This window comes from Nakamurella lactea DSM 19367 (assembly GCF_000426645.1).
GTDB classification, from domain to species: Bacteria; Actinomycetota; Actinomycetes; order Mycobacteriales; family Nakamurellaceae; genus Nakamurella; species Nakamurella lactea.
In genome coordinates, this window is sequence record NZ_AUFT01000001.1 from 341,781 (window position 1) to 455,757 (window position 113,977).

Consider the following 113,977-nt stretch of genomic DNA (forward strand, 5'->3'; position numbering starts at 1 on the left):
AAACGACTGGGCCGATGCGAGCTTCGTCGCTTGCCCTGACGATGGCAGCGCCCGCACCGTCCGCCGTCAGCACAGCGGTGCTGCGGTCGTTCCGATCAGTGAAGGCCGAGAGTTTCTCCGAACCGATCACGAGCGCTGCGCTCGCGGATCCGGATCGAATCGATTGATCTGCCAGGCCCAACGCATATTCGAATCCCGAGCACGCTGTATTGATGTCGAGAACTGCGGGGCCGGCCAGATCCAGCCCTGCTGCGACTCGTCCTGCCGTGTTCGGTGACCGCTCCTCGGCGGTTGTTGTCGCGACGATGACGAGGTCGATGTCTCGTGGGTCGCAGGCGGCGGTCTCGAGCGCATGACGCGCCGCCGCCGTCGCCATCGAGGCCACCGTCTCCGCCTCGCTCGCGAGGTGGCGGGTCAGGATTCCGGTCCGGCGGCGGATCCACTCGTCGCTCGTGTCCATCACCGCCGCCAGGTCGTCGTTGGAGACCGACCGCTCGGGTTGGAAGTGCCCCATCCCGACGATCTCGGCGCCCGGTGACCCTGTTCGTAGCCGCATCTTCCGTCCCTCTTCCCGTGTCCTGCCTGATCCGGTCCTCAGCTGCGCTCCCGGCGCGACGCCCATTTTTAGCATACGAGCGTTCGCTATACTCACGTCGTGAGTCCACGACGATCAGCAGCGTTCGCACGGCAGACGCGTGAGCGCATCATTGCCAAGAGCGTCGAGCAGGCCTCGAGCGTGGGCCTGGAGGGACTCACGCTCGGCGGACTCGCCGATGCGCTCGACCTCAGCAAGGCCGGCGTTGTCGGCCCGTTCGGGTCGAGGCAGGAACTGCAGGCAGCGGCGCTCACCGCCGCCAGCAAGCTGTTCATCGATGCCGTGATCACACCTTCGATGACGGTCACTTCCGGACTCCAGCGCTTGATCCGGATCATCGATCAATGGAGCGGGTACCTAGTCGACTGCCCATTCCCCAACGGCTGCTTCTTCACAGCGGCGTCGCATGAGCTCGACGACCGCCCGGGCAAGCTCAGAGATGCGCTGCAATCGACGATCAACCAGTGGAACAGGTTCCTGCGCGAGGAAGTTCGCCGAGCCAAGGCCGTTGGCGACCTGGACCCGGGCGTCGACGCAGACGACGTCGTGCACGTTCTCACCGGCCTGGTGATGGCGGCGAACCAGGCTATCCAGCTACTCCACGAGAATCCCGGACTTGTGCAAGCGCGTACCCGTCGACTCATGCGGTCCGCTATCGGTGTTGTCTAGCTGAAGCGAGTTCTCCACCGTGGGTTCACATGGGCCAGCCCTGTCCGCATCGACACCGACCGTGATCGACGGCTCGGACGGCCGCTGACTACCCTGGTGGTCGCCCCGAGACAGGCGGGAAGCCACTGTATCCAAGGCTTGGCCATGCCTCTCGAACTGTCTCCGGAGGTGCGCTTTCGTTGCTGCCGGCAGTGTGATCGAGCGAGAGGAACCGCGAGTGCCTACCGGTGTGCATCTGCGCGACGCCCGACAGCAACTCTTCGACGCCGCCGAGCGCGTGCTGCTGCACGCGGGGCCGAGCGCACTGACCAGCCGCACCGTCACCGACGAAGCGGGCGTCGCCAAGGGCGTCCTGCACCGGCATTTCGCCGACTTCGACGCCTTCCTGACCGACCTGGTGCTCGATCGCGCCGCAAAGCTCGAATCGCAGGCCGCAGCCCTGCGTGCATCGGTCGGCACCGGCACGGTGGCCGACAACCTGGCCGCCGCACTGACCACCATCTTCGGGCCGGTACCGCTGGCGATCATTCCGCTGATCACCTTCCGTGACGAACTGCGCGGCCGGCTGCGACGGGCAAGACCCGGTGGCGGCATGGCGATCCTCGCCCAGGCCACCACGGCGATCTCCGCCTACCTGACAGACGAGCGCGAGCTGGGTCGGATCGTGGCCGATGCGGACATCGATTCGCTCACCCTCTCGCTGGTCGGCGGCGGTCACCTACTGTTCGCCGACCGCGAGTCCGGCCCACCGACCACGGTGGCGCTCACCCGGTTCGTGACGACCGCGGTGAGGGCGGTAACGCCGCACCCCCGGTAACCGGCGGCTCGCAAAGAGCGCACACGCGCGGTATTTTCGCCACTTCAATACGCAAATATCGTCGCGTCGATCGCCACCCTGCGTACTCGAGAATGTCACCACTGCCACCCGGATGGCGGCATTGTTCGGCCAGTATCCGGGTCGTAGGGTCAGCACACCACCCAACCTCCGCCGATCGATCCGACAGTGGTGCCGAACGCCTTCTGCCTATCGATTGACGTAATTCGCTCCCGGAGGCAACGATGCTCCCGTCCAGGTTCCAGGCCACCTCAGCTCGATCCGGGCGGCGGGTCCGACGCATCCGCAGCGCACTGGCCGTCGGCGCCTCGATCGCGATGATCGTCGGCATTGCGCCGAACGTGGTGGCCGCGCCCGCTCCCCCACCGACCATCGGTGAGGGTCAGTCCATCCTGAACTTCGATGACGGCAGCATCGGAGCGTTGTTCGCCTGGGGTTCGGAGGCCGCCAGCACTCCGGCACTGACGACGGTCGCCGCCGATGTCCCCGGCACCTCCGCGGGCAACCAGGCGCTGCAGGCAGCCGTGCAGGACGTCCCGGCGGGCGGTTGGAGCGGCTTCAGCCTGGACATCAACTCGGCCACCGACTGGTCGGCGTACGACGGATTCGCCTTCCAGTTCCTCGGCACCGGCAGCGGCAAGAACCTGCGCTACGAACTCAAGAGCGGCGGCAGCGACGCCGGTAGTGCCAACCTGTTCGAGACCTCGGTGCTCGACGACAGCACCGGCTGGCGGACCGTCCGGATCGACTTCGGTGCGCTGCGCCTCAAGGGCAATGCCGATTCCAACCTGCGGTTCGACCCGACTGCCGCGCACGGGTTCGCCGTCACCCTGTCCGACCTGGGCAGCGGAAACTGGCAGTTCGACGAATTCGGCCTGTACCAACGGACCTCGGTGATCGAGGACTTCGAGGGCGACGTGCCGATCGGCTCGGACACCAACCCGATCGGCTGGTTCACCTGGGGCAACCAGCCGGGCAACGTCAGCCTCGGCGTCACCACCCAGGAACGCGGCGGCAATGCCGGCAACCACGTGCTGTCCGGCCAGTACCTGATCCCCGGCGGCGGCTACGGCGGCATCTCGCTGGACAAGGCGGCCAGCGAGGACTGGAGCGCCTACGGCGGCATCAGCTTCTACTGGTACGCCTCCCAGCCGACCAAGCCCGCCTCCCCCACCGCCGGCGACGACATCGCGATCGAGATCAAGGACGGCGGCCCGGACGCCGAACACTCCGAGCTGTGGACGACCACGTTCAAGGACAACTGGTCAGACGACGGCAACCGGTGGAAGCTGGTGCAGATCCCGTTCAGCCAGTTCCACCTGCGCACCGACTATCAGCCCGGATCCGGCGACACCCTGGACGGCGCCTTTTCTCGCACCGACGCCTGGGGTTTCGCGATCACCATGCCGCCGGGCAAGGCCGCGTCGGTCGGCTGGGCCATCGACCAGTTCGAGCTCTACGGCACGGCAACCCAGGCGATCTCGAGCACCGTCACCGCCGACCCGCAGGTCAGCCTGGTGAACGGCGGGCAGAGCGCAACGGTGCACCTCGGCGTCACCACCTCGGACGACACCCCGCTGGCCAAGGACGTCACCGTCAACTACGCCCCGGGAGACGGGACCGCCGTCGTGGGAACGAATTTCGACGCCTTCGGCGGCACCCTGGCCTTCCCGGCCGGCACCGCCTCCGGAACCACTCAGGACGTCACCGTCACCACAAAGGCGACAACCGGGGCTGACGTGGCCCGCACCGTCGTCATCGCCTTGACGGCGACCGGCGCCGAGCCGCCGGTGAGCAACCCGACCGTGGTGATCAACGCCCACGGCCTCGCCTACCAGAATCCGAAACTGCCGGTGAGCAAACGGGTCTCAGACCTGATGAGTCGGATGACGCAGGCCGAGAAGATCGGTCAGATGACCCAGGCGGAGCGTCTCGGGCTCACCTCACCGGCCACCATCACCGAACTCGGCCTCGGCTCCGTGCTCTCCGGCGGCGGCTCGGTCCCGGCGGAGAACACCGCCGCCGGCTGGGCCGACATGATCGACGGATTCCAGCGGCAGGCACTGGCCACCCGACTGCAGATCCCGTTGATCTACGGCGTCGATGCGGTGCACGGCCACAACAACGTGGTCGGCGCCACGATCCTGCCGCACAACATCGGTCTCGGTGCCTCCCGCGATCCGGCCGTGGTGCAGGCGGGCGCCCAGGTCACCGCGACCGAGGTGCGGGCCACCGGCATCCCGTGGGCGTTCGCGCCGTGCCTGTGCGTCACCCGCGATGAGCGCTGGGGCCGCTCCTACGAAGCGTTCTCCGAGGACCCGGCGCTGGTCACCCAACTGGCGAAGCCGGCGATCGTCGGGCTGCAAGGCACCGACCCGACCCACATCACCGGTCCGGACAAGGTGCTGGCCACCGCCAAGCACTGGGCCGGCGATGGCGGCACCCGCTACGAACCCTCGCTGGCGGGTTCCGGCTACCCGATCGACCAGGGCGTCACCCACGTCGACAGCCTCAAGGCGTTCGAGAAGTTGTTCGTCAGCCCGTATCTGCCGGCGATCAAGGCCGGTGTCGGTTCGATCATGCCGTCGTACTCGGCGGTTCAGGTCGGTGACGGTCCGGTGATCCGGATGCACGAGTACACCGCGCTGAATACCGATCTGCTGAAGAACAAGCTCGGCTTCAAAGGCTTCCTGATCAGCGACTGGGAGGGCATCAACAAGCTGCCCGGCACCGACTACTCCGACAAGGTGGCGCGTTCGGTCAACTCGGGCCTGGACATGGCGATGGCGCCCTACGACTACGCCACATTCATCACCTCGCTCACCGGCAAGGTGGCCGACGGGGTGGTGAAGCAGAGCCGGATCGACGACGCGGTGAAGCGGATCCTCACCGAGAAGTTCGAGCTCGGCCTGTTCGACGCCCCGTTCGCGGACCGCTCGAAGGCCGATAGTGTCGGCTCCGACGCGCACCGTGCGGTGGCCCGCAAAGCCGCCGCCGAGTCCCAGGTGCTGATCAAGAACAGCGGGAACCTGTTGCCGTTGAAGAAGAACGCCAAGGTCTACCTGGCCGGCTCGAACGCCGACGATCTCGGCAACCAGATGGGCGGCTGGTCGATCAGCTGGCAGGGTGCCAGCGGCACCACGACCACCGGCACCACCATCCGGCAAGGCATCGAGCAGGTGGCACCGGACGCAACCGTCACCTACTCGAAGGACGCCTCGGCGCCGACCGCCGGCAGCGATGTCGGCATCGTGGTGGTCGGCGAGACGCCGTACGCCGAGGGCGTCGGCGACGTCGGCAACAACGGACACACGCTGAACCTGTCGACGGCGGATCGCGCCACGATCGACACCGTCTGTTCGGCGATCAGCAAGTGTGCGGTGTTGGTGGTGTCCGGGAGGCCGCAGCTGATCACCGACAAGCTCGGCGAGATCGACGCGCTGGTCGCCTCCTGGCTGCCAGGCACCGAGGGTGCCGGCGTCGCCGACGTGCTGTTCGGCAACCGGCCGTTCACCGGCCGGCTGCCGGTGACCTGGCCCGCCTCGGCCGACCAGGTGCCGATCAACGTCGGTGACGCCTCCTACGCACCGCTGTTCCCCTACGGCTGGGGGCTGCGCACCGGCACCCTGCACGATCGGATCGCCGGGCTACTGCCCGGTGCTTCGGGTCCGACGAGGGGTGCGCTGCAGGCGGCGCTGGCGCCGGGTCACTGGCAGGGCGAGGCTCCCCGGCACCCGGATCAGGTGATCGCCGCACTCGGCCGGGCGGCCGCGACCGCCCGCTCGGCGGCCGGCCCGAATTCGCTCGGCGAGGCACTGACCAGCGCCATCCGCGACATCGTCCAGGACCGGGTGCTGGCCACCACCGGCACGCCGTCCCCAGGGGTGAGCACCCTGATCGCCGGCGCCGACCATTCACTAGCATCTGGTGACGTGGTGAAAGCGGTGGCGCAGTTGTTGCTGGCCTGGAAACTGGTTTCCTGACGGCTTCGAAGGTCGACACCCGCTCGCCCGGCAGGGAGAGAAGGGTGCTGACTTGGGGGCCACAAGGGAGCTGCATTGTTCTCGGATCTTCGTGATCAGGTCGCCGTCGTCACCGGCGGTGCCCGCGGCCTCGGCCTGCAGATGGCGACCGCACTGGCCGGGCAGGGCTGCCACATCGCCCTGCTCGACCTGCTCGAGGAGCAGGCATCGACGAGCGCGGCGCAGCTGGCCGGCGACCACGGCGTCCGGGCGGTCGGCATCGGCTGCGACGTCACCGACCCGGACTCGGTGACCGCCGCGATCGCGGCCGTTGTCGAGCAACTGGACAGCCCGCAGATCCTCATCAACGCGGCCGGCATCGCGATGCACAAGGACTCCACCGAGGTCGCGCCCGACGAGTGGCGCAAGGTGATCGACATCGACCTGAACGGGGTGTTCTTCTCCTCCCAGGCCTTCGCCAGGCAGGTCCTGCTGGCCGGGGACAAGGCGACCATCGTGAATGTCGCGTCGATGTCGGCGTTCGCGGTGAACATCCCGCAGCGCCAGGCCTCCTACAACGCCGCCAAGGCCGGCGTCGAGCAGCTCACCCGGTCGTTGGCGGTCGAGTGGATCGGCAACGGGATCCGGGTGAACGCCATCTCCCCCGGCTATTTCCGCTCGGACATGACCAAGCAGTTCATCGAGCAGAACCCGGAGATGGGCGAGTTCTGGGTGTCCCGGATCCCCGCCGGCCGGATGGGCGAGCCGGAGGATCTGGACGGCGTGGTGTTGTTCCTGGCCTCGGATGCCTCACGGTACGTGGTCGGCGAGTGCATCGTGGTCGACGGCGGCTACACCATTGTCTGAGCAGAGCGTGCCGGCCGGCACGGTCGCCGCTGTCACCGGCGGCGGCTCCGGGATCGGGCTGGCCACGGCTCGGGCGATCTCGACCGCCGGCGGCTCGGTGGTGCTGGCCGGGCGCTCCGTCCCGAAACTGGAAGCGGCTGCCGCGGAAGGGTTCTCCGGTCCGGTGCAGATCCTGCAACTCGACACCGGCGAGCCTGGCGCCGGTGCCGCGCTGGTACAGGCGGCAGTCGCGGCGTTCGACCGGCTGGACGTGGTGATCGCGAACGCCGGCGTTTACCTGCCGGGCGATCTTGCCGACTCGGAGCCGACCGCGATCGCGTCCCTGATCGGCACCAACGTCACCGGGCTGATCGACACCGTGCAGGCCGCGGTGCGGCACTTCGTCCCGCAGGGCCGCGGCGACATCCTGGTCACCAGCTCGGTGTCCGGGCACCAGGCGATCGCCTGGGAGCCGGTGTACTCGGCATCCAAACACGCAGTGCAGGCGTTGGTGCACGGGGTGCGCCGGCAGCTGATCGGCTCCGGGGTCCGGATCGGTGCGGTGGCGCCGGGTGTGGTGCTCAACGACCTGTGGAAGGTGACCGACGACGCGCTCCGCGACGCCGAGGTCGCGGCCGGCAACGGGCTGACGAACGAGGACATCGCCGAGGCGATGATGTTCATGCTGACCCGCCCGCGGCACGTACAGATCCGCGACCTGGTGATCCTGCCGGTGAATCAGGACATCTGAGGTCCCGCTCATTCGACGGCCCGGTCCGACACCGCGGACCGGGCCGTCGAACAGAGAGCGTCAGCCCGAGCTGGTCCCGCTGATGCAGCTCGGGTTCGACGGGTTGTACAAATGCGAGGCGTTCTGGTTCTTCAGCGGCCCCAGATTCGCCCAGTTACCAGGGCAGACGTCGATCCAGGCGCCCTTCTGGTCGCTGTTGTAGTAGACCCGAACCGCCCGGTCGGTGTTGTTGCGGGCCGCCGCCGCATTGTTCTTCACGCACAGACCGCGGCCTGCCCCTGCCCCCTTGAAGACGTAGCAGTTCGGTCCCGAGCCGAGATTCAGCCTGCGGTACGCGGTGTTGGACATGGGGAAATCCGACACGGAACCCTTGGCGTTGCTGTTGTAGTAGTAACAGAATTCGCCTTGCTCGCAGACTCCGTTCCGGACGGTGATCGTGTCACCCGCTGCAGCGGCCGGAACCGCCGCCCCGATCGCCAGCCCGGCCAGCATCAGCAACCCTACCGCGGCCGGACGCCAGGTCCCGCGTCGATTCGTTGTCACTCTTGCCATCTGTGCCTCCCGTGTCGTCGAAAGCCGCTTTCGGCCCTCGCCATGCCACTGTGATGGCAGCCGCACCCGTGCGGTTCCGACCAAGATCGACAGCGCGATCTCCGACTGAGCGGGACTCACCCGGATCGTCGGTGACCCCGGACACACCGATGGTCCGCCCCCGCTGTCGTGAGAGCAGGCCGGCGTGCCATTCTGACCCCGGTCCGATCGACACAGGGAGCGCCATGACGAGTCCGCCGAGCTTGTCCGTCGAGCAGCTGCGCGCCGCCGTCGATGCCGGCGAGATCGATACCGTGGTGGTCGGCTTCACCGACATGCAGGGTCGGCTGCAGGGCAAACGGGTGCACGCCCGCCACTTCCTGGACACGGTGCTGGAGCACGGCACCGAGGGCTGCAACTACCTGCTGGCCGTCGACGTCGAGATGAACACCGTTGCCGGGTATCAGGTCGCCTCCTGGGAGTCCGGCTACGGGGACATGATGTTCGACCTCGACCTGTCGACCCTGTGCCGCACGCCGGGCCAGCGATACTCGGCGACAGTGCACTGCGACCTGCGGTGGCCCCCCGGTGCGGCCGCGACCGGTCCGGTCGTCCAGGCGCCACGATCGGTGCTGCGGGCGCAACTGGAGGAAGCCGCCGAACTCGGGTTCTTGGCATACTGCGGTACCGAGTTGGAGTTCATCGTCTTCGAGGACGGTTACGACGAGGCCTGGGACCGGCGCTATCACGGTCTGCGGAGCGCGAACCGGTACAACGTCGACTACTCGATCATGGGTGGCGGCCGGGTCGAACCTCTGTTGCGCACCATCCGCAACGAGATGACCACCGCCGGGCTGCGGGTGGAGGCCGCCAAGGGCGAGTGCAACCCGGGCCAGCACGAGATCACCTTCGTCTACGACGAGGCGCTGCGGGCCTGCGACAACCACGTGCTCTACAAGAACGGCGCCAAGGAGATCGCAGCGGCGGCGGGCCAGTCGCTGACCTTCATGGCCAAGTACGACGAGAACGAGGGCAACTCCTGCCATCTGCACCTGTCGCTGCGGGGCGCCGATGGTTCTTTCGTGTTCGCGGATCCGGATCGGTCGGGCGGCCGGTCGGAGGTGTTCGAGAAGTTCCTGGCCGGCGTGCTGGCGACATTGGCCGAGCTCAGCTACTTCTACGCGCCGAACATCAACTCCTACAAGCGGTTCGCCGACGGCTCGTTCGCCCCGACGGCCGTCGCCTGGGGCACCGACAATCGGACCTGCGCGCTGCGGGTGGTCGGTCAGGGGGCAGGGCTCCGGGTCGAGAACCGGCTGCCCGGCGGCGACGTCAACCCCTATCTGGCGGTGGCCGCCATGCTGGCCGGTGGTCTGCACGGCATCCGGGAAGGGCTGACGCTGCCCAACGAGTGCACCGGGAACGCCTACACCGCAGGCCTTCCGCGGGTGCCGGCGACGCTGACCGAAGCCCGCGCGCTGCTGGCGGAGTCCACGATTGCCAGGCAGGCATTCGGCGACGACGTGATCGATCACTATCTCAATGCCGCCGACGTCGAGATCGCCGCTTTCAACGCGGCGGTCACCGACTGGGAACGGGTCCGGGGGTTCGAGCGGCTGTGAGCACGGTGAGCCAACAGGACCGGGACGAATCGATCGAACTGATCAACCCGGCAACCGAGGAACCGATCGGCCGGGTGGCCATGACCTCGCTCGAGCAGACCGACGCGGCGATCGAAAAGGCCGCCGCAGCCACCGAATCCTGGCGCGCGGTCGCCCCGGCGGATCGGGCCCGGCTGCTCCGGCGGTTCGCCTCGCAGGTCGACGAACACCTGGAAGAGCTGGCCCAGCTGGAGGTCCGCAACTCCGGACATACCATCGGCAATGCCCGATGGGAGGCCGGCAACGTCCGCGACGTTCTGGACTACTTCTCGGCGGCCCCGGAGCGACTGTTCGGTCGGCAGATCCCGGTGGCCGGTGGTGTCGATGTCACGTTCCGCGAGCCGCTGGGGGTGGTCGGCGTCATCGTGCCGTGGAACTTCCCGATGCCGATCGCCGGCTGGGGCTTCGCCCCGGCTCTCGCGGCCGGCAACACCGTGGTGCTCAAACCCGCCGAGCTGACGCCGCTGACGGCGATCCGACTGGCGGAGCTGGCTCTCGCCGCCGGAATTCCGGAGGGCGTCTTCACCGTGCTGCCCGGTGCCGGGGACGTAGTCGGCGAGCGGTTCGTCAGCCACCCCGCCATCGGCAAGATCTGCTTCACCGGGTCCACCAGGGTGGGCCGGCGGATCATGGCCGGCGCCGCCGATCAGCTGAAACGGGTCACCCTCGAACTCGGCGGCAAGAGCGCCACCATCGTCTTCGACGACGCCGACCTCGCAGCCGCGGCGGCCGCAGCGCCGATGTCGTTCCTGGACAACACCGGCCAGGACTGCTGCGCCAGGACCCGGATCCTGGTGCAGCGCACCGTCTTCGACAGCTTTATGGAGCAGTTCGAGGAGGCCGTCCGGTCGGTCGTTGTCGGCGATCCGCTGGATGAGGCGTCGCAAATGGGACCGTTGCTCAGTGAGCAACGCCGCACCGCGGTGCGCTCGTACCTCGCCGGCGACACCCCGGTGGCGTTCACCGGTTCGGCGCCCGTCGGCCCCGGGTACTGGCTACCGCCAACGGTTCTGCTGCCGTCGTCGACCGACGACCGGACCTGGCAGGAGGAGATCTTCGGGCCGGTGGCCGGCGTCATCCCCTTCGACGACGAGGTCGACGCGATCGCCAAGGCGAACGACACCGCTTATGGATTGTCCGGATCGATCTTCACCCGCGACGTCGGGCGGGCACTGCGGGTGTCGCGCGCGGTGCAGGCCGGCAATCTGTCGGTGAACTCGCACTCCAGCGTCCGCTACTCGACGCCGTTCGGCGGGTTCAAACAGTCCGGCATCGGCCGCGAACTCGGCCCGGACGCGCTCGACTCCTTCACCGAGGTGAAGAACGTCTTCATCGCCACCGAACAGTAAGGGATTCCGCATGGCAGGACGTCTGCAGGACAAGGTCGCTGTGGTGACCGGCGGCTGCTCGGGTATCGGCTTGGCGACCGTCCGCCGGTTCGCCGAAGAAGGCGCCATCGTGGTGATCGGCGATCTGGACGCCGATCGCGGTCCGACGATCGCGCAGGAGATCGGCGGCACCTTCGTCCGCTGCGATGTGACCTCCGCCGATGACGTCGATGCGCTGTTCCGCACCGCCTGGGAGACGCACGGCAGTGTCGACGTGGCGTTCAACAACGCCGGAATCTCGCCGCCCGACGACGATTCCATCCTCACCACCGGCCTCGACGCCTGGCGCCGGGTGCAGGAGGTCAACCTGACCAGCGTCTACCTGTGCTGCAAGGCCGCGCTGCCCTACATGCTCGAACAGCACAGCGGCTCGATCATCAACACCGCCTCTTTCGTGGCCCGGATGGGCGCTGCGACCTCACAGATCTCCTACACGGCCAGCAAGGGTGGGGTGCTCGCGCTGTCCCGCGAGCTCGGAGTGCAGTTCGCCCGGGAGGGCATTCGGGTCAACGCGCTGTGTCCCGGCCCGGTGAACACCCCCCTGCTGCAGGAGTTGTTCGCTAGCGATCCCGAGCGCGCTCAGCGGCGGCTGGTGCACGTGCCGATGGGCCGCTTCGCCGAGCCGGCTGAGATCGCCAACGCGGTGGTGTTCCTGGCCAGCGACGAGTCGTCCTTCATCACTGCGGCCGACTTCCTGGTGGACGGCGGTATCAGCGGGGCCTACGTCACCCCTCTGTAGCCGAGATGGTTGCTGACCTGCGCCGATGACCTTGCGAACGCCGACTGTCGGTGGTCCGCCGTAGCGTTGTCGGCATGCAACAGGGGGAGCTTCTGGACGGGCCCGGCGGGCCCGTCGGCGACTACGACGATCCGATCTCGGACGCGCTCCGATCGTTGGATCGGGCACTCGATCAGGTCGCGGCGCTGGACCTGTCGCGACCGGACACGATGGGCCTGATGCTGATCGCGCAGATCGTCGAGCGGCAGCTGAACCGGCTGTACCTGCAAGCCGCGCACGTCGCCGGTGAGGTCGACGGCCGCGGCCTTGCCAGCGAACTCGATGCGCCCTCCACCCGAGTACTGATGCGTGATCTGCTGAACATGGCGCCCGCCGACGCGTCGGCGAGAATCCGGCTCGATGAGGGGACCCGCCGCCGCATTACCCCGACCGGTAGTTCGCTGCCTCCGCGATTGGCTCATCTGGCGGAACGGGTGCCCAGCGGCCGGATCGGACCGGACCATGCGGCGATCATCACCAGGACGATGGAAAAGCTGCCAGCCGCACTGCATCCTGACGATCGAGACGCGTGCGAGCGTCTGCTCGTCGAGCAGGCGCAACAACTGGACCCGCCAACGCTGCAGAGGCTGGCGAACAAGATGCTCGAGGCCGCAAATCCCGACGGTCCCGAGCCGGCTGGGGATGCCCACGGCAGAATGGAACTGCACGTCGGCCGGCGCCGCGACGACGGACTGACCCGGATCACCGGCTTACTCGACGATCTCGCGATCGAAGCACTGTTGACAGCTATCGGTCCGCTGGCTGCACCCGCGCCCGCGGGAACCAGGGAGCCCGACCCGCCGACCACGCCCGACGTACCGGCCGAAACCGACCCGCCGACCACGCCCGACGGACCGGCCGCTACCGAGCCGCCGAGCAGTTCCCCGCCGGACCCGGCCCCGCCACCATCCGACGATCGTCACCACGCAGACCCCGCGCTCAAGGACCCGCGGTCGCCAGCCACCCGGCGTGCACATGCCCTTGGCGAGGTGTTGTCGCGCTACCTGAAGATCGGTGCAGGGCCAAGACATGGTGGCCAGCTACCGCAGATCGTGGTCACCGTCGCGCTTCACGACCTGCAAGAGCAGCTCGGCCGCGGCCGTCCCGGCTACACCGACGCCCTCACCGCCGCAGACGTCAGGCTGCTCGCCTGTGATGCGAAGATCCTGCCCGTGGTGCTGGGCGGCCCATCCGAGGTGCTGGACCTCGGGCGGGCGAGGTACACCTTCTCGCCGGCCATCAGGCGCGCCATCACCGTGCGCGACATCGGTTGCAGCTGGCCGGGTTGCGACCGGCCGGGGTCCTGGTGCGAGGCCCACCACGTGCGTTGGTGGATACGGGACACCGGCCCGACGAGCCTGGACAACGGCGCGCTGTTGTGTCCCGAGCACCATCAGCAGATCCACCGCGGTCACTGGACGATGTGGATCGCCGACGATGGCACACCCGAATTCATCCCGCCTCCGTGGATCGATCCCGACCAACGCCCGCGCCGCAACAGGCTGCACCGCCCGGCACCTACGAACACCAGTTGACGCTCGACGTCTGTCGCGGGTAGATTACTGACCATAAGGTCGGTTAATCGGTCGAAGCTACGGGGCGGTGGATCCGGCGAACGGAGGCGTGGCGATGGCCATTGACGACGCAACCGCCGCCCTTGACTACCGCCGGCTCGCTGAGCTGGGCATCGGCGCCGCCGCGCTGCGGGCACTCTCCCCCGTTGGCGCGCCCACCGTGAACGAACGTCATCCCAGGGTTCGATCCGCGGCGGTCACCGCCGCGAGTCTGCGGGCCGCGGCGGTCGCCGGATCGGTGGTCGACCCGGAGATCCCGGTGCTCACGGTCGCCGACCTCGGTGTGCTGCGCCGGGTCGAGGTACATGACGACCGATCGGTGGAGGTCGACATCACCCCCACCTATTCGGGTTGCCCCGCGGTCGAGGCGATGGCGTCCGACATCCGCCGCTCACTGCAGGATGCCGGGTACCCACGGGCGGATGTCCGGACCGTGCTGTGGCCGGCCTGGAGTACCGACGACATGACGGACACCGCACGAGAGATGTTGCAGCGCTTCGGGATCGCCCCGCCCGGACCGGTCGCAGCCGCCGACGGGCCGATCACCCTGACCCTGGCCGTGCGCTGCCCGCACTGCGGCTCCCGCCGGACCAGGCAGACCAGCCGGTTCGGATCCACGTCGTGCAAGGCGATGTACATCTGCGACGACTGCGCCGAGCCGTTCGACCACTTCAAAGCGCTGTAGTCCACCCGGCAGCCGCCGATCGCCGACAGCTCCCAGCGGCCGGTTCAGAAGTCGAAGCCACCGAAGTCGCCGCCGCTATCGAAGCCACTGTCGCCACCACCGTCGAAACCGCTGTCGCCGCCGTCGAAACCGTCGCCGGCACCGTCGTATCCGTCACCCCCGGGGCCCTGATCGCCGGCGTCGCCGGCGTCCAGTCCGTCCTGGTACCCGTCAGCGTAGGACCCGTCACCGTAGTAACCGCCGACGCCGGCCATGCCGGCGAACAACGACGTCGCCACCAGGTAGCTGCCCGCACCCCAGGCGCCGGCCACCAACGCCGGCTTCCACCACGGTTCGGAGTACCAGCCCCGCGGCACCGGCCGACCGGCGACCTGCCCGCCCGGGTAGTAGTACCGCGTTCGGTCGCCCGCGGACGGCGACGCCACGTACTCGCGGCCCTCGATCGTCACGTCCCGCTGTTCGGTGACGGCGCCGGCCTGTGCCTGGCCGGGGATCGCCGGAATCTCCGGTCCCGGGTCCATGCCGAGCGTGGTCCTGGCCGCCCGGACGTAGTAGAGCCCTTCGTAGGCGGTGTGCTGCGCGAGTTCCGCCTGTCGGCTGGTGGTCGCCTGCTCGATCTGGGAACCGGCCGCGTTATAGCGCTCAGAGGCATCCGAGAGCGCCTGCTGGGCAGCCTCGTTCCCCTTGGCGTCCAACGACAACACCTGACCACCGAGCCGCTCGATCCAACGCCGCGCCTCGGCCTTCGAGTCGTCCAAGCTCGCTGCTGCGATCTTGGTGCCCCGGCCACGGGAGAAGTAGATCGCGGCGCCGACCAGCACGACGATCAGGATGACGATCAGGACTGGGTCCACCCGGTGCCTCCTCGAATTGCTGCGGTGGCGTCGAACCCGACACCGTTACCCATCACAACGCGTGATGCCGAACCAGGGTTCCTGGTCGCCCAGACCGCCGGGTACATCCCGCATCGTCCTCAGCGACGCTTGCGGGTGCCGAAGATGCTCCGGCCCAGCGCCCCGCCGAGCGCGGTGCCCAGCGAGCGCAGGAACGACTTGCTGGCCTGCGAATGCAGGATGCCGCCGATGAATCCGCCGTCGTCTGACGCCGGTGCCGGCTTCGGCTGCTGTGGCTCGGCCGCGTCCGTTGTCGCCGCGGCATCGCCTGCGGCCGCCGCGAGCCGGGCCGACAGCATCTCGTAGGCGGACTCGCGATCCACCGCGACGCCGTACTTCGCGTTCAGTGGTGAACGCGTAATCGCTTGCGACACAGTGTCTTGCGTCGCGGGCGCCATCAGCGAACGGGGAGCCCGGACCCTGGTCCAGGCCACCGGCGTCGGCGCCCCCTTCTCACTCAGCACCGTCACGATCGCCTCACCGGTTCCGAGGGAGGTGAGCGCCTTCTCCAGGTCGTAGTCGGTCGTGTTCGGGTACGTCTTGACCGTCTTGGACAGCGCCTTCTGGTCGTTCGGGGTGAACGCCCGCAACGCATGCTGCACCCGCGCGCCCAGCTGGGAGAGCACGGCGTCGGGCACGTCCGTCGGCAGCTGGGTGCAGAAGAACACGCCGACACCCTTCGACCGGATCAATTTGACGGTCTGTTCGACCGCCTGCAGGAACGCCTTCGAGGCGTCGGCGAAGAGCAGGTGCGACTCGTCGAACATGAAGACGATCTTCGGCTTGTCGGCGTCACCGACCTCCGGCAGATGTTCGAACAGCTCCGCCAGCAGCCACATGACGAAGGTGGAGAACAGACCGGGCCGGTTCTGCAGGTCTGTCACCTCCAGCAGCGAAATGATGCCCTTGCCACTGGCGTCGGTCCGGATCAGGTCGGCCACGTCCAGCTGCGGCTCGCCGAAGAACCGGTCGCCGCCCTGGGCCTCCAGGTTGGTGACCGCCCGCAGGATCACCCCCGCGGTGGCCGACGACACGCCACCGAGGTTCTTCAGATCGGCCTTGCCCTGGTCGCTGGTCAGGTACTGGATCACCTCGCGCAGGTCCTTGATGTCCAGCAGCGGCAACTTCTGGGTGTCCGCCCAGTGGAAGATCAGGCCGAGCGTCGATTCCTGGGTGTCGTTGAGTCCCAACACCTTCGACAGCAGGATCGGTCCGAATGAATCGATGCTGGCGCGGATCGGCACCCCGGTTCCGCCACCGGCGAGGGCCAGGAACTCCACCGGGAAGGCGCCGGGCTGCCAATCGTCCCCGGTGTCCTTGGCCCGCTGGACGATCTTGTCGTTCGACGAGCCGGCCGCGGCCAGACCGGACAGGTCGCCCTTGATGTCCGGCATCAGCACCGGCACCCCCGCCGCCGAAAGTTGCTCGGCGATCACCTGCAGGGTCTTGGTCTTGCCGGTGCCGGTGGCGCCGGCCACCAGCCCGTGCCGGTTGAACATGGCCAGCGGGATCCTGACCAGCGCGCTGGGATCGCAGGTGCCGTCGACGATCACCGACCCGAGGGTGACGACGGGCGAGTCGGTGTCATAACCATGACCGATCCGGGCGGTCGCCTCGGTCCCGCCCTCGGTCTGCACCGTGGTCTCCGGTAGCGCGGTCGCGTCCGGTGGTGCTGCTGCGTCCGGCTGTGCCGGGTTCGGCGCATCGGCGGCTGGTTGGGTAACGGGCGACTGTGGCTCGGACATGCACGGAGCGTATCGACCCGACCGGCCGACGGCGAGAGTTGTCGGTTCCGGCGCGTAGTGTCACTATCCGTGACGGACAGACTGGTATGGATCGACTGCGAGATGACCGGCCTCGACCTGCGCAACGACGCGCTCATCGAGATCGCCGCGCTGGTGACGGATGGCGACCTGAACGTGCTGGGCGAGGGGGTCGACCTCGTCATCCACGCAGACGACGCGGCGCTGGCGAACATGCCACCTGTCGTTGTGCAGATGCACGCCTCGTCCGGGCTCACCGAGGCGGTCCGCGCCTCGACGGTCACCCTCGCGGACGCCGAACAGCAGGTGCTGGACTACGTCAAGAAGTTCGCGCCACAGCAGGGGTCGGCGTTACTGGCCGGCAACTCGATCGCCACCGACCGAGGCTTCATCTCCCGCGACATGCCTGACCTCGACGGTCATCTGCACTACCGGATGATCGACGTGTCGACCGTCAAGGAACTGTGCCGGCGCTGGTTCCCGCCGATCTACTCCTCGCAGCCGGCCAAAGGCATGGCCCACCGGGCGCTGGCCGACATCCAGGAGAGCATCACCGAGCTGGCCTATTACCGCAGGGCCGCCTTCATCGCTCCGCCCGGGCCGGACCAGGCCCGGGCCCAGCAGATCGCCGCGGAGGTCGTCGCGGAGCGGAACGAAGCACCCGATCCGATCGGTTAGACTTGCTCGGTTCCCGCGTTCCGACGCGGGTCGATGGTGGGCGTAGCTCAGTTGGTAGAGCTCCGGCTTGTGGTGCCGGCGGTCGCGGGTTCAAGTCCCGTCGCTCACCCGTCTACCGGCTCCAGCGTTGTGACGCTGGAGCCGGTCTGTTTTCCCGCGCTTCGATGATCGCGGCCCTCAGCCAGGCCCAACGCAATGCTGCCGTCGCCGATCTCGACGAGCCTGGGCATCAGCGATCGACCAGATAGTCCATCCGCATCGCACGGCGCACCGATGCCAGGGTTTCCCGAGCAATCGCGGACGCCGCGGCAATGCCATCCACCAGCACGCCGTCCAGGTGGGCGCGGTCGGCCAGCAGCTCCCGGCGGCGGACCCGGATCGGCCGCAGGTGCTCGTTGATCGCCTCCGTGGTCAGTTGTTTGAGCCGGGCCGATCCCCCGCTGCCGATATCGGCGGCCACCGCCTCCGGGGTCGACCCGAGGCACTGCGCCGCCATCTCCAGCAGGGCGGCGACGCCGGGCCGCTCCGACGGCCGGTACTCGATCAGCCGCTCGGCGTCCGTGACGGCTCCGCGGATCACCGCAGCGGTGCGGTCATCGGTGGCGCCGAGCATCACCGTGTTCCCGCGGCTCTTGGACATCTTCGCGCCGTCGGTGCCGAGCAGCAACGGGACGTCGGAGAGCAGCGCGACCGGCTCGTCGAAGACCGGGCCGTAGCGTTCGGTGAAGCGCCTGGCGATGCTCCTGGCGAGTTCGACGTGGGGCAGTTGGTCTTTGCCGACCGGAACCAGATCCCCGTGACAGAACAGGATGTCGGCCGCCTGGTGCACCGGGTAGGTGAGTAGCAGGCCGGACAGCGGCCGTCCGGAGTCGGCCTGCTCGGCCTTGACGGTCGGGTTGCGCCGCAGGTCGGCGTCGGTGACCAGGGACAGGAACGGCAACATCAGCTGGTGAAGTTCGGCCACAGCGCTGTGCGGAAAAATCACCGCCGTACTCGGGTCGATGCCGCAGGCGAGATAGTCGGCGACCAGCTCCTGCACCCGCTCCCGCAGCGCGCCGACACCGTCCCGATCGGTGATCACCTGGTAATCGGCGATCACCACGATCAATTCGGCGCCCACTCTTTGCAGCGCAACGCGATTTCGTAGGGTTCCCAGGTAGTGGCCCAGGTGCAGCGGCCCGGTGGGCCGATCGCCGGTCAGCACCCTGATCGGGTAGCCGGGCGTGGCCAGCGCCATCCCGTCTTCGATGCCGTGGACTACGGCCGGTCGCCGGGTGACGGCGCCGACGGAGGTGAGGGTGGTCGTCATGAGGGACTCCATTCGTGGGGCCACCACGAGCGGTGCGGGCCCGCGCCTACGCGCAGCACGTCCGAAGACGACGAAACCCGGCCGCTGGTGGCGGCCGGGTCGGGGGATGCGACGTCACGGACCGCCGTCAGGCGGCCCGCCACCAGTTCTGGCGCAAGGAAGTCGCGGGGTGTCGCATGGCCACGACGGTAGCAGGCCAGGTCGGGTAGGTCACGATTTTTCGATCGACGGGGGCGGCGTGTAAAGTGATCGAGTACGCGCTACTAGCTCAACTGGCAGAGCAGCTGACTCTTAATCAGCGGGTTCGGGGTTCGAGTCCCTGGTGGCGCACCGCACGAAGGCCCTCCCTCAACAGGGAGGGCCTTCGTGGTTCCCGGGCCAGGATCAACCCAGGACCGGCAGTCATTTCGCGATCAGCGCCCGCGCGATGATCACGTTCATGATCTCGTTGGTGCCCTCGAGGATCTGGTGCACCCGCAGGTCGCGGACGATCTTCTCGATGCCGTACTCGGCCAGATAGCCGTAGCCGCCGTGCAACTGCAGCGCGGTGTTCGCCACCGTGAACCCGGTGTCGGTGGCCTTCTTCTTGGCCATCGCACAAAGGCTCACCTTGTTCGGCGCGCTCTCGTCCAGCGCGACAGCGGCCCGCCACAACAACAGCCGGGCCGCCTCCAGCTCGGTGGCCATCTCGGCGACCGCGAACTGCAGCGACTGGAAGTCATTGAGCTTGTGCCCGAACGCTTCCCGCTCGGACAGGTAGGCCAACGACTTCTCCAGCGCAGCGGTGGCACCGCCCAGCGAACTCGCGCCGATGTTCAGTCGTCCACCGTTCAAGCCGTTCATCGCGATCTTGAACCCATCACCCTCGGCACCCAGCAGATTCCGCGCCGGGACCCGCGCGTCGGTCAGGATCACCTGCCGGGTGGGCTGCGCGTTCCAGCCCATCTTCACCTCGTTCGGGCCGAAGGTCAGCCCCTCGGTGCCGCTCTCCAGGACAAAGGCACTGATGTTCTTCGGCCCGGGCCCACCGGTGCGGGCCATCACGACGTAGACCTCGCTGGCACCCGCGCCGGAGATGAATTGCTTGACGCCGTTCAGCACGTAGTCGTCGCCGTCCCGCACCGCCTTCGTGGTCAACGCCGCGGCGTCGGAACCGGCACCCGGCTCGGTCAGACAGTACGACCCCAACCGTTGCATCGAGCACATTTCCGGCAGCACCCGGTGGCGAAGTTCGTCACTGCCGTACGCATCGATCATCCAGGCGGCCATGTTGTGGATGGAGACATAGCTGGCGATCGACGGGCACCCGGTGGCCAGCGACTCGATGATCAGCGCCGCGTCCAGCCGACTCAAGCCCGAGCCGCCGACATCTTCCCGGACGTACATCCCGCCGATCCCCAACTCGGCCGCCTTGCGCAGCACATCGATCGGGAAATGCTTCGTGCGATCCCACTCCACCGCGTTCGGAGCCAACAACTCGTCGGCGAAGTCGCGGGCCACTATGGCCATCTCCCGCTGGTCGGCCGTCAGCTCGAACATGTGGCTCCCTCATCGGGTAGGTGTCGCGGATGACGACACCGTCGATCGCGGCCGGATCCGGCCCCGTGAGGTCAATACTAGGTCTTCCTACTATCGGGCGTCCAACGATCGCTCGGGTCACTCCTGCACCGGGGCGTACACCCGCAACGCATGCGCGGTGATCCGCAGCTCTGCCCTGGAACCCCGTGCGGGCAGTTCGACGGTCTCGCCGTCGTGTGCCAACGTGACCGTTGAACCGGCGTCACCGTCGAATTCCAGGTCGACCAGGGCGGTGGTGTCGCCGACCACCGTCAGCCGACGCCGCACCCACGGGATCCGGCCAGTCACCCGCCGGCCGTGGTCGCCGACCGACAGCTCCAGGAAGGTGCGCAGCCGGCTGTGCGACGGCGCCGCGGTCGCCGTGCGCACGTCGAGGACCTCGTCGTCCAGCCGCGGACGGTCGATCGGTGCCAGGTTCTGCGGGTAGTAACGGTTGACGCCGACGAACAGCGAGAAGTAGTTACCGTCCTCGCCGTTCACCCGGATCCGCACCGGCTGGGCCGTCCGGAGCAGCCGGCCCGCTGCCCAGACCGTCGCCAGCGCCTTGCCGAGTCGCTTCTCCCGCTTCTCCCGCAGCTCCACCAGCTGCGGGTAGATGCCGATGGCGAAGGTATTGAGCACCGTCGAGGTGGTCCTGTTCCCGTCCACCGTCATCGCCAGGTCGGCGACATCGGCCGCGATACCGCTGCCGGACTCGATCGCGGTGATCGCTCGTTCCATGGTGGCCAGGCCGGCCGACTTGGCGAAGTGGTTGAAGGTGCCGCCGGGAAACACGGCCAATGGCAGGTTGTGTTGCCTGGCCGTCGCCGCGGCCGCGGCGACCGTCCCATCGCCCCCGCAGATCCCGATGGCCTTGAGCCCGCGATCGATCGCCGAGGCATAGATTGCCGACACGTCGTCGTCCTTATGCAACACGTGGATCCTGGCCTGCGGCAGCGCTTTCGAGATCGTCTCGATCGGATCCTCCCGAAACGGTCGGCCGGACCCGGAGTGCGGATTGATGATCACGAACAGCCCGGCGCCGCCCGGTAGCGCCGGCACGTCGTAGCGGGGACCGCTGGGAATCGCTGCCGTCGGCGCGGCCGGCGGCGGCACCAGCGCTCGACCGGCCAGCGCCACGCCGGCGCCGATGGCCGCGCCGCCCGCGACATCGGAGAACCAGTGCGCCCCGGTGTGCAGCCGGGAGTACATCACCGCACCGGCCAGCGGCGCGATGACCGCTCCGGCGGCCGGCCATTCCAGCGCCGCGCCGATCGCGAACGCGGCCGCCGATGACGAATGCCCGGACGGGAACGACGGGCTCTTCGGCTGCCGGCCGCGGTGTCGTGGGAACGGCGTGGTCTCCAGCGACGGTCGATCGCCGCCGAACAGACCCTTGCCGAACACGTTGCTGACGGCGCTGGCCACCAACAGCGAGGCGTAACCGCGGCCGGCGGCACGCCGACCGCGGACGCCGGTGGCGGCCAGCACCACCCCGATCCCGGCCCAGAGCAGACTGCGATCGGCGCTGCGCGACAGCAGCCACCACCGATGGTCGGCCGCCGGCCCGAGGTGCACCGCGTTCGTGCGCCGATTGACCGCACGATCGATGCGGGCCACCAGCGGGAACGCCTGATGCGGCTTGATCAAGCCGGCGAACCGGACGACCGGCGGCTTTCCGGTCAGTGAAACCGCGGTGCTCGATCGTTGTCGGCGCATCGCCTCATCGTAGGGGCGGGCCCGCCAATGCCCCGATCACCGCCGACAACACCGCCGAGTGCCGGGCGGCGTGCTCGGCCGCCACGCGCTCGACGGCCGGCAGATCGGATTCCTGCAGCAGTAGGGCCGGCACCGGGACGGAGGCGCCGAGCTCGGCCAGCACAGGGCGGAGCGCCGCGTCGGCCAGCGTGCGATGCTCCGCGCCGCCGGCCACCGTCAACGGTTGGACCACCACCCCGTCCAGCCCGCCGGCCGGGATGACGTCCAACAACAGCTTGAGAATGCCGCTGTAGCTGCCCTTGTAGGTCGGTGTGGCGAGAACCACCAGCCGCGCGGACCGGACAGCCGCGGCGGCCTGCGCCGCCGCCGTCGACAACGACCACGGTGCGAGCAGCCCCGGCGCCAACTCGGCCAGGTCGAATACCGGGCCGGGCGCCAACGGCTCGCCCGCCCCGGCCCTGGCCGCCAGGGTCTGCTGCAATGCGCCGGCCAGGGCAACCGCGGCGGTCAAGGTCCGCGAGCCGGCCCGCGGATTACCGACGACCGTGACGATGCCACCGTCGCCCGACGCCGGGCCGGTCACGATGCCCACACCCGGCTCGGAAAGGCCGCCCACGGCGAAAGCTGTTCGCCGGTAAGCCGATCCGACGAACTGTCGATCAAGGTATCGATGCAGAACTTCATTGCGGCTGCTTCTCCCCCGCCGTGATTTCTACCGGGATCCGATTGCCGCCCGGCGGTGCCGGGCAGGTCCCGTGGTCGCTGAAGGCGAACGGCAGGTTGACCGTGCGGTTGAAGTCGATGGTCAAGCTGCCGTCAGCATCGGGCACGGAGGTGGCGACGGTCCGCCACCGCGCGGTGCTCGCGCCGTTGGTGTCGTCGTGGAAGCTGATGGTCAGGGCGCCGTCCGCGCCGGCACCTGCCAGCAGCGAATGGTCCGCGCCGGCCACCTGCACCGTCACCGTTCCGACGATCGTGACCTGTTGCTGCAGATCGGTTCTGGCCGTATCGACGGTGATCCGGCGCGGATCATCGAAAGGCTGGAAGCGGCCGGCGATCACCCAGGCCGGGTCCGCAGCGAAGGCGGGCACCCCGGCGAACCGGACCCGGTTCGGCGCCAGCGGGTCCCGCACCCGGATGGCGTACCGACCGCCGCGCAGTACCAGTTCGACGACCCGGTCTCCGAGCCGGAACCAGTTCAGCGATCCGGCCTCTGCCACCCGGGCCGTGATCGGGTCACCGTCCGGCGGCGTGTGCCGGGCGCCGTCGTCGGTGACGCTCCAGGTCCCCGGCAGTCCGTCGAGCGGTCCCGGAGATTCGGGCAGCCAATGGAATGCGGTCAACGACAGCCAGCCGTATTCGGCGGTGAGCGCGAACTCACGCGCCGCCCGCCAATTGGCCCAGTCCTCGGCAAAGCTGCTTTCCCGCACGATGTTTCCCTGCGTTGTCGTCACTACTGCTCCTCGTCTCTCGGTGTGTTCTTCGGCCCGCCGGCGGGTAGCAGGGTTGTCCCGCTCGCGAGCGGGACAACCCTGCTACGCCTGCGGTGGGTCAGGCGGCAGAATCGGCGGCCGCGGCGGACCGCTCGGCATCCCGGCGGGCTACCTCGTCACGGACCAACGGGATCACGTACCGACCGAAATCGATGGCGTCATCAAGGATGTCGTAGCCGCGGGCGGAGAATTGCCGGACGCCGAGGTCGTAGTAGTCCAACAGCGCGGCCGCCACGGTCTCCGGGGTACCGACCAGCGCGGTGGAATTGCCACCGCCGCCGGTCAGCGCGGTGGGCGCCGTCCACAGCGCCCTATCGTGGCGCTCGCCGGCCGCGACCGCGGCCAGCAGTCTCTGTGATCCGGAATTCTCCGGTGTCCCGCCGGTCTGCCGCAGCCGACCGCGCGCCGACGACCCGCCGGCGGCGATCCGGCCGAGGATCGAGTCCGCCTTGGCCCAGGCCAGTTCCTCGGTCGGCGCGATGATCGGCCGGAAGGCGATCTGGATCTGCGGACGGTCCTGCCGACCGGCATGGGCAGCGGCCCGCTCGATCGACGCCAGTTGTTCCTTGGTCCCGGCCAGCGGCTCTCCCCAGAGTGCGAAGATGTCGGCCTCCGCGGCGCCGACCGCATAGGCGGCCGCCGACGAGCCGCCGAACGAGATACGTGGCCGCGGCTGTTGGACCGGAAACACATCGGCCAGGAACTTCTCGAAACGGTAGTGCTCGCCGATGAAGTCGAACGGCTCGGTGGCAGTCCAGGCCTGCTTGAGGATCTGGATGAACTCCCTGGTCCTGGTGTATCTGCTGTCCTTGTCCAGGAAGTCCCCCTCGGCCGCCTGGTCCGCGGTGGAACCGCCGGTGATCACGTGCACCTCGAACCGGCCGCCGGAGATCCGGTCGAGGGTGGCGAAGGTCTTGGCCGTCAGCGTCGGGTACGCAACGTTCGGACGGTGCGCCACCACGAGATTGATCCGCTCGGTCCGACCGGCGACGTACGCGGCCACCTGGGCCGGATCCGGCGAGCCGGAGTGATACGCGAAAAGGATCCGGTCCCAACCGTTGTCCTCGTGTGCTCGGGCGAGCCTACTGGTGTACTCCAGGTCCAGACTCGGTCCGCTGCGCGCTGTCACCTCGCTGGCCGGGTTGGTACCGCCCATTCCCAGGAACTCAACTGGCATGACGCACTCCTTCTTCGATGGTGGATGTTTCGATGACGCTCGACCCGGCCCGCCGCGCCGTCGCCGCCGCCAACAGCCGCAGTACTTCTCGCGCCACGGCGTCGTTCTGGCGAAAGCCAGGGCCGTTGAACCCGGGCCTGGAGAATCCGGCCGCACCGGCCGAGCCGGAGACCGACGGACCGAGCAGGAACCGACTCGGGTGCCGGCTGCGGTCGGCCCGCAGGGCGCGGCTGCAGCGGTCGGCGAGCAGCTGCCCGCCGCCGAGGGGCCGGCCAGCGGCGTCCGTCAGATCCTCCGCCGCGAGCTCTCCGTCGGCGAGCAGTCCGCGGATCAGCGGATCGGTGGCCGCCCTGACGTCCGGTCGGGGTAGTCGGGCATCCACCAACGCGCTCGCCCTGATCTCGCCCGGCACCGCGGCACTGGTACCGACGAAGACGCCGTCGCGCACCTGGATCTGCAACTCGGGCCCGGCGAAATGCAGCAGGCCCGCGTCGTGCAAGGCCAACAGCTCGGCGAGGCGGCGTGGCGGCGGACCGCTCGCCAGGAAGGAGAACAGCCCGTGGAACTCGCCCTCGACGAACCTGATCCGGTCGGCGGCGCTGATCCGGCCGGTCGTCAACGCGACGGCCAGCACCCCGTACACCGACAACAGGGTGTCGAAAACGGCCCTGTCGGCCGAGTACCGCTGGTCGCGCCGGCGGGCCAGATCGGCCCGGACGTAGTCTCGCAGTCCCCCGGCGAGATCGTCGCGGCTGCCGAAGACGAGATCCCGCAACGGGCGGTCGATCCGCCGGATGTCGAACCGGTCGGCGTCCTTCGGCACGGCAGATTCGGCGTACCCCGCGAACGCCGGATCGAACACGTCTGCCGCGTCCAGCACGCAGGAGAATTCCGCCCAGTCCACCGTGGTGCGGTCGGTGTGTGCCTCGAAGAGACGCCGATAGTGCGCCGCCGTCAGCTCCTTGGCGATCAGCGGCCAGATCACTGACCGGAAGTCCAGCTCGCCCGCTCCCAGTTCGTCCAGCCGGCCTGCGGTGAAGTACCTGGTGGGTACCGGGCCGGCCGCTGCGCTCGGGTAGCCGAGCTTGGCATGGTAGGGCACCCCACGGCGAGACCCCACGTACAGCACCGGTTCCCGACCCGAAGGATGGTAGGTCAGGGTGCCGTCGTCGCCGGCGGTGAACCGACCGCCACGACCCTCGCCGAGCAGCACCATCAGATCGATGAAGGCCAGCCCGAAGCCGCGCACCAGCACCGCCTGGCCCGGGCGGAGAGCGGAAAGGTCGATGTCCGCGGTGTACCCCGGCGGCAGGTAGGTCAGTCCGCGAGCGGCGGCCCGCTCGGCGAGTTCGGCGTCCGCCGGCGTCGGCGTGCGGTCGAGGTAACCCTGGGCCAGCACCACCACGTCGGCCACGATCTGCCGGCCACCGGCCAACCGCACGCACTGGCGACCGTCGGCTCGATCGGTGACCGACACCGCCCGCTCCCGGTGGGTGGTCAGCTCGGTGCCGGCGGGCAGCGCGGACACCGCCCGATCGAACGCCCAGCCCAGGTAGCAGGCCTGGACTTCCCGGGGTGCGAAGTCCTTGCGCCCCACCAGCTGCACCTGGTGCCCGAGTCCCGCAGCGGCCAGCACCGCCGACCCCTCGCCGGCGATCCAGTCGGCCAGCGAGGGGCCGGGTACCACCGGGCCGTCGCAGGTCACGGAGGTGTCGGTGAAGACGGTGATGTCCTCGGCGACCGAGTTCATCCACAGCAGATCCGACTGTTCCCGGCGCCAGATCCGGCCGCCGCCGGCGGGGAACGGATCCACCACGTGAATGCTCGGCGCGGCCGCGGACGGCAACAGCTCCGGCGCGCTGGCCGCCAGCCGATCGAGTAGGCCGGTGGTCCGCGGACCGCCGCCGACGAAAACCAGGACGGGAGTTCCCATGTCGGTCAGGCCGCCCCGCTGGCGGCGCCCTGCGGAGTCGGTAGCTGCAGATGGTCCCGCAGCGTGCGACCGGTGTACTCGGACCGGAATACCCCGCGTTCTCGCAGCAGCGGAACGACTTTCGCCACGAAGTCGTCCAGCCCACCCGGGGTCAGGTGCGGCACCAGGATGTAGCCGTCGGCGGCATCCGCCTGCACGTAGGAGTCCAGTTGCCGGGCAATGGTGTCCGCCGAGCCGATGAACGACTGTCGGTTCTGCTGCGCGATCACCGTCTGCCGCAGCGACCAACCATGGCTCTCGGCGGCCTCCCGCCACTGCGCCACCGTGGCCACCGGATCCGTGAAGCCGACCCGGCCACGGACCACACCCGACCCGACGACCGGGTCCTGAAGCGGCAGCGGTCCGTCCGGATCGCGGTCGGACAGGTCGATGCCCCACAACAGTTCTGCGGTCGCGATCGCCGTCGCTCCCGACACCTGCTGGCTGCGGATGTGCGCGGCCTTCTCCTCAGCCTCGGCATCGGTGTCGCCGACCACCACCGAGACGCCGGGCATGATCTTCAGCGAGTCGGGAGTGCGCCCGTGGGCGGCCAACCGCGACTTCACATCGGCGTAGAAGGCCTGGCCGGCCTCCAGCGTGCCGTGCCGGGTGAAGATCACGTCGGCCTGGGCGGCGGCGAAGTCGCGACCGTCCGCGGAGTCGCCGGCCTGGATCACCACCGGATGTCCCTGCGGCGAACGCGGCACGGTGAACTCACCGGCGATGTCGAAATGCTGTCCGCGGTGGCTGAACCGGCCGGCGCCCTCGGCCGCGAACCGGCCGCTGCGCCGGTCGGCGATCAGGTCGTCGTCGGTCCACGAGTCCCACAGCGTGCGGGCCGCGCTGACGAACTCCGAGGCCCTGGTGTACCGGTCGGCATGGTCGAGAAACCCGCCGCGGCGGAAGTTCTCGCCGGTGAAGGCGTCGGACGAGGTGACGACGTTCCAGGCGGCCCGACCACCGGACAGGTGGTCGAGCGAGGCGAACCGGCGAGCCAGTTCGTACGGCTCGTTGAACGTCGCGTTGACGGTCGCCGCCAGCCCGAGGTGAGTGGTGACGGCGGCCAGCGCGGTGAGCACGGTGATCGACTCGGGTCGACCGACCACGTCCAGGTCGTGGATCTGCCCGTGCACCTCGCGCAGCCGCAGGCCCTCGGCCAGGAAGAAGAAGTCGAAGGTGCCTTCTTCCGCGGTGCGTGCGAGGTCCCGGAACGAGGAGAACTCGATCTGCGAGCGCGACCGCGGGTCCGACCAGACGGTGGTGTTGTTGACTCCCGGAAAATGCGCGGCGAGGTGAAGCTGCTTGCGGGCCATGATCATGCTCCTCGACGGAGTTCGGCAGGGCGGTCGGCGGCAAAGTGGTCGGCGGCAAAGTGTTCGGTGGCAAAGTGGTTGGCGGGCCTCGGCAGTCCGAGGCGATCGCGCAAGGTCAGCGGGCCAGGCGTATTCGGTCCGGCGAGTCCGCTGTCCCGCAGCCGGGGCAGCAGGTCGTCGGTGATCGTCGGCAGGTCGGTGTCCAGCACGGCCGGCCGCAGCAGCACCCCGTCGAAGCCGGTCTCGGCCAACCGCTCGATCAGCGGCAACAGGGAGTCGACCGTGCCAACGTGATCCAGCGGGGTGCGCCGCCGGGATCTGGCATCGAGCCGCTCACGACGGGTCCGGGCCGTCCCCGGATCGTTTTCGAGCAAGACCGAAACAGCGATCAGCGCCCTGACCTGCTCGGTGTCGCGTCCGCGGCGGCGGACCGCGTCGCCAACCGTCGCGAGCGCGGCGACCGCGGCATCCAGGTCGGTCTCGTCGATCAGCACCACATCGGCGGCGGCCGCCACGGTCGGCAGCGATTCCGGCCCGGTCAGCGCGACGAACGTCACCGGGTGTCCCTGCGGCGGTCGCGGCACGATCGACGGGCCCTTCACCGAGAACGTCGAGCCGACATAGTCGGTGTAGTGCAGCCGATCACGGTCGATGAATCGACCGGTGGCCAGGTCCCGGATCTCGGCATCGTCCTCCCAGGAGTCCCACAGCAGCCGGCTCACCTCGGCCACTTCGGTGGCCTCGGCCCACAGCACCGACGGATCCGCGGCCGTCCGGCGGCCGATGTGCTGCGCTTCCAGTTCGGTGTCGGAGACCTGGATCTGCCAGCCGGCCCGGCCGGCCGACACCCAGTCGAGGGTGGCAACGGCGGCCTGCAGGTGGAACGGCTCGGTGTGGGTGGTGGTCACCGTCGGCACCAGTCCGATGCGTTCGGTGACCGGCGCTGCCCTGGCCAGCACGGCCAGCGCGTCCAGGCGGGCCGTGACCTCCCCCGGTCCGGAACCGGCCGGTCCGAGCGAGTCGGCCAACGTCACCAGGTCGACCCCCGCGGTCTCCGCCCGCAGGGTCAGCGAGACGATCCGCTCCGGTGCGAACAGGTCCTGGACCCCGACGGACCGCTCCCGCCAGGCCGCCGGGTGGAATCCGGCGCCGTCCAGGGCCACCGCGGTCAGCAACGGCGTCATCGACGTGCCCCTGCCAGCTCTGCCCGGCCGTCGACCCTCTGGAGCGGAACCGCCGCGAGAGTCTTGGTGAACGGCAACGGCCCGATCGACTCAGGGTCGGCGGTCAGGTCGAATTGCGGCGCGTAACCGGCTGCCAGATACAGGTTGCGGGCTTCCGGTTGCCGCGGCCCGGTGGTCAGGTAGACCTGGCTGTAGCCGAGCTCGGCGGCGGTCCGCTCCAGTTCGGCGATCACCCTGCGAGCCAGGCCGCGCCGCCGGTGTGGGTGGGCCGTCCAGACCCGCTTGACCTCTGCGGTCCGGTCGTCCTTGCGCCGCAACGCTCCCCCGGCGATGGTCTCGGTTCCCTGGGTCAGCACCAGGAAGGCGCCGTTGGGTGCCTCGAAGTCGGTGATCGGCACCTCGGTCAACTCCGTGTTCGCCGAGGGTCGACCGTAGCGAGTTCCATACTCCACCACCAGGTCCGCCAGCAGTGGTCGCAGTGCCGGGTCACCGATCTGCACAGCCCGCACCCGGATCTGTTCCTCGGATGAAGACGCCGCAGCCACCGTCAGCCGGCGCGCCGAGGTGGCGTCCAGATGGCGCAGGAACGCATCGGTCACCTCGTACAGCGGGCCGGACGCGGCCGGGTCGAGCAGCACCCCACCGTCCGGAAACAGCCGGACGTGGTCTCCCAGTACGAACCAGCCCTGCCCGACATGCGCGGCGCCGAGGCTGGTCAGCACCGGACGCAACGCGTAGTCGACGGCCAGCACGTGTGCCGGCGAGCCGCCGGTCACCACCGGAAGGACAGCTTTGCCCTGAAACGCGAACTGCGGCAACAGGTCCAGGAACACCTTCGTCAACCCGCTGTAGGCGGCCTTGAACACCGGCGTGCCGATCACCACGGCATCGGCGTCGGCCACCAGGTCGACCGCTGCCGCGATGTCCGCATTCTCCGTGTCGCCCGCCAACAGGGCCGCCGCCGGCAACTCGCGCAGCACCAGCGGCCGGACCTGGTGGCCGGCGGCGATCAGTCGTCGGTCGACATGGGACAACACCCCGTCGGTCCGCGACGGGACTGACGGACTTCCGTAGATGGTCAGAACGGTGGCCATGCGCTTCTCCTCGGTAACGGTATGCATCACATCGGTGTCAATCAGAAAGCGGTGTCAATCAGAAAGCGGTGTAGATCAATCGGTGTCGATCAATCGGTGTCGATCAGAACGGTCGTCATCTCAGCCGACCGCCGTCGGCTTCGGCAGGCCGGCCGGATTGATCTCGGAGGAGGCAACGGCCTCCACCGACAGCCCCCAGCGCTCCAGCACCTGCTGATAGCTGCCGTCGGCGATGGCACTGTCGACGGCTGCGGCCAACGCGGCGACCAAACCGTTGCCCTTCTTCGTCATCACCGCGACCTTGCCGTCCAGCGGGTAGGACGAGGAGACGGTGCCGACGATCTCGGTCTGGCCGGCGGTGGCAACGTGGTAGGTCGCCGTCGGGTTCGGCCCGAGATACAGATCGATCCGGCCGGACGCCAGCGCCAGGTAGTAGTCGGTAGCGGATTGGTAGTAGCGGATGTCGATCGCCGGTAGACCGGCCGCCTTGTTCTTGGCGTCCCAGTCCAGCAGGATGCCTTCCTGCAGGGTGCCGGAACCGACCGCGACCTTCTTGCCCGCTAGATCCGCCGGTCCGGTCACCTTCAGGCCGGAGCCCTTCTTCGCCTCGAACGCGTGCAGACCCAGCCGATAGGTGGCGAAGTCGTACTTCTCCTTGCGTTCCTCGGAGACGCCGATGTTGGAGACCGCGACCTGGTACTTGCCCGAATCCACTCCGACAAAAAGGTTCTCCCAGCTGGTGACCTGTAGCTCGGCCTTCAGACCGAGCTTGTCGGCGATCAGCTGGGCGAAGTCAACCTCGACCCCGATCGGGGTCCTGTCGTCGTCGGCGGTGAAGCCCAGCGGCGGTAACCCACCGCCGGCGAATCCACCACCCACCACCAACGTGCCCGACTTCTTGATCGAGGCCGGCAGTTTGGCGACGGCCGCCGGGTCGGTGGCCGCCGACACCCGGTGCTGGTCCGGCGAGGTGTTGTAGCCGTCGGGGACGGTGACGGCCGCGACACCGGACGCGACTGTCTGGCTCCCGACGGAGCTCCCGGCAGCGGCCGGAGACACCGCCGCGGTGTCCTGTTGCGGATCGGCGCAGGCGGTCAACCCGATGGCCACCACGATCGCGGTAGCGGCGAGCAGCGATGTTCTCGAGCGCCGGTCAACGGGGCGCGAAGTGTCGATCATGGTCGCCTCAGCCGGTCTTCGGCAGGCCGGGCGGGTTGACCCGCGATTGGCTGACGGCTTCGTTGCTCAGGTTCCAGTGCTCAAGGACCTTCGCGTAGGTGCCGTTCTCGATGGTGTGATTGATGGCCGCGGCGAAGGCGGGCGCCAGACCATTGCCCTTCTTGGTCAGTACGGCGATCTCGCCCTGGAGTTTCGGACCGGCTCCCGATTGCGTTCCGACGATCTCGGACTGGCCGGCCGTCGCCACGTGGTAGGCCGCGGTCGGGTTCGGGCCGAAGTAGGCATCGATGCGTCCGGACGACAGTGCCAGGTAGTAGTCGGCGCTGTTCTGGAAGTACTTGATGTCGATCGGCGCGAGCCCGTTCTTCACATCCTCGGCACTCCAATCGACCAGGATCTTCTCCTGGTTGGTACCCGAGGAGACGCCGATGATCTTGCCGGCGGCGTCCTTCGCGTCCGAGATCTTGAACCCGGCGCCGGCCTTGGCCTCGAAGGCGAGGACGTCATTGCGATACGTCGCGAAGTCGTATTTCTCCTTGCGCTCTTCGGTGACGGTGACGTTGGAGATGAAGACATCCGCCTTGCCGGAGTCGATCTGCACGAAATTCTGTGCCCAGTCGGCCGCGCCGATCTCGACCTTGAGGCCCAACACATCGGCGAACAGGTAGGCCAGATCGACCTCGGACCCGATCACCGTGGTGTCGTCGTCGGCGTAGAACCGCAGCGGTGGGGCGCTTCCCGAACTTCCGGTGACGACGATGCTTCCCCGGTCCCGGATCGCCTGTGGCAGCAGATCGGCAATCGCATCGACCTTCTCGGTGCTGACCCGGTTCTGATCGGGGCTGAGGTTGATCGATGCGGTGGCCCCGGCGGTGGCACTACCGCCGGCGGTGGCATTACCAGCGGTGGCACTACCAGCGGCGGCACTACCAGCGGCGGCGGCCGCCGCCGGTGAGACATCAGGCTCCGCGGATTCGGCGCATCCGGTGACCGCCAGGGCGGCAATCGTCAGCAACGACGCCAGGGCGCCGCGGCGGCTGCCGACGGCGAGTCCGACGAACGGCAGCCGGTCGAGCAAAGAGCTGGTTCTGAATCGGCGAGAGTTAGCAGACATGATGGGTTCCTTGCAGTAGAGGCGGCGCACCGTTACGGTGCCGGGCCGCAAAGTTGTTAGAGAACGCGGGAAATGAAGCTGCGCGTGCGCTCGCTCGATGGGTTGTCCAGCACCTGCTCCGGTGATCCGGACTCGATGATCCGACCCTCGTCCATGAACACCACGGTGTCGGCGACCTCGCGGGCGAATCCGATCTCATGGGTCACCACCACCATCGTGGTACCGCTGTGCGCGAGCTCGACGATCACGTCGAGCACCTCGCCGACCAGTTCGGGATCCAGCGCGCTGGTCGGCTCGTCGAACAGGATCAGCTTGGGCTGCAAGGCTAATGCCCTGGCGATGGCAACCCGCTGTTGCTGCCCGCCGGACAGCCGGCGGGGATAGTCGTGCGCCTTTTCGGCGACCCCGACCCGCTCGAGCAGTTCCATCGCCAGCGATTCGACGTCCCTGCGTTTGCGGCCCTGGGCCGAAACGGGAGCCTCGACCACATTCTGCAGCACGGTCAGATGCCCGAACAGATTGAAGTTCTGGAAGACGAAACCGATCTCGGACCGTTGGTGCAGAATCTCCCGTTCCGTGAGTTCGTGCAGCCGGTTGCCGCGGCGGCGGTATCCGATCAGCCGGCCGTCGACGCTGACGGCTCCGGCGTCGACCTTCTCCAGATGGTTGATCGAGCGCAACAGCGTCGACTTCCCCGACCCCGATGGCCCGAGGATCACCATGACGGATCCCTGCTCGACCTGCAGGTCCACGCCGCGCAGCACGTGCAGATCGCCGAACGACTTGTGCACGCCACGTACGTCGACCATCGGAAGTCCGCCGTTCATCCGGCCGCCCCCCGTTCCGGGGCGTGCGCGAACGACGGCGTCGCGGCCGCGGCCCGTCGCACCCGCGACCATCCGCGGCGGATCTTCTGCCACGGTGTCGGCGGCAGGCTTCTGGCAGATCCCTTGGCGTAGTGGCGCTCGACGTAGTACTGAACGATCGACAACAGGGTCGTCAGCACGATGTACCAGACTGTCGCAACCATCAGCAGCGGCACCACCCGACCGTTGCGGCCGTAGATCACCTGGACCTGGTAGAACAGCTCGGGAATCGCCATCACAGACACGATCGACGTGCCCTTGAACAGCGAGATCACCTCGTTCGCCGCGTTCGGCAGGATGCCCCGCATGGCCTGCGGAATGACGATCTTGAAGAACTGCCGACGTCGTGGAATGCCCAGCGCCGCAGCAGCTTCCAGTTGGCCCGCATCGACGGACAGAATGCCTCCACGAATGATCTCCGCGGCATAGGCGGCCTGGTGCAGCGCCAGGCCGAGCACCGCGGCACCCAGCGGACCGAAAAGGTCGTTGGTGTTCACGGTGAACAGCGCCGGTCCGAACGGGACACCGAACTGCAGGGTCTGGTACAGATACGCGATGTTGAACCAGAACAGCAGCTGCACGATCAGCGGGATGGATCGGAACGCCCAGACATAGCTGAACGAAACCACCTGCAGAAATGGGCTTTTCGACAGCCTCATGGCAGCCAGCACGATGCCGAGGGCAAAGCCGAGCAACGTCCCGTACAGGGTCAGCTTGACCGTGGTCCCCAGCGCCGAGATCACCGACGACGCGGCGAAGTACTTGGCGAAGGTGGGCCAGTCCCAGCCGGGGTTGGTGGCCAATCCGTGAGCGAACTGGGCTGCCAGTACCAGCACGACGGCAATGCCGACCCAACGCCAGGGATGCCGGACCGGCACCACGCGCATCAGCGGTGCGTCTCCAAGGTGCCGGGTAGCCGGTACGGCACCAGGTGTTTCGTTCGTCTGGACGGTGACAGCACTGATATCGGCATCGGTGTCGACGGCCGACCGGGTAGGTTCTTCGGGCGATGCTTGTTGGGGCAGCCGAGCGTCGCGTCGGCGGACGAGGTTGGGAACAGTCACGACAGTCCTTGAGTGGGAGGGTCGATGCAGGGAACCGGGTCGACGGCAGCACGCCAGGTCAACCGGTACGAGGTTTCGACAACGATCCGGAGCCTCGGATCCGCTGTGCCGCTAGCGGTTCCGGAGACCCCGCGCGCCCGATGGGCGGAGGTTCAGCAACAACACAGCGCGCTGGAAACGCGCTGCAGATCGATGTGGCGACGGCAGAAGCTCAGGGTCGACCGCGTGACAGCGGGTTCGCTCCAGGCCTGCTGGCTCATGCTGGTCCCTAGTGGTGAAGTGCCCGCCGGAGCGGGCCTGCGCTTGCGTATTCCTGTCGGAATCCGCCTGGTCCTCACCCGGAGCACCCCGCCGCGTCGGAGGGTTGCCGTCCAGTAAGCCGGGGCTTGTCACTGGAACTCATGACCTGCGTCGAATGTAGAGCAACGGTCCGGGACGGTCAACCCGGCAGTGATCGGCGACACTGCGTCCCGGGCCGGGGCACACTGGAGAGATGACGCACCCCGCAAGATCGAAGAACCTCCGTCGCGCCGGCGCCGTTGTCGCCTCGGCCGGTGTCGGCCTGCTGGCCGCCTCACTCGGCCGAGCCGCCCGCGGCCTGCCCACCGCGGTCGGAGCGAATCGTCGGCAGACCCGCCCAGCGCCCGGCCGAACCGCGCATTTCGACGGCAGCGGGTTCCGGAACTCGTTGCCGGCCAGTGCACTTGCCGGCCCCGGCATGGTGAAGGTAGCCGCCGCGATGGCCAGCAAGGGTGACTCCGGTAGGCCGAATCGGCCGATCCCGCTGGCTGTTCCGGATCTGTCCGCAGCACCCGGGCGGCTGGCCGCCACCTGGTTGGGCCACGCCACGGTACTGTTGGAGGTCGACGGACGGCGGGTGCTGACCGATCCGGTGTTCGGTGATCGGGTCTCTCCGTCGCACCGGGTCGGGCCGGCCCGACTGCACCCGATCCCCGTCACGATCGCGGAGCTGCCGCGGCTGGATGCGGTGGTCATCTCGCACGACCATTACGACCACCTGGAAGTCGACACCATCCGCGAGCTCGTCCGCCGGCAACGCTGCCCGTTCCTGGTGCCGTTGGGGGTCGCCGCCCACCTGCGGGCGTGGGGCGTCCCGGGGGACCGGATCGTCGAGCTGGACTGGGACGAGGCAGTGGTCGTGGCCGGGTTGACGATCACCTGCACCGAGGCCCGGCATTTCTCCGGGCGGTTGTTCGCCCGGAACACCACCCTGTGGGCATCGTGGGCGATCGCCGGTCCGGCGCACCGGGTGTTCTTCGGCGGCGATACCGGCTACACCCCGGCGTTCGCCGGCATCGGTGCCCGGTTCGGCCCGTTCGATCTGACGGTGCTGCCGATCGGTGCCTACGACCAGAACTGGTCGGACATCCACCTGAACCCGGAGGAGGCCGTGAGGGCGCACGGTGATCTCGGCGGCCGGGTGCTGCTGCCCATCCATTGGGCGACGTTCGACCTGGCCTTCCACCCCTGGGCGGAGCCGGTCGAGCGGCTGACGGCGGCTGCCAGGGACGCCGGCGTCACGCTGGCGCTCCCGAAGGTCGGCGAGCGCATCGATGACTCCGAGCCGCTGCCGGCCGATCACTGGTGGGCCGCCGCGGCGCCAGCTGGACCGGCCGGCCCGGAAGTCCCCGGCCCGACGGGCTGATCACGTCCTGTTCAGAAAGCCGCCGTCCGGCACCCGGCGCCCGAGCTTGGTGTACTCCCCGACGGCGGCCGCCAGCACATGCCGCATGCCCGGCAGCTCGTCCGCCGCGGCGGCGTCGTAGCCGGCGGCCAACACGATGTTGCGGATATCGCCGCCCGGGATCTCGATCGTCCTGGCGAGCCCGTCGACATCGAGCGGATCCGCCGGGTCGAGCGGCCCCAACCGTTCCAGATGCGCGTCCCACAGCCGCCGCCGCGTCGGCTCGTCCGGATCCGGGAAGTGCACGATGAAGTTCATCCGGCGGTTGAACGCCGGATCGAGATTTCCGCGAAGGTTCGTCGCCAGGATCGTCAGCCCGTCGAAGTTCTCCATCCGCTGCAGCAGGTACGCGACTTCCTGGTTCGCGTGGCGGTCGTGCGAGTCCTTGACCTCCGACCGCCGGCCGAACAGCGCATCGGCCTCGTCGAAGAACAGCACCACGTTCAGGCTCTCCGCCTGGTGGAACGCCCGCTCCAGGTTCTTTTCCGTCTCACCGATGTACTTGTCGACGATCGCCGACAGATCGACCTGCAGCAGGTCGATCCCCAGCTCGTCGGCGATCACGTGTGCCGCCAGCGTCTTCCCGGTGCCTGCGCTCCCGGTGAACAAGGCCGTCAGCCCCGAGCCGCGGCTGCCGGTCTGCAACAGCGTGCCCTTGGCCAGCACATCGTCGCGATGCCTGGCCCAACCGACCAGCCGCTGCAGCATGTCGGAGATGTGTTGCGGCAGCACGAGATCGGCGAAGCCGTTGCGCCGGCCGGAGAGCGGGCGGTTACTGGTCGGGGCGCCGCCGACCCGGCGGGCGGCCTGCCGGACCAGCGAGTCGGACAGCGGTTGGCCGCTGGCCAACGCCAGCCAGCGCGCGTAACCCGCGGTCTGTGCCAGTGTCTCCGGCGCCAGCCGCAGGCCGGTCAGGCCACCGTCGACCGATTCCGCTCCGACCATCCGCCAGGCCTGATCCCTGGCCTGCGGCCCGACCACCGGCGCGTCGACGGACAGCGGGTACGCATCGGCCCAGGTCGCGTCCCAGGCGTCGGCGCCGACCGCGATCACCGGCACCATCGCGTCGGTGAGCACCGCAACGGCAGCGGCGCCGTCCGACTCCAGCCGCTCCGCGCCCTCGACGATCAACGCCTGTCCGCACAACGCCGCCTCCCGGATCGCCGCCCGCAGCACGTCGATCACCGAGCCGCCGGGCGCCGCCCGCCGCAGGTCGAAACATCGGTAGCGGATACCCAACTGGTCCATCGCGCCGGCCGCCAGCGACAGGCCGGCGGCACCCAACGGCGACCGGATCCAGATCAGCGGTACCCCGGCCTCGATCGCCCGGGCGACCCGATCGGTGTCGTCGAATCGCAGCGGCAGTGGTTCCACGGTCAACGGAGCGAGGGCCGGGTCGGTGTCGTCGACGCCCAGGACATGGGCCAGCACCCGTTCCGGTACCGCCAGCTCCCGGAACAACCAGGGCCGCACATCGGACTGCTCGACCAGCCCGGACCGGCGCAGCCGCCCGGTCACGCCGAGCCGACCGATCCCGTCCGACGACATCGACGGCAGGTCGGCGAGCTCCATGGCCAGGCCGACCGTCACCCTGGCCGGCCCGTCGAGCGCTCGCAACCGTCCGTAGGCGGCCGCGATCGTCGCATCCAGGTCCGGCGCGATGATCGCGGTGAACAGGGTCAGGTCGACCTCGTCCAGGCCGAAGATCTCGGCCATCGTCAGCAGGGCGTCATCGGCGGTTCCGTCCGCGGCAGCCACCGCGGCACCATCGCCGGGCGCCGGGACGGCGCCATGGTCGGCAGCGGCGATCGCCAGCAGTGCCGCCATCGCCCGGTCCTGATCGGGGTCGCCGCTACGTCGATCGACGGCGCGCTGCAGCCGCAGCACGAGATCCGCCATTCGCTGCCGCATTCTCACCCGGTGCCCCTCGCGAGTCCGTCCGACACGTCATGTTGATCATCGACCAGCCACCCCCCGCTGGGAAGGGGCCGACACCTCTGGAGTGTCCGAACACACCCGGCCGCACCCCGAGCCGTGGGGTAATTTCCGGGTAGGGGCTGCCCGCATCTGGCACGCTGGGACGATGCGACGCTGGGTGGCCGTGATGACGTTGGCGCTGGCTGCCGCCTTCTGGCTGTGCGGTACCGACCCGTTGCAGGCCTCCGGAAACGGCGATCCGGCGGCGCAGCGGGCGCTGAACGCCGTCACCGCCGGGCAGTTCGATCCGGCCCATCCGACCGCGACGTTCCCGGCCGATTACCGGGCCGTGATGGGTTATCAACCGCGAGTGGGCACCGGCCCGCACGGAACGCCGATCCTGTACAAGGTGAACGGCGACTGCTCGTCGTTCACCGGGAACACCAAGTACGACTTCTCGATCGTCTGCAAGGAACACGACCTGTCCTACGACCTGGTTCGTTATGCCGCCCGGATCGGCCGGCCGCTGGACCCGTCGGCCCGCCGGCAGGCCGACGACATGTTCGACCGGGATCTGCACGCCCGGTGCGACCAGCTCGCGGTGAGCGGGTTCGACTGGGCGATGTGCCACACCTACGCCGAAGGGTTCGCGCAGGCGGTCAAGATCAACTCGTGGCGACAGGGCTACCGGGCACCCGAGCAGGAGAGCCCATGGCGGTGGACGGCGATGCTGCTGCTGTTCGGCGGTTTCCTTTGTCTCCCACCGGCTCTGCGCCGGCTCGGCGGCCCGACGTCGGCCCGGCGGTTCGATGCCGGCTTCCTGTCCGGCGCCGTTCGCGGCGGTCAGTTCAGTCCGGACAGGGTGACCCATTCGCTCCAGGGGATCGCGTAGTCGAAAATGTCGCCGTCACTCGGGCCGAGCTGGATGTCGGTGCCGGTGACCTCCACCGGGTCCCCGATCAGCGCCGTGTCGTAGTACGCCTTGGCATTCTCCAGCGACAGGTTCACACAACCGTGGGTGACGTTGGTGTTGCCCTGGGAAGCCGCGCTCTGCGGATTGGCGTGGATGAATTCGCCGTTGTTGGAGATGCGCACGGCCCAGCGTTCGAGCAGGTTCACATAGTGATACTTCGGGTTGGACATCCGCTTTTCGGCGAACTTGTCGTTCACCACATGAATGCCCGACCGGGTCGTCAGATCGGGGTTGCCGTTGCCCTGGCCGTACGAGGCCGGGTAGGTCGCCACCGTCTTGCCGTCCCGTTGCACGACCATCGTGTGCGAGTTCACATCGGCCTTCACCACCTGGTTGCGGCCGATGGTGAAGTCACTGGTCAGATCGGTTTTGCCGTAGGACCCGGCGGCGAACTCGAGCCCGTAGACATTCGCCTCCACGTGCACCTTGGTGCCGGCCGGCCAGTAGCCCTTCGGCCGGTAGTCCAGACCCCAGTCGCCACCGTCGTGCTGGATCCAGGCCCAGGCACCGTCCACCTCGGGGGTGGTGGTGATCTTCACGTTCTTCTCGATCAGCGTCCGATCCTGTGGCTCGACGCCGAAGATGATCATCACCGGCATCGCCACGCCGACGACCGCGCCGTCACCCGGCGAAATTGTCGTACGCACCTGGGACTTCGGGTCGACGACGGTGTACTTGCCACTGATGTCGACGTTCTTGCCGTCCGTGCCGACGGCGGTTCCGGACAATGTGTAGGTCTTGCCGAAGCCGAGCACCTCGGCCGTCTTCCAGCTCTTCTTGTCCGCCGCCAGGGTCCCCTTCACCTGATAGCCGCCGGCGTTGGTCAGGGCAATGTCCTCGATGGTGCCCTTGGCCACGCTGACGGTGATCGGCTCGACCGGGGAGATGCCGGTGCTGCCCACCTTCGGATCCGAACTCACGGTCGCGACCGGCGGGACCGGCTTCGGTGACGAACTGGTGCTCGGAGCGGGTGACGACCCGGTGGATGTCCCGGACTCCGGGACCGACGCCGATGATCCGGTGGCCGCGCCGTTCGGGTCGGTGGACGTCTGCGCGCTGGTCACGGCGCCGGCGGTGACGGTGCTGCCACCGGCCGGGGCGGCTGCGGTCTCGGTCGGATCAGCGGAGCCGCTCGCGGTCGCGGTGCAACCGGCGACCACCAGAACTGCTGCGACCAGTGCGACCAGCGGCGCGAACCTACGAATGCGTTGCATCAAGAAAGGGATCCTCGAGGTCTCGACTCCGGCGACAGGAGACAGCCGCCGGTCGCCGGTCGGGTCCCGGCCCTTCGAGGATACGTGCGTCTGCGGTCGGGCCAGGGCTCAGCTGAAGATCTTGCGGATGATCAGCGCCACGATCAACACGCCCACCCCGATCAGCGGGTACTTGACCTTCGGATCGTCCAGCGTGGTGCGGATCGTCTGCTTGCCTCGGGCGACGACGGCCTTGGGATTGGCCCGGTCGCTGATCTCGTCGACCGCCACCGCGAGCGCGTCCCGCGCCCGCTCGATCTCGGCCTGGATCGTGTCGACGTCGCGCGCCACGGTGCCTCCCGCTGTCGATGCTGGGTACGGCCGATGGGTCCGTCGGCCACGGTTCACTACCCTAGCGTCATGACCGCGTCGAGTTCTCCCGCTCCCCTGCCCGCTGCGCTGTCCGTCGGCGACCCGGCGCCCGATTTCAGCCTGCCGGACGCCAACGGCCGGACGGTCCGGCTGGCCGACTTCGCCGGCCGATCGGTGATCCTGTTCTGCTATCCGGCGGCCGGCACTCCCGGCTGCACGGTCGAGGCCAACGAGTTCTCGGCGGCGAGCCCCGAACTGGACACCGCCGGTTACGCGGTGGTCGGGCTGTCCCCCGACCCGCCGGAGAAGCTGGCCAAGTTCGCCCGCGACGAGAACCTCGACCTCGTCCTGCTCTCGGACAGCGACCGCACCGTACTGACGGCCTACGGCGCCTACGGCGAGAAGCAGAACTACGGCCGCACCGTTCAGGGCGTGATCAGGTCGACCTTCATCATCGGTCCGGACGGGCGGATCGCCGAGACCATGCGCAACGTCCGCGCCAAGGGCCACGTCGGCCGGGTGCTGGCTGCGGTCGGCGTCGGCGGCTGAGCGGCGGGTCCGTCGCCACCGGCGACCCCTTAGGATCTGCGACGGGGCCGTAGCCCAATTGGCAGAGGCACACGGTTTAGGTCCGTGCCAGTGCGAGTTCGACTCTCGTCGGCCCCACCACTACCCGGCCGCCGCACGTCCCGATGATCCGCGCGCCGATGACGTAGCGTGCTGAGCGCATGCCGATTGGTTGATCCGGCGCCCGGGTGGGCACTGTGTGAGCCAACTGACCCCGTGAACCGGGCGCCAGGAGCATCCGAGACCGGACCGTTCGACCCGACCCCGACCCAGAGGTGAGATGAGATGACCGGACCCGATCAGCACCACCCGCAGGACGGCAGCACGCCGTGGCAGCGTGGCCAGGACCTCAACCAGCGCCAGGGCGACGACGCCGATGCCGGCGACGACCAACCCACCACCGTTGTCTCGCGCGACGAGCTCGCGACGGCCGCCGCCCAGCGCGCCGATGACGCCGAGAGCCCCTATCCGACCAGCCAGGACTACCGGTCCGCCGCGAGCGACCAGGCCGATTCGGTGCCCGCCGGCGGTTCCGGTACTCCCGAACCGCAGGGTCAGGGATACCCGGTGACCCGGGATCCGGAGATCGCCGAGGCCGCCCAGCGGACCGACACCCCGCCGACCACCGATCTGCCTCCCACCCAGTGGCACGACAGTTCGACGGACGACGCCACCCGCCAGTTCGGCGCTACCCCCGGGGCGTACGACGCGCCGAAGGACGCGCCGTTCGGCGCCGGCCAGGACGATCAGCCTGGCTATCGACCGGCGCCGGCCTACAGCGCAGCACCCGAGGGCCAGCCCCCGGGTGGTCCGATGGGACCGGGTCCGGCGGGGCCGGCCGGCTACGACCCAGGCGCCCAGCAGGGACCGCCGGCTGCCTACGGTTCGGCGTCCACCGGGTTCTTCTCCCCACAGGCGGTGCAGTCCAGCCGGGTCGAACTCGCCCCCGCCAAGAGCCGGATCGGGCAGAACCTGCTCGGTGCGTTGCTCGGCCTGATCTTCGTGGCCGGTGCCGCTGCGCTGTACGCGGTGGTGTTCAAGAGCGCCACCGGCACCGTGGCCACCGGCACCGGGCACCAGCTGGCCCTGATCGGCATCGCGCTGGTGCTCGCGGTCCCGGCGTTGTTGTCCGGTTGGGCGCCGGCCGCGGGGTGGTTCCCCGGCATCATCTTGGTGATCGGCGTCGGGATCGCGATCTTCTCCGACTCGCTGCAGCGCACCTATGCGGACTGGTCGAACTCGATATTCGGCACCACCAAGGCGGCCGAGATCCTGCTGCAGTGGGGCATGCTCGCCGGGTTCGCCCTGCTGCTGGCCGGCATCGGCGCCCACCTCGCCCGGCGCAGTGCCGAGCACGGGGTTGTCGATCGGATCGTTAACCGCTGATGCCGAGCACCCGGCGCAGGGTCGGCAGCATCGCGCCGATCGCCCTTCCCCGGTGCGACAGCGCGTCCTTCGCCGCCGGCTCGAGTTCCGCGCTGGTCCGTGCCGGGTCGTCGTACTCGACCGGAACGAACACCGGGTCGTAGCCGAAGCCGTTGTGGCCCAGTGGCTCCCGCACGATCCGCCCGCGCCAGCGGCCGTGTTCGACGAGCGGTTCGGCGCCCGGCACGGCCAGCGCCAGCGCGCAGACGAACTCGGCGCCACGGCGCTCGTCCGGCACGTCGTGCAGTTGCCCCAGCAGCAGGGCGAGATTGGCCGCGTCATCGCCGTGCCGACCTGACCAGCGCGCCGAGAGCACACCGGGCATGCCGTTCAGCGCGTCGACCGAGAGCCCGGAGTCGTCGGCCAGCGAGATCTCGCCGGTGGCGGCAGCGGCCTGCACGGCCTTGTCGATCGCGTTCTCCGCGAACGTGGCGCCGGTCTCCGGCTCTTCCGGGAAGTCCGGGACGTCGGCGAGGCCGAGCACCGTGACCTGCGGTCCGAGGATCCGCCGCAACTCCGTCAGCTTCTTCGCATTCCTGGTGGCCAACAGCACCCGGCCGGTGCCGGTGGTCACTTCTCGATGGTCCGCGGGTAGGGCTCGGCCAGCGCTTCGGTCTGGAAGCCGGTGAGCCGTTCGATGCCGGCCATCGCCACGTCCAGCATGGAGTCAAGGGTGCGGCGCGGGAAGGTGGCGCCCTCGGCGGTGCCCTGGATCTCGACCAGGGTGCCGGCGTCGGTGGCCACCACGTTCATGTCGACCTCGGCCCGGGAATCCTCCTCGTACGGCAGATCGAGCCGGACCTTGCCGCCGACCACGCCGACCGAGACCGCCGCGACCATGCAGCTCAGCGGCTGCGGGTCGGCCAAGCCGCCGGTCTCCCGCAGATAGTGCACGGCATCGGCCAGCGCGACGTAGGCGCCGGTGATCGCGGCCGTCCTGGTGCCGCCGTCGGCCTGCAGCACGTCGCAGTCCAGGGCGATGGTGTTCTCACCGAGCGCGGCCAGGTCGATACAGGCCCGCAGCGACCGGCCGATCAGCCGGGAGATCTCGTGGGTGCGCCCGCCGACCCGGCCCTTGACCGATTCCCGGTCGCTGCGCTCATGGGTGGACGAAGGCAGCATCGCGTACTCGGCCGTCAGCCAGCCGAGCCCGGAACCCTTGCGCCAGCGCGGAACGCCCCGTGTCACCGACGCGGCGCAGAGCACCTTGGTGCCACCGAACTCGATCAGCACCGAGCCGGCCGGATGCTGCTGGAAGCCCCTGGTGATGGTGATCGGCCGTAGTTCGTCATCGGCCCGTCCGTCGGTGCGACCCGCGGACCGCTCAGCTGTCGTCATACCGACGAACCTACTGGGCGGCCGGGTTCCGGCCGTGCCCGGCTCCGTCGATCTCCGGTCCGAGGAACCTGCTGCCGAGCGCCGCGAAGGCGACCGGGTCGCCGGTGGCCCCGAACTCGTGCCGGCCGGCCCCGATGCTCCCGTCGCGGCTGCCGGCCGGCGCCAACGCGTCCAGCTCGGTGAGCACCCGCAGCACGTCCTTGGCCGTCTCCTCGGCGCTGGACACCAGCGTGACCCGGTCCCCCATCACCCACTGCAGTACCCCGGTGAGCAGCGGGTAGTGGGTGCAGCCCAACACCAGGGTGTCGATGTCCGCCGACTGCAAGGGGTCCAGGTACGCCTGGGCCAGCCCGGTGATCTGCCGGCCGGCGGTGATGCCACGTTCCACGAAGTCGACGAAGCTCGGGCAGGCTTGCTGATGCACCGCGACCCCGTGATCGGCGAGCGCGCCGAAGGTCCGCGGGTAGGCACCGGAGTCGACGGTCGCGGACGTGCCGATCACCCCGACCTGGCGGGTGTGGGTGACGGCCAGCGCCCGGCGGACCGCGGGGGTGATCACTTCGAGCACCGGGATGTCGTAGCGGCGGGCGGCCAGCTCGTGCACGCCGGCGGCTGCCGCCGAGTTGCAGGCGATCACCAGCATCTTGACGCCGGAAGCGACCAGCGTGTCGGCCACCGCGAGCGCCAGCTCGCGGATCTGCTCGGCCGGTCGAGGACCGTACGGCGCGTTGGCGGTATCGCCGACGTAGCGGACACTCTCGAAGGGCAGCTGGTCGATCACCGCCCTGGCCACCGTCAGCCCGCCGACCCCGGAATCGAAGATGCCGATCGGGGCTGACGGGTGCTGGCTCACCCCGCCGACGCTACCGTCAGGCCGCGACCTGCTTCTTCTTGCCGACCGGTCCGTGCCCATGGGGCGGGTCCGCGCGCGCTCCGGGCCTCGCTCCTCGCTCCTTCGTCACTCGGACGCTCGTGTCCTCACTTGCTGTCGCCCCCCGTCAGCCCTGGCCACCAGGAACGCGGCCAGCACACCGCCGAGGGCGCCGAACAGGTGTGCCTGCCAGGAGATGCCGGTGGAGCCGACCACGTCCTTGATCGCCGTGGTGAAGATGCCCAGGAACAGGCTGCCCCAGATGAACAACAGCACGGCGCCGATCAGGATCTGTCCGATGTTGCGGGTGAAGATGCCGCGGGCCACCAGGTAGGCCAGCCAACCGAAAACGATGCCGGAGGCGCCGATCGTCACCGTGTTGCTCGGCCCGAAGACCCAGACGCCGATCCCGGAGACCAGCCAGACGAGCACGGTGACGACGACGAACTGGCGTACCCCGCCGACGAACAACAGCAGGCCGAAGATCAGCAGCGGCACCAGGTTCGCCAGCAGATGTCCCCAGCTGCCGTGCAGCAGCGGCGCCAGGATGATGCCGTCCAGCCCGGACACCCGACGGGAGATCAGCCCGAACTTCTCGTTGAGGTCGAGGGACGGCGCCAGCGAGTTGACGGCCTGGATGATCACCAGCAGCAGCGCGAAGCCGCCGAGGGTGAACATCGCCGGCCGCATCTTCTCCGGCAGCAGCGTGCGCTTCTTCGCCGGCTTGCCACCACTGCTGGTGGCCGGCACCGACGGCACATTCAGCGCCGGCAGGTTGTAGTCGCCGGACCCGCTGGATCCGAAGGAACTGGACGAGGGCGTTGGGGCGCTCATACAACCAGCGTACGGCGGTGGTCCACGAGCAGTCGGGAGTTCCGACCCTGAAACAACCCTGATTGAGTGGAAGCGGCATACCGCGCGAATCGGGCATGGCATGCTGGCGATCACCGCCGCTCGGCTGTGTTTCCGGGGTCCCTGTGTTTTCGGAGGTCACTGTGCACGATCAACGGCAATCGGTTCGGCCGCCCCGTCACCGGTTCCGGCATCGGATCCGGCAGCGCGGCCTGCGGGCTGTGCCTGCGTTGGTCACCGGATGGCTGGTGCTGACCGGCTGCGGCGAGTCGTCCGGGCCGGATGCGTCCCCGGGTGGCACCGGTGGGTCGGTGACCGCAGCATCGTCGACGCCGGCGTCCACGGCTCCCAGCAGCACCACAGCCGCGCCGCCCGACCGGTCGGCCGCGGCCGAGAAATTCCGGCAGCAGGTCATCGCGGGCTGGTCGGCGGTGTCGACCGTCGGGGGCTCGCTGTCGATGAAGGCCGGCCCGGTGCACTCCCGCGGCACCTTCTCGGCGACCATGGACGACGGCCGGCGCACCGCGCTGCAACTGGACCTGAAGGTGACGTCGGTGGGCAGCACGGCGCCGATGAAGCTGCTGGCGGTCGACGACCGGTCCTTCATCGGCGGCGAGAAGGTTCTCACCCAGCTGCAGGCGACGCCATCGACGGCCGAGTGGCTCGAGCTCACCGGCTCGACCAGGAAAGTGGTCAAACAGGCCGCCCGCAAGTTGGATCGCAGCTTCGAATTCACCGCGGCGGACCGGCCGCTGCTCATCGCCGACGCGGCGGTCGAGGTCACCCCGGCCGGCACCGACACCATCCGCGGCACCAGTGTGCGGCGCTTCGAGGTCGACGTCGACGTCAAGACGCTGCTGGCTGCCTCCGGCGGCGATGCCTACACCTGGGCGGACAAGGTCGGCGGGAGCACGCAATCGGTCACCGTGTGGCTCGACGAGGACCAACGAGTGGTGCGGCTGGCCGAGAAGTACGACGTGACCTATTGGGTCGCCGAGGTGACCATCGACTGGCAGGACTTCGACGAACCGGTCGAACTCTCCGCGCCACATCCGGACGCGGTGGCCGAGCGCTGACCGGTGTCCCCGATCGGCGGCCTTCCGCGCCGTCAGCCCTGCATTGCCTTGATGATGGTGACTGCCTGGGTGACGCGAGCCGGGTCGCCGTCCTGAGTTGCCCACAGCGCGTTCATCACCTCCCGCACGATCGTCCAGCCGTAGGCCCGTTCGGTGTCGATGCCGGCCGGCTCGCAGACCGCGTCCACCCTGGCCCGCAGGTGCAGGCGGGTCGAATGGGCGGACAGCGACTCGTCCCAGCGGTTCCACAATGCCGGCGCCACCCCGAATGCCGGCTCGGCGTTCTGCGCCTGCGGATCGATCGCCACCCATGGGTCGCCGGGACGCACCGCACGCAGCACGTTCTCGAAATGCAGGTCGGTATGCAGCACTGTCGCGTCGACGGCCGGGTCGAGAACCAGCTCACCGCACAGGCTTCGGGCCTGCTCGACCAACCGCTGCGGGATCGCCCGGAACCCCACGAGGTCCTCGGCGTACCGGGCGGCGGTGTCCGACAGGTTCGGCAACTGCGGCATCGCCGGCACCGCCAGGGTCCGCAGCAGCGCACCGATGGCCTCGCAGGCCTGGAAGATCGGTTCGCCGCGCAGGTCGCGGTCCGGGTCCGCCGGCTCCAACAGCATCGCCCACCGGCCGGGATCGGCGGCCAGCAGCCGGACCGCGCCGATGCCGTTCCAGCGCCGCAGCGCCAGATGCTCGGTGGTCGCCTCCGGATGCGGCCAGATCACCTTCAGCATCGCCGGACCGGTCCGCGCCCGGACCGGTAGCACCAGGGCCGCGACGCCGTGCCTGGCCGGCCCGGTCACCGTGAGCTCCCAGTCCTGCAGCAACCCGGCGACCGCGGCCGGCAGCCGGCGCAGCCAGTCGGCGCCGCTGACGGCGATCGCCGCCGGTCCGGTCGGCCGGCGGCCGGCCAGCTGGATGCGATAGGACTCCGGAACCAGGGCCGCGGCGTCGCTCGGGCTGAGCACGCTCAGTCCATCGTCGCGGCGACCAGTGAGTCCAGTACCGCCGACAGCCACCGGTAGGTCGCGTACATGGCGGCTGCCGGGCCGTCGGGATCCGCCCGGACGGCGGCCGGCTCGTCGTCATCGGTGATCTGCAGCCGTTCGGCCATCGCCAGCCGGACGTCGTTGAGCGCCGTCATCCACGCGTTCGCCTGCGCCTCGTCCAACCGGACGGTGCCGCCGCCCGGCGGCAGGGTGTCCAGCAGCGTCCTGGCCGCGGTGTCCTTCGCCTCGATCAGCTCCGGCTCGCGCAACTGCCGCAGTCCGGCCGACAGTTCGGCGTCCTCGGCGTGGAAATCCGGCAGCAGCCTGGCCAGCGCGGGATCGTCCGGGGTATCCGCCGGGCCGACGGTGATCCCGGTGAGCTGCGCCAGCGGATCCTGTGGTCGGTCCTGCCGGCGCTGGGCGAGCAGTTGCCGGACCTGGTCGACCAGGTCGGCGATCAGCGTCGCCTCCATCGGCTCCAGGGTGGCGGTGACCTTGGCGAATCTGCGGCGAAATCCGTGCACGCTCAGTGATCCTGCTGCATGGTCGCCCAGAGCCCGGCCGCCTGCAGCTTGGCGACGTCGGCCTCCACCTTCTCCCTGGTGCCCGAGGACACCAGGGCCTTGCCCTTGTGGTGGACGTCGAGCATCAGCTTCTCCGCCTTGGTCTTCGGGTGTCCGAGCACCGTGATGAACACGTGGGTGACGTACGACATCAGGTTGACCGGGTCGTTCCAGACGATGGTCACCCAGGGCGGGTCGGACTGCGCGACCTCATCGGAGATCTCAGCGTGTTCGACGGCCGGGGCACTACTGATCACCCTTCCAGTGTGTCATGCGACCAGCGGCCGGCCCGCCGGGTGCGCACAATGACGGGTGTGACGCAGACCGGTGTGACGCAGACAAGCGTGACGCACAGCGGCAACGCCCCCGCCGACGCGGAGCGCCGTCGGCTGGCCCAGGCGGACGCCGGCACGCACGCCTGGCGCGAGTGGGGCCCGTACGTCGCCGAGCGCGCCTGGGGCAGCGTCCGCGAGGACTATTCCGACAACGGTGACGCCTGGGCGTCGTTCCCCTTCGACCAGGCGGTGTCCCGCTGCTACCGGTGGAACGAGGACGGCCTGATGGCCTGGTCGGACGCGAAGCAGCTGGTGTGTCTCGGGGTGGCCCTGTGGAACGGGATCGACCCGATCCTCAAGGAGCGGGCGTTCGGCCTGTCGAACCAGCAGGGCAATCACGGCGAGGACGTCAAGGAGTACTTCTGGTACGTCGACAACACTCCGACGCACTCGTTCCAGCGCACCCGGTATGCCTATCCACTGTCGGCGTTCCCGTACCAGGACCTGGTGGCCGGCAACGCATCCCGCGACCGGACCCAGCCGGAGTACGAGCTGATCGACACCGGTGTGTTCGCCGGAGACGAGTACGCGATGGTGACCTGCGACTGGGCCAAGGCCGGCCCGCGGGACATCTGCCTGTCGATCACCGTGCAGAACCGCTCGGACCACGCCGCCACCGTGCACGTGCTGCCCACTCTGTGGTTCCGCAATACCTGGTCGTGGGGGCCGAGCGAGACGGTTCGACCCCGGCTGTTCGCCCAGGACGGGATGGTCCGCGGTCATCATCCCGGGCTCGGCGAGCTGACCATGGTCTCGGCCGCCGACGGTGCGGCGGCTCCGTCATTGTTGTTCTGCGAGAACGAGACCAACGTCCGGAAGTTGTACGGAGCGGGCGACGGCGCCACCTTCGGTGGGGCTCCGGCGACCCGGTTCCCGAAGGACGGCATCAACGACCGGGTGGTTACCGGTGCCGATACGGTGAACCCGGAACTGCACGGCACCAAGGCGGCGATGCACCACGTGCTGGACATCCCGGCGGGCGAGAGTCGGACCGTCACCGTCCGACTGACCGGCGACGACCAGCCCGGGGACCTCGCCGAACTGCCGGCCCTACTGCACCGACGCAGCACGGAGTCGGATGCGTTCTGGCGCAGCGTGTTCGCCGGAGTGGTGGACGACGCGCAGGCGCACATCGGTCGGCAGGCCCTGGCCGGCCTGCTGACCAGCAAGCAGTATTACCCGTACGACGTGCGGACCTGGTTGGCCGGCGACCCGGCGCAGCCACCACCGGCCCCCGGCCACGCCACCGGGCGAAACTCGCACTGGCGCACCCTGGTGGCCGACGATCTCATCCTGATGCCCGACCCGTGGGAGTACCCGTGGTTCGCCAGTTGGGATCTGGCGCTGCAGTGTGTGGCGCTGGCCGCCGTCGACCCCGAACTGGCCAAATCGCAGCTGCTGTTGCTGCTGCACGAGTGGTATCAGCACCCGAACGGCCAGATTCCCGCGTACGAATGGAACTTCTCCGACGTCAATCCGCCGGTGCAGGCCTGGGCTGCCCTGCAGATCTTCCGGATCGACGGCGAACGCGACCAGGTGTTCCTGGAGCGGGTGATGCACAAGCTGCTGATCAACTTCACCTGGTGGGTGAACCGGGAAGACCCGGAGGGCAACAACCTGTTCGAGGGCGGCTTTCTTGGGCTGGACAACATCGGACCGTTCGATCGTTCGGCGCTGCTGCCCGGTGGCGCGGTGCTCGAACAGAGCGACGGCACGGCCTGGATGGCCATGTACTGTCTGGATCTGCTGAACATCGCGATCGCGCTGTCCCGGGACGACCACACCTACGACGACCTGGCCACCAAGTTCCTCGAACATTTCTGCCTGATCGCCGACGCCGCCAACGATCTGGGCCTCTGGGATGACGAAGACGGGTTCTACTACGACCTGATCCGCCGGCCGGACGGCAGCACCCAGCGGGTCCCGGTCCGCTCCCTGGTCGGGTTGATCCCGATCCTCGCGGTGAGCCGGATCTCCGAACAGGTCGCGCAGGCGATGCCCGGCCTGGCCGATCGGCTCGCCTGGCTGCTGAAGGAACGACCGGAGAGCGCCGAGGCCATCCACTTCGACCGGGCCGAACAACCCGGCCTGCTGGCCCTGTGTGACCCCGACCGGCTGCCCGCGGTACTGCGGATCATGTTGGACACCAGCGAGTTCCTGTCTCCGTTCGGCATCCGCAGCCTGTCCGCCGTGCACCGCGAGCATCCGGCCGGCATCGACATCGGCGGAACCCACTACTCCGTCGACTACGAGCCCGCCGAATCGCGCTCTGGGATGTTCGGCGGCAACTCGAACTGGCGGGGGCCGATCTGGTTCCCGATCAACGTCCTGCTGATCAGTGCCCTTCGCCGGTACGGCGAGCAGGTGGTCGAGACCGTCGCGGTGGAACTGCCGACCGGATCCGGAAGAATTCTGTCCCTCGGCCAGGTCGCGGACGAGCTCTCCGACCGCCTGATCGGGCTGTTCCTGCCCGGTGACAACGGGATTCGGCCCTGCCAGGCCGGACTGCCGTGGCAGCAGGACGTGATGTTCAACGAATACTTCGATGCCGAGACCGGTTTCGGCCTTGGCGCCAGTCACCAGACCGGCTGGACCGCGCTGGTGGCGACCCTGATCCTGCGGCGCCTGGACTGACTGCCGGCGGCGGGACCCGGGTCCCGCCGAGTCTGTCCGGCGTCACAACCGGCGCACAGCGGGCACCAAGGTTCCTCGGGTGGAATCGGGACGAACCCGAAAGGAACACCCCGTGAACTTTGCGCTTCTGCTCGCGCTCGACATCGTGGCGATCGCCCTGTTGATCGCCGTCTACTTCCGCCGCCACCGCCGTCGGGACCTGGTGGTCTCCTACCTCTGCGTGAACGTCGGAGTACTCGCGGTGACGCAGGTGCTCGCCGACAGCGGGGTCGGCGCCGGCCTCGGACTCGGTCTGTTCGGAGTGCTCTCGATCATCCGGCTGCGCTCCTCGGAGATCGCGCAGCATGAGGTCGCCTACTACTTCGCCGCCCTGACCATCGGCCTGCTGGCCGGGTTCGGCAGCGCAGATTGGTTGCCGCTGCTGCTGATCGCGCTGATCGTTGCGGTGATGTACGTCGGGGATCACCCGCGGCTGCTGCGGCAGTATCGGCAGCAGGTGGTGATCTGCGACCGCGCGATCGCCGACGAACAGGAGCTGGCGGCGTACCTGTCGGAGTTGCTCGGCGGCACCGTTGCCAGCCTGACGGTGCAGCGGCTCGACCTGGTGAACGACACCACGACCGTCGACGTCCGCTATCGGCGGACGTCCGATGTGCGCTCGCCGCACGGCATTCCGGCCACCCGGCAAACGGCCCCGGCGGAGCGTCGGCAGAGCTGGGACGGACTCGCGTCGTGACCACCGATAGCGACCTGCTGGCTGGACTGGCACCGATCGACCTGGCCGAGATCGCCGAAATCGCCGGCCTGCAGACCCGGGTCGACCGCAAGTACCTGGTACCGGCATCGGTGGTGGACACCGTATTGACCAACGTCGCCGGCGCAGCACGGGTGCTGGACATCGACGGGAATCGCCGGTCGACCTACTTGTCGACCTACTTCGACACGCCGGACCTGCGCAGCTACCGGCATACCGCACAGCGGCGGCGACGCCGGTTCAAGGTCCGGACCCGGCGATATGACGACACGGCGCAGTGCTTCCTGGAGGTGAAGACCCGTGGCGGGCGCGGAGCGACGGTCAAGAACCGCATCGAACACCCGATGGACGCGGCGGAGTCTCTCACCTCCGACGCCGTGGAATACGTCGGACACCAGCTGGCCGACGCCGGCGTCCGCGAACGGGATGCCATCGCCCTGCTGCCGACATTGCAGACGTCTTACCACAGAAGCACTCTGTATCTGCCGGACAACGGCGCCAGGGCGACCATCGATCACGACCTGACCTGGATCGGCCCGGACGGCCGGCGCGTCGGCGTCACCGACCTGGTGGTGGTCGAGACGAAATCGGGCGGCCGGGCATCGAGCTTCGACCGGCTGCTCTGGGCGGCCGGCCATCGGCCGACCCGGATCTCGAAATACGGCACCGGCATGGCGGTACTGCACCCGGGGCTACCGGCGAACAAGTGGCATCGCGTCCTGGCCCGGGTGCGACCCGCGCTGATCCAGCACCCGCCGACCATCCCCACCGCATCAACCACTGTCACCGCATCAACCACTGTCACCGCATCAACCACTGTCACCGCATCAACCACTGTCACTGAATCAAGGAGCATCCGATGAATGTCACCCGTCTACGCCGCGCACTGGTCGCGGCGTCCGCAGCGACGGTTCTCGCCGTGGCCGGATGCTCGGCCGGCGGTGACACCGGGACGGCAGCAGCCGCTTCTGGTTCCGGATCTGCCGCAGCGACGGCCACCGCGACCACCCTGGCGGCGGCGGCGGCCCCCACCGACGTGCTGGCGGACGACGAATCGCCGGAACCCGTCGACACCGACTACGACGCAACGGATACCGTGAGCATCACGCTGAGCGGGAGCACCGCCTCCTCCGACGACGACGGCGTCACCATCGACGGGTCCACCGTCACTATCACCAAGGCCGGTACCTACCTGCTGAAGGGCACGTTGACCGACGGCCAGATCGTCGTCGATACCGCCGATGCCGACGCGGTGCGCCTGGTCCTGGACGGCGTCGATATCGCCAGCAGCACTTCCGCGGCGATCGCCATTACCTCGGCCGAGCAGGCAGCGGTGATCCTGGCCGATGGTTCCGAGAATGCTCTCAGCGACACCGACAGCTACGCCGAGGACGCAGATGTGAACGCGGCGCTCTTCTCGTCGGCGGACCTCACCATCGGCGGCACCGGCTCGTTGTCGGTGTCCGGCAACGGTAACGACGGCATCGCCAGCAAGGACGGGTTGGTGATCGAGTCGGGCACGATCACCGTGAAGGCCGCCGACGACGCGATCCGCGGCAAGGATCACCTGGTGATCAACGGCGGCACCGTCAGCGCCACCGGCGGCGGCGACGGGCTCAAGGCAGACAACGACACCGACACCGATCGCGGGTACGTCTGGATCGCCGGCGGAAGCGTCACGGTGACCGCCGGCGACGACGGGATCGACGCGCAGACCGACGTGGCGATCACCGGCGGCACCCTGAAGATCACCACCGGCGGCGGCCATTCGGCCACCGTGGCAGACGACGCGTCACCGAAGGGGATCAGCGCCGAGAACTACATCGGCATCGCCGGTGGCACCGTGACCGTCGATGCCGCCGACGACGCGATCAACTCGGCCGGCTCGGTGCACCTGGGCGGGGGCACCGTCACGCTGGCAACCGGCGACGACGCCGTCCATGCCGACGCGGAGCTGCTGATCGACGGCGGGGAGCTGACGGTCTCGGCATCCAACGAGGGACTGGAGAGCGCTCTGATCACCGTCGCCGAGGGTGAGGTGGACGTCACCTCGTCGGACGACGCGCTGAACGTCTCGGACGGGTCCGGCTCGGCGGATGCCGCCGGCGGCGGCATGGGAGGTGGCGGCGACCAGGCCATCGACGGACTGCTGGTGACGATCAGCGGTGGGACCGTCGTGCTCAACTCCGAGGGTGACGGCCTCGATTCCAACGGCGATGCGACCATCACCGGCGGCACCGTAGTGGTGAACGGGCCGACCAACGGAGGCAACGGCGCGCTCGACGTGAACGGCACCTTCACCATCGCCGGCGGCACGCTGGCCGCGGCCGGCAGCGCCGGAATGGCGGTCTCCCCACAGGGATCCGGTTCCCAGGCCGTGGTGTCGGCCACCCTGGAGTCGTCGGTTCCCGGCGGGACCGTTGTGCAACTCGTCGGCCCGGACGGCGCGGCGGTCGCCACGTTCACCACCTCCAAGGAGAGCCAGTCGCTGGTGTTCTCCTCCCCCGACATCACCGACGGCACCGAGTACGCCGTGTACACCGGCGGCACCGCCTCCGGCTCCGACATCGGCGGGCTCGCTGCCGGCGGGTCGACCACCGGGGGCAGCAAGCTGGCCACTGCCACCGCCACCCAGCAGGCGCAGGGCGGGATGGGCGGTCGCGGCGGTGGGATGGGCGGTCCCGGCGGTGGGATGGGCGGCGAACCGCCCACCGATCAAGTGCCACCGACCGACCCGGCTCAGCCGACCGGCTGAGCCCGGGCCGGCCGTAGGCTCTACGCTTGCCGCCATGACGCAGCCGTCCACCACGGTTCCCGGGTCCGCCGTCGTTCCCGGTTCGACCGCCCTGCTCACCGATCACTACGAGCTCACCATGCTGCAGGCCGCGCTGGCCGACGGCACCGCCGACCGGGTGTGCAGTTTCGAACTGTTCGCCCGGCGGCTGCCGGGCGGCCGACGCTACGGCGTGGTGGCCGGCACCGGCCGGTTCCTGGACGCGCTGGACGCGTTCGTCTTCGGTGACGCCGAGCTCGCCCGACTCGAGCCGGTGCTGGATCGCCGCACCCTCGACTACCTGGCCGACTACCGCTTCGACGGCGACATCGTCGGCTATCCGGAAGGCGAGTTGTTCTTCCCCGGCAGCCCGGTGCTGTCGGTGACCGGCAGCTTCGCGGCGGCCGTCATTCTGGAGACGTTGGCGCTGTCGGTGTTCAACCACGACTGCGCGATCGCCGCCGCCGCCGCCCGGATGTCCAGCTCGGCCGGCGACCGGACGCTGATCGAGATGGGCTCCCGGCGGGCGCACGAGGAGGCCGCGGTGGCCAGCGCCAGGGCGGCCTACCTGGCCGGCTTCGACTCCACCTCGAACCTGGAGGCAGGGCGGCGGTACGGCATCCCGACCGGCGGGACCGCCGCCCACTCCTTCACCTTGCTGCACGACACCGAGGAGCAGGCCTTTGCCGCTCAGGTCGCCTCGCTCGGCACCGGCACCACGTTGCTGGTCGACACCTACGACATCACCAAGGGCATCGCGAACGCGATCAAGGCCGCCGGGAGCTCCCTGGGCGCGATCCGGATCGACTCCGGCGATCTCGGCGTGCTGGCCCGGTCGGCGCGGGACCAACTGGATGCGTTGGGCGCCAAGCAGACCCGCATCGTGCTGTCCGGCGATCTGGACGAGTACGCGATCGCCGCGCTGCGGGCCGAGCCGGTCGACGTGTACGGCGTAGGAACGTCGGTGGTGACCGGATCGGGGGCACCCACCGCCGGCATGGTCTACAAGCTGGTCGAGGTGGACGGCCGTCCGGTGGAGAAGCGCAGCGAGAACAAGGCTTCGATGGGCGGCCGGAAGTCGGCACTGCGACGGCACCGGTCGACCGGGACGGCCACCGAGGAAGTGGTGTACCTGTACGGCCGGGAGCCCGCGGACGACGGTCACGACCTGCCGCTGCACGTACCACTGGTGCGGGCCGGCGACCGGGTAGACGGCCTGCCGAATCTGGTGGAGTCCCGCCGGCACCTGAAGCGGGCGTTGATCACCCTGCCCTGGGAGGGGCTGAAACTGTCCAAGGGCGATCCGGCGATCCCCACCACGTTCCTGCTGCCGGGCCACGCGTCATGACGGCGACCGGCCGCGCCGACACCGGCTATTCCGGCGCCGACGCGCTGATCGTGGTCGACATGCAGCGCGACTTCGCCGATCCGGCCGGCTCGTTGTACGTCGATGGCGGCGAACAGACGATCGCCCCGATAGCGGCCGAGATCGCCGCGGCCAAGGCCGCCGGCGCCACCGTGGTGTTCACCCAGGACTGGCATCCGGAGCACACACCGCATTTCGCGATCGACGGCGGCATTTGGCCGGTGCACTGCGTAATGGGCACGCCTGGCGCCGACCTGGTGCCCGGTCTGCTGCCCGCCGGCGAACAGCCGGAACATGTGGTGCGCAAGGGGTCCGGCCCGGAGGACGGCTACTCGGGGTTCTCTGTATTGGACATTCCGACCGGCGAGCGCAAGGGCACCGAGCTGCAGACTCTGCTGGATCGGGACGGGGTGCGCAAGATCGTGGTGGTGGGGCTGGCCGGCGACTGGTGTGTGAAGGCCACCGCGATCGACGGTGCCGAGATCGGCTACCAGGTCACGGTTCCACTCGCGCTGACCCGGTTCGTCGAGCTGGAGCCGGGTGACGGCGAACGAGCGGTGGCCGCCATGCGGGAGGCCGGCGTCACCCTCGCCTGATGGTCACCGCCTGAAGGTCACCCCCGGACCCGTCACCGCCCGAGTCACCGGCACAGGGTGACCATCCGACCGTCACTGCCGAAATGGTGCGCTCTCGATCCACTCATGCAGCGGACCGCCGCCCCGGCCCTTGCCGAGCTGGGACGAGTACAGTTCGACGCTCTCCGCCACCCACTCAGGCCCGGCGTAGACCGCCAGCGCGTGCACGATGGTGGCCAGATCCGTTCCGTGCGACCGTCTTGACGGCCGGGCGACCGTCAGGTGCGCGCGGTGGACGTCCCTCGGGTCGGCGTACTCCATCCGGCTGCCGGCGGCCATCAAGTCGGCGAGTGGTTCGGTGTCGCCGGCCACCCCCGTCCAGAGTGTCCGACCGGCGAAGGTGCCGGCGCCGCGCATTGCGAGGCGCAACGGGTCGAACCCCTCGGTCAACCGCACAAGTTCCCTGGCAACCTCGCCGACGGCGCCGCTGGGCACCTCTGGGAAAAAGGCAACGGTGATGTGCAGTTGCTCGTCCGGCGCCCACCGGAGCTGACCGCCGATCCCGTTGCGGTGCACCGACAGTGCCAGGTTCAGGTGTTCCAGCACTTGGGCCGGCGGCCGGATCGCCGCGAACAGCCTCACCGCCCGTCCCGCTGCTGCCCGGATCGTTCGACCAGCGCCCGCCGAAGGAAATCGACCTGCAGGTTCAGCAGGTTCTCGGCGACAACCTCCTGCGGCGTCATGTGGGTGACCCCGGTCAACGGCAGCACCGAGTGCGGCCGGCCGGCGGCCAGCAGCGCGGATGAGAGGCGCAGCGTGTGCGCGACCACCACATTGTCGTCGACCATCCCGTGCAGGATCAGCAGCGGCCGGTTCGGCGGCACCGGATCCGACGGCACCGTACCCGGCAACGCCGCCCCGGAGACCAGGTCCGGCAACGAGTTCCGTCGGTACACCTCCGGCTGCTGCGCCGGGTGCCCGAGGTAGCGCTCGGTGTAGAAGGTGTCGTACAGCTCCCAGTCGGTGACCGGTGCACCGGCCACCGCGGCGTGGAACACGTCCGGCCGGGCCAGCACCGCCAGCGCCGACAGGTAACCGCCGTACGACCAGCCAAGGATGCCGACCCGGCCGGGGTCGATGTCGTCGGGATACTGCTGCGCGACGGCGGCCAGCGCATCGACCTGGTCGGCCAGGGTGACCGAGGCGAACTCGTCGCGGATCGCCTTCTCCCAGCTCGGCGAGCGCCCCGGCGTGCCGCGCCCGTCGGCGACGATGACGCAGAACCCTTGATCGGCAAGGTATTGCGGCTGCAGGAAGCCGCGCCGATGTTGCAGGACCAACTGGACGTGCGGCCCGCCGTAGGGCGCCATCAGCACCGGGAGCCGGGCCGACCCGGCGATGTGATTGCGCGGGAACAACACCGCCGTGGACAGCTCTCGCTCCCCCGTCCGCAGCAGGGTCACCTGCGGGACGAAACCGGCGGACTCGGCGGTCCGGCTCAGTGTCCCGACCCCGCGGCCGCCGGCCAGCACCGTGACCCGACTGCCGTCGGCCTCCAGCGTGCTGCTGCTGATCACCAGGGTGTCGCCGGCGCACACCCCATGGTGCACACCGGGTCCGCTGCTCAGCACGGTGACGCCACCGTCCCAGCCGACGCGCAGCAGTTCGACGCTGGTCGGATCGGCGGCCGACGCCTGCACCAGCGCACCGGCGCCGTCCACCGACAGCACCGCCCGGATCTGTACGCCGGGCGGGCTCAGCGGCGCCCCGTCCAGCACGAGCCGCCGGGTATCGGTGTTGCGGTCGTCGACGGTGGTCAGCAACCGACCGTCCGGTGCCAGGCAGGGCACCCCGGCGACCAGTTCCAGCCAGATCTCATCGTCCTGTTCGGCGAGCAGCCGTGCGGTTCGCGACGTCGGTTCGGGTCCGGCCGGCATCCCCGGGCGGTCCCGCTGGGCGAGATGCGGTTGCACGACCCGGGCGCGTCGCTGGTCCCGGCTCAGCACCTGCACCACCGGGTCGTCACCGGTCCAAGACACCCGGGTCAGGTAGGGGAATTCTTCGGAAGTTGCCGCCACCGGCCACTTCCCACCGTCGAGCGTGAGGTGCCACAGCGACACCTCGGCATCCGCGCTGCCGGCCACCGGATAGCGATGCGGCGTCGGCGGCCGGGCCGGGTCCGCCGGGTCGGCCAGGTACCACAGCGGCACCGGTGCCACGTCGTACCGCTCGACCAGCAAGGACGTCCCGTCCGGCGCCCACCAGTAGCCGCGGAACCGGTCCATCTCCTCGGCGGCGACGAACTCGGCCTGGCCCCAGACCACCGTTTCGGTCTCCGGCTCGACCAGCGCCCGGTCGCCGCGCCCGTCGACGCCGATCACCCGCAGCGCGCCGTCGGCGGCATAGGCGACGGTCCGCCCGGTCGGGTCGATCCGGGGATCGATGACGGCGCCGGCGGTCGGCAGTTCGGTGCACCTGCCCGAGGCCAGCTCACACATCCAGACCGCGCCGGACAGCGCGAACGCGGCAAGCGTTCCGGCGTCGTCAACCGTGTAGCCGACCACCCCGCCGGCCGACTCGCGCGCCCGTTCCCGCCGGGCACGTTCCTGCGGCGAAAGCTGTTCGCCGTCAGCCCCGAGCAGTTCCCGCGGGTCCGCCAGGACCCGTTCGGTGCCGGTGGCGACGTCGAACTCGCGCAGCTCACCGGTCCGGTCGGTGCCGGTGTCGGTGCGCACGAACAGCACCTTCGAGCCGTCCGCAGTGACGGTGACGTTCCGCGGCTCGCCCAAGGTGAAGCGCAGCGTCCGGGCGGACAGCCTGGGGAAGGACAGGTCAGCGAGGGTGTCGGGCGCGGCCGAATCTGCAGTCGTCACGGTAGACGATGCTGCCATGTTCGCTCAGGCAGCGGTGGGCAGCGCCCGGCGGCCACCGGGAACCAAAGGCGTCCCCCTTGCATCTGAAGCGGCAACCAAGCACTCTTCGTGCTGAGACGCCCCCACAAAGGAGACATTCGTGACAAGTCCCACCGGCCGGCCCGCCTCACCGTCAGCAGCCCAGCAAACACCGGTCTCGATCCGCAACCTATGGTCCGACACGCCCACCGGATACAAGGGCGGGATCGTGGTCGCCGTCATCGCCTGGTTCCTCAGCCTCAGCACGAGCACGGTGAACAAGCTCAACGGCGTTGTCACCTGTCAGTACTTCGATCTGGCGAAGGTCGGCGGCGGGGCGCTGGTGCTCTTTCTTGCCGTCGGCGGTTTCGTGGCGAACGCCAGGGCCGGCCGCCGAGCCCTGCCAACGGGGTTGTCCGTGCTGATCGCGGTGGTGCTCATCGCAGTGGGGGCGCTCCTGGTCGTCCGTGGGCTCGGTCTCGTGATGAGCCCGTGCCAGTCGCTGACGACTCCCGCCTGACCGCAGCGGCTTCAGTTTCGCGGTGCCCGCGCGATCACGGTCACCGTGCCCGGCGCGATCTCGGTGAAGCCGGCGTCGCGGACGGCGAGCAGACCCTCGTCAGCCCAGGCAGTTTCCGGTGTGGCGAGCCGCGCCTGCAGGGCGCCGTACTGATCGACGTCGGCCCGTCGCACCACCGCCGGGCAGCCCGCCGCGGCCCAGGCCCGCAGTGCCGGCGGCGCGCTGCCGGCCAGCAGCGCGGCGGCGATCATGCCGGCATGACCGGTCTGCGCCATCTGCTTACCGGCGGTCATCGGCGGATCGACGGGCACGAACAGCGCCAGCACCGGAGCCGGCGGGGCCGCGACCGGATCGTCCACCGGCAGTTCGGTGCCGCCCACCTGCAGCTTGCTGATCCGCTTGTCCAGCTCGGCCACCCGGCCGGGCAGCATCGCCCGAACCTGGGTATCACCGTCGATCAGGGTCAGTCCCGGCAGCTCGGCGGTCGCCTCCCACTGCGCACCGCGACCACGGCGGGTCACCTTGCGGATGTGGCCCGCACAGTAGGCCGACACCGCATCGAACCACTCGCCGCCCGGTTCGCTGCGCGGGTCGAGACAGATGGCCGCGGACAACGTCGCGGACATCGCCAGCGCCCGGTGCCAGCTCGGATTCGCCGTCCGCTCGAGCCGCAGCAGCAACTGCAGGGCCCGGATGTCCTCGGCAGCCTCGTCCCGGTCGGCCAGCACCTGCTGCTCGTCGAGCCCGAGCCAGTGCGCGTACCTGGCCCGCAACGGCGCCAGCGCAGTACCGGTCGGCGCCGCGGCACCGGCAGGAACGACCGGGGCCTGCGGAGCAGCCGGAGCCCCGGTCCGGATCGGTGGCGGCAAGCCGTCGTCAGTCACCCGATCAGCATGTCACCGGCCGGTCGGCGCGACCCCGGCGCGGTCGGTGCCGGCCGGGGCGACGACCCGATGCCGTTCCCTGGCGGCCGGCGCCGCGAACACCGCGGCCGCGATCAGCACCATCACCACGATCAACGCGTTGAGCAGGCCGACGTGCTCGCCGAGCAGGCCGAGGCCGGGCGGACCCACCAGGAAGGCCAGGTAGCCGATGGTGGCCACCGCGCTCACCCTGGCGGCGGCATTGCGCGGATCGTCCGCGGCCGCCGACATGCCGACCGGGAATCCGAGCGATGCGCCCAGGCCCCACAGCACGGTGCCGATCACCGCCGCCCAGATGAACGGCACGAAGATCACCAGCGCCAAACCGAGCAGCGCGGTGACCGCCGTGGCGCGCAGCACCGGCACCCGACCGAACCGATCCAGCGCGAAGACGCCGGCCACCCGGCCGACCGTCATCGCGGCGACGAAGACCGCGTAGATCAGCGCGCCGGTGGCCTTGCTGGTGCCCCGGTCGTCCACCATGCCCAACGCCAGCCAGTCGCCGGCCGATCCCTCGGCGAACGCCATGCCCAGCACGATCAGGCCGATCAGCAACGTGCCCGGCTGCTTCCAGACGGCCAGGCGTTGCCGCCAGCCGCCGTCCTGCACCTCGTCCTGCGCTGCCTCCTCATCGGAAACGCCGAGCGACTCCGGCTGAACCTGCGGCAACGCCCACAGCGCCGCCACCATCGCCACCACGGCGATCGCGATCAGGTGCCAGACCACCGGGACGTGCGCCCGCTCGGCGAGTGCACCGAGGCCGGCGCCGGCCACCGTGCCGAGGCTGAACAGGGCATGGAACAGCGGCATCAGAGTGCGGCCCATCACCCGCTCGTTGGCGGCCCCGGACAGGTTCATCGCCACGTCGTTGGTGCTGGTGCCGAGGCCGAACATCAACAGCCCCAACAGGATCAGCGGGTAGCTCGGGGCAATCGACCCGAGGCCGACCACCACCAGACCGGCCAGCATCACGGTCAGCACGATGTACATGGTGCGTTTCGCGCCGATCCGCGCGATCACGTGGCTGGACAGCGCCAGACCGATCATCGACCCGACGGACAGCCCGACGATCAGCATGCCCATCTTGAAGGTGCTGGCGCCCAGGCTGTCCCGGACCGCCGGGATCCTGGCCAGCCAGCTGGCGATACTGATCCCGCAGATGAAGAAGATCACGAAGATGGCCATCGTCCATTGCCGGCCCTGCTGACGGGTCAGCCGGCCGTTGGCGACGGTGTCCGCAGTGGTGGCGGACGAAACCATGGGCGCTCCTCGCGGGTGATTCGACAAGGGTCCGCCGGTGGGCCCGTTGCTGCCAGTCGAATCGATTCGATCGAATCGATTCGAGTACGATAACACGCATGGTGGCAGCAAGTATCTCCGGACAACGGGTGACGTTGGCCGCGGTGGCCCGGACCGCCGGCGTCTCGGTGTCCACCGCGTCGCTGGCCTTCTCCGGCCTCGGGCCGGTGTCCGACGCCACCCGGGACAAGGTGCTGGCGGCCGCCGACACCCTCGGCTACTCGGGACCGGATCCGCGGGCCCGCTCGCTGCGACAGGGTCGTTCGGGGGTGGTCGGCATGTTGGTGGAGAACAGTGTGATCCGGGCGTTCCGCGACCCGGTGAACGTCGGCATGGTGGACGGCGTCGCCGAGGTACTCGGCGACGCCGGGGCCGGCGTGCTGCTGCTCACCGACGCCCCGCATGCCAGGTCCGCGTTCGACAATGCCGCGATGGACGGGATGGTGCTCTCCGGGTGCAGCCCCCTGGTGGCCGAACTGTTGGAGTCGTTGCGGCGCAGGCACATCCCCACCGTCCTGCTCGGTTCCCGGGCCAGGCCGGGAGTACCGGCCGTCGACGTGGACAATCTCACCGCGACAGAACAGCTCGCCCGTCGGCTGGCCGAACTCGGTCACCGGCAGGCTGCCACGGTGACGCTGCCACTGGATGCCGCCGGCACGCAGTTCGTCAGCCCCGCGCTGTTGGCCGGCGCCGGCGGCGACACCGCCGCCGACCGGCTGCGCGGATTCTGGTCGGTGTTCCCGACCGGGGTCGCCCTGGCCGCCACCGACAGCACCGTCGAGGAGGGCGAACGCATCGGCCGGCTGTTGCTGGATCGGGTCGACCGGCCCACCGCCGTGGTCGCCCAGAGCGACCTACTGGCCGCCGGGGTGGTCCGAGCCGCCGAGGGCCTCGGCCTGGCCGTACCGACGGACCTGAGCGTTGTGGGCTTCGATGGCATCGAACTGCAGACCTTCACCAGCCATGCGCTCACCACCATGCGCCAGCCGATGCAGGACAAGGGCCGGACCGCCGCCCGCACCGTGCTGCGGCTGATCGAGGGCGGCCGCCCTCGCTCGGTCACCCTTGACTGCGAGTTCGTCCCCGGCACCACCATCGCTCCCCCGCCCCCATGAGGGCGCTTATCAACATCGCAGGCGCTTCTGAAGTCGCATGAATCGGGGCGGGAGTGACGTGAGTCAACTACTTCGCAAGCGCATGGGAAGTTGATAAGCGCCGGCACCCGGGGTTCAACGCTGGCACCCGGGAGTCAGGGCAGCGGGACGCGGCGGAGCGAGCCGTCGGCGGCGTCGGCGGCCTCCACGTCGGCCCGGCTGATGCCCAGGATGAACAGCACCGGGTCCAGGAAGGGCTGGTTCAGCGTGGTGTCGGCATGCTCGGCGACCACCGGCTTCGCATTGAAAGCGATACCCAACCCGGCGGTGGACAGCATGTCGATGTCGTTGGCGCCGTCGCCGACCGCCACGGTCTGCGCCAATGGGATGTCGAACTCGGCCGCGAAGCGCTCGAGGGCCCTGGCCTTGCCCGGCCGGTCGACGATCTCCCCGACCACGTTCCCGGTGAGCCGGCCGTCGACCACCTCCAAGGTGTTCGCCGCGATGAAGTCCAGGCTCAGGTTCTCCACCAGATGCCGGGCCACCTGGGTGAACCCGCCGGAGACGATGCCGCATCGGTAGCCGAGTCGCTTCAGGGTGCGGATGGTGGTCCGGGCGCCCGGCGTCAGTTCCAGTGAGGCGGCCACCTCGTCCAGCACCGCGGCATCCAACCCGGCCAGCATCGCCACCCTGGCCCGCAGCGACTCGGCGAAGTCCAGCTCGCCACGCATCGCGGCCGCGGTGATCTCCTCCACCTTCGACCTGGTACCGGTGTGGTCGGCGAGCATCTCGATCACCTCGCCGGTGATCAGCGTCGAGTCGACGTCGAAGACGATCAGCCGTTTGGTCCGGCGCTCCAGCCCGGCCCGCTGCACGGCGATGTCGACGCCGGTGGCCTTGCCGGTCTCGGCCACCGCCGACCGCAGGGCGGCATCGTCGGGCGCCGAGACGGTCAGTTCGAGTCCGGTCACCGGATAGTCGGCGATCCGCTTGATGCCGTCGATGTTGACGCCCAGTGCCCCGAACCGCCGAGTCAGCGCGCCGATGGTGCCGGCCTGCAGCCCGCGGGCCATCACCAGCACCACGTGGGTGACCGGTTCCCGGTCGTCGGACACAGCGGCGCCGATCGCCACCCTGACGTTCATCGCGATGGTGGCCATTGCCTGCTCGATGCGTTCCTGCAGGGCCTCGGCGTCGCCGGCGGTCTCGACCAGCACGCCGAGGGTCAGCGCGCCGCGGATCACCACCTGCTCGACATCGACCACATCGACCCGATGCCGGTTGAGGACGGCAAAGAGCACGCCGGTGACGCCCGGCTTGTCCGGGCCGGTGACGGTGACCAGCACCGGTGTCATGACGGTTCCTCCGGCCGTGGCGGCCCTTTCGACCGCCGCTAGTGGCTGGACGGGATCTTCAGTTCGTCGCTGGACTCGACCTCGTCGAGCCCCTTCCACCCACGGTGCGGATGTGCCTCGCTGCGCATTCGTTCAGCCATGTGTGGGTGGTGCAGTTCGAAAGCCGGGCGCTCGGAGCGGATCCGGGGCAGCGAGGTGAAGTTGTGCCGCGGCGGCGGGGAACTTGTCGCCCACTCCAGCGAGTTGCCGTAGCCCCACGGATCGTCGGCGGTGGTCACCTCGCCGTGCCGCCAGGACTTGATGATGTTCCAGATGAACGGCAGCGTCGAGGCGCCCAGGACGAAGGCGCCGATCGAGGAGAAGCCGTTCAGCCAGGTGAAGCCGTCGGTCGGTAAGTAATCCGGGTAGCGCCTGGGCATGCCCATGTTGCCCAGCCAGTGCTGCACCAGGAACGTCATGTGGAAGCCGACGAAGGTGGTCCAGAAATGGAACTTCCCCAGGCGCTCGTCCAGGAACCTGCCGGTGAACTTCGGGAACCAGAAATAGATGCCCGAATAGGTGGCGAACACGATGGTGCCGAACAGCACGTAGTGGAAATGCGCCACCACGAAATAGGAATCGGACACCTGGAAGTCCAGCGCCGGGGCCGCCAGGATCACCCCAGTCAGACCACCGAACAGGAAGGTGACCAGGAACCCGCAGGCAAAGAGCATGGGTGTCTCGAAGGACAGTTGCCCGCGCCACATGGTGCCGATCCAGTTGATGAACTTCAGCCCCGTCGGAATGGCGATGAGGAACGTCATGAAGCTGAAGAACGGCAGCAGAACACTGCCGGTGGCGAACATGTGGTGCGCCCACACCGCGATCGACAGCGCGGCGATGGACAGCGTCGCGTAGACCAGACCGCGGTAGCCGAACACGGGTTTTCGGGAGAACACCGGGAACACTTCCGAGACGATCCCGAAGAACGGGATCGCGATGATGTAGACCTCGGGATGACCGAAGAACCAGAACAAGTGCTGATAGAGGATGGCTCCGCCGTTGGCCGGGTCGAATACGTGCGAGCCGAAGTGTCTATCGGCGGCCAGCCCGAGCAGCGCCGCGGTCAGGATCGGGAACGCCAGCAGCACCAGGATCGAGGTGACCAGGATGTTCCAGGTGAAGATCGGCAGCCGCCACATCGTCATCCCCGGGCAGCGCAGGCAGATCACCGTGGTGATCATGTTGACCGCGCCGAGGATGGTGCCGAGCCCGGACAGCGCCAGGCCCATGATCCACAGGTCGCCGCCGACCTGCGGCGAGTTCTCGATGTTCGACAGCGGCACGTAGGCGGTCCAGCCGAACGCGGCGGCACCACCGGGGGTGACGAACCCCAGCATCGCAATGAGCGCGCCGAAAAGATAGAACCAGTAGGACAGGGCGTTCAGCCGGGGAAAGGCGACGTCGGGGGCGCCGATCTGCAGCGGAAGCACCAGGTTCGCGAAACCGAACACGATCGGCGTCGCGTAGAACAGCAGCATGATCGTGCCGTGCATGGTGAACAGCTGGTTGAACTGCTCCAGCGACAGGAAATCCAGCCCCGGCCTGGCCAGCTCCGCCCGCATCAACAGCGCCAGCAGGCCGCCGATCATGAAGAACGAGAACGAGGTGACGACGTACATCATGCCGAGGACCTTCGGGTCCGTCGTCTTCAGATAGCCGAGGAACTTCGACCCCTTCGGCGCGCGCTGCACCGGGTAGGGGCGGGTCACCACGGGACGTGGAGCGACGGCTGTCACGAGGTGACCTCCTGCATGTCGGTGCTCGGGCTGGAACGTCAGTGCTGTCGTGGGAACACACTGCCGTGCGCACACACTGTCCTACATTCAGCAGTCGCGCTGCGGGCGGACCCTTGGCGCGACATCGGTGAGCTTAGTCCGACAGAGCGTAGAACGCTCCCCCCGGGTAGGAGTGTCGCCCGATCTACCCTTGGCGCCATGTCCGATGACGTGTCCGACGACTCCGTCCTGGATCCAGCCGTGCTGGACGACCTTTGGGACTTCGACGATCCAGCCGGCAGCGAGGGCCGACTTCGGGCCGCGGCCGCCGGCGCAACCGGCTCGGCCGCCGCCGAACTGACCACCCAGGTCGCCAGGGCACTGGGCCTGCAGGAACGCTTCTCCTCCGCCGACGAACTGCTGGCCACCCTCGGCGATCATCCGTCACCACTGGTCCGCGCCCGGAGGGCCCTGGAGGCCGGCCGGGTACGGCGGAGCGCGGGTGACCAGGCGGCCTCGGTGCCGCAGTTCGAGGCGGCCCTGGCGCTGGCCACCGAAGCCGGGGACGACTACCTGCGGGTCGATACCATGCACATGCTGGCCCTTGTCGACCCGGCCGGCGGCGACTCGTGGACCGACCGTGCGCTCACCGCGGCCGAGGCGGCGGCCGACCCGCGGACCAGGCGGTGGGCCGGGGCGCTGCACAACAATCGCGGCTGGGACCACTACGACCAGCAGCGCTACCCGCAGGCGCTGGCCGACTTCGAGCAGGCGCTGGAGGTCTATCGCCGGTACGGCAGTGCCGACCAGGTGCGGTTCGCCGAGCAGGCGGTCGCCGAGGCCCGGACGGCGCTGCAGAGCAACGGCGGCTGACGTCGCCGTCAGCGGCCGACGGCGTACCCCTGCATGCCGCGCGGGTTCGCGCCCGCCCGCAGCACCGCACCGGCGCTGCGCGGTTCGAGCGAGACCGCGCTCATCCGGCCCAGTGACCAGGGCCCGGAGCGGACCACCAGGTGACCCCGCCGCTTTAGCTCGGCGATCACCGGCTCGCCGAGCCGGTCCTCGACGATCAACTGCCCGGGGAAGGCCTCTCGCGGATAGAACGAACTCGGGAAGTGGGTGGAGTGGAACGAGGGTGCGTCGATCGCCTGCTGCAGATTGAGGCCGCCGAGCACGTGGTTCAGGAAGAAGCCGACCTGCCACTGGTCCTGCTGGTCGCCGCCCGGGGTGCCGAAGGCCAGCCGGCGCCCGTCGGTGTGCACCGCCAGGCTGGACGACAGAGTGGTCCGTGGCCGGCGGCCGGGCGTCAGCGTGGTCGGCAGGCCGGGTTCCAGGGTGGTCATCTGCAACCGGGTGCCGAGCGGGAAGCCCAGCTCCGGGATCAGCGGTGACGACTGCAGCCAACCGCCGCTCGGGGTGGCGGCGACCATCGTGCCGAACCGGTCGACCACGCTGACGTGGCAGGTGTCGCCCTTGGTTTCGCCGGTCCGCGACACCGTCGGTTCGCCGGTGGTGCCGCCGGCCGGGACGCCCTGCTGCGCGACCCAGGTCGGCAGCCGGGGCTGACGACCATCCGGCGAGCCGGGCCGCAACTCCAGCGACGCGGTGTCGCCGATCAGGCCCCGGCGGGCCACCGCATATTCGACCGACAGCAGCTGCTCCAGCGGCACCGCCGGCAGGTCCGGCGCCGGGTCGCCATACCAGGCGTCCCGGTCGGCGAACGCCAGTTTCGCCGCCTCGGTGATCGAGTGCACCCAGCCGGCGGACCCGGGCGGGTCCCGCACCGGGTCGAGCCCGTCGAGCAGCCGGAGTTGTTGCAGCAGTACCGGTCCTTGTCCCCAGCCGGCGGATTTGGCCACGGTCCAGCCGTGGAAGTCGACGGTCGCCGCGGTCTCGTAGCCCGGCCGGAAGCCGGCCAGGTCTTCGGCGGTCAGCAGGCCCGGGTACCGGCCACCGAGCCCGTCGGCCTGCTCGGCGGCGCAGAACGCGTCGATCGCCTCGGCGACGAACCCGGACGACCAGGCGTGCAGCGCGGCATCGATGGCCTGTTCCCTGGTCGCGCCCGTCGGCGCCGCGCCGAGCAGTCGCCGGTAGGTGTCGGCCTGGGTCGGGTTGGTCAGGAATCCGCCGGCGGTCACCGGCGTGCCGCCCGGCAGGTAGTGGGCCGCGGAGCCGGCCCACTGGCCGGCGAACAGCTCGGCCACCTTGGCGACTGTGTTGGCGATGTTCGGCAGGATCGGAAAACCCGTTGTCGCGTAATGGATCGCGTACTTCAACACGTCGTCGAGCGAGCGCGTGCCGTGGTCCCGCAGCAGCGTCAGCCAGGCCACCGTCGAGCCGGGGATCGCGGCGGCCGCGGTCCCGGAGCCGGGGACCCGGTCAAGGCCGCGCTCCGTCATCGCCGCGGGGGTGGCTGCCGTCGGCGCCGGGCCCTGCCCGCAGAGCACCACCGGCACGGCGTCGTCCTTCGCGTACAGCAGGGTCATGTCGCCGCCCGGGCCGTTGAGGTGCGGTTCCACCACCTGCAGGGTGAACCCGGCGGCCACCGCTGCATCGATCGCCGTCCCGCCGGCCTCCAGTTCGGCCATCGCCGCGGCCGACGCCAGGTAGTGGGTGGACGAGACCATGCCGAAGGTGCCGGCGAGCTCGGGACGGGTGGTGAAGGGCGGGGTGGCTGCGGTTGGCATCAGACAAGAATGGACCACACCGCGATGGCCGCCGGCAGCAGGGACAGCCCGGCCAGCACCAACCCTTGGCGATGGTTCAACACCGTCCGGCCGGCGGCCAGCGACCGGGTGACCACCAGGTACCGGCGCCCGCCGTAGACCCAGCAGCCGACCGCGATCAGCAGCATCAGCAGACCCGGCAGTCGATCGACCATGGCCAGGTCACTGCGGCCGATGTGCAGTTCAAGAGCACCGATCACCGCCAGCGCCAACGAGGTGCGGGCCCAGGAGAGCCGGGTGCGCTCGGCCTGCATTCCGGAGTCATGGATCTTCGGCACGTCAACCACCGCTGATCAGCAGCACCACGAACACCGCGACGGCGATCACCGCCACGCCGTAGGCCAGGATCATCGTCAACGGAGTGGGACGCAGTGCCTCACCGAGCCGCATCGACCGTTCGTTGAGATACCAGCGCCGGTGACTGGCGGCCGCCATCACCACCGACAGCGCTATCAGCACGCAGCCCAGCACCAGGCGCACCCAGCGCTCCCCCAGCGCCGGGGCAAGTTGGACGACCGCGACACCGCCGGCGATCAGGGCCAACGAGGTGCGGATCCAGGCCAGGAAGGTGCGCTCGTTGGCCAAGGTGAATCGGTAGTCGGGGTCCGTGCCGATGTCCTGCAGCCGGGCGCGGCCAGGGTCACTGGGGCGGTCGGGACCGGCTGGAGTACTCATCATCGATGACGGTAATCGCTGCCGGTCCCGACTCACCACGTTCAGTGCAGCGAAATCCGGATCACCTGTGCGGGCTTCGTAACCGGCAATCTCGATACAACGGCGAGTGGTGATGCCGGCGTCGCCCGGGCGGTCACCGGCCCCGGCGGCCGGCTATTCCGTCTCCTCGCCCTGACCGGAGCGCTGGTAGACGTCGTTCTCGAAGTCCTCCAGCAGCACAGCACACTCGGCCACCTTCGCTTCGGCGAGCGCCCGGCCAGGTGCCGACATCCAGTCCCTGGCAATCACCTTGGCCAACCAGCGCCGCAGCTTCTCCAGGTCCTGGCCGATCTCCTCCGTCTCCTCGAAGGTGTAGTTCTGCCGGAACCGCTCGAACTCGATCTCCTTGAAGAACTTGGTCTCGCACTCCTCGACGATCTCGGCGTAGTCCTTCTCCGAGCCCGCAATGAAACCGTCCACCAACTGCTGACGCTCACTCGGCTCGAGATCGGTGAGTACTGCGAAGAAACTCGTCCCGTCGAGTTCGGCGATCTTCGCCCTGATGGCCGACAACGACTCCCGCACATCGTCGACGTCGGGGAGCACGCAGACCGCCTGCTGCAGGTACAGCGCTCCGAGGCGGCGCAGGTCGCGCCAGACGGCGACCCTGGCCCTGGACGACTTCGACGGAACACGATAGGTCAGCAGGAGCCAGCGTCGATCGTCTCCAGGGGCGTCCATCGACTCATGCTAGCCAACGGTTGACATCTCGAGCACGTTGTAACTACCTTTATTTGCAACAGTTGCTACATTTCGGCGCTCCGGTAGCGCCGAACATCGAAGGGACGTCCCTTGTGAACGCCGTGACCTGGAGTCTGGTGCTGGCGGTGTTCGTCGCCTGCATCGTCGAGATGGTGGAGGCGACCACCATCGTGATGGCCATGGGATTCACCCGTGGTTGGAAATCCGCGATCGCCGGCACCGTCGTCGCGCTCGTCGCACTGAGCATCTTCACCGCGCTCGCCGGTTATGCGCTGGCGAACTGGCTCCCCGAGGCCGCGCTCCAGTTGGTGATCGGCACGCTGCTGCTGATCTTCGGCCTGCAGTGGCTGCGCAAGGCGATCTACCGCTCATCCGGCCGCAAGGCGTTGCACGACGAGGAGAAGATCTATCAGGAAGAGGTAGCCGCCGCGAAGGCGGCCGGCGAGAGCAAGTCCGGCATCGACATGTTCGGCTTCATGGTCTCGTTCAAGGGCGTGTTCCTCGAGGGCCTGGAAGTCGTCTTCATCGTGCTGACCTTCGGCCTGTCGGCGGACAATATCCCGGCCGCTGCCTACGGGGCGGCGGCGGCCGTGGTGCTGGTCCTGATCCTGGGCATCATCGCCCGCAAGCCGCTGTCGATGATCCCGGAGAACACCCTCAAGTTCGGCGTCGGCCTGCTGCTCACCTCGTTCGGTATCTTCTGGTCCATCGAGGGCCTTGGCATCTTCCGCGACGGCAGCCACAGCCTGGAGTTCCCCGGCGCGGACCTGGCCATCCTGTACTTCCTCGCGCTGGTCATCGTCCTCTGCTGGGCACTGATCAAGATTCTGCGCAAGCCATCGGCGAGCGCGCCGCCCACCGCCCCCACTGACCCGGCCCAGGCCGAGGAGGTCGTCCGATGATCAAGTTTCTCAAGGCATTCGGCCAGTTCTGGTACGACTTCATCATCGGTGACGACTGGAAGATCGCCGTCAGCGTGATTCTCGCCCTGGCCGCGACGCTGGGCCTGTACAAGGCGGGCGTGCCGGAGCCGGCGGTCACCGTCATCGGCGGCGTGCTGGTGCTGATCGCCTTCGTGATCGCGTTGGTCATCGACATCCGTCCCCGATCCAAGAAGGGCTGACGGGCGCCCGCTCAGCGGGACGAGTCGGCCAGCAGCCCACCGAGATAACGGGCGATCTGCCGCGGCCCGGACCGCGGAGCGACCGCCTCGACCGCGGCGTTGTAGTTGGTGTTGGTATTCACGTCATAGGTCACCACCCGACCGTCTGCGGTCTCGATCAGTTCGATGCCCGCCACTTCGATGCCCTGGGCCGCAACGAATCTCAAGTAGGCATCGATCGGCAGCCCGTCGACGTCGGCTCGCAGCGAGAAGATCTGCTCACCGGGTTCCGGCGCCCGGGAGGCGCCGGGCGGGGCGATCGGCCGGCCGTGGGCATCGAGCGCGCAGGCATCCGCCGGACACAGCTGGAAGCCGCCGGCTGTGGTGTCAGCGCGGATGGCATAGACCAGCTCGCCGCCGACGATCTCCACCCTGGTGATGGTCCCGTCGACGGGCGGCAGGTACTCCTGGATCAGGGTGATGCCGTCCACCGGCGCATCCAGTGAGTCGACCGCGCTCGTCAGCTCGTCGAGGTCGGCGAACTTTCGCACGCCCAGACCCTTCCCGCCCTGATTGTGCTTGAGCAGGAACGGCGCAGCCGGGTCTGCCGCGCCAGCGATGAAGTCGGCGGCAGCCGACAGCAGGGGATCGGCGCCGACCACGGCCACCGTGCGCGGCACGTCGATCCCGGCGGCCCGCAGGGCCGTCAATTGGGCTACCTTGCTCACCTCGAGCTCCACGACGGCACGACCGTTGACGGTGCGCCGTCCCGCGGCCTCCAACCAGGACAGCACCGAGCGGGTGAAGTCCTTGGCCAGCGGGTGGTCCCTGGTGTGGCTCGATGCCGAGAATCGGGACCAGAACACGCCCGGCGGAGGATCCTGATCCAACGGCAACACGCCAGCGGTCAGCACCCACTCCACGTACGGCACACCCTCGGCAGCGAAGGCGTCGGCGAAGGGGCCGAACCAGTCCGGGTTCTCGTGGATGGCGTAGACCGCCGGCTCGGCGGACACCGGCAGGGTCGGCTGCGGCACTGCGCTCACCGTTCGACGGCGGCCGGCGGCGCGGTGGGCAGTCCCGCTTGCTGCCAGGCCGGGAAACCGCCCTCGATGTGCACGACGTCGGTGAATCCCTTGTCCCGCAACACCGCGGCCACTGGTCCGGATCCACGGACCGACCCGCAGGCGACCACGATCGGGGTGTCCTTGCCGCTGACCTGGCCAAGCCGATCGGCGGAGCCGTCGTCGAACAACGCATCCAAGGCGTACCGGTCGACGACCGTGGCGCCAGGGATGGTCCCCTGCTTCTGTCGGGTGCCCTCGGACCGGACGTCGATCAGGAACGCGCCGTCGGCCACTTTTGCCGCGGCATCGCCGGCGGTGATCAGCGGGGCGAGCGCGCCGGCCTCCTCCAACGACAGCTCGGTGGCGGGGGCGGCGGCGCTCGAGTCGGTCATCGATCCTCCATCAGGCAGAACTGGGCAGATACTCACTCGGACAACCGGGGGCCCGCGGTCGTCATTCCCGACCCCGGCCGGAACTCGCCGGTGAATCTTCCGTCCCGGCGGAATACCCGGCCCACGGCAGATAGTTGATCGCTCAAGTACGCCTCTGTCATCCAGCCTCTCGAAAAGGACCCCAGATGACCATCGCCGTCACCGGAGCCACCGGCTCCCTCGGTACCCACCTGCTGAACTCGCTGCTGACCACGCAGGAGCCGTCATCGCTGGTCGCCGTCGTTCGTGACCCGGCCAAGGCCACGGATCTCGCCGATCGCGGTGTCGCCGTTCGGGTTGCCTCGTACGACGATCCGGCAGCGTTGCGCGCGGCGTTCGACGGGGTCGACACGCTGATGCTGATCTCCGGCAGCGAACCGGGTCGGCGCCTGGTCCAGCACACCAACGCGATCGACGCGGCCGTAGCCGCCGGCGTCCAGCGGGTCGTCTACACCAGTGCTTCACACGCCGACACCAGCAGCCTGGTGCTCGCACCCGAGCACAAGGCCACCGAGGAATACCTGGCCGCGTCCGGACTGACGTACACCATCCTGCGGAACAATTGGTACAACGAGAACTATCTGCCGAACGTCGAGACGGCGCGGCAGACCGGTGAGCTGGTGGCCGCGGCAGGCGAGGGCCTGGTGGCCAGCGCGTCCAGGGCAGATTTCGCTGAGGGTGCGGCGGCCGTTCTGACCGGCGCCGGTCACGAGAACAAGGTGTACGAGCTCGCCGGCGACACGGCCTGGAACTTCCACGATTTCGCGGCCGTCCTCAGCGAGGTGACCGGCCGGAATGTGGTCTATCGACCGGTCGATGCCACCACGATGGCGGACGAACTCGTCGATTCCGGCCTCGACGAAGGCACTGCGGGGTTCGTGGCGGCGCTGGACGCCAACGTCGCGGCGGGTGCCCTGTCCGATGCGGACCCGACCCTGTCGAGGTTGATCGGCCGGCCGACCACTCCGCTGCTGCAAACCCTGCGGGGCTGAGGCCTCCGCCGCCACCAACGGGACACGACCGGTTGGCCCACCGCGATGCCGATCAGCACCAGGGCCAGCCCGGCGACCTGCCGCAGGCCGAGCAGCTCGCCGCCGACCAGCACGCCGAGCGCCACCCCGGTCACCGGATTGAGCAGGCCGATCAGCCCGACGGTTCCGGCCCGCATCCGGCGCAGCGCGGCGAACCACGCCCAGTTGGCCAGTGCGGTGGCGACCACCACCACGTAGCCGAAGGCCAGCGCCGACGAGGCGTCCAGCACCGGTGGCGCCCCCTCGACCAGCACCGCCACCGGGATCAACATCAGGCCGCCGGCCACCAGCTGCCAGGCCGTCATCGGCAACACGTCGACGTCGTCGCGCCAGCGTTGGGTCAGCACGTAACCGAACGACGACATCACCATGGCGCCGACCGAGGCGGCGACGCCCAACGGATCGATGGCGCCGCTGCCGCCGGCCAGCATCAACACCACCCCGATCACACCGAGCCCGCCACCGGCCAGCGGCAGCGCTTGCGGCCGCTGGGCCAGCAACAGCCAGGCCACAAACATCATCACAATCGGTGCGGTGGCCATGGTGGTCGACGCGATGCCGGACGGGAGCCGTTGCGCCGCAACGTAGATCAGGACGAAGAAGGCGCCGATGTTCAGCAATCCGAGCAGGGCGGACTTCCACCACCACGAACCGCGCGGGCGCTCGCGCCGCAGGGCGAGCAAGATCAGACCGGCCGGAAGCGCCCGGATCACCGAACCCCAGATCGGCGAGTCCGCCGGGAGGTACTGGTTGGTGACGAAGTAGTTCGAGCCCCACGCGATCGGCCCGATCGCGGCGACTGCCGCCCAGCGCAGATTACCTTCCATGGAAGGCAGTATAGCTTCCATGGAAGGTATCGTGTTGCGATGACCGAAGTACCGATGGATGAGCCCGATCACGTCGCGCGGATCCAGCAGGAATGGCGCCGGGAACGCCCGGACCTGGATCCGAGCCCGCAAGGGGTGATCGGCCGGCTGCATCGGATCGCCGGGCAGCTCACCGAGGAACTGCTGGTGGTCTACCGGCGCCACGGGCTGACCGAGGGCGAATTCGACGTGCTGGCCGCGCTCCGCCGGGCCGGCGCTCCCTACGAGCGCACACCGGGCGAGCTGGCCGCCTTCACCATGATCACCACCGGCGGGATGACCAAGCGGATCGACCGACTGGAGGCCGGCGGCCTGGTGACCCGACGGGTCAGCGACGCCGACGGGCGCGGGCGGGTGGTGGCGCTGACCGCCGCCGGCCGACGGCTGATCGATCGTGCCTTCACCGAGCACCTGGCCAATGAACACCGGCTGTTGGAAGGCTTCTCCGCCGACGAACGTCGTCAGCTCGAGGGCCTGCTTGCCGGCTGGCTGGGCCGGATCGAGGGCGTCGGGCCGGACCGCTCCCGGAGCTGACGCGGCCGGTCGGCCTCGCGGCCATGGTCAGCCGGCGTCCCGCAGCGCGTCGACCGCCAGCCGGGCGGTGCTGCCGATCGACGCGTCGACGGCCGGCTGGCGACCGTCGAGGCTGTGCGCCCTGGTGAAGACGGCAACGGCGAACTGTCGTCCGTCCGGATAGGTCACCACGCCCGCCTCGTTCCGGACCGTCGGCAGGGTGCCGGTCTTGGCCGCGAGCTGCAGGCCGTTGTCGAATCCGGACGTCAGCCGATGTGGCCAGATCTGTTGTGCCATCAAGTCTCTGACGATGGCACAGGCATCTGCGGGGGCGGCCCGGTCGGTCCAGATGGCGGCCAGCAGGGCAGACATCTCCCGTGGCGTGGACGAGGTGGTGCGGGCCGGATCCAGCGCGGCCAGGCCGCGGATCTGCTCCGGTGAGGCCGCGTCCAGCACGTCGTCGACGTCGTCGTCGGGATCGACCCCGAGATCGGTGTAGATCGTAGCGAACAGGTCCTCGCAGCAGCCGAGGATCTGCGTCCTGGACAGCTGCAGATCTTCCAGTACCCGATCCACCGCCGGCTGTCCGACCCGATGGAACACCACATCGGTGGCGGCGTTGTCGCTCATGATCAGCATGAACCGGGCCAGGTCGCGCCAACTCATCTCGACGTCGTCGGCACTGCCGGCGGTGCCGATGCCGCCAATGCGATAACGAGCGGTCACGGTGGCCCGTTCGGTCGGGTCGAGCCGTCCGGCGACCACCTCGCGCGCGTAGGCGACGGCCACCGGGATCTTGAAGACGGAGGCGAGCACCACCGGATCGTCGGCGCCGACAGCGATCTCGGGGCCGTCACGGCCGATCTCCCTGGCGTGCAGGAAGCCATCGGCACCGGCCGCGGCAAAGGTCTCCTGAATCCGGTCAACGACGTCGATTCCCATCGGCTCCTGCTCCTCGTCAGTCCCTGCTGTGTGTCCCTGCCATCTTCCTGGGTTGAACGCTATGGTGTCGCGGCCGACCGCGGCTCGTCCGCCGGCCACGACACCCGCGGCCCGATTCGTCCGACCGGACAACTGTGCGGGCCGGCCGGCAGGCATCTAGCGTGGGCAGCCGTGACCATCACCTGGCGGCAGGCCCTCCGCTGGCGGCTGGAACGGCAGTTCCTGACAAATGATGCGGGCGACGCTGCTGGTGCGGTCGAAGACGTCGTCGACAGGCTGACGGCCGTTCCGGCGTGGTCCGGCGATCCGGACTACGCCGTTCGGGCGCGTCACACCGGGTCCGAGCCCGGTGGGATCGATCGTGCCCTTGCCGACGGGCGGCTGGTCAAGGTGTTCGCCTTCCGCGGCGCGACCCATTTGATGACGCCGGATCAGGCCGCCACCCACCTGGCGGTGCGGGCCGCCGGTCGGATGTGGGAACGCACCAGCTGGCAGAGCTACTACGGACTGACGCCACAGGACTGGCCATCGCTGCGGCAGGCGGTCCGCGAGTCGTTGGCCGACGGGCCGCTGACCCTCAACGAGGTTGCCGATGCCGTCGCCGCGCGGGGCCGGTTCCGTCACCTACGCGCTGCCATCGCCGAGGCCAACACCTTCATCAAACCGTTCTGCTGGCAGGGCGACGTCTGCTTCGGCCCCGACCGGCACGGACGGCCGACGCTGATGGCGTTGGCGGACAACCGGTATTGGCCCGGACTGCCCGACCTGGAGACCGCGGGCCGAAGGGCGGTGAAGGGATACCTGTCCGCCTACGGCCCGGCCACACCCGAGCGGCTCCGGTACTGGCTCGAGGAAGGCCTCGGGGCCGGTCGCAAGCGGCTGACCGCCTGGCTCGCGGCACTCGCCGACCAGATCGCCCGGGTCGATCTCGACGGGGACGCCGCCATGGTGTTGGCCGAGCATGCCGACGACCTGGCCTCGACCCGAGCCGCGCCAACGGTCCGGCTCTTGACCGGCCACGATCAGTGGGTACTCGGCCCGGGCACCGCGGACCGTCGGGTGGTGCCGGCGCAGCAGCGGCCGGCGATGACCCGCGGTGCGAACATCGTGATCGCCGACGGCGTGGTCGCCGGCACCTGGAAGGTGGCCGCCGACACGCTGACGGTCTGCTGCTCCGAAAACGGCGCTGCCGGTCGGCGGCCGGACGACCGGGCGCTGGCCGAACAGGCCGAGCACGCCGCGCATCTTCTCGGCCGGCAACTCGACCTGCGGATCGATCGCTGCTGAGCGCCCGGCGGCACGGTGATCGGTGCGGGCCTAGACTTTCCGGATGCACCCGTTGTCCGACGAGCAGAGCGGCAAGATCGTAGCGATGGCAATGGATCTGGCCCGCGCGGGCAGCACCGATCAACTCGTCGAGTTCTTCGAGCACGGGCTGCCGATCGACGTCCAGGACGCCGACGGGAACACTGCGTTGATGCTGGCCGCCTACCACGGTCAGGCCGACACCGTCCGGGCGTTGATCGTCCGGGGCGCGGACGTTGACCTGCGCAACGTGCGCGACCAGTCCCCCATCGCCGGCGCCTTGTTCAAGGGCGCGGACGAGATCGTCGCGCTGCTCCGCAGCGCGGGCGCGGACCTGGATGCCGGCACACCCAGCGCCCGGGCGACCGCCGAGTTGTTCGGCAGGACGGAACTACTGGGCTGACGACCCGGCCCTACCAGCCGAGACGTGCACCAGGAGTGTCCTTCAGCCACACTCCTGGTGCATCTCGTTGCGGGTCCGTCAGACCGGTGCGTTCTCCGGGTTGGGGTCCTTCTCGTCGAGGTTGCCGGCCTTGAGCGCCTCGATCGCCTTGCGGACGCCGGCACCGTACGCCGGATCTGCCTGGGTGCAGTGGTCGATGTGCTTGTCCACGATCGCCTCGGACACCCCGTCGATGGCCCGCGCGGTGTTCTCGAACAACACCTGCTGCTGCTCGGCACTCATCAGCCGGAACAGGTTGCCTGGCTGCTCGAAGTAGTTGTCGTCATCCTCCCGGAAATCCCACCGATCGGCGTCGCCGTCCAGCGCCAAGGCGGGCTCGGCGTACTCCGGCTGAGTCTGGAAGCGGCCGTAGCTGTTCGGCGTGTAACCGGGAGTGCGGCCCTGGTTGCCGTCCACCCGCATCTGACCGTCACGGTGATAGGTGTTCACGTTGAGGGCGCCCCGCGGCTGGTTCACCGGGATCTGGTGGTGATTGATGCCGACCCGATACCGGGCGGCGTCGCCGTAGGAGAACAGCCGGCCCTGCAGCATCCGGTCCGGCGAGACGCCGACCCCCGGCACCAGGTTGGCCGGGGTGAACGCGGCTTGCTCGACATCGGCGAAGTAGTTCTCCGGGTTACGGTTCAGCTCCCACTCGCCCACCTCGATCAGCGGGTAGTCCTTCTTCGACCACACCTTGGTGAGATCGAACGGGTGGAAGCGGTAGGTCGCCGCGTCAGCCTCCGGCATCACCTGGATGAAGAACGTCCACTTCGGGTTGTCGCCACGTTCGATCGCGTCGAACAGATCCCGCTGCGACGACTCACGATCGGCAGCCACCAGTTCGGAGGCCTCCGCGTCGGTCAGGTTCTTGATCCCCTGCTGGGTGCGGAAGTGGAACTTGACCCAGAACCGCTCGTTGTCGGCGTTGACGAAAGAGTAGGTGTGCGAACCGAATCCGTGCATGTGCCGGTATCCGTCCGGGATGCCGCGATCGGACATCACGATGGTCACCTGATGCAGGGCCTCCGGCAGGCCGGTCCAGAAATCCCAGTTGTTCTCGGCCGACCGCAGGTTGGTGCGCGGGTCGCGCTTCACGGCCCGGTTCAGGTCCGGGAAGTGGTGCGGGTCGCGGTGGAAGAACACCGGAGTGTTGTTGCCGACCACATCCCAGTTGCCCTCCTCGGTGTAGAAACGCAGGGCGAAGCCGCGGATGTCGCGCTCGGCGTCGGCCGCACCGCGCTCACCGGCGACGGTGGAGAACCGGGCGAACATCTCCGTCTGCTTGCCGACCTCGGAGAAGATCGCCGCCTTGCTGTACTGCGAAATGTCCTTGGTCACCGTGAAAGTACCGAAGGCGCCCGATCCCTTGGCGTGCATCCGGCGCTCCGGGATCACCTCACGGCTGAAGTGCGCGAGCTTCTCCAGGAACCAGACGTCCTGCAGCAGCAGCGGTCCGCGCTTGCCGGCGGTGATCGCGTTGTCGTTCTCCGGCACCGGGGCACCGGCCGCGGTGGTCATCGGCCTGGTGTTGTCGGTCTGGTTCTGGGTCATGCCTGTTCGCTCCTTGTCGTTGACATCCGTTGTTCTGCAATCTGTTCGGTCTGTTCGGTGGCGCCGATGACGGTCCGGTGGGTTCAGCCGGCCGGAGCTGATGCCGCCTGACACTGCGGGCATCGGCCCCAGTAGGTCACCTCGACCCCATCGATGGCGAAGCCATGGTCCTGGGATGGTTCCAGCCGGACGGCCGGCTGCGGTCCGCCGACGTCGGAGATCCGCCCGCAGGTGCGACAGACCACGTGCTGATGCTCGTCACCGGCCTGCGCCTCGTAGCGCGCGGGTGAGTTCGGCAGGTCGATCCGGCGGGCCAGGTCGGCCGCCACCAGCACCTTGAGCACGTCGTACACCGCCTGGGTGGAGACCGCGCCGGCGCGTTCTCGTACCAGATCGACGATCGTGCCGACGTCGATGTGCGGGTGCTGGCGGATCACCGAGAGCACCGCGACCCTGGGCCCGGTGATACGCAGCCCGGCGCCGCGGAGCAGCTCCTCGACGCCGGGTTCGATCACAGAACCAGTCTGTCACAGATCTGGAACTACTCAAGTATTGGGGTCAATGGCAAGACAGTCTCGCCGGAGTCAGGGCCGCCACACGTCCAACAGCCCGGGCACCACCCGGCCGGACGCGGAGGTCGCCCCGGTGGCCGCCAGCAGCGAGTGCACGATGGCCGCGACCGTCGCCTCCGTCGTCGCGGTGAAGATCGGCGTCAGCTGCCGGTCGGGCAGCAGTCGGCGGTCCGGATCCGCAGTGCCGAACGCGATCGCGTAATCGCCGCTGCCGTGCGCGAACTCGGCGCCGGCCGGCCCCATCGCATACACCGCGCGGCGAGCGATCCGACCCAACTGTCGGGCGTCGACCGGGGCGTCGGTCGCGACCAGCAGGACGCACGAGTTTCCTTCCGGCTCAAGCACTGTGCCGGCCCAAGGCGGATTCGGCAGGCCGGCGATCGGGAGCCGCCCGGAGAAGTTCGTCAGCGCCAGTACGCCGACACTCGCCCCCGTCTCCCCGACTGTGGCGCACCTGGATGCGGTGCCGATGCCGCCCTTGAATCCCATCGTGCTCATCCCGGTGCCGGCGCCGATCGCGCCCTCGCCGGGCCGCTCCGCCGAGGCACCGTCCAGCGCGGCGAACACGTGCTCCGGGGTGATCGGCCGGAGCCGGATATCGGACAGCCCGGCGTCGTTGCACTCGCCGACCACCGGGTTCAGCGTGGTCGTCGCCTGCTGACCTGGCCGCCCCAGCATCCAGGTCACCAGTGCGTCGGCGACCCGGAAGGTCGACAGCGTTGCGGTCAGCAGGATGGGGGTCTCGAGCTCGCCGAGTTCGACCAGTTGGGTGGCCCCGACCAGCTTGCCATGTCCGTTGCCGACGGCCAGGTTCGCCGGCAGCCGCCGGCTGTCGAGTTGGTCGGGAACCACTGCGGTGACGCCGGTCCGGACCGAGGTCCCGTCGGTCACCGTGGTGTGCCCGACCCGGATCCCCGCGACATCGACGATGGCATCCAGCGGGCCGGGTGCGTGCCGACCGGTGAGCAATGGAGCCAACGCCCGGGTCTGCGCGGCGGTCAATCGGTACCTGGCCGTGGCGTCGGGCTGCTGGGTCGTCACCCGAGCGACCCTAGCGCGCCCGTCGTCGGGAGCCGTCACCGCCGACCGGGTCGGACTTAGGGTAGCCTTACAACGCTGGTCCGGCCGGTCCGCGACGCAGTACCGTCGGAAGCTCACCACGAAGGAGACCCGTGCCCGATCGCCCCGCCCGTCCGAGTAAACCGCAGACGGTGCTGGAGGTGATCCGGCGAGAACGCATTGCACCGCACCTGGTGCGGGTCTACGCCGGCGGAGCCGGTTTTGCGGCGTTCCGGCCGAACGAGTTCACCGACAGGTACATCAAGATCCTCTTTGCCAAACCCGAACTCGCCCTGGTGCCGCCGTACGACCTGGCCGAGCTGCGCGGCCGGCTGGATCCCAGCGACCTGCCGGTGACCCGGACATACACCGTCCGCCAGGTGAACACGGCAGAACAATGGCTGTCCATCGACTTCGTCGTCCACGGCGATGAGGGCCTGGCCGGCCCGTGGGCAGCAACGGCGACGCCGGGCGACCTGATCGTTTTCTCCGGCCCGGGCGGCGGCTACTCGCCCGACCCGACGGCGGACTGGCACCTGTTCGCCGGCGACGAGTCCGCGCTGCCGGCGATCGCTGCGGCGCTGGAGGCGCTGCCGGCCGATGCCGAGGGGGTCGCCTTCGTGGAGGTCTACGGGGCGGCCGACGAGATCGTCCTGGAGGCACCCGACGGCGTCGACATCCGATGGGTCCACCGCGGGGACGCCGCCGCCGGCACCTCGACGGTGTTGGCCGACACGATCGCCGACTTCGACTGGCCCACCGGCCGGGTTCAGGTCTTCGCCCATGGCGAGCGGGAATCGATGAAGGCGCTCCGGGCGGTCTTCTTCGATCGGCACCGACTTGAACGCGCCCAGGTGTCCCTGTCCGGGTACTGGGCATACGGTCGTGCGGAGGACCGATTCCAGGCCGAGAAGCGCGAGCCCATCGGCCAGATCCTCGAGGCCGCCGCCCGTTAGAAGGCGGAACCGATCGGAGGGTCGCCATGAAGCGCCGGCACGACATCGACAGCGCAACCGCTCCCGCTGACTCGTCCTCCGGCGACCCACTCGCGGCCAGGCCGGTCGGCGCGAGCGCTGCCTCCCCGCAGCCGCGGCTCACGGTGCTGAACGATGCGTTCGGCAAGGACCCGGCGATGACGAAGGACTGGGGCTATTGCGCGCTGGTCGAGGCAGCCGGCAGACGCATCCTGTTCGACACCGGCAACAGCGGCGAGGTGCTGGCGAGGAACGCCCGGGCGAAGGGCATCGACCTGAGCCGGCTCGACTTCGCCGTCATGTCCCACCGTCACGGCGACCACATGGGCGGGCTGGCCCACCTGCTCAGCGTCAATCCGACGGTCACCGTCTATGCGCCGATCGAGGGCTTCGGCGTCTACGGCTCCACGATGCCCGCCAGTGTTCCCCGGATCGACAGCTCGCTACCCGCGCACGAGCGCTACTTCGACGGAACACGTGAGGGTGCCTGGAGAATGGGTAGTGCGTGGCCGGACGCCCACTTCGAACTGGTGGCCACCACCACCCGGGTGGCGCCGGACGTCACCCTGATCGCACTGGTCTCCGAGAAGCCCGGCACGCTCGAGCTCCGCGAGCTCTCCATGGCCATCGACACCCCCGAGGGCATCGTGCTGGTGGTGGGCTGTGCGCATCCGGGCATCGGCGCCATCGTGCTGGAGGCCACCGCGGTCAACCCGAGGATCCATTGCATCGCCGGTGGCTTGCACCTGCTGGTGGCGACCGACGAAGAGATCGACGCCGTCGTCACCACCCTGCACGACACCTACCGGGTCGAATACCTCGCGCCGGGCCACTGCACCGGCGAGCCGACCCTGAGCGCGGTGAAGAAGGCGTTCGGCGACCACTACCTGTACGCCGGGGTCGGCAGCACGCTAGCGCTGGGCGCCACTCCCGGACCGCGATAATGCACTGGTGACGACCTCGGTGCAGCAAGACTTGATCAACGCACTCGGCGAACTGGCCGAGGGCGAGCAACGCTGGGCGATGGCGGGGCTGCGAACACGGGCCCGGCTGCTCGGCGAGGTGCACGCCACGATGGCCGAGCAGAGCGACGCCTGGGTCGCGGCCGCGTGCCGGGCGAAGTGGCTGGACCCGACGTCACGGTTGGCCGGCGAGGAGTGGCTGAGCGGCCCATACGCGATCCTGACCGCGCTGGATCGGCTGCGCCGGAGCCTGTTGGACCTGTCGCAGGGCATCAGTCCGATCGCTGACCTCACGCTCGGCGTCGCCCCTGGTGGCCGGACCAGCATCCCGGTGATGCCGACGGCCAGGTTCGATCGTTTACTGCTGCACGGCTTTCGCGCCGACGTCTGGTCGCGCCCGGGCATCGGCGCTGATCGAATCCGAGCCGATGCCGGTCTGGCCGCGCGGGCACCGGGACGTACGGCGGGCATCGGTCTGGTGCTCGGCGCCGGCAATGTCAGCTGCATCGGTCCGTTGGACGCACTGTCCGAACTGATCGCCCACAACCGGGTGGCGCTGCTCAAGTTGAACCCGACCCTGGACGCGTTGCTGGAGCCGATGACCCTGGCCTTCGCGCCACTGATAGATCTGGGGGTGCTCCGCATCGTTACAGGTGGCGCCGAGGTCGGTGAGTTCCTGGTCGGCCACCCCGACGTCGCGCACGTGCACATCACCGGCAGCGTCGCCACCCACGACCGGATCGTCTGGGGAACCGGCGAGGACGCCATTGAGCGACGGCGGGCAGGGAAACCGTTGCTGGACAAGCCGATCAGCAGCGAACTGGGTGGCGTGTCACCGATCATGGTGATTCCGGGTCGCTGGTCGGCGGCCGATCTGAAGTTCCAGGCCGAGCACATCGCCACCCAGCGGCTGAACAACGGCGGGTACAACTGCATCGCCGGCCAATTGGTGATGGTCAGCTCCGACTGGCCGCAACGGGCGGCGTTCCTGCAGGCGTTGCGCACTGCACTGGACCGGGCTCCCCGGCGGCCGGCCTGGTACCCGGGCAGCGACGACCGAATGGCCCAGGCGCGGGAGCGCTACCCCACTGCCGAAGCGCTCGGTGACGGCTCCCGGCTGCTGATCGACCTGACCGGGCGCGGCGATCGGGCTGCCGCCGAGACCACCGAGTACTTCGCCCCGGTGCTGGCGGTGATCGACCTGCCGGGCACGGGTCAGGCGTTCCTCGACCGCGCCGTGGAGACGGCCAACAACGATCTGGCCGGCACGCTCGGGGCCAATATCATCGCCTCGCCGAAGACGTTGGCCCAACTCGGTGACGGACTGCTCGACGCGGTTGCCCGGCTGCGCTACGGAACGATCGCTGTCAATGCCTGGACGGCGGTCGGCTTCCTCACTCCCGGCGCCGGCTGGGGAGCGTTCCCCGGCCACACCCTGTTCGACGTGCAGAGCGGGATCGGTGTGGTACACAACGGATTCCTGCTCGATCATGTCGAACGAACGGTGGTTCGCGGGCCGTTCCGCCCGGCCCCGCGGTCGCTGCTGCACGGAGAGTTCGCATTGAGTCCGAAGCCGTTGTGGTTCGTCTCCGCCCGCACCGGGCGGCAAACCGCGACCCGGCTCACCCGATTCGCCGCGCGTCCGTCCTGGCGTGCGTTGCCCGGCCTCCTGGCTTCGGCGCTGCGCGGATGATGCCCGGCCGCCAGCTTCAGCGGTCCACACCGCCCATCACCGGATCGATCGACGCGATCGAGGCGACCACGTCCGGCAACGTTGCGCCCTCGACCATCGCCGGCACCGCCTGCAGGTTCACGAACCCGGGATCGCGCAGATGCACCCGCCACGGCCGGGTGCCGCCGTCGGACACCACGTGGCAGCCCAGCTCACCGCGCGGATTCTCGATCGCCACGAAGGCCTGCCCGGCCGGCACCCGGAAACCCTCGGTCACCAGCTTGAAGTGATGGATCAGCGACTCCATCGACTGACCCATGATCCTCCTGACGTACTCCAACGAGTTGCCCTGACCGTCCGACCCGAGGCCGAGCTGGGCGGGCCAGCCGATCTTCGGATCGCCGACCATCACCGCTCCGGGTTGACGCAACCGCTCCACGCATTGGCGCATGATCCCGAGCGATTCGTGCATCTCGGCGATTCGTAGCCGGAACCGCGCGAAACAGTCGGCCTCGGTGGCGGTCGGCGCCTCGAAGTCGTAGGTCTCGTAGCCGCTGTAGGGCATGGTCTTTCGCAGATCCCACGGGTAACCCGTCGATCGCAGCACCGGACCGGTGACACCGAGCTGGAGACATCCCTCCAGCGGTAGAACGCCGATCCCGACCATCCGACGGTGCCAGATCGGTTGGCCGGTCAGCAGTTTGTCGTACTCCGGGAGTCGCTTGTCCATCACGTCGATGAACTCGCCGACGCGCTCGACCGAGCCGATCGGGATGTCCTGGGCCACCCCACCGGGCCGGATGAACGCCATGTTCATCCGCAGTCCGGTGAGGAACTCCAGCAGATGCAGGGCTTCCTCGCGTTCCCGCCCGGCCATGGTCATTGCGGTGATCGCGCCCAGCTCCATACCGTTGGCGCCGAGCGTCACCAGGTGCGAGGAGATCCGGGTGAGCTCCATCAGCAGCACCCTGATCACCTCGGCCCGCGGCGGCACCTCGATCCCGAGCAACTTCTCCACCGCCAGGCAGTAGGCGGCCTCGTTGAACGCCGGCGACAGATAATCGGCCCGGGTGACGAAGGTGACGCCCTGGGTCCAGGTCCGGTACTCGCAGTTCTTCTCGATACCCGTGTGCAGGTACCCGATCACCGACCGGGCCTGCGTCACCGTCTCGCCCTCGAGCTCGAGGATCAACCGGAGCACCCCGTGGCTGGACGGGTGCTGCGGACCCAGGTTGATGATGACCCGTTCGCCGATCGGTTCGGGGTCACCCGATTCCACTTCGAACGGCGCTGTCCGGAGGTCGATGCCTGCCATGTACCAAATGGTACAGAGGCGGTCAAGGGCGGTGCGGCGGGTTCACCGGCCCGGCCAGCGCCCGCACCCGGCCCAGCGGGTGCGGCGTGCCGAACGAGATCAGGTCGAAACGCGCCATGGCCCGATCTACCGCCGGGCGGTCGCCGGTCAGCAGCAGGTCCTGAAGCAACCCACGGGCAACCGCAAGGTTGAGTCGCGCCTGCCGGCGGGCGACCGCCGGCGTCAGCGTCCGGTCGCGAGACCACATGCGGGTCAGCGCATCCACCCACATGGCGTGATTGCCGGTACGCAGTGGTGCATCGACCTCGTCGGCCCGCATGGCGTGGCTGGCCAACTCGAAGAACAACGGGCCGTACACCGCGGCGACGTCGGCGACGTGGGTCCAATAGCGCCAGGCCAGAATTCGGCCATCCGTTTCGGCGTCTGCCATCAGGGTCTCCAGCAGGTCCCGCTCGTTCTGCTCGAGCACCTCCACCACTGCGACGAGCAGGCCCTCACGGGACCCGAAGTGATACGTCAGCATCCGGTGGCTGGTGCCCAGGGCCGCCGCCATCTGCCGAAAGCTGGTGTGGCCCACCCCGTGGGCGGCCAGGAAATCCACAGCAGCGCCCAGCAATCGATCGCGAGGTGTCGAGGGCGCAGGATCGTCCATGGCTGCAGGGTAATCGCCTGCCGACCGGTCGCCCTCGACCGCCGGCCGCTAGGCCCGGGACAGCTCAGGGCCGCTCTGCGGCTGCCGCTCCGATGCGTTCGTGGCGACCGGGTTTTGCAACGGGCCGCTGCGCAGCAGGCCGAAACAGACGACCGCGCCGACGGCGAAGATGCCTGCCGTCCACCAGAACCCGACCGTGTATCCGCGCACCAGCGACTCCTGTACCAGCCCGGTGTCCGGGCGACCGCCGGGCGCGGCGCCGCCGTTCAGGTGGGCGGTCAGATAACCGGTGGTGGCAGCGGCCGCTACGGTGTTGAGCAGCGCGGTGCCGATCGAACCTCCCAACTGCTGGGCGACGTTGATGGTGGCCGACGCCACCCCGGTGTCGGACGCCGCTGTCCCGAAGGTGCCGGTGTTCAGCGCCGGGGAGAACACCAGACCGAAGCCGATCGCAATCAGGATCATCGGAGGGAGAATCATTGAGGCATAGCCGGAATGCACGCTGATCTGGGTCATCCACACCATGCCCGCCGCCACCAGCAGCATTCCGCCGCCGATCAGCGGCCGCGGACCGGAGCGTGGCATCAGCACGACCTGGCTGACGGCCGCAGCCAGCATCAGCACGACGACCATCGGCAGGAAGGCGAGGCCGGCGGCAACCGGCGAGAATCCGAGGGTGTTCTGCAGGTAATAGGTGACGAACAGGAACGTGCCGAACATGCCGGCGCCGGCGATGAACATCGCCAGATAGGCACCGCCGCGGTTACGATCCAGCACCACCCGCGGCGGCAACAACGGTGCGGCCGCGCGCAACTGCCGCAGCACGAACACGGCCAACAGCACGACGCCGGCCACCAGGAAGCCGTAGGTCGAAGGTGAGTGCCAACTGTGCAGCGCGGCATTCGAGAAGCCGTACACCAGGCAGAACATCGCGCCGGAGACGGCCAGCGCGCCGGGCAGATCCAGCCGCCTGCGCCCGACCACCGGCTGCCTACGCAGCAGCGCCGTCGCCCCGACCAGCGCCAGTCCAGCGAAGACCAGATTCACGTACAGGGTCCACCGCCACGACAGGTATTCGGTCATCACGCCGCCGAGCAGCATGCCGATCGCCCCACCGGAGCCGGCGATGGCGCCGAAGACGCCAAAGGCCTTTCCGCGCTCGCGGGGGTCGGAGAAGGTGGTCGTCAGGATGGACAGCGCCGACGGTGCCATCACCGCGGCGAATGCACCCTGGCAGGCCCTGGCAGCGACGAGCATGCCGAACCCGTTGGCCGCCCCGCCGACCGCGGAGGCCGCGGCGAAACCGGCCAGGCCGACGATGAAGGTGATCCTGCTGCCGACCAGATCGGCGAGTCTGCCGCCGAGCAGCAACAGGCTGCCGAACGCCAGCGCGTAGGCGGTGATCACCCACTGCCGGTCGGCGGACGTGAAGCCCAGTGCCCGCTGCGCCGATGGCAACGCGATGTTCACCACCGTGACGTCGAGGACGACCATCAACTGAGCGAGTCCGACCACTGCCAACAGCAGCCACCGCGTGCGGCTGCCCGGGGCGGGCGAGATGGGCGCGGTCATGGTCATCGTCCTTCCGGTGCGGTGTCCGGGCGGGTCTGCCGAAACCTTCGGGCGGCTAGTGCCTGCGGTGATCCCGAACGATCCAGGACCGGCCCGAGGTGACGGAGCTTGTCGGGGTTGACCACCGAACGGATCGTTTGGATCGCACCGTCGGCCACCTCGAGCTCCACCACGCCGAGCGGCCGCCCGTCCCGGCCGTAGAAAACTGCGCCGGGCCGTGAGTTCACCCAGGCAGGTCGAAGGTGCAGGCCGTTGGTTCGCGGCGAACGGCGCAGCCCCAGCAGGAATCGCAGGACGCGGACCCGTCCGGCCACCGGTACCGCGATCGCCGGCACTTTGCCCCCGCCGTCGCCGTGGAACACCACGTCCGGCGCCAGCGTCGCGATCAGCGCATCCAGATCGCCCCCGGCGGCCGCCTCGAAGAACTGGCGGGCGAGCTCGGCGCCCGCCGCCTGTCGCTCCGGACTCTCCTGGTGGTGGCCGCCTGACCGCCGGCCGGACTCGACGTGCTGGCGGGCGCGGACGAAGATCTGCCGGCAGTTGACCTCGGACTTGCCTACGGTCCTGGCGATCTCCGGGTAGCCGTACCCGAAAACCTCACGCAGCATGAACACCGCGCGCTCGACCGGCGACAGTGCCTCCAGCAGCACGAGGAATGCCATCGTCAGGGAATCGGCCAGCTCGACCCGTTCGGCCGGCCCATCGACCGGAACCACCACCGGCTCCGGCAGCCAGTCCCCCACGTACGTCTCCCGTCGCACCCGCGCGGACTTCAGGTAGTTGATCCCGAGTCGCGTCACCGCGGTGGTCAGGTACGCCTTCGGGTCATCGATCACCGTCCCGGCGTTGCGGGCGCGGGCCAGGCCGAGAAAGGCGTCCTGCACAATGTCTTCGGCGTCGCCGACGGAACCCGTCATTCCGTAGGTGATGGAGAACAGCAGTGGCCGGTATCCGGCCGCGCCCGATGCCTCCGCTTCTCCGGTGGTATCTGCCGACCCGGCAGCGGGTCTGGTCAGGCGAACGTCCACGGTCTCGCTCCTTACATTTTCGTTGGCCTGCTTAAAGACAAGACAGACCTCCGGCTTGTGACATGGCGAGCACATGACGGCACCCACTGGACCGAAAGGACCGCAGGCACAGTGCGGCCCTCCCGGGTCGATCAGTTCCTGGTCGACGGTCGGCGAGGCCGATGTGCAGCGGTGGGTGCGCGGGCGGGCAGACGACCGGATCAATCACGGACGGCTGGGCCCGAAGGGTCTTGTCGGCTGGCAGGGCCAACGTCTTGCCGCGGCCGGTCTGCGTCGATCCGCTGATCATCCCGCACCGGTCACCGCGCCCCATGCCGTGCAGATCTTCCGTTACGCCGAGGAAGGCTCCATCGGCTTCCTGTGGATCTCCGGCACCAACCCGCTGCGCCGCGCCCTGCTCGCTTCAGCGGTGGATCGCCGATCCACTCGCGGCTATGGCAGCGCCGCCCCGGGAAACCCGCGGACCGGGTGCAGCTGGTAGCTGAAGATCCCCGCGCGGACGCCCGGGTCGTCCCGCAACATCTCTTCGGTGTCGGCCGGGGTGGCGGCGAAAATGCCGACACCGGCCAGGTCCGTGTCGTCACCGACCCGCAGCACTATCGGCAGCAGGCCGGCCTCGGACAGCGCCATGTTGCGGCGACCGTGCTCCCAGATGATCGGGTCGACGGTCGGGCGGACGAAGGTATCGGTGGCGCGCAACAGCACTGCCGTGTAGGTCGCTCCGGCAGCCAGACGGGCATGCATGGTCTCGTCGCTGACGACCGGCAGCCGGCGCCCGGCCACGGTGTCGGAGCGCTCGATCCAGGCCGCCAGCGGCGCCAGACTCCAACCGCCGGACACCGCGTCGCGCATGCCTTCCCATCCTTCGCCGTGGCGGTGCAGGTTCTGATGGGTGAGGACCACCCGGGTGCGCTCGGTGGTGATGGCGGTGAAGGTGATCTCGATGTCGCTGGTCCGCTCGGGGTCGGTCTCGATCTCCCAGCGGGTGTTGATGTCCCAGCTGAACCTGACCCGATCGGGCGGCTCGTAGGCCAGCACTCTGGCCCACCGGCACTCGGCGCCGTGGACCCCGCGGTCGATGATGTGCCCGCCGACGAACGGCTCGAAGACCATCTCGGCCAACGGTTCCCGCAGGATGTGCTTGTCCTCGTCCCACCAGGAGCCGATCTCGGCCGTGAAGACCTGGAATGCGCGCGTGATCGGGGCGTCGACCTCGATCGACACGCTGACCGATGTGGAGTCAATGGCGGTCATGGTGTGCCTTTCGATTGCTCGGCCGCCTTCCGGAACGATTCGAGCGACCGCTGCCAGAAGGAGTCGAAGTAGGCCCGGATGATCGCCAGCGCATCCGGGTCGACATGGTAAATGCGTCGGGTTCCGTCGGCCCGGTCGTGGACCAGTCCAACGGACTTGAGCAGCTGCAGGTGCTGCGACACGGCCGACCGGCTGATCGGCAGCTCCCGCGCGATGTCGCTGACCGACGACGGTTCGGCGACCAGGCGCTCGACGATCGCCCGGCGGGTCGGTTCCGCCATGGCCTCAAGGAGCGACGATGCGTTAGTCATTGCTAACGCAAGCTACGACTAACGCAACGGCGTGTCAACCCCGGCGACCGCCGACGATCAAGTCTTGCTGTGATACCTCGAAACACGTAGCGTCTGATGCATTCGCTGGGTTGGAGCAGAGCATGGACGCGTTGTGTTCGGAGCGCAATACCGAGAGCCGGTTGACTCGTTCAAATGCGCAGAACGAGGTGCTAGCGCTCACCACAGGATCAGCTCCCGCAGGCCCAGCCGCCCCAGCCCCGGGACTGGTCCATGGTCAGGTCCAAGCAGCGATCCGCTCCTCGCGACCGGCAGACAACCAAGGTGCCGGAGCCCGGACCAATGGGCCGACCCACCACGTCGCCGTGGGTGCCTACCCTCGTCGCAGCATCGCTGCCGCTCTGCGTCGCGACCGGGGTGTCGTCAGAAACCTGCCGGCCGCGGCAGATCCGCTGGGCGGCACCGAGATTCCGCACGGCGTGCTCGGTGCGCTGCGTCGTCGGGGTGGTGGGCGGGCACTCCCCGCAGAGCTGAACGCCGCGGCCAGCGAAACGCTCGGCCGTGATCTGTCGACCGTTCGCCTGCACACCGACACGCAGGCAGCCACACTGGCAGACTCGGTCCAGGCGGTAGCTTTCACCTACGGAGACGACATCTATTTCTCGGCCGGCAGCTACCGACCTGGAGAACCCGACGGGCAGCGGATCATCGCGCACGAACTGGGTCACGTCGGCCAGTCGGCATCCAGCGCCGCCGGGCAGGTCGGTCTCGCCGACGATCCGGCTGAAGTCGCCGCGGACCGAGCGGCCGTCGGGGTAATTGCGGCGCTTCGCCGTTCGCGGACCAGTAACTCCCCCGGGCCTGCCGAGAGTCACGACAACGGACGAATTCGACCAGGGACCATTCGGCGCATCGCCAGAGACGCGCTCGTTCCCGGCCAGTCCTATCATCTGATCGTGGATGGCGGTCACCGCGTTGCGACTTTCCTCGGCCCCGATACGGTCGGCAGCGATATTCAATACTGGTTCGCCATGGGGCCGACGAGGTTTTATCTGCGACCGGCCGACGGCCAGCTTGTGCTGGACGATGCCGAATGGAAACAGTATGAAAAGGACCAGAAGATGGCAGCGCAGGTCGCGCTTGCACGTAGAGCCGGCGTCACCGACGAGGAAATGCAGTGGGCGCAACGGGTATCAGGGACTCCGAACGAGCTGTACTTCCTGGTCGCGTCCTTGGCGAGGTGGCGCCCTTGCGCCCAGAATACCGTCCTCCCGGCCCAGGTCGTCGCGGCCGGGATTGTCGGACGCCCGGTGTTCACGATCGTTTCGGCGTGTGTCGATCTGGTGCGAAGCGGTCGGGCAGCTCCCGAAGCGGTCCTGGGTATCGTCACGCGATATCTGACCGGACCCCCTCGTGCAAATCTGGTCGGCGAATTCCTCGGCAATGTCCAGCGCCTCGAAGTCTCCGTCGCACAGGGCTTCATCGCCGACTCCGGACGCTGGATGACCAATCTGATGCAGCTCGACAACCTGCTCAAGCTCGTACTCGACGTCCCTGACGTCGCCCGCGGATTGGCCGCGCTCAGGCCCGCCGGCTACGTCTTCACGGCCGGGCAAACCCTGCTCGAGATCGTCAGAGATGCGCCCACAGCGAGTTCCAAATCCTGGTCTGGGTCGCCGGCGAACCTCGTCCCAGTGGAGACTCGGCCTCGAATCGAGCGGAGTGCGGAGAGTTCATCCACTCTTATCGGGCCCAGGCCGGATGGCAGGAGGCGGCCACCTGGATTGTGCGCGACCTAGGACAAGTAGGCCTCAACCGGATGGCAATCCACAACTATGTCACCGGCAACGGCACTGTCCTGGATCCTGCAACACTCCATCAACGCTTCGTCGCCATCCGCCGCGCGAACGGCGATGCGCAGGCAGCGGACGTCGGTCTGTTGGCAGCCTTCAGCGAGGACGACGCTCGGCGAATCCTCGGAAGCTCCCAGGTTCCGCGCAAGCACACCGCTGCCAAAAGCCGGGAGGCCGAAGCCAGCGCTCGATACCGTGGAGAGGGAACTACCGGCAACTCCTGCACGATGTCCGGAACTGCCACGCTCGGGCGGCAATTGCATCGCGTCATCCTGCATTATCGAGCCGAAATCGCGAATCTTCCGAACGGCCAGACCACCAGGCTGATGGAGTTGGACATCGACGCTGACGAAGGGATCTGGGTGCGCGACGGCCAAGCCGGCGCGGCAGCTCGACTGGTGCGTTGGGTCAGCCTCGAAGTGGTGATCGCCAAAGACCCCAGGGGGAATCTGGTCCTGGTCCATGCACAACCGAACGCACGGCCCGCAAAGAAGTAACACCGGACGCATTCGGTTCATCGCAGCTCACCGGCCTCGTTGACCCGGATCACGGTCCGATCGGCCAGGACTCCGGGCCGGGGCCCTCTCGCTGCCGCGCGACCTCGTCAGACCTGTAGCGCCTGAAGCTCTTTCGAAAAGAACTTCAGCGCCGTCCGGGTCTTGGTCTGCTGCCTTCCGCTCAGCGAGATCCCCCTCGCCTCAAGAAACTGCCTGCCCTCCAGCCCGACGGCCATGGCCTCGCCCGGACGGCACTTCGTCGAGAGCTCGACGACCCGGCTGCCGTCCGGGTACATCCACATCTCGACCACCAGCTTCCGGTTCAGCGGCTCCGGCCGGAGCACGAGCTTGAGCACGAAGATCGGGCCGAGAACAGCCAGATCGTCAAGCGCGAGGCCGTCGGGCGCGTGCGCGGCGAAGAATGCGCGCTGGGCCTTCGAGAAGACCTTGTGCAGCGGTTTCTGCCCGGCCGCTGCCGCGCCCACGTCGGTCGAGGCGAGCCGATGCTTGAGCGAGGCAGAGCACACATACCCGCCCGGCATGGCGTCGACCTCAACGACGAACTCGGGTGATCTGCGCAGGTCTGACGGCAGGTCGGACGGCTTGACCGGACGCAGTTTGACCACGGAGTCGTCGCCACGCCCCTGGACCCGGCGAGCCCGCACGACGACGCCGGCGGCATCGAGCCGGAGGTCCGGCGTGTCGAAGAAGAACACCTGGCGGATCTGGGCCTGCAGCGGGTCCACCCCGAGTGCCGCCCCGGCCGACCGGTAGGCGTGGTCGGGAACCGTCATCTTCAGCTCGATGCTGTCGGACTCCCGCACCAACTCGAGGACTTCGACGAGCTGGTCGCTGATCAGGCGTGTTGCGGCGGTCATATCGGCTCCCACTCTGGTGGACGACCGTCACTGGTGGGTACCACCCGAGCGACGGCTGGATGACGCTTCTCAGGCAACCCCCCGACAGGCTGCTGGGCATCACCCGATCGGGATGATCAGCTCATACGCTGTGTCGCCCGACGCGCGCCAGCCATTCGGCGAGCAAGGCCCGCAGCAATGCCGGCTGCTCGTGAGGCAGCGCATGTCCGGCATCGTCCACCACGGCGAGCGAGGCGCGCGGATATTGGTCGACCAGGTCGGCAGCAGCGGCGTATCCGACCGTCGAATCCAGCCGTCCGGCGACGATCACCGTCGGGCCGGGGTAGGCCGGGGCGGGATCGACTGCCAGTACCCACCGTTCGCCGATCCGATCGAGCGCCGTCTGGTCCACCAGCGGTGCCGCAGGTGCGACGAAGCGTTCGTACCGCTCGAGCATCTCCGGGGTCTGCATCACGAAATAGCTCCGGAAGACCTCGTCGCCCAGCTCATCCGCTGCGACGACAGCGCGATGCTCCGGGACGTCGCGCGCCCCCGGCAGCAAAGGACAGATCAACGCCAACCCGGCGACCCGCTCAGCGCGTCGGGCGGCCATCGCCTGGGCGTAGTAGGCGCCCGCCGAGTGCCCGACGATCAGGTACCCGGTCCCGCCGGATACCTGCTCGGCAAAGTCGAGCAGGGTATCGAGTACATCGTCGGCGCTGCACAGTGTTTCGGGAGCGGGTGTAGCGCCCATCCCCGGCAGGTCAGGATAGATGCGCCGCCACCCGGCGACTGCCCCGAGGGCCGGCTCGAAACAGGACTCGGCCTCGCGGTGATCGACGCCAGCGCCGTGCAGTACCAGCACCGGTCGACCAGCCCCGTGTTCCACGTAGTGGACGACCGTCTCGCCGGCTCGGATCTCCATCAGCGCACGCCGTCGCCTATAGATACAGGCGCCTTCCGGCTGTTATCCAAACACCAAGGAACTGCCGGCACAAGACCGGTGACAAACCTGCCCGATTCACTACCGTGTCCACATGAACGAAGCGATGCCGACAGTCTTCGCACGGTTCGAGGAGTTCCCGCTGACAGCCCGGCCTCGGCCCGTGATCTTGCTCGAGGACCCGGCGAGAATCGGCGACCGCGGGTTCGTCGACGCCGATGCGAAGAATGCTTGGCTGGATGGCGCCATCGAGCCGGCAGTCCCCCTGGCCGCCGGCATCCTCGACCTGCTCACCGGCGGGCGGCGCCCGGACGGCGATATCACCCCGTTGACGATCACGGCGAGCAGTCCGGTCACACAGTCGTTTCGCTGCGACCGGGGCGGCCGGCGGCTTCCGGCGTACCGCCTGACGATAACCGGAATGCCTCAACCAGTCATCGTGATCGACCCGACCGTCGACATCTGGTGGCCGCCGACGGGTGCCCTCGCAACGACCGTGCAGGATTCTGGTTGGGCATACATCGCCGATCACGGCAGGACGCTCCAGATCCCAGCTTCCGGTGGGTTCCTGACCAGATTCCATGGTGCCGAATTCGACGAACACGAGACTTACGTGGTCGGCAGGGCGATCACCAGCAGGCGAACGACCACGGCTACAGCGATCCCTCTTTCCCGGATCGGAACACGAGTCACCGGTCGTCTGCAGAATCCGCTGGGCGACCGGGTGCTTCTTCGATCGGACGGACATCCCCTGGGAGTGCGCCGAATGTAGGCAGAGCCGTTTGGCGCGCCGTGGTCGGACACCAAACTGCTCGATTGCACTGGGAGTCACCGGATGGACAAACCCGTGATCATGGGGCTAACCGCCGCTCATCCGCTTGGCCTATTGACCTGAAACGCCGTTTCGGGTTTGGATTGGTCGGCAATCGTCCACCCGCAATGAGAGGCGAGCCAGGCATGAAGAGAATGACTCAACGCAGGCGCACGGGCAGATGGGCAGCCGCGGTCATGGCAATGGCACTGGCGGGAACGACGGCGGTGACGGGCGCGGCGGCGTCCACCGCCTCCGGCTTTCAACCTGCACCCTCATTCTTGGACGCCGAGCACCCGGTGGACCTACCCAACCCCTCGTTCGAGGACTCCGCCACCGGCGGGTTGCCGACCGACTGGTCGCTGGATCCATTGCCGAGAGCACAGACCGCTTCCGTCAGCTCTGATTTCGCCCATGACGGTGCCTCGAGCGTGAGGATCGAGAACGCCGCCGGCAGTGCGATCGCCCTGCGCAGCACGGCCGTGGCTGCAGTCCCGGCGGCGAACTACACGCTGACATCGTGGTATCGATCGCAGAGCGGCGCGCCGGCGTACGTTTATCTCGAATTCTTGAATGCCACCGGCGGCCGACTGACGGAAGTTCACGTGATTCCGGCCGCCGCGGCCGAATGGACCCAGGTATCACTTACCGCAACGGCGCCGACCGGAGCTGTGTCGCTGGACGTCCTGCTTTACGGATCGGGTTCCACCGAAGGAATCTCCTACCACGACGCTGTCGCACTGACCTCCGACGCTCCGCCGCCGGTCGAGTACGACCCGAACATCGGCACGAACAAGCAACTGTTCGTGGACAATTACCGGGTCGCCGCGACCGACAAGGTCTCAACCCTTGTTCACCAGGCGACGAAGCAGGGACGGGTGCTGTCGCCGGATCAGCCATGGGAGTCGAACAACGCGTACCTGTACGGCAGCGCCGTTTACGACTCGGCCGCGCACCGGTACAAGATGTGGTACCAGGCGTACAACCGAGATTTGGCTCAGTACTTCGTGTGCTACGCAACCTCACGCGACGGAATTCACTGGGACAAACCGTCCCTAGGAATAGTCGAGTTCGATGGATCAACGGCCAACAATATCGTCGGCACGATGCACTCCCCGACGGTCATTCTGGACACCAATGCCACCGACCCGGCACGCAAGTACAAAATGTTCGGTGTCCAGTACGGATCCGGGTACTGGGTCTGGTTCTCTCCCGACGGTCTGCACTGGACCCCATCCACCTTGAATCCGGTGCTGCCGGACGCTGATGTGGCGAACGTGACCTACGACGCGATCAGCCAGCGGTACATGGTGACCAGTAAGCATCCGGACCCGTCCGGACGCGCGGCATTCGTGTCATTCAGCGACGACTTCGAGCATTGGACCGATCCCGTTCTCACCTTGCGGGGCGACGAGAGAGATCAAGCGCTGGCCGAGGCCAACGGCGTCCTGAATTCGCAGATCTACGGCATGCCGGTCGCGTCCTACGAGGGTGTGTACGTCGGATTCCCGTGGATCTTCCAGTACGGCGGCGCCGGCGCTCCTGGAACGGCCGGCGACGGCACCATCGACACCGAGATCGCGTTCAGCCGGGACGCCCGGACCTGGACTCGCGACGACCGAACCGTGGTGATTCCGCGGGGAGTCGAGGGAAGCTTCGATTCGGGCATGATCTTCACGGCCGGGAACCTGATCGTTCGGGGCGACCGTGTGCTGATGTACTACGGCGGCTGGGATGGCACCCACGGGTCCGCAACCCGCGGTGCCGCTGTGGGTCTGGCCAGCTGGCGGCTGGACGGATTCGTTTCGATGAGCAACGGCGGCGACCAGGTCGGAACCGTCACCACGAAGCCCCTCGTCTTCGACGGCAAGACCCTCCACGTCAACAGCGACTTCACCGGCCGCGGCCACCAGTTGCGGGTGCAGCTACTGGACGCCGACGGAACCGTCATCCCGGGCTTCGAAGTGGACAAGTCGATTCCGATCACTGGGAACCGGACCGATGTCCGGGTCCGTTGGCGAGGCAATCCGGACCTCGGCTCTTTCGCCGGATCCACGGTCCAGCTGAAGTTCTATCTCGACGGCGGTGACCTGTACGCCTATCAGTTCGAACGCTGAGGATTCGCCGGCGGGCAGGAGCCGTGGCTGCGGCGGCTCCTGCCCGGATCGTGGCTGTCTCACCTAGCCTGGCTGGGTGGCGGTGACCGGTTGCTCGGCAATATCGATCACGACGTTGATCGGTGAGGCGGAGGGGCGCCGCCCCCCGATGAAGGTGGCGAGATGACACCAGCTCCCTGGTGGGTGACCTTGGTGATCGGGTTGCTGACCGTGGTCGGCGCGTTCTTCGCCGCGCAGCGAGGAGCCAAGAGCAGCCGGCAGGCGACCGATCAGCGGGAGAAGGCGGCGGCCCGGGAAGAGTGGTTCCGGCGCGTGCAATGGGCGAACCAGCTGGCTCTGACCGCGAACGACCGCGTCAGCGCGGCCGGCTACGCAGTTCTCAGCGTGTTGGCCGACTCGCCCTTGGCGGGGGACGACGACCTGAAGTTGCTGCTGGCGCTGAGCCGCAACGAACTGCTGGACGCGGCCGCGCACGATGACATCGACGACAGGAGGCGCCCCACGGCGACGAGCGAGGTGCCCGTCACCCCGGACATGATCGAAGCCGCGAAGCTGAGGGTGAAGCTCAACGCCAAGCTGGGTCTGGAGACGTCGCCGGTCATCGAGACGATCGCCGCCGCCCCTCCGCAGGACCCAACGGAGCACTAGCCTCTGAGCGGCCATGTGGGCCCATCCAGACGAGGCTCTTCTGAACTGCATAAACGGAACCGCACCGGGACGAAAGGCGTGTCCCGGTGCGGTTCCGTTGGTGGAGCTGAGGGGATCCCCACCTCGCTGCGCTCGGCGGGGCCCGACTTCGAGGCTCTTCTGAACTGCATAAACGGAACCGCACCGGGACGAAAGGCGTGTCCCGGTGCGGTTCCGTTGGTGGAGCTGAGGGGACTCGAACCCCTGACCCTCACACTGCCAGTGTGATGCGCTACCAGCTGCGCCACAGCCCCGTGGTGCTGGACAAGGATATCAACACCTGCGGGCCGGTTCCTAATCGGTGCAGCGCCGCTGGTCGGGAGCGGTGCGGCAAGATGCGACCGCACCTCACAGGCGTCAGCCGACCAGGTTGGTGAGCCAATCGACGTCGTTGGTGTTGACGGCCTTGTTGTTCGACAGCACGGTCGGCGTCTGGACCGAACCGACGGCAGTCCGCAGTGCCGTCATGCTCTGTTCGGCGTTGGCCGCGGCCTGCTGGGTGTACTTGCCGCTGCTGATCGAGGCCCGCACCGATTCGGGGGCACCGGACTTGACCGCCAGGTCGGCCAGCTGGTCGTTGGTCAGGTCGGTGGACCCGCCCTCGGCCGGCTGGTTGGCCGAATCGAACAGCGCCGAGTGGAACTTCAGTAACAGACCGGGCTGGTCGCCGGCCTCGGTGGCCACCGCCAGCAGGGCACCGGCCGCCCGGGTCGAGTAGTCGCCGGACGCTGAGTTCTGGTTCAGGAAGTTGAGCATGTGCAGGTTGATCCGCACCTTGCCCTCGTCGGTGTATTGCGCGAGCTGCTGCCCGTACTGCTGCTCGAACTCGCCGCAGATCGGGCACATCGCGTCCTCGAAAACCTCGATGGTGACGCTCGGGTCACCGTTGGCGATGGAGATGGCCCCGTTGCTGACGGTCGCGGTCGATGCCTTGGCGTCGCCGTATCCGTCACCCTGGACAGCATTCTTCTGCTTGTTGATCACCAGACCGATCACCACCACGATGATGATCAGCACCACTGCTACCCCGCCGATGATCAGCTGCGTCCGGTTCGAGTTGTTCGAGTTGGTGCGCGCCTTCGCCACCGACTGCCGGCCGGCGTTCGCCTTCGCGCCACCGGGCCGGGAGCCGGTGGCCCGGCTGCCGGCCGGGCCGCTGTTCGCGGGCCGCTTGCCGCCGGAGCCGGACGGCGTCTTCTTAGCCGTGCTGACCGGCCGGTCGTTGTTCGAGGGGCGCTTTGCCACCGGGTGTTCCTCCTGGAGCGATCCGCCGGGTCGACCGACGCATGACATGTCCTTCTACTATGCCTGCTCGTCCTCTGTGACCCGATTCCGCGAGGCGACGAACCCGTCGATCGACAGCGCCGTCCACGGCCGCCAGATCAGGAAACCGGCCATCACCAGGAAGCCGACGTCACGCAGGATCTCAGCGGTGTACTGGGTGTTGCCGGCCGCCACATCCCCGCCGCCGCCGAAGCAACCGCAGTCGATGGACAGCCCGCGCGCCGCGGCGGAGATCACACCGGCGATGAAGACCGCCAGCACCACCGAGCTCAGCACCGCCGCCAGCCTGGTCGCCAACCCGAGCAGCAGCAACACCCCCAGCGCGATCTCCAGGTACGGCAGCACACCGGCCACCGGTCGCACCGCGCTCTCCGGCAGGATCCGGTAGGCGCGGACCGCGACGATCGTCTCCCGGGAGTTCGACGCCTTGGCGATGCCGGACGCCAGCCACACCGCGGCCAGCCCCAGCCGGACCACCAGGCCGATCCAGTCCAGCAGCCGGTTCAGGTCCGTTCTCCCGCGCAGCGCCATATCTCGACGGTAGCGTCCCGCTGGGAGTGCACGCCGTGCACCGACCGGCCGCCGCGACCTCTGGGTGGCCGAATCACCGATGCTCGTTCCGGCCGAGCACCATACGGGAGGCTCCGATGCCCGAACCGACACCCGACCAGCGGCACGCCGGCATCGCCCCGGCGGCGACGCCGGCGGACCAGACCGAGCGGCTGCGCAGCCTCCTGGCCGCCCAACAGCGCCGGTTCGATGCGCTGGTGAGCACCGTCGTGCACGGCCTGGTGCTCGTCACCCTGGTCACTTTGGTCGCCGGCCTGGTACTGCCGTTCTTCGTGCCGCGCAACGGCGACGGCCGATCGGCCACGCTGTGGCAGTCGCTGACCGAGGACGCCGCGCCGTCGATCGTGCCGGACGCCGGCGGCGGCTGGTTCGTCCCGATCGCCGCCACGCTGCTGATCATCGCGACCACGGGCAGCCTCTGGTACGGCGCGAAACCCGGCTGGGCGCTGACCGTTCGCCGTGCGCTGGCCATCGCCTACCTGGTCGGGTGCGTGCTCGGCTTCCTGGTGATGGCCGCCTACGACGAATCACCGCGCCCGGCCGGCGCACCGGCCGGCCTGGTGGTCCTGACCGCCGGAGCGGTACTCGCCGTCTTCACCAGCTACGTCAGGGTGCTCGGCGATGTGCCGAAGTACGCCGACGGCTGGATCGGCTGACGACTGCCCGGCACTCGGCCGGCGCAGGTCAGCTGATCGCCACCACGTCGATCACCACGGCGATCGCCGGCTGGGCCTGGGTGCCCTGGGTCGCGTCAGCGGCGGTCGCCGGGATCAGCAGCAGCACCCTGCTGCCCTCGGTGATGCCCTTGAGCTGGGCGAACGGGCTGCCCTCCTGGACCGGTACCTGCTGCAACCCGGCCTGCTGACCCTGGGCCTGCGCCGCCTCGTCCACCTTCCAGGTGCTGCCACCCGGCTGGTTGTCCCAGGTCACCGCCTCGTACTGGACCAGCAGTTTGTCGTTGTCGGCGACCTTCGGGCCGGTGCCCTTGGAGATCGTCAGCACCTGATTCTTGGTCGGTTCCTTGGCGCTGGCTCCGACCTTGACCGTCGGCTGCTTGCCCAGGTCGCCGGTGACGGTCGGCACGGTCGCCGGCAGCTTCTCGGTCGGCACGTCGGTCTGCCCGCCCTGAGTCGGCGGAATCACCTTGACGATGTCGATGACGAACACGATGGTGTCGGTGCCCTTGATCCCGGCCTGCGGGTTGCCGGCGCTCTGGTAGCCGTCCGCCGGCGGCAGGCTGAGCAGCACCCGGCTGCCGGTCTTCATCCCGACCAGGCCGACGTCCCAGCCCGAGACCACGCCGCCGACGCCGATCTGAAAGCCGGTCGGCTGCTTGCGGTCGTAGGAGTTGTCGAAGACCTTGCCGTCCCAGATCTGGCCCGAATAGTGCGCGATCAGCCAGTCGGACTTCTGCACCTCGGCACCGCTGCCCTCGATCAGCACCTGCCGCTGCAGGGTGTTCGGCGCCTGCGTCTTCGGGAAGGTCACCGTCGGCTTCTCGCCGAATTTCCCGGAGACGGTGGGCAGCTCGGCCTTGTCCACCGGTGCGGCGACCGAACTGGCCGCCGGAACCTCGGGGCCAGGGGTCGGCGCCTCGGACGACGAGGCGTCGGTGCCGGAGGCGTCGGTGCCGGACGCGTCGGTGCCGGACGCGTCGGACGAAACGGCGGCGTCCGACCCGGTCGCCGAGGTGGTGCCTGACGAGGCGGCGTCGTTGCCGCAGCCGGCCAACAACAACAGGGGAACGGCGAGGGCAACAACTGCGGCGGCGCGGAGGCGCATCGGTCAACGTCCTTCTGGTGGGCAAACGAGGTCGGTATTTCGGGTTGGTGCACGGCGGCCGCCACCGCGGATCGACAGCGCCGGTCTCCGGGGGCAACCTGGACACCCTACGCAGCGGACCTGTCAGCACTCGCCATACCCTGATCGGTGTGCCCCCCAACACTCGGGTTTTCGTCGCCCGGCTGGTCGGCCTGCAGGTCTTCGGGCCGAGCGGAGAAACGATCGGCCGGGTCCGCGACGTCATCGCGTCGCTGCGCCTTGACCGCAAGCCGCCCCGGGTGCTCGGGATGGTCGTCGACCTGCCCAACCGGCGGCCGATCTTCGTGCCGATGCTGCGGGTCGCGGCCATCGAGGCGCACGGGGTCGCACTGGCCTCCGGGCAGGTCAGCCTGCGCCGCTTCGAGCAGCGTGCCACCGAGATCCTGGTGCTCGGTCAGCTCGTCGGCACCAGGGTGCGGATCGCCACCACCGGATCCACTGCCACCGTCGCCGATGCCGGGATCGAGCAGAGCCGCACCCGGGACTGGGCGATCACCCGGGTGGCGCTGCGGGAGCGCGGGCGGCTGGCCAGGCGCAGCCCGTTGCAGGTGCTGAACTGGGCAGACGTCCGCGGGCTCGGCATCACCGAGTTGCTCGGCGGGTCGATGACCAGCACCCAGCAGATGCTGCTGTCGTTCGAGGGACTGCGGGCCGCCGACGCCGCGAACGTGCTGCGCGATCTGCCGTCCCAGAGCCGCTACGACGTCGCCGAGGCGCTGCCGGACGAGCGGCTGGCCGACATGATCGAGGAGCTCCCCGAGGACGACCAGAAGGACCTGCTGACCCACCTGCACGAGGACCGGGCGGCCGACGTGTTGGAGGCGATGGACCCGGACGACGCGGCCGACCTGCTCGGCGACCTCGCCCCCGGGGTGCAGGCCCGGCTGCTGGAACTCATGGAGCCGGAGGAATCCGCCCCGGTCCGGCGACTCCTGCAATACACCTTCGACACGGCCGGCGGCCTGATGACGCCGGAACCGATCGTGCTGCCGCCGGATGCCACCATCGCCGATGCGCTGGCCCGCATCCGCGACCCGAAGCACACCCCGGCACTGTCGTCGATGGTCTTCGTCAGCCGCCCACCGCAGGCCACCCCGACCGGCCGCTACCTGGGCTGCGTGCACACCCAGCGGCTGCTGCGCGAACCGCCCTTCGAACTGGTCGCCGGCGCCCTTGACACCGACATGGCCCGGCTGTCCCCCGAGGCGTCGCTGGCCGAGATCACCCGGTTCTTCGCCACCTACAACCTGGTCTGCGCGCCGGTGGTCGACGACGACGAGCACCTGCTCGGCGCGGTCACGGTCGACGACGTGCTCGACCATCTGCTGCCCGACAACTGGCGGGAACAGGGTCTTGACGAGATGGTGGCCTCGGAGCCGGAGGCGTTCTGACCCTCGTCTTCGAGGTCCGCAGTCGCCGGATGTACCCATGGATCTGCACCGGAATGAGAAAACGAGGAGGGACCGATGACCAAGCCCACGTCGCGCAACAACCTGAGTGACCCGTACGTCAAGACGTCGTTGGTTCCACACCTGTCGATCGACCGGGAGACCTTCGGGGTGGTCTCGGAGCGGTTCGCCCGCTACATGGGCACCTCCACGTTCATTGTGCAGATGACGGTGGTGATCGCGCTCTGGCTGCTGTGGAACACCCTGGCGCCGCCGAACATCCGCTTCGACCCCTACACGTTCACCTTCCTCACCCTGGTGCTGAGCCTGCAGGCCTCGTACGCCGCCCCGCTGATCCTGCTGGCCCAGAACCGGCAGGACGACCGGGACCGGGTGTCGATGGAGGAGGACCGGGCGCGGGCCGCCCAGACCAAGGCCGACACCGAATATCTGGCCCGGGAGCTGGCCTCGCTACGGATGAACATCGGCGACGTCGCCACCCGCGACTACGTGCGCGGCGAACTGGACCGGATGCGCGACGATCTGCACGAGCTGACCGATGCGCTGCGGGCGTTGGGCCTGGCCACTCCTGGCGACGGCGAGGCCGGCTCCGGGCGGGAAAAGGCTGCCGAGAAGACGAAGAAGGCCAAGCGCGGCAAGGGCTCCGGCGGTGCCGGTGGTGTCGCGGTCACCGAACGACCGACGGAATGACGACCAACCCGATGACGAATTAGGGAATGACGGATATCGGAATGACGAGAACCGGGCTGACGCACACCGGAGAGACCCGATGACGGCGCCGCGGGTTCTGCTGCTCTCCGCCGAGCTGATCGACTACCCGGACGCCGACACCCCGCTGTTGGCGGCAGCCCTGGCCGGCCGCGGCATCGAAGCCACCGTTGTCGATTGGCGGCACGCACCGCAGCACTCGGCCGATCTCGCGGTGATCCGCTCCACCTGGGACTACACCCTGCACCGGGATGCGTTCCTGGACAGCCTGTCCCGGCTGACCGCCCCGATGCTGAACCCGTTGGACGTGGTGCGCTGGAACAGCCACAAGGGCTATCTGGTGGAACTGGCCGACGCCGGCGTGCCGGTGGTGCCGACCAGCCTGGTGCCGCACGCCTCGACGCCGACGCTGCCAGACCTCGACCGACCGTTCGTGATCAAGCCAGCCGTCAGCGCCAGTGCCTGGGGCGCCGAACGGTTCTCCCCCGGCCAGACCGGAGCGAACCGGCACCTGACGACGTTGTTGGCCGACGGCGATGTGCTGGTGCAGCCGTTGATCGACCTGTCGGAGCAGGGCGAGCGCTCGCTGCTCTACCTGGGCGGCGTTTACTCACACACCATCCGCAAGGTGCCGGCGGCCGGTGACTTCCGGGTGCAGGTCAACCACGGCGGGGTGGAACAGACCGATGCCGCCACCGAGCACGAACTCGCGGTCGCGGCCCGCGCGCTGGCCGCCGTTCCGTACCCGGACGACCTGTTGTATGCCAGGGTCGACCTGGTCGGCGACCGGGATGCCCCGCTGCTGATGGAGCTGGAACTCATTGAGCCGCAGCTGTTCCTGGACCGGGTGGACGGTGCAGCGGACCGGCTCGCGGATGCCGTCCTGCGCGCCCTCGGCTAGCCGCGCGCCGGCCGTGGCAATGGCCTGCGAGCAGCGTGACGGCGATGCCGACCACCCCGGCCCGCGGCGAACCTCGGCCGATGGAATAGCGCGCTCCGGCTCAAGGTTGAAACTGAAATGACTTCTGCGCCCGCTCCGCTCACCGTCGACATCTGGTCGGATATCGCCTGCCCCTGGTGCTACATCGGCAAACGCAAGTTCGAGGCCGGGCTGGCAGATTTCGACGGCCGGGACGACGTGACGGTGACGTACCACAGCTACGAGTTGTCCCCCGACACCCCGGTCGACTTCGATGGCAGCGAGGTCGATTTCCTCAGTCGGCACAAGGGATTACCGGCCGACCAGGTCCAGCAGATGCTCGCCAGAGTCGGCGGTATCGCTACCTCCGTCGGCCTTGACTACGACTTCGACGCGATCCGGCACACCAAGACACTCAAGGCGCACGAGGCGCTTCACTACGCGAAGGCGCACGGCAAGCAGCTCGAGTTGGCCGAGCGGCTGTTCAAGGCGTACTTCGAACAGGGCGAACACATCGGTCGAGTTGACCGGCTGGCGGACCTGGGCGCCGAGGTCGGTCTGGATCGGGCAGAACTGCTCACCGCACTGGAATCCGGCACCTTCGCCGCCGACGTGCAGGACGACCTCCGGCAGGCGCAGGCCTACGGCATCCAGGGCGTGCCGTTCTTCGTGGTCGACGGCCGGTATGGCATCTCCGGCGCCCAGGATCCCGGGGTGTTCACCGCCGCCTTGAACCAGGTCCACGCAGAGCTTGCCGCGCGCGTCGCACTGACCCCGATCGGTGCCGACGACGCTGCGGCCTGCGCGGACGGTTCCTGTGACGTGCCGGCGGCGCAGTGACGCCACGGCTGTGACCGCTGAGCCTTGACCGCTGAGCCCTGACCGCTGAGCTGCTCTGCGGCCCAGCGGCTCAGCGGCCGGTGAACCGGGCCGGCCGCCGCTCGCCGAAGGCGGCAATCGCCTCGCTCAGATCTTCGCTGGGCAGGAACGCCGCGTTCCACGACGCGACCTCCCGAAGCCCTTGCGCCACCCGGTGTTCGCGTTCGGCATTGAGCATCTGCTTGGTCCCCTCCACCGCGAGCGGCGGATTCGCGACGATCTCGGCGGCCAGCGCCCTGGCGGCCTCGATGGTGGCCGCGGCATCGGCATACACGTGATTCAGCAGGCCGATCCGTTCCGCCCGGTCGGCGCCGATGTCCGTGCCGGTGAGCGCCAGCTCCCTAAGATGCCCCTCGCCGATGATGCCGGCCAGCCGGTGCAGGCTGCCGAGGTCGGCGACGATCGCCAACTTCACCTCCCGCACACTGAATTTCGCGTCGGCCGAGGCCAGCCGGATGTCCGCCGCCGCGATCAGGTCGACGCCGCCACCGACACACCAGCCGGAAACCGCGGCGATCACCGGGACCCGGCACCGGGCCACACTGGACACCGCCTGCTGCAACCGGCGGATCTCGGTCAGGAACTCGGTGCGCGGACGGGCTTGGGCGCCCGCATCCAGCACCCCTGCCCAGCGCGGCAGCATCTCCCGCAGGTCCAGGCCGAGGCTGAAGTTCGGTCCGGACCCGGTGAGCACCACCGCTTTCACCCCGGCGTCGGCATCGATGGCGGCGAAGACTTGCGGCAACTCGTCCCAGAACGCGGTGCCCATGGTGTTGCTGCGGTCGGCGTCGCCGCCGGGGCCGAGCAACCGGACATCGGCGATCCCGTCGGCGATCTCGACGGCGAAGGCGCTCATCGAGAGCCCTCCCCGGTAGCTGTGGGCGCAGGGCTCACGGCGGCGTCCTCTCGTCGAACCTGGGCGCACGTCTTGCGGCGCGAGCCACCAACAGCGCCAACGTTACCGGCCGGTAACCGTCCCGCCCAGCTCCCGGCCCACCGCCTCGACCACCCACGCCTGATAGTCCTCCCGCCGCCACCCGCAGAGCACCACGAGATGGTGGAAGCTCTCCGGCGAACAGATCAACGTCAGCACGTCGACGGCGTGTTCGGCGTCGACCCCGATGGCAACCCCCCGCAGCTGCAATTGCTGGACCAGGCCGGCGAAGTCGGCCCGCCGGCGGCCGACCAACGCCTGGTGTGCCACCGCCACCGACTCGTCGACGTCGACGGCGGCAGTCAGTGCCCGCCAGATCCCGTCGGCCCGCTCGAACGCGTCGGTGATCGCCTGCACCACCGCCGCCAGGAACACCGCAGGGTCGTCCTGCTGCAGGGCCGCCGCGAACGCCGGCTCGGTGCTCATCGAATCCATACTTTCGCGGCCGACGAAGGCCAACTCGAATGCCGCGAACAACAGCGAGCCCTTCGGTCCGTGTCCGTTTACCGTCTCCACACTCACGCCGGCCGCCCGGGCGATCTTGCGCAGGGTGGTCGCGGTATAGCCCTCCCTGGTGAAGCAGTCGGCCGCCGCCCGGACGATCCGGCGCCGGGTGTCCCGGGCCGCCGCTTCCCGCACCGGCGACGAGTACCGGCGGGTCGGCCCCTTGTCAGCATCTCCATCATTCGCTACATTCACGATGTATTCAATCCTACGTCGTCCCAGTGAAAAGTGAGTCCCATGGCTTCCATCCTCCTGTGCAGTACCCCGGTCCACGGCCACGTGTCGCCATTGCTGCCGATCGCCCGGCAACTCGTCGACGCCGGCCACCGGGTCCGGTTCCTCACGGGCGCCCGCTACCGCGCCGCCGTGCAGCAGACCGGCGCCGACTGGCTCGCGCTGCCACCGGCCGCAGACTATGACGACCGCACCATCGACGAGACCTTCCCCGGGCGGGTCGGGCTGACCGGGCCGGCGAAGGTCCGCTACGACATGGTCGAGATCTTCCTGCGCCCCGTTCCGGAGCAGGCGGCCGCGGTGGCCGCCGCGATCGACGCCGAGCCGACCGACGTGGTGCTGGCCGAGTCGCTGTTTCTCGGGATCATGCCGTTGCTGATGACGCCGAGGGCGCAGCGGCCTGCGGTGCTGAATCTGGGCATCGTTCCGCTCGGGTTGATCAGTCGGGACACCGCGCCGTTCGGCCTGGGGCTCCCGCCGATGGCCGGCCCGATCGGTCGGCTGCGCAACCGGCTGCTGACGATCCTCACCACCCGGCTGGTGTTCCGGACCGCCCAGGCCTTCGCGCAACAACAGGTTCGGGCGGTGACCGGTCGGGCGTTCGGCGACTTCTTCCTCAACTGGATGGCGCACGCCGACGGTGTGATCCAGTTGTCCGTCGAGGGTTTCGAGTACCCACGCAGCGACCTGCCGGTTCCGGTGCACTTCGTCGGTCCGGTGTCGGCCAGCACCGCCGCGCACACCACCACACCGCCGTGGTGGGGTGAGCTGGACGGCTCCCGGCCGGTGGTGCACGTCTCTCAGGGCACCATCGCCAACAACGACTTCGACGAGCTCATTCGGCCGACGCTGCGGGCGCTGGCCGAGATGGACGTGCTGGTGGTGGTGACCACCGGAGGCCGGGATATCGCGCCGCTGCGGGCCGAGCTGCCCTCGAACGCCAGGGTCGCCGATTACCTCCCGTATGACGAGTTATTCACCAGGACAACGGTTTTCGTCAGCAACGGCGGTTACGGCGGGGTGCACTTCGCCCTCCGCCACGGCGTTCCGTTGGTGGTGGCCGGAAAGTCCGAGGACAAGGCCGACGTCTCCGCCAGGGTCGCCTGGAGCGGCGCTGGTGTTGACCTGCGGACCAACCGGCCGACGCCCGAGGCGATCGCCGACGCCGTTGGCCAAGTGCTGGCGGATCCCTCGTACCGCGCAGCGAGTCTGCGGTTGGCGCAGGAAATCGCCGGTGCACCCGGTGCTGCCGGAGTCGTGCCGATCATCGAGCAGGTTGCCGGCGTGTCGACCATGCCGGTCAGCCGAAGGTGAAGGTGTACGCCTGAACCCCGGCGCTGGGCCGCAGGGTGAGCGTGGCGCGTTCGGTACCGCTGCTCTCGAACAGCGGGTAGAGGCGTGGCTCGCCGGAGATGTCGATGCTGCCGACCGCGCTGCCGTTGCGGATCACCTGGGCGTTGCCGGAGCCGCCGAGCACCGCGTAGATGTGTTGCCCCACATAGTTGATCCGAATGCCGGCGCTCTTTCCCGCGGTGATCTGCTGGCTGCCGACCGTCCAGCTGCCGGTCAGGCTGTAGGTGTCCTCGTCCTGGCCCTTCGGGAAGGTGAAGGTCCGCTTTCCCGGCGTCAGCGGCGTCGTCCCCCGGTAGTTCTCGGACCGGGCGGAGGCCAGGTAGGTCTCCGGCGTGGTCGGGTAGAAGATGGCCTGTTCCTGCGCGAGGTCTCCGGCGGCCGCGTTCTCCACCGGCGCGGGCAGGGCGAGGCCCGGGTGGGCCGCCTGCAGCAGTTGCCGGATCAACCGCTCGGTGGTGGCGTAACCGCCCTCTCCGAACGCCACGTGCCGGACGGTGCCGGCGGCATCGATCAGGTACTCGGCCGGCCAGTAGCGGTTGCTGAACGCGTTCCAGGTGGCGGCCGCGTTGTCCATCGCCACCGGGTAGCTGACCCCGAGGTCGGCGATCCCCCGCTGCACGTTGCCGGGCTCCTTCTCGAAGGCGAATTCGGGCGTGTGGACGCCGATCACCTGCAGGCCGGCGGACCGGTAGGCGGCATCCCAACTCTCGACGTGCGGCAGCGCCCGCTGACAGTTGATGCAGGAGTAGGTCCAGAAATCGATCAGCACCACCTTGCCGCGCAACGATTCCGGCGTCAGCGGTCGATCGCCGGCCGTGTTGAACCACCGGGTGACGCCGGTGATCGCCGGTGCCGCACCGCAAATGGCGAGCGTGGACTGCCCGTCCGGGCAGTCCACCAGCGGGGTGTTGTCCGCACCGGACAGGCCGGAGAGGGCGTCCCTGGCCGCCGAGTTGTCCTCGACCGCACTCTGCAGATTCTCGGTGTAGTTCGGCACCACCCGCTGCAAACCATCGGTCAGGTTGAAGGCCAACGCCAGCGCTAGTGCGATCATCACGCCGCCGCCGGCGACCCGGAATCGCCGGGACCTGGTCCGGTAGCCCGCGATCCGCGCCCCGATCCGGTCGCCGCCCATCGCGAAGAAGAACAGCGGGACAGCGACCCCGACGGCGAACGCGACCGTGAGCACCACCACCCCGGCGCCGACGTGCCCGGAGGCGCCGGCGATGGTGATCGCGGCCAGTACCGGTCCGGCGCACGGAACGTACAGCGTGCCGAGGCCCAGCCCGAGCACGAACCCGTTGCCGTCCACGCCCCGACCGATCTTCGGCAACCGGTAGAACGGCCGCTGGATGACCGCCTCCAACTTCGGGACGAGCAGGCTCAGCCCTATCACGGTGAGCACCAGCAGTCCGGCCCAGCGAAGGATGTCCTGCGGCAGCCCGAGCGCCGACAGCAGCAGCGAGCCGACCAGCGTCACCACCGAGAAACTCAGCACCAGTCCGGCAATGATTCCTGCCGGCCGGCGGGACCGCCGCGGGGTGCCGTCAGCCGCGGTCGCGGGCGCATCGGTTGACCGGGCGCCGGTGCCGCCGGCGAAGAACACCACCGGCAGCACCGGCAGCACACACGGCGAGACCCCGGTGATCAGGCCGCCGAGCAGGCCGATCCCGATCAAGGTCAACACCATCGGCCCTCACGTCCTGTTGCAGTGGTTCGTCGCAGCGGCCCCGTCCACCATTGTTCGCCGCCGCCGTCCTTGCGGATGGGTCGGGAGTGACCGGCCAACCCGCTGTGCCGGTAGCCGGTTCACCCGAGCCTTTCCGGATCGGCTCTACGGTGGTGTGCTGGACCAGCTGGCGTCAATCCATCGGAACTACTGTCCGAGCACGAGGAGCACAGATGTACGGAGCCGTCATACATGGTCCTGGGGACGTCCGGTTCGAGGAACGGGCCGACCCGACGATCCTCGAGCCCACCGATGCGGTGGTCCGGACAGTCGCGACCTGCGTCTGCGGGTCCGACCTCTGGCGCTACCGCGGCGTTGCCAAGGTGTCGCGGCCGACCCCGATCGGTCACGAGTACGTCGGCATCGTCGAGCAGGTCGGCAGCGCGGTCCGCACCGTTCAGCCGGGTGATTTCGTCGTCGGCGGCTTCCTCACCAGCGACAACACCTGCCTGGTCTGCCAAGCCGGTCAACAGGCGAACTGCCTGCACGGCACCGGTTATGACGGCTGTCAGGCCGAATTGATCCGGGTGCAGAACGCCGATGGCACCCTGTTGGCCACCCCCGAGCAGCCGGACCAGGCGATGATCCCGCACCTGCTGAGCCTGTCCGACGTGTTGTGCACCGGCTGGCACGCCGCCGTGTGCGCCGGGGTCGGACCCGGCGCTACCGCGGTGGTGGTCGGCGACGGCGCCGTCGGGTTGTCCGGGGTGCTGGCGGCAGCCCAGCTCGGCGCCGAGCGGGTCATCGCGATGAGCCGCCATGCCGACCGGCAGGAGTTGGCCCTCGGCTTCGGCGCAACCGACGTCGTCGCCGAGCGAGGTGACGAGGGAGTCGAGCGGATCAAGGAGCTGACGAACGGCATCGGCGCCGACGCCGTGCTCGAGTGCGTCGGCACCCACGACTCGGTGGTGCAGGCACTGGCCTCGGCGCGACCGGGCGGCCAGGTCGGCTGGGTGGGTGTCCCGCACGTCACCGACCTGCCGCAGCAGCACCTGTTCTGGAAGAACGTCGGGCTGCGCGGCGGGCCGGCGCCGGTCCGGGCCTATCTGCCCGACCTGCTGGCCAGGGTGTGGAACGGAGCCATCGAGCCGGGCAGGGTCTTCGACCTGACGCTCCCGTTGGAGAGGGTGGCCGATGCCTACACCGCGATGGACCAGCGCACGGCGATCAAGGTCCAACTGATCCCGTGAGCCGCTGAGGGGTACTCGCCCGGCGATCAATCCGGGTCCGGCGCCGCCGCGGTCGGGTCGAACGTGGCGATGCCCAATCGGTACCAGGCTGCAAGCAACTCCCGGTCGCCGGCTGCCGCGACCAACGACGGATCGGCCAGTACAGCAGTCGGCACGACACGATCGTGTCGGCGTCGTCCCAGATTCGGCGGCAGGCCGCGCTGCTGGGCTCTGCGACGAGCAGCGGCACCAGCGCAGAGGTGTCCAGGTAGCCGATCACCGCCGCTGCTCTGCGACCATAGCCACGTCGCGACGTCGTAGACGCTGCGAGCATCCTGGCTGGATCGCGAGGCGCGGCCACGCTCTGCCGGCAGAGCGTGCGGTTGCCTGATCCTCGCCCGGCCATACTGTGCCGATGGCACGTGTGCGGGCGGCGATCCGCTCCTATCCGTTCGTGGCGGTGACGATCCTCGTCGGCACGATCGGGCTGGTCCTGTTGGCCACCCCGGCCCACGCAGCGGTGCCATGGCTGGTCGGCGGGTACGCCCTGGCAATCGCCGCCTGGCAGGCGATCGGGATGGTCCGGCAGTTGCTGCGCGGGCACGCCGGCCTGGACATCCTCGCGGTCACCGCGATCGTCGCGGCTGTCTGGAGCGGCGAGCACTGGGCGGCGCTGGTGGTGGTGCTGATGCTCACCGGCGGCGAGGCGCTGGAGGACTACGCACAGAACCGCTCGCAGTCCGAGCTCACCGCGCTGCTGGCCCAGGCCCCGCAGCTGGCCACCCGGGTCACCGGTGACGATGAGTCGACGTGGCAGGCCATCGACATCGATGACGTGGCAGTCGGCGACACCCTGCTGGTCCGGCCGGGTGAACGGGTGCCGGTGGACGCGATCCTGTTGGAGGCAGCCGCTTTCGACGAGTCCTCACTGACCGGGGAGAGCCTGCCGGTGGACCGGGTTCCGGGCGAGCTCGTCCCGTCCGGCGCGGTGAACGGGCAGTCGGCAGTCCGGGTCCGAGCGGCCGCGTTGGCCGGCGCCAGCCAGTACCAGCAGATCGTCGCCCTGGTGCAGCAGGCACAGCTCAGCAAGGCCAGGACGGTCCGACTTGCCGACCGGTACGCGGTGCCGTTCACCGTGCTCTCACTGGCGATAGCCGGCATTGCCTGGGCGATCAGCGGGCAGGCCG

At 68.8% G+C, this 113,977-nt stretch carries 105 protein-coding genes, 4 tRNA genes, 3 pseudogenes and 1 riboswitch (2 of these 113 only partly in view); of the genes and pseudogenes, 51 read left to right on the plus strand and 61 right to left on the minus strand.

The genetic code is table 11. The annotated features are described in order from the left end of the window. Nucleotides 1-556: the 5' portion of a beta-ketoacyl-ACP synthase 3 gene (locus tag K340_RS0101745; protein ID WP_029135436.1), read on the minus strand. It extends 431 nt beyond the left edge of the window; only the first 556 of its 987 coding nucleotides appear in the window; its start codon is at nt 554-556; its stop codon lies beyond the left edge, outside the window. Between the two features lie 99 nt (nt 557-655). Here K340_RS0101745 and K340_RS26765 point away from each other — a divergent pair, with 99 nt between their 5' ends. The 5 genes from K340_RS26765 (at nt 656) to K340_RS0101770 (ending at nt 7,658) form a co-directional block, all read left to right on the plus strand. After that, entirely contained in the window at nt 656-1,264 is a 609-nt protein-coding gene (locus K340_RS26765; protein ID WP_037362202.1) for a TetR/AcrR family transcriptional regulator, read from the plus strand. Nucleotides 1,265-1,481: 217 nt separating this feature from the next. Then, nucleotides 1,482-2,081, plus strand: a complete 600-nt coding sequence (locus K340_RS0101755) for a TetR/AcrR family transcriptional regulator (RefSeq protein ID WP_029135437.1) — start codon at nt 1,482-1,484, stop codon at nt 2,079-2,081. A 242-nt stretch (nt 2,082-2,323) separates the two neighbouring features. Next, a complete protein-coding gene (locus tag K340_RS26770; protein ID WP_051264785.1) occupies nt 2,324-6,082 on the plus strand; it encodes a glycoside hydrolase family 3 N-terminal domain-containing protein in 3,759 nt (1,252 codons plus the stop codon). Between the two features lie 75 nt (nt 6,083-6,157). Continuing rightward, nucleotides 6,158-6,928: an SDR family oxidoreductase gene (locus tag K340_RS0101765; protein WP_029135438.1), complete on the plus strand. Its 771-nt coding sequence runs from the start codon at nt 6,158-6,160 to the stop codon at nt 6,926-6,928. Further along, the gene (locus K340_RS0101770; RefSeq protein WP_029135439.1) at nt 6,921-7,658 is read left to right on the plus strand and encodes an SDR family oxidoreductase; all 738 of its coding nucleotides are present in this window, start codon (nt 6,921-6,923) and stop codon (nt 7,656-7,658) included. Before K340_RS0101765 ends, K340_RS0101770 begins: the two co-directional genes overlap by 8 nt. Before the next feature lie 60 nt (nt 7,659-7,718). Here K340_RS0101770 and K340_RS26775 read toward each other — a convergent pair whose 3' ends face one another. Further along, nucleotides 7,719-8,210, minus strand: a complete 492-nt coding sequence (locus K340_RS26775; RefSeq protein ID WP_211229207.1) for a peptidase inhibitor family I36 protein — start codon at nt 8,208-8,210, stop codon at nt 7,719-7,721. A gap of 224 nt (nt 8,211-8,434) precedes the next feature. Between K340_RS26775 and K340_RS0101780 the strand changes: the two genes are divergently transcribed. From K340_RS0101780 to paaD, 5 genes are all read left to right on the plus strand, one after another. Next, nucleotides 8,435-9,811 carry a glutamine synthetase family protein gene (locus K340_RS0101780; RefSeq protein WP_029135440.1) on the plus strand — a complete coding sequence of 459 codons (1,377 nt, stop codon included), beginning with the start codon at nt 8,435-8,437 and terminating at the stop codon, nt 9,809-9,811. A gap of 80 nt (nt 9,812-9,891) precedes the next feature. Then, nucleotides 9,892-11,199 (plus strand): aldehyde dehydrogenase family protein, encoded by a 1,308-nt coding sequence (locus tag K340_RS0101785; RefSeq protein WP_051264934.1) that lies wholly within the window; start codon nt 9,892-9,894, stop codon nt 11,197-11,199. A gap of 10 nt (nt 11,200-11,209) precedes the next feature. Continuing rightward, nucleotides 11,210-11,977, plus strand: a complete 768-nt coding sequence (locus K340_RS0101790; protein WP_029135442.1) for a 3-oxoacyl-ACP reductase — start codon at nt 11,210-11,212, stop codon at nt 11,975-11,977. Nucleotides 11,978-12,051: 74 nt separating this feature from the next. Next, nucleotides 12,052-13,551, plus strand: coding sequence for an HNH endonuclease signature motif containing protein (locus K340_RS33740; RefSeq protein ID WP_029135443.1), 1,500 nt, complete (start codon nt 12,052-12,054; stop codon nt 13,549-13,551). Between the two features lie 94 nt (nt 13,552-13,645). Next, entirely contained in the window at nt 13,646-14,275 is a 630-nt protein-coding gene (gene paaD / locus K340_RS0101800) for a 1,2-phenylacetyl-CoA epoxidase subunit PaaD (RefSeq protein ID WP_084613979.1), read from the plus strand. Between the two features lie 44 nt (nt 14,276-14,319). On the opposite strand, the gene K340_RS0101805 is transcribed toward paaD, so the two are convergent. Together K340_RS0101805 and K340_RS0101810 are read right to left on the minus strand one after the other, a co-directional pair. Further along, the gene (locus tag K340_RS0101805; protein ID WP_029135445.1) at nt 14,320-15,129 is read right to left on the minus strand and encodes a hypothetical protein; all 810 of its coding nucleotides are present in this window, start codon (nt 15,127-15,129) and stop codon (nt 14,320-14,322) included. Between the two features lie 119 nt (nt 15,130-15,248). Next, a complete protein-coding gene (locus K340_RS0101810) occupies nt 15,249-16,913 on the minus strand; it encodes a helicase HerA-like domain-containing protein (protein WP_084613918.1) in 1,665 nt (554 codons plus the stop codon). Nucleotides 16,914-16,982: 69 nt separating this feature from the next. Between K340_RS0101810 and orn the strand changes: the two genes are divergently transcribed. Further along, a complete protein-coding gene (gene orn, locus K340_RS0101815; protein ID WP_029135447.1) occupies nt 16,983-17,609 on the plus strand; it encodes an oligoribonuclease in 627 nt (208 codons plus the stop codon). Between the two features lie 36 nt (nt 17,610-17,645). Beyond that, nucleotides 17,646-17,718: transfer RNA gene (locus tag K340_RS0101820), tRNA-His, on the plus strand. 120 nt (nt 17,719-17,838) lie between these two features. Here the strand turns inward: K340_RS0101820 and trpS are convergent. Continuing rightward, complete coding sequence (trpS, locus tag K340_RS26790) at nt 17,839-18,918, minus strand: tryptophan--tRNA ligase (protein WP_084613980.1); 1,080 nt, start codon at nt 18,916-18,918, stop codon at nt 17,839-17,841. A 257-nt stretch (nt 18,919-19,175) separates the two neighbouring features. Between trpS and K340_RS0101835 the strand changes: the two genes are divergently transcribed. Further along, nucleotides 19,176-19,248: transfer RNA gene (locus K340_RS0101835), tRNA-Lys, on the plus strand. 72 nt (nt 19,249-19,320) lie between these two features. Here K340_RS0101835 and K340_RS0101840 read toward each other — a convergent pair. From K340_RS0101840 to K340_RS26810, 13 genes are all read right to left on the minus strand, one after another. Beyond that, the gene (locus tag K340_RS0101840; protein ID WP_029135448.1) at nt 19,321-20,457 is read right to left on the minus strand and encodes an acyl-CoA dehydrogenase family protein; all 1,137 of its coding nucleotides are present in this window, start codon (nt 20,455-20,457) and stop codon (nt 19,321-19,323) included. 117 nt (nt 20,458-20,574) lie between these two features. Then, the gene (locus tag K340_RS0101845) at nt 20,575-22,194 is read right to left on the minus strand and encodes a bifunctional phosphatase PAP2/diacylglycerol kinase family protein (protein ID WP_051264791.1); all 1,620 of its coding nucleotides are present in this window, start codon (nt 22,192-22,194) and stop codon (nt 20,575-20,577) included. A 4-nt stretch (nt 22,195-22,198) separates the two neighbouring features. Continuing rightward, nucleotides 22,199-22,777, minus strand: a complete 579-nt coding sequence (locus tag K340_RS0101850) for an NADPH-dependent FMN reductase (RefSeq protein ID WP_211229209.1) — start codon at nt 22,775-22,777, stop codon at nt 22,199-22,201. A 97-nt stretch (nt 22,778-22,874) separates the two neighbouring features. Then, a complete protein-coding gene (locus K340_RS0101855; protein ID WP_211229210.1) occupies nt 22,875-23,648 on the minus strand; it encodes a DUF1684 domain-containing protein in 774 nt (257 codons plus the stop codon). Nucleotides 23,649-23,745: 97 nt separating this feature from the next. Continuing rightward, the gene (locus K340_RS0101860) at nt 23,746-24,864 is read right to left on the minus strand and encodes an LLM class flavin-dependent oxidoreductase (RefSeq protein ID WP_029135452.1); all 1,119 of its coding nucleotides are present in this window, start codon (nt 24,862-24,864) and stop codon (nt 23,746-23,748) included. After that, nucleotides 24,854-26,797, minus strand: coding sequence for an FAD/NAD(P)-binding protein (locus tag K340_RS26795; RefSeq protein WP_051264794.1), 1,944 nt, complete (start codon nt 26,795-26,797; stop codon nt 24,854-24,856). Before K340_RS26795 ends, K340_RS0101860 begins: the two co-directional genes overlap by 11 nt. 5 nt (nt 26,798-26,802) lie before the next feature. Beyond that, nucleotides 26,803-28,149, minus strand: coding sequence for an NtaA/DmoA family FMN-dependent monooxygenase (locus tag K340_RS0101870; protein WP_029135453.1), 1,347 nt, complete (start codon nt 28,147-28,149; stop codon nt 26,803-26,805). 2 nt (nt 28,150-28,151) lie between these two features. Further along, nucleotides 28,152-29,333, minus strand: coding sequence for an LLM class flavin-dependent oxidoreductase (locus K340_RS26800; protein ID WP_051264795.1), 1,182 nt, complete (start codon nt 29,331-29,333; stop codon nt 28,152-28,154). Continuing rightward, nucleotides 29,330-30,427 (minus strand): NADPH-dependent FMN reductase, encoded by a 1,098-nt coding sequence (ssuE, locus tag K340_RS0101880; RefSeq protein WP_029135454.1) that lies wholly within the window; start codon nt 30,425-30,427, stop codon nt 29,330-29,332. Before ssuE ends, K340_RS26800 begins: the two co-directional genes overlap by 4 nt. 120 nt (nt 30,428-30,547) lie before the next feature. After that, nucleotides 30,548-31,606 carry an ABC transporter substrate-binding protein gene (locus tag K340_RS0101885; protein ID WP_037362209.1) on the minus strand — a complete coding sequence of 353 codons (1,059 nt, stop codon included), beginning with the start codon at nt 31,604-31,606 and terminating at the stop codon, nt 30,548-30,550. A gap of 7 nt (nt 31,607-31,613) precedes the next feature. Then, the gene (locus K340_RS26805; protein WP_084613919.1) at nt 31,614-32,720 is read right to left on the minus strand and encodes an ABC transporter substrate-binding protein; all 1,107 of its coding nucleotides are present in this window, start codon (nt 32,718-32,720) and stop codon (nt 31,614-31,616) included. A 56-nt stretch (nt 32,721-32,776) separates the two neighbouring features. After that, nucleotides 32,777-33,529 carry an amino acid ABC transporter ATP-binding protein gene (locus tag K340_RS0101895; RefSeq protein WP_084613981.1) on the minus strand — a complete coding sequence of 251 codons (753 nt, stop codon included), beginning with the start codon at nt 33,527-33,529 and terminating at the stop codon, nt 32,777-32,779. Between the two features lie 14 nt (nt 33,530-33,543). Continuing rightward, complete coding sequence (locus K340_RS26810) at nt 33,544-34,473, minus strand: amino acid ABC transporter permease (RefSeq protein ID WP_084613920.1); 930 nt, start codon at nt 34,471-34,473, stop codon at nt 33,544-33,546. Between the two features lie 471 nt (nt 34,474-34,944). Next, a riboswitch (SAM riboswitch) is annotated at nt 34,945-35,057 on the minus strand. 86 nt (nt 35,058-35,143) lie between these two features. On the opposite strand from K340_RS26810, the gene K340_RS26815 reads away from it, so the two are divergent. Next, nucleotides 35,144-36,316: an MBL fold metallo-hydrolase gene (locus K340_RS26815; protein WP_051264796.1), complete on the plus strand. Its 1,173-nt coding sequence runs from the start codon at nt 35,144-35,146 to the stop codon at nt 36,314-36,316. Here K340_RS26815 and K340_RS26820 read toward each other — a convergent pair whose 3' ends face one another. Then, nucleotides 36,317-38,254 (minus strand): ATP-binding protein, encoded by a 1,938-nt coding sequence (locus K340_RS26820; RefSeq protein ID WP_161632038.1) that lies wholly within the window; start codon nt 38,252-38,254, stop codon nt 36,317-36,319. It abuts the gene before it with no gap. Between the two features lie 184 nt (nt 38,255-38,438). Here K340_RS26820 and K340_RS33745 point away from each other — a divergent pair, with 184 nt between their 5' ends. Then, entirely contained in the window at nt 38,439-39,164 is a 726-nt protein-coding gene (locus K340_RS33745; RefSeq protein WP_084613921.1) for a phospholipase A2, read from the plus strand. On the opposite strand, the gene K340_RS0101920 is transcribed toward K340_RS33745, so the two are convergent. Both K340_RS0101920 and K340_RS0101925 read right to left on the minus strand, forming a co-directional pair. Further along, nucleotides 39,116-40,459 carry a L,D-transpeptidase gene (locus K340_RS0101920; RefSeq protein ID WP_084613922.1) on the minus strand — a complete coding sequence of 448 codons (1,344 nt, stop codon included), beginning with the start codon at nt 40,457-40,459 and terminating at the stop codon, nt 39,116-39,118. The genes K340_RS33745 and K340_RS0101920 overlap by 49 nt on opposite strands. Before the next feature lie 108 nt (nt 40,460-40,567). Continuing rightward, nucleotides 40,568-40,789: a DUF3618 domain-containing protein gene (locus K340_RS0101925; protein WP_029135458.1), complete on the minus strand. Its 222-nt coding sequence runs from the start codon at nt 40,787-40,789 to the stop codon at nt 40,568-40,570. Nucleotides 40,790-40,858: 69 nt separating this feature from the next. Here K340_RS0101925 and K340_RS0101930 point away from each other — a divergent pair, with 69 nt between their 5' ends. The 3 genes from K340_RS0101930 (at nt 40,859) to K340_RS0101940 (ending at nt 42,763) form a co-directional block, all read left to right on the plus strand. Beyond that, nucleotides 40,859-41,359, plus strand: coding sequence for a peroxiredoxin (locus K340_RS0101930; protein WP_051264801.1), 501 nt, complete (start codon nt 40,859-40,861; stop codon nt 41,357-41,359). A gap of 43 nt (nt 41,360-41,402) precedes the next feature. Continuing rightward, nucleotides 41,403-41,479, plus strand: a tRNA-Leu gene (locus tag K340_RS0101935). Nucleotides 41,480-41,662: 183 nt separating this feature from the next. Continuing rightward, nucleotides 41,663-42,763 carry an NADH-quinone oxidoreductase subunit J gene (locus K340_RS0101940; RefSeq protein ID WP_029135460.1) on the plus strand — a complete coding sequence of 367 codons (1,101 nt, stop codon included), beginning with the start codon at nt 41,663-41,665 and terminating at the stop codon, nt 42,761-42,763. Here K340_RS0101940 and rdgB read toward each other — a convergent pair. The 4 genes from rdgB to K340_RS0101960 form a co-directional block, all read right to left on the minus strand. Further along, on the minus strand, nt 42,753-43,376 hold the full coding sequence (gene rdgB / locus K340_RS0101945; protein WP_029135461.1) for an RdgB/HAM1 family non-canonical purine NTP pyrophosphatase: 624 nt from the start codon (nt 43,374-43,376) through the stop codon (nt 42,753-42,755). The genes K340_RS0101940 and rdgB overlap by 11 nt on opposite strands. Continuing rightward, complete coding sequence (rph, locus tag K340_RS0101950; RefSeq protein ID WP_029135462.1) at nt 43,373-44,140, minus strand: ribonuclease PH; 768 nt, start codon at nt 44,138-44,140, stop codon at nt 43,373-43,375. Before rph ends, rdgB begins: the two co-directional genes overlap by 4 nt. Nucleotides 44,141-44,150: 10 nt before the next feature. Continuing rightward, entirely contained in the window at nt 44,151-44,993 is an 843-nt protein-coding gene (gene murI / locus K340_RS0101955) for a glutamate racemase (RefSeq protein ID WP_029135463.1), read from the minus strand. 105 nt (nt 44,994-45,098) lie between these two features. Then, entirely contained in the window at nt 45,099-45,845 is a 747-nt protein-coding gene (locus K340_RS0101960; protein ID WP_084613924.1) for a rhomboid family intramembrane serine protease, read from the minus strand. Between the two features lie 329 nt (nt 45,846-46,174). Here K340_RS0101960 and K340_RS0101970 point away from each other — a divergent pair, with 329 nt between their 5' ends. Further along, nucleotides 46,175-46,939, plus strand: coding sequence for a hypothetical protein (locus K340_RS0101970; RefSeq protein ID WP_154674019.1), 765 nt, complete (start codon nt 46,175-46,177; stop codon nt 46,937-46,939). A 32-nt stretch (nt 46,940-46,971) separates the two neighbouring features. Here the strand turns inward: K340_RS0101970 and K340_RS0101975 are convergent, their stop codons facing one another. The 3 genes from K340_RS0101975 to clpS are packed head-to-tail and all read right to left on the minus strand — an operon-like array spanning nt 46,972 to nt 48,748. Further along, complete coding sequence (locus tag K340_RS0101975; protein ID WP_051264803.1) at nt 46,972-47,907, minus strand: aminoglycoside phosphotransferase family protein; 936 nt, start codon at nt 47,905-47,907, stop codon at nt 46,972-46,974. Between the two features lie 2 nt (nt 47,908-47,909). After that, nucleotides 47,910-48,452, minus strand: coding sequence for a DUF2017 domain-containing protein (locus K340_RS0101980; protein ID WP_029135468.1), 543 nt, complete (start codon nt 48,450-48,452; stop codon nt 47,910-47,912). Between the two features lie 2 nt (nt 48,453-48,454). Continuing rightward, entirely contained in the window at nt 48,455-48,748 is a 294-nt protein-coding gene (gene clpS, locus K340_RS0101985; protein WP_211229212.1) for an ATP-dependent Clp protease adapter ClpS, read from the minus strand. 57 nt (nt 48,749-48,805) lie between these two features. On the opposite strand from clpS, the gene K340_RS0101990 reads away from it, so the two are divergent. The 6 genes from K340_RS0101990 to K340_RS0102015 all read left to right on the plus strand — a co-directional run bounded on the left by K340_RS0101990 (nt 48,806) and on the right by K340_RS0102015 (nt 56,949). Then, nucleotides 48,806-51,460 carry an MGH1-like glycoside hydrolase domain-containing protein gene (locus tag K340_RS0101990; RefSeq protein ID WP_245599401.1) on the plus strand — a complete coding sequence of 885 codons (2,655 nt, stop codon included), beginning with the start codon at nt 48,806-48,808 and terminating at the stop codon, nt 51,458-51,460. 112 nt (nt 51,461-51,572) lie between these two features. Then, on the plus strand, nt 51,573-52,196 hold the full coding sequence (locus K340_RS26830) for a DUF4956 domain-containing protein (protein WP_051264807.1): 624 nt from the start codon (nt 51,573-51,575) through the stop codon (nt 52,194-52,196). After that, nucleotides 52,193-53,077, plus strand: coding sequence for a polyphosphate polymerase domain-containing protein (locus K340_RS26835; RefSeq protein WP_084613925.1), 885 nt, complete (start codon nt 52,193-52,195; stop codon nt 53,075-53,077). Before K340_RS26830 ends, K340_RS26835 begins: the two co-directional genes overlap by 4 nt. Then, a complete protein-coding gene (locus tag K340_RS26840) occupies nt 53,074-54,969 on the plus strand; it encodes a carbohydrate-binding domain-containing protein (RefSeq protein ID WP_037362211.1) in 1,896 nt (631 codons plus the stop codon). The genes K340_RS26835 and K340_RS26840 overlap by 4 nt, the downstream gene beginning before the upstream one ends. Before the next feature lie 34 nt (nt 54,970-55,003). Further along, entirely contained in the window at nt 55,004-56,335 is a 1,332-nt protein-coding gene (locus K340_RS0102010; RefSeq protein ID WP_051264810.1) for a nicotinate phosphoribosyltransferase, read from the plus strand. Then, nucleotides 56,332-56,949, plus strand: a complete 618-nt coding sequence (locus tag K340_RS0102015; protein ID WP_051264811.1) for an isochorismatase family protein — start codon at nt 56,332-56,334, stop codon at nt 56,947-56,949. The genes K340_RS0102010 and K340_RS0102015 overlap by 4 nt, the downstream gene beginning before the upstream one ends. Nucleotides 56,950-57,021: 72 nt before the next feature. On the opposite strand, the gene thpR is transcribed toward K340_RS0102015, so the two are convergent. Continuing rightward, nucleotides 57,022-57,570, minus strand: coding sequence for an RNA 2',3'-cyclic phosphodiesterase (thpR, locus tag K340_RS0102020; protein WP_029135473.1), 549 nt, complete (start codon nt 57,568-57,570; stop codon nt 57,022-57,024). Continuing rightward, the gene (locus tag K340_RS0102025) at nt 57,567-59,801 is read right to left on the minus strand and encodes a S9 family peptidase (protein ID WP_245599402.1); all 2,235 of its coding nucleotides are present in this window, start codon (nt 59,799-59,801) and stop codon (nt 57,567-57,569) included. The genes thpR and K340_RS0102025 overlap by 4 nt, the downstream gene beginning before the upstream one ends. Before the next feature lie 139 nt (nt 59,802-59,940). On the opposite strand from K340_RS0102025, the gene K340_RS0102030 reads away from it, so the two are divergent. Then, nucleotides 59,941-60,339, plus strand: coding sequence for a hypothetical protein (locus K340_RS0102030; RefSeq protein ID WP_154674021.1), 399 nt, complete (start codon nt 59,941-59,943; stop codon nt 60,337-60,339). 11 nt (nt 60,340-60,350) lie between these two features. Here K340_RS0102030 and K340_RS0102035 read toward each other — a convergent pair whose 3' ends face one another. Further along, nucleotides 60,351-61,223, minus strand: coding sequence for a peptidyl-tRNA hydrolase (locus K340_RS0102035; RefSeq protein ID WP_245599403.1), 873 nt, complete (start codon nt 61,221-61,223; stop codon nt 60,351-60,353). 12 nt (nt 61,224-61,235) lie between these two features. Continuing rightward, a complete protein-coding gene (locus K340_RS0102040) occupies nt 61,236-62,522 on the minus strand; it encodes an MFS transporter (RefSeq protein WP_084613926.1) in 1,287 nt (428 codons plus the stop codon). A 98-nt stretch (nt 62,523-62,620) separates the two neighbouring features. On the opposite strand from K340_RS0102040, the gene K340_RS0102045 reads away from it, so the two are divergent. Next, on the plus strand, nt 62,621-63,676 hold the full coding sequence (locus tag K340_RS0102045) for a LacI family DNA-binding transcriptional regulator (RefSeq protein ID WP_037362214.1): 1,056 nt from the start codon (nt 62,621-62,623) through the stop codon (nt 63,674-63,676). Between the two features lie 134 nt (nt 63,677-63,810). On the opposite strand, the gene serB is transcribed toward K340_RS0102045, so the two are convergent. Together serB and ctaD are read right to left on the minus strand one after the other, a co-directional pair. Beyond that, nucleotides 63,811-65,010, minus strand: coding sequence for a phosphoserine phosphatase SerB (gene serB, locus K340_RS0102050; protein ID WP_037362215.1), 1,200 nt, complete (start codon nt 65,008-65,010; stop codon nt 63,811-63,813). 38 nt (nt 65,011-65,048) lie between these two features. Beyond that, nucleotides 65,049-66,788, minus strand: coding sequence for an aa3-type cytochrome oxidase subunit I (gene ctaD / locus K340_RS0102055; protein ID WP_029135480.1), 1,740 nt, complete (start codon nt 66,786-66,788; stop codon nt 65,049-65,051). Between the two features lie 198 nt (nt 66,789-66,986). Between ctaD and K340_RS0102060 the strand changes: the two genes are divergently transcribed. Continuing rightward, the gene (locus tag K340_RS0102060) at nt 66,987-67,640 is read left to right on the plus strand and encodes a tetratricopeptide repeat protein (protein WP_037362218.1); all 654 of its coding nucleotides are present in this window, start codon (nt 66,987-66,989) and stop codon (nt 67,638-67,640) included. Nucleotides 67,641-67,648: 8 nt separating this feature from the next. Here K340_RS0102060 and K340_RS0102065 read toward each other — a convergent pair whose 3' ends face one another. From K340_RS0102065 to K340_RS26845, 4 genes are all read right to left on the minus strand, one after another. After that, complete coding sequence (locus K340_RS0102065; protein ID WP_037362220.1) at nt 67,649-69,454, minus strand: gamma-glutamyltransferase family protein; 1,806 nt, start codon at nt 69,452-69,454, stop codon at nt 67,649-67,651. Then, complete coding sequence (locus K340_RS0102070; protein WP_037362221.1) at nt 69,454-69,771, minus strand: DUF202 domain-containing protein; 318 nt, start codon at nt 69,769-69,771, stop codon at nt 69,454-69,456. The genes K340_RS0102065 and K340_RS0102070 overlap by 1 nt, the downstream gene beginning before the upstream one ends. A 1-nt stretch (nt 69,772) precedes the next feature. Further along, a complete protein-coding gene (locus tag K340_RS0102075) occupies nt 69,773-70,168 on the minus strand; it encodes a YidH family protein (RefSeq protein WP_154674022.1) in 396 nt (131 codons plus the stop codon). A 153-nt stretch (nt 70,169-70,321) separates the two neighbouring features. Continuing rightward, complete coding sequence (locus tag K340_RS26845) at nt 70,322-70,888, minus strand: Chromate resistance protein ChrB (RefSeq protein ID WP_037362222.1); 567 nt, start codon at nt 70,886-70,888, stop codon at nt 70,322-70,324. A 113-nt stretch (nt 70,889-71,001) separates the two neighbouring features. Between K340_RS26845 and K340_RS26850 the strand changes: the two genes are divergently transcribed. Together K340_RS26850 and K340_RS0102090 are read left to right on the plus strand one after the other, a co-directional pair. Beyond that, a complete protein-coding gene (locus tag K340_RS26850; RefSeq protein ID WP_211229213.1) occupies nt 71,002-71,811 on the plus strand; it encodes a COG4280 domain-containing protein in 810 nt (269 codons plus the stop codon). Next, entirely contained in the window at nt 71,808-72,032 is a 225-nt protein-coding gene (locus tag K340_RS0102090) for a hypothetical protein (RefSeq protein ID WP_029135485.1), read from the plus strand. The genes K340_RS26850 and K340_RS0102090 overlap by 4 nt, the downstream gene beginning before the upstream one ends. A gap of 11 nt (nt 72,033-72,043) precedes the next feature. Here the strand turns inward: K340_RS0102090 and K340_RS0102095 are convergent, their stop codons facing one another. After that, nucleotides 72,044-73,048 carry an ATP-grasp domain-containing protein gene (locus tag K340_RS0102095; RefSeq protein WP_211229214.1) on the minus strand — a complete coding sequence of 335 codons (1,005 nt, stop codon included), beginning with the start codon at nt 73,046-73,048 and terminating at the stop codon, nt 72,044-72,046. 5 nt (nt 73,049-73,053) lie between these two features. Next, the gene (locus K340_RS0102100; protein WP_029135487.1) at nt 73,054-73,470 is read right to left on the minus strand and encodes a rhodanese-like domain-containing protein; all 417 of its coding nucleotides are present in this window, start codon (nt 73,468-73,470) and stop codon (nt 73,054-73,056) included. A gap of 185 nt (nt 73,471-73,655) precedes the next feature. Here K340_RS0102100 and K340_RS36835 point away from each other — a divergent pair, with 185 nt between their 5' ends. Beyond that, nucleotides 73,656-74,501 carry an SDR family oxidoreductase gene (locus K340_RS36835; protein WP_029135488.1) on the plus strand — a complete coding sequence of 282 codons (846 nt, stop codon included), beginning with the start codon at nt 73,656-73,658 and terminating at the stop codon, nt 74,499-74,501. 101 nt (nt 74,502-74,602) lie between these two features. Here K340_RS36835 and K340_RS26855 read toward each other — a convergent pair. Beyond that, nucleotides 74,603-75,520, minus strand: a pseudogene (locus K340_RS26855) (EamA family transporter); the annotation flags it as partial. Between K340_RS26855 and K340_RS0102115 the strand changes: the two are divergent. Next, nucleotides 75,407-75,940 (plus strand): MarR family winged helix-turn-helix transcriptional regulator, encoded by a 534-nt coding sequence (locus K340_RS0102115; protein WP_029135489.1) that lies wholly within the window; start codon nt 75,407-75,409, stop codon nt 75,938-75,940. The pseudogene K340_RS26855 and the gene K340_RS0102115 sit on opposite strands and share 114 nt — an antisense overlap. A 27-nt stretch (nt 75,941-75,967) precedes the next feature. Here K340_RS0102115 and K340_RS0102120 read toward each other — a convergent pair whose 3' ends face one another. Next, nucleotides 75,968-76,861: a serine hydrolase gene (locus tag K340_RS0102120; protein ID WP_037362223.1), complete on the minus strand. Its 894-nt coding sequence runs from the start codon at nt 76,859-76,861 to the stop codon at nt 75,968-75,970. A 171-nt stretch (nt 76,862-77,032) separates the two neighbouring features. On the opposite strand from K340_RS0102120, the gene K340_RS0102125 reads away from it, so the two are divergent. Both K340_RS0102125 and K340_RS0102130 read left to right on the plus strand, forming a co-directional pair. Beyond that, nucleotides 77,033-78,148, plus strand: coding sequence for a DNA glycosylase AlkZ-like family protein (locus K340_RS0102125; RefSeq protein ID WP_029135491.1), 1,116 nt, complete (start codon nt 77,033-77,035; stop codon nt 78,146-78,148). A gap of 43 nt (nt 78,149-78,191) precedes the next feature. Then, on the plus strand, nt 78,192-78,569 hold the full coding sequence (locus K340_RS0102130; RefSeq protein WP_029135492.1) for an ankyrin repeat domain-containing protein: 378 nt from the start codon (nt 78,192-78,194) through the stop codon (nt 78,567-78,569). Between the two features lie 78 nt (nt 78,570-78,647). On the opposite strand, the gene K340_RS0102135 is transcribed toward K340_RS0102130, so the two are convergent. The 3 genes from K340_RS0102135 to K340_RS0102145 all read right to left on the minus strand — a co-directional run bounded on the left by K340_RS0102135 (nt 78,648) and on the right by K340_RS0102145 (nt 81,775). Then, entirely contained in the window at nt 78,648-80,162 is a 1,515-nt protein-coding gene (locus tag K340_RS0102135; protein WP_029135493.1) for a catalase, read from the minus strand. 83 nt (nt 80,163-80,245) lie between these two features. Then, entirely contained in the window at nt 80,246-80,677 is a 432-nt protein-coding gene (locus K340_RS0102140; protein ID WP_029135494.1) for a Fur family transcriptional regulator, read from the minus strand. A 69-nt stretch (nt 80,678-80,746) separates the two neighbouring features. Continuing rightward, nucleotides 80,747-81,775, minus strand: a complete 1,029-nt coding sequence (locus K340_RS0102145) for a P1 family peptidase (protein WP_051264817.1) — start codon at nt 81,773-81,775, stop codon at nt 80,747-80,749. A 131-nt stretch (nt 81,776-81,906) separates the two neighbouring features. On the opposite strand from K340_RS0102145, the gene K340_RS0102150 reads away from it, so the two are divergent. Genes K340_RS0102150 through K340_RS0102160 form a run of 3 tightly spaced genes read left to right on the plus strand, consistent with a single transcriptional unit; the run spans nt 81,907 to nt 85,422 of the window. Beyond that, the gene (locus K340_RS0102150) at nt 81,907-82,749 is read left to right on the plus strand and encodes a siderophore-interacting protein (RefSeq protein WP_029135496.1); all 843 of its coding nucleotides are present in this window, start codon (nt 81,907-81,909) and stop codon (nt 82,747-82,749) included. A gap of 26 nt (nt 82,750-82,775) precedes the next feature. Further along, a complete protein-coding gene (locus K340_RS26860; protein WP_051264819.1) occupies nt 82,776-83,711 on the plus strand; it encodes an MBL fold metallo-hydrolase in 936 nt (311 codons plus the stop codon). Between the two features lie 7 nt (nt 83,712-83,718). Further along, nucleotides 83,719-85,422: an aldehyde dehydrogenase family protein gene (locus K340_RS0102160; RefSeq protein ID WP_029135497.1), complete on the plus strand. Its 1,704-nt coding sequence runs from the start codon at nt 83,719-83,721 to the stop codon at nt 85,420-85,422. A 16-nt stretch (nt 85,423-85,438) separates the two neighbouring features. On the opposite strand, the gene K340_RS26865 is transcribed toward K340_RS0102160, so the two are convergent. From K340_RS26865 to sigJ, 4 genes are read right to left on the minus strand one after another with little or no spacing between them, the layout of a single operon-like run. Beyond that, the gene (locus K340_RS26865; RefSeq protein WP_084613928.1) at nt 85,439-86,716 is read right to left on the minus strand and encodes an NADH-quinone oxidoreductase subunit D; all 1,278 of its coding nucleotides are present in this window, start codon (nt 86,714-86,716) and stop codon (nt 85,439-85,441) included. Nucleotides 86,717-86,738: 22 nt separating this feature from the next. Further along, nucleotides 86,739-87,368, minus strand: coding sequence for a TetR/AcrR family transcriptional regulator (locus K340_RS26870; RefSeq protein WP_084613929.1), 630 nt, complete (start codon nt 87,366-87,368; stop codon nt 86,739-86,741). 48 nt (nt 87,369-87,416) lie between these two features. After that, on the minus strand, nt 87,417-88,946 hold the full coding sequence (locus K340_RS26875; protein ID WP_051264824.1) for an MFS transporter: 1,530 nt from the start codon (nt 88,944-88,946) through the stop codon (nt 87,417-87,419). Further along, nucleotides 88,943-89,968, minus strand: a complete 1,026-nt coding sequence (sigJ, locus tag K340_RS26880) for an RNA polymerase sigma factor SigJ (RefSeq protein WP_211229216.1) — start codon at nt 89,966-89,968, stop codon at nt 88,943-88,945. The genes K340_RS26875 and sigJ overlap by 4 nt, the downstream gene beginning before the upstream one ends. A 57-nt stretch (nt 89,969-90,025) precedes the next feature. Between sigJ and K340_RS37425 the strand changes: the two are divergent. After that, nucleotides 90,026-90,212, plus strand: a pseudogene (locus K340_RS37425) (hypothetical protein); the annotation flags it as partial. Nucleotides 90,213-90,787: 575 nt separating this feature from the next. Here the strand turns inward: K340_RS37425 and K340_RS37430 are convergent. After that, nucleotides 90,788-91,222 (minus strand): annotated as a pseudogene (locus K340_RS37430) (SRPBCC domain-containing protein); the annotation flags it as partial. Then, nucleotides 91,219-91,533: an ArsR/SmtB family transcription factor gene (locus tag K340_RS0102195; protein ID WP_029135499.1), complete on the minus strand. Its 315-nt coding sequence runs from the start codon at nt 91,531-91,533 to the stop codon at nt 91,219-91,221. The gene K340_RS0102195 and the pseudogene K340_RS37430, both read right to left, overlap by 4 nt. Nucleotides 91,534-91,877: 344 nt before the next feature. On the opposite strand from K340_RS0102195, the gene K340_RS33750 reads away from it, so the two are divergent. Further along, complete coding sequence (locus tag K340_RS33750; RefSeq protein ID WP_051264827.1) at nt 91,878-93,311, plus strand: eCIS core domain-containing protein; 1,434 nt, start codon at nt 91,878-91,880, stop codon at nt 93,309-93,311. 20 nt (nt 93,312-93,331) lie between these two features. Continuing rightward, a complete protein-coding gene (locus K340_RS0102205; protein ID WP_029135500.1) occupies nt 93,332-93,862 on the plus strand; it encodes a hypothetical protein in 531 nt (176 codons plus the stop codon). Nucleotides 93,863-93,969: 107 nt separating this feature from the next. Here K340_RS0102205 and K340_RS0102210 read toward each other — a convergent pair whose 3' ends face one another. Together K340_RS0102210 and K340_RS0102215 are read right to left on the minus strand one after the other, a co-directional pair. After that, complete coding sequence (locus tag K340_RS0102210) at nt 93,970-94,740, minus strand: CYTH domain-containing protein (protein WP_037362224.1); 771 nt, start codon at nt 94,738-94,740, stop codon at nt 93,970-93,972. 121 nt (nt 94,741-94,861) lie between these two features. After that, nucleotides 94,862-95,644 carry an alpha/beta fold hydrolase gene (locus K340_RS0102215; RefSeq protein WP_029135502.1) on the minus strand — a complete coding sequence of 261 codons (783 nt, stop codon included), beginning with the start codon at nt 95,642-95,644 and terminating at the stop codon, nt 94,862-94,864. Between the two features lie 112 nt (nt 95,645-95,756). On the opposite strand from K340_RS0102215, the gene K340_RS0102220 reads away from it, so the two are divergent. The 3 genes from K340_RS0102220 to K340_RS0102230 all read left to right on the plus strand — a co-directional run bounded on the left by K340_RS0102220 (nt 95,757) and on the right by K340_RS0102230 (nt 99,238). Beyond that, on the plus strand, nt 95,757-96,434 hold the full coding sequence (locus K340_RS0102220) for a hypothetical protein (protein WP_029135503.1): 678 nt from the start codon (nt 95,757-95,759) through the stop codon (nt 96,432-96,434). Between the two features lie 236 nt (nt 96,435-96,670). Beyond that, a complete protein-coding gene (locus K340_RS0102225; protein ID WP_154674026.1) occupies nt 96,671-98,590 on the plus strand; it encodes a glycoside hydrolase family protein in 1,920 nt (639 codons plus the stop codon). A gap of 183 nt (nt 98,591-98,773) precedes the next feature. Beyond that, nucleotides 98,774-99,238 carry a hypothetical protein gene (locus tag K340_RS0102230; protein ID WP_029135505.1) on the plus strand — a complete coding sequence of 155 codons (465 nt, stop codon included), beginning with the start codon at nt 98,774-98,776 and terminating at the stop codon, nt 99,236-99,238. A 217-nt stretch (nt 99,239-99,455) separates the two neighbouring features. Here K340_RS0102230 and K340_RS0102235 read toward each other — a convergent pair. From K340_RS0102235 to K340_RS0102245, 3 genes are all read right to left on the minus strand, one after another. Then, a tRNA-Ala gene (locus K340_RS0102235) sits at nt 99,456-99,531 on the minus strand. A gap of 103 nt (nt 99,532-99,634) precedes the next feature. Beyond that, complete coding sequence (locus K340_RS0102240) at nt 99,635-100,522, minus strand: DsbA family protein (protein ID WP_051264829.1); 888 nt, start codon at nt 100,520-100,522, stop codon at nt 99,635-99,637. A 57-nt stretch (nt 100,523-100,579) separates the two neighbouring features. Then, nucleotides 100,580-101,092: a MauE/DoxX family redox-associated membrane protein gene (locus K340_RS0102245; RefSeq protein WP_037362225.1), complete on the minus strand. Its 513-nt coding sequence runs from the start codon at nt 101,090-101,092 to the stop codon at nt 100,580-100,582. Nucleotides 101,093-101,208: 116 nt separating this feature from the next. Between K340_RS0102245 and K340_RS0102250 the strand changes: the two genes are divergently transcribed. Further along, nucleotides 101,209-101,787 carry a hypothetical protein gene (locus K340_RS0102250; protein ID WP_029135508.1) on the plus strand — a complete coding sequence of 193 codons (579 nt, stop codon included), beginning with the start codon at nt 101,209-101,211 and terminating at the stop codon, nt 101,785-101,787. A gap of 28 nt (nt 101,788-101,815) precedes the next feature. On the opposite strand, the gene K340_RS26895 is transcribed toward K340_RS0102250, so the two are convergent. Then, complete coding sequence (locus K340_RS26895) at nt 101,816-102,913, minus strand: FKBP-type peptidyl-prolyl cis-trans isomerase (protein ID WP_051264831.1); 1,098 nt, start codon at nt 102,911-102,913, stop codon at nt 101,816-101,818. Nucleotides 102,914-103,062: 149 nt separating this feature from the next. On the opposite strand from K340_RS26895, the gene K340_RS0102260 reads away from it, so the two are divergent. The 4 genes from K340_RS0102260 (at nt 103,063) to K340_RS26905 (ending at nt 106,828) form a co-directional block, all read left to right on the plus strand. Continuing rightward, complete coding sequence (locus K340_RS0102260) at nt 103,063-104,343, plus strand: magnesium transporter MgtE N-terminal domain-containing protein (RefSeq protein WP_154674027.1); 1,281 nt, start codon at nt 103,063-103,065, stop codon at nt 104,341-104,343. 75 nt (nt 104,344-104,418) lie between these two features. Next, entirely contained in the window at nt 104,419-105,051 is a 633-nt protein-coding gene (locus K340_RS26900) for a DUF1003 domain-containing protein (RefSeq protein WP_084613933.1), read from the plus strand. Between the two features lie 79 nt (nt 105,052-105,130). Further along, entirely contained in the window at nt 105,131-105,970 is an 840-nt protein-coding gene (locus K340_RS0102270) for an ATP-grasp domain-containing protein (RefSeq protein ID WP_029135510.1), read from the plus strand. 117 nt (nt 105,971-106,087) lie between these two features. Further along, nucleotides 106,088-106,828 (plus strand): DsbA family oxidoreductase, encoded by a 741-nt coding sequence (locus K340_RS26905; RefSeq protein ID WP_084613934.1) that lies wholly within the window; start codon nt 106,088-106,090, stop codon nt 106,826-106,828. Between the two features lie 70 nt (nt 106,829-106,898). On the opposite strand, the gene K340_RS0102280 is transcribed toward K340_RS26905, so the two are convergent. After that, nucleotides 106,899-107,723, minus strand: a complete 825-nt coding sequence (locus K340_RS0102280; RefSeq protein WP_029135511.1) for a crotonase/enoyl-CoA hydratase family protein — start codon at nt 107,721-107,723, stop codon at nt 106,899-106,901. Between the two features lie 102 nt (nt 107,724-107,825). Then, on the minus strand, nt 107,826-108,500 hold the full coding sequence (locus tag K340_RS26910) for a TetR/AcrR family transcriptional regulator (RefSeq protein ID WP_161632039.1): 675 nt from the start codon (nt 108,498-108,500) through the stop codon (nt 107,826-107,828). 42 nt (nt 108,501-108,542) lie between these two features. Here K340_RS26910 and K340_RS26915 point away from each other — a divergent pair, with 42 nt between their 5' ends. Next, complete coding sequence (locus K340_RS26915) at nt 108,543-109,853, plus strand: glycosyltransferase (protein WP_037362227.1); 1,311 nt, start codon at nt 108,543-108,545, stop codon at nt 109,851-109,853. Here the strand turns inward: K340_RS26915 and K340_RS0102295 are convergent. After that, the gene (locus tag K340_RS0102295; RefSeq protein WP_211229217.1) at nt 109,840-111,582 is read right to left on the minus strand and encodes a cytochrome c biogenesis protein DipZ; all 1,743 of its coding nucleotides are present in this window, start codon (nt 111,580-111,582) and stop codon (nt 109,840-109,842) included. The two genes, K340_RS26915 and K340_RS0102295, sit on opposite strands and share 14 nt — an antisense overlap. 212 nt (nt 111,583-111,794) lie before the next feature. On the opposite strand from K340_RS0102295, the gene K340_RS0102300 reads away from it, so the two are divergent. Further along, nucleotides 111,795-112,811 carry a zinc-dependent alcohol dehydrogenase family protein gene (locus K340_RS0102300; protein ID WP_029135513.1) on the plus strand — a complete coding sequence of 339 codons (1,017 nt, stop codon included), beginning with the start codon at nt 111,795-111,797 and terminating at the stop codon, nt 112,809-112,811. Nucleotides 112,812-112,837: 26 nt separating this feature from the next. On the opposite strand, the gene K340_RS37210 is transcribed toward K340_RS0102300, so the two are convergent. Next, nucleotides 112,838-112,966, minus strand: coding sequence for a hypothetical protein (locus tag K340_RS37210; RefSeq protein ID WP_281170678.1), 129 nt, complete (start codon nt 112,964-112,966; stop codon nt 112,838-112,840). A 239-nt stretch (nt 112,967-113,205) separates the two neighbouring features. Here K340_RS37210 and K340_RS26920 point away from each other — a divergent pair, with 239 nt between their 5' ends. Continuing rightward, nucleotides 113,206-113,977, plus strand: partial view of a heavy metal translocating P-type ATPase gene (locus tag K340_RS26920; protein WP_037362229.1) — the 5' portion only. 1,058 nt of this gene lie beyond the right edge of the window; the window shows 772 of its 1,830 coding nt (coding positions 1-772); it begins with the start codon at nt 113,206-113,208; its stop codon lies off the right edge, out of view.

Excerpts from the sequence above, each read along its gene's own strand:
- paaD (WP_084613979.1), top strand. The coding sequence starts at position 13,646 with ATGGCCATTGACGACGCAACCGCCGCCCTTGACTACCGCCGGCTCGCT.
- K340_RS0102090 (WP_029135485.1), top strand. The coding sequence starts at position 71,808 with ATGATCAAGTTTCTCAAGGCATTCGGCCAGTTCTGGTACGACTTCATC.
- K340_RS0102115 (WP_029135489.1), top strand. The coding sequence starts at position 75,407 with ATGACCGAAGTACCGATGGATGAGCCCGATCACGTCGCGCGGATCCAG.
- K340_RS26895 (WP_051264831.1), bottom strand. The coding sequence starts at position 102,913 with ATGCGCCTCCGCGCCGCCGCAGTTGTTGCCCTCGCCGTTCCCCTGTTG.
- K340_RS0102130 (WP_029135492.1), top strand. The coding sequence starts at position 78,192 with ATGCACCCGTTGTCCGACGAGCAGAGCGGCAAGATCGTAGCGATGGCA.
- K340_RS0102195 (WP_029135499.1), bottom strand. The coding sequence starts at position 91,533 with ATGACTAACGCATCGTCGCTCCTTGAGGCCATGGCGGAACCGACCCGC.
- ssuE (WP_029135454.1), bottom strand. The coding sequence starts at position 30,427 with ATGGCCACCGTTCTGACCATCTACGGAAGTCCGTCAGTCCCGTCGCGG.
- K340_RS0101785 (WP_051264934.1), top strand. The coding sequence starts at position 9,892 with ATGACCTCGCTCGAGCAGACCGACGCGGCGATCGAAAAGGCCGCCGCA.
- K340_RS0102015 (WP_051264811.1), top strand. The coding sequence starts at position 56,332 with ATGACGGCGACCGGCCGCGCCGACACCGGCTATTCCGGCGCCGACGCG.
- K340_RS0101810 (WP_084613918.1), bottom strand. The coding sequence starts at position 16,913 with ATGTCCGAGCCACAGTCGCCCGTTACCCAACCAGCCGCCGATGCGCCG.
- K340_RS0102215 (WP_029135502.1), bottom strand. The coding sequence starts at position 95,644 with ATGGAGATCCGAGCCGGCGAGACGGTCGTCCACTACGTGGAACACGGG.
- K340_RS0102270 (WP_029135510.1), top strand. The coding sequence starts at position 105,131 with ATGACGGCGCCGCGGGTTCTGCTGCTCTCCGCCGAGCTGATCGACTAC.
- K340_RS0102250 (WP_029135508.1), top strand. The coding sequence starts at position 101,209 with ATGCCCGAACCGACACCCGACCAGCGGCACGCCGGCATCGCCCCGGCG.
- K340_RS0102135 (WP_029135493.1), bottom strand. The coding sequence starts at position 80,162 with ATGACCCAGAACCAGACCGACAACACCAGGCCGATGACCACCGCGGCC.
- K340_RS26865 (WP_084613928.1), bottom strand. The coding sequence starts at position 86,716 with ATGGCAGGCATCGACCTCCGGACAGCGCCGTTCGAAGTGGAATCGGGT.
- K340_RS0102100 (WP_029135487.1), bottom strand. The coding sequence starts at position 73,470 with ATGACCGACTCGAGCGCCGCCGCCCCCGCCACCGAGCTGTCGTTGGAG.
- K340_RS0102245 (WP_037362225.1), bottom strand. The coding sequence starts at position 101,092 with ATGGCGCTGCGCGGGAGAACGGACCTGAACCGGCTGCTGGACTGGATC.
- K340_RS0101885 (WP_037362209.1), bottom strand. The coding sequence starts at position 31,606 with ATGATCGACACTTCGCGCCCCGTTGACCGGCGCTCGAGAACATCGCTG.
- K340_RS26800 (WP_051264795.1), bottom strand. The coding sequence starts at position 29,333 with ATGACGCCGTTGCTGACCGCGGTGGCCCTGGACGGCGCCGGATTCCAC.
- K340_RS26815 (WP_051264796.1), top strand. The coding sequence starts at position 35,144 with ATGACGCACCCCGCAAGATCGAAGAACCTCCGTCGCGCCGGCGCCGTT.
- K340_RS0102040 (WP_084613926.1), bottom strand. The coding sequence starts at position 62,522 with ATGGTTTCGTCCGCCACCACTGCGGACACCGTCGCCAACGGCCGGCTG.
- K340_RS0101895 (WP_084613981.1), bottom strand. The coding sequence starts at position 33,529 with ATGGTCGACGTACGTGGCGTGCACAAGTCGTTCGGCGATCTGCACGTG.
- K340_RS0101780 (WP_029135440.1), top strand. The coding sequence starts at position 8,435 with ATGACGAGTCCGCCGAGCTTGTCCGTCGAGCAGCTGCGCGCCGCCGTC.
- K340_RS26820 (WP_161632038.1), bottom strand. The coding sequence starts at position 38,254 with ATGGCGGATCTCGTGCTGCGGCTGCAGCGCGCCGTCGATCGACGTAGC.
- K340_RS26875 (WP_051264824.1), bottom strand. The coding sequence starts at position 88,946 with ATGACCATGACCGCGCCCATCTCGCCCGCCCCGGGCAGCCGCACGCGG.
- K340_RS0101860 (WP_029135452.1), bottom strand. The coding sequence starts at position 24,864 with ATGCCAGTTGAGTTCCTGGGAATGGGCGGTACCAACCCGGCCAGCGAG.
- K340_RS26840 (WP_037362211.1), top strand. The coding sequence starts at position 53,074 with ATGAATGTCACCCGTCTACGCCGCGCACTGGTCGCGGCGTCCGCAGCG.
- trpS (WP_084613980.1), bottom strand. The coding sequence starts at position 18,918 with ATGACGACCACCCTCACCTCCGTCGGCGCCGTCACCCGGCGACCGGCC.
- K340_RS26795 (WP_051264794.1), bottom strand. The coding sequence starts at position 26,797 with ATGGGAACTCCCGTCCTGGTTTTCGTCGGCGGCGGTCCGCGGACCACC.
- K340_RS26860 (WP_051264819.1), top strand. The coding sequence starts at position 82,776 with ATGAAGCGCCGGCACGACATCGACAGCGCAACCGCTCCCGCTGACTCG.
- K340_RS33740 (WP_029135443.1), top strand. The coding sequence starts at position 12,052 with ATGCAACAGGGGGAGCTTCTGGACGGGCCCGGCGGGCCCGTCGGCGAC.
- K340_RS0101870 (WP_029135453.1), bottom strand. The coding sequence starts at position 28,149 with ATGGCCCGCAAGCAGCTTCACCTCGCCGCGCATTTTCCGGGAGTCAAC.
- K340_RS0102205 (WP_029135500.1), top strand. The coding sequence starts at position 93,332 with ATGGCAATCCACAACTATGTCACCGGCAACGGCACTGTCCTGGATCCT.
- K340_RS0102010 (WP_051264810.1), top strand. The coding sequence starts at position 55,004 with ATGACGCAGCCGTCCACCACGGTTCCCGGGTCCGCCGTCGTTCCCGGT.
- K340_RS26870 (WP_084613929.1), bottom strand. The coding sequence starts at position 87,368 with ATGGACGATCCTGCGCCCTCGACACCTCGCGATCGATTGCTGGGCGCT.
- K340_RS26770 (WP_051264785.1), top strand. The coding sequence starts at position 2,324 with ATGCTCCCGTCCAGGTTCCAGGCCACCTCAGCTCGATCCGGGCGGCGG.
- K340_RS0102045 (WP_037362214.1), top strand. The coding sequence starts at position 62,621 with ATGGTGGCAGCAAGTATCTCCGGACAACGGGTGACGTTGGCCGCGGTG.
- K340_RS26915 (WP_037362227.1), top strand. The coding sequence starts at position 108,543 with ATGGCTTCCATCCTCCTGTGCAGTACCCCGGTCCACGGCCACGTGTCG.
- K340_RS0102065 (WP_037362220.1), bottom strand. The coding sequence starts at position 69,454 with ATGCCAACCGCAGCCACCCCGCCCTTCACCACCCGTCCCGAGCTCGCC.
- K340_RS0101940 (WP_029135460.1), top strand. The coding sequence starts at position 41,663 with ATGACCGGACCCGATCAGCACCACCCGCAGGACGGCAGCACGCCGTGG.
- K340_RS33745 (WP_084613921.1), top strand. The coding sequence starts at position 38,439 with ATGCGACGCTGGGTGGCCGTGATGACGTTGGCGCTGGCTGCCGCCTTC.
- K340_RS0102300 (WP_029135513.1), top strand. The coding sequence starts at position 111,795 with ATGTACGGAGCCGTCATACATGGTCCTGGGGACGTCCGGTTCGAGGAA.
- K340_RS26905 (WP_084613934.1), top strand. The coding sequence starts at position 106,088 with ATGACTTCTGCGCCCGCTCCGCTCACCGTCGACATCTGGTCGGATATC.
- K340_RS0102225 (WP_154674026.1), top strand. The coding sequence starts at position 96,671 with ATGGCAATGGCACTGGCGGGAACGACGGCGGTGACGGGCGCGGCGGCG.
- K340_RS0101960 (WP_084613924.1), bottom strand. The coding sequence starts at position 45,845 with ATGAGCGCCCCAACGCCCTCGTCCAGTTCCTTCGGATCCAGCGGGTCC.
- K340_RS0102120 (WP_037362223.1), bottom strand. The coding sequence starts at position 76,861 with ATGGGAATCGACGTCGTTGACCGGATTCAGGAGACCTTTGCCGCGGCC.
- K340_RS0102060 (WP_037362218.1), top strand. The coding sequence starts at position 66,987 with ATGTCCGATGACGTGTCCGACGACTCCGTCCTGGATCCAGCCGTGCTG.
- K340_RS0102210 (WP_037362224.1), bottom strand. The coding sequence starts at position 94,740 with ATGACCGCCGCAACACGCCTGATCAGCGACCAGCTCGTCGAAGTCCTC.
- K340_RS0101920 (WP_084613922.1), bottom strand. The coding sequence starts at position 40,459 with ATGCAACGCATTCGTAGGTTCGCGCCGCTGGTCGCACTGGTCGCAGCA.
- K340_RS26805 (WP_084613919.1), bottom strand. The coding sequence starts at position 32,720 with ATGTCTGCTAACTCTCGCCGATTCAGAACCAGCTCTTTGCTCGACCGG.
- K340_RS26900 (WP_084613933.1), top strand. The coding sequence starts at position 104,419 with ATGACCAAGCCCACGTCGCGCAACAACCTGAGTGACCCGTACGTCAAG.
- K340_RS26775 (WP_211229207.1), bottom strand. The coding sequence starts at position 8,210 with ATGGCAAGAGTGACAACGAATCGACGCGGGACCTGGCGTCCGGCCGCG.
- K340_RS0102295 (WP_211229217.1), bottom strand. The coding sequence starts at position 111,582 with ATGGTGTTGACCTTGATCGGGATCGGCCTGCTCGGCGGCCTGATCACC.
- K340_RS0101840 (WP_029135448.1), bottom strand. The coding sequence starts at position 20,457 with ATGTTCGAGCTGACGGCCGACCAGCGGGAGATGGCCATAGTGGCCCGC.
- rph (WP_029135462.1), bottom strand. The coding sequence starts at position 44,140 with ATGACGACAGCTGAGCGGTCCGCGGGTCGCACCGACGGACGGGCCGAT.
- K340_RS26810 (WP_084613920.1), bottom strand. The coding sequence starts at position 34,473 with ATGCGCGTGGTGCCGGTCCGGCATCCCTGGCGTTGGGTCGGCATTGCC.
- serB (WP_037362215.1), bottom strand. The coding sequence starts at position 65,010 with ATGACACCGGTGCTGGTCACCGTCACCGGCCCGGACAAGCCGGGCGTC.
- K340_RS0101790 (WP_029135442.1), top strand. The coding sequence starts at position 11,210 with ATGGCAGGACGTCTGCAGGACAAGGTCGCTGTGGTGACCGGCGGCTGC.
- K340_RS0102075 (WP_154674022.1), bottom strand. The coding sequence starts at position 70,168 with ATGAGTACTCCAGCCGGTCCCGACCGCCCCAGTGACCCTGGCCGCGCC.
- K340_RS0102280 (WP_029135511.1), bottom strand. The coding sequence starts at position 107,723 with ATGAGCGCCTTCGCCGTCGAGATCGCCGACGGGATCGCCGATGTCCGG.
- K340_RS0102220 (WP_029135503.1), top strand. The coding sequence starts at position 95,757 with ATGAACGAAGCGATGCCGACAGTCTTCGCACGGTTCGAGGAGTTCCCG.
- K340_RS0101930 (WP_051264801.1), top strand. The coding sequence starts at position 40,859 with ATGACCGCGTCGAGTTCTCCCGCTCCCCTGCCCGCTGCGCTGTCCGTC.
- K340_RS26845 (WP_037362222.1), bottom strand. The coding sequence starts at position 70,888 with ATGGACGCCCCTGGAGACGATCGACGCTGGCTCCTGCTGACCTATCGT.
- K340_RS36835 (WP_029135488.1), top strand. The coding sequence starts at position 73,656 with ATGACCATCGCCGTCACCGGAGCCACCGGCTCCCTCGGTACCCACCTG.
- K340_RS0101845 (WP_051264791.1), bottom strand. The coding sequence starts at position 22,194 with ATGCGCCGACAACGATCGAGCACCGCGGTTTCACTGACCGGAAAGCCG.